The organism is Bradyrhizobium sp. SZCCHNR1017 (genome assembly GCF_032381375.1).
GTDB lineage: Bacteria > Pseudomonadota > Alphaproteobacteria > Rhizobiales > Xanthobacteraceae > Bradyrhizobium.
In genome coordinates this window covers 622,058-737,400 of sequence record NZ_JAUHIR010000001.1, presented here as the reverse complement: position 1 = coordinate 737,400, position 115,343 = coordinate 622,058, and the positions used below count along the sequence as shown (strand labels likewise).

General features: G+C 64.9%; 81 protein-coding genes, 2 tRNA genes and 2 pseudogenes (2 of these 85 running past the window's edge). 41 read left to right on the top strand and 44 right to left on the bottom strand.

The features are described from left to right. The 3 genes from QW863_RS03425 to QW863_RS03415 all read right to left on the bottom strand — a co-directional run. A protein-coding gene (locus QW863_RS03425; RefSeq protein ID WP_315711761.1) for an outer membrane protein crosses the window boundary here: on the bottom strand, positions 1–564 show its 5' portion. The gene continues 222 nt to the left of window position 1, outside the view; the window shows 564 of its 786 coding nt (coding positions 1–564); it begins with the start codon at positions 562–564; the stop codon falls past the left edge of the window. A 263-nt stretch (positions 565–827) separates the two neighbouring features. Beyond that, positions 828–1,583 carry an outer membrane protein gene (locus QW863_RS03420; protein WP_315711762.1) on the bottom strand — a complete coding sequence of 252 codons (756 nt, stop codon included), beginning with the start codon at positions 1,581–1,583 and terminating at the stop codon, positions 828–830. A 192-nt stretch (positions 1,584–1,775) separates the two neighbouring features. Continuing rightward, positions 1,776–2,531, bottom strand: a complete 756-nt coding sequence (locus QW863_RS03415; protein WP_315711763.1) for an outer membrane protein — start codon at positions 2,529–2,531, stop codon at positions 1,776–1,778. A 462-nt stretch (positions 2,532–2,993) separates the two neighbouring features. On the opposite strand from QW863_RS03415, the gene QW863_RS03410 reads away from it, so the two are divergent. After that, on the top strand, positions 2,994–3,491 hold the full coding sequence (locus QW863_RS03410; RefSeq protein ID WP_315711764.1) for a single-stranded DNA-binding protein: 498 nt from the start codon (positions 2,994–2,996) through the stop codon (positions 3,489–3,491). 140 nt (positions 3,492–3,631) lie between these two features. On the opposite strand, the gene QW863_RS03405 is transcribed toward QW863_RS03410, so the two are convergent. Then, a complete protein-coding gene (locus QW863_RS03405; protein WP_315711765.1) occupies positions 3,632–4,627 on the bottom strand; it encodes an aldo/keto reductase in 996 nt (331 codons plus the stop codon). A 134-nt stretch (positions 4,628–4,761) separates the two neighbouring features. Between QW863_RS03405 and QW863_RS03400 the strand changes: the two genes are divergently transcribed. Together QW863_RS03400 and gyrA are read left to right on the top strand one after the other, a co-directional pair. Beyond that, positions 4,762–5,655 (top strand): LysR family transcriptional regulator, encoded by an 894-nt coding sequence (locus QW863_RS03400; protein WP_315711766.1) that lies wholly within the window; start codon positions 4,762–4,764, stop codon positions 5,653–5,655. Positions 5,656–5,968: 313 nt separating this feature from the next. Continuing rightward, positions 5,969–8,713 (top strand): DNA gyrase subunit A, encoded by a 2,745-nt coding sequence (gyrA, locus tag QW863_RS03395; RefSeq protein ID WP_315711767.1) that lies wholly within the window; start codon positions 5,969–5,971, stop codon positions 8,711–8,713. Between the two features lie 48 nt (positions 8,714–8,761). Here the strand turns inward: gyrA and QW863_RS03390 are convergent, their stop codons facing one another. Further along, positions 8,762–9,019 carry a hypothetical protein gene (locus QW863_RS03390; protein ID WP_315711768.1) on the bottom strand — a complete coding sequence of 86 codons (258 nt, stop codon included), beginning with the start codon at positions 9,017–9,019 and terminating at the stop codon, positions 8,762–8,764. Between the two features lie 293 nt (positions 9,020–9,312). Here QW863_RS03390 and coaD point away from each other — a divergent pair, with 293 nt between their 5' ends. The 4 genes from coaD (at position 9,313) to queA (ending at position 12,431) form a co-directional block, all read left to right on the top strand. Beyond that, a complete protein-coding gene (gene coaD, locus QW863_RS03385; RefSeq protein WP_315711769.1) occupies positions 9,313–9,807 on the top strand; it encodes a pantetheine-phosphate adenylyltransferase in 495 nt (164 codons plus the stop codon). 68 nt (positions 9,808–9,875) lie between these two features. Then, positions 9,876–10,439 carry a peptidylprolyl isomerase gene (locus QW863_RS03380; RefSeq protein ID WP_315711771.1) on the top strand — a complete coding sequence of 188 codons (564 nt, stop codon included), beginning with the start codon at positions 9,876–9,878 and terminating at the stop codon, positions 10,437–10,439. Between the two features lie 293 nt (positions 10,440–10,732). Further along, positions 10,733–11,197, top strand: coding sequence for a peptidylprolyl isomerase (locus QW863_RS03375; protein ID WP_315711773.1), 465 nt, complete (start codon positions 10,733–10,735; stop codon positions 11,195–11,197). Between the two features lie 139 nt (positions 11,198–11,336). Continuing rightward, positions 11,337–12,431: a tRNA preQ1(34) S-adenosylmethionine ribosyltransferase-isomerase QueA gene (gene queA / locus QW863_RS03370; RefSeq protein ID WP_315711775.1), complete on the top strand. Its 1,095-nt coding sequence runs from the start codon at positions 11,337–11,339 to the stop codon at positions 12,429–12,431. Positions 12,432–12,470: 39 nt separating this feature from the next. Here queA and QW863_RS03365 read toward each other — a convergent pair whose 3' ends face one another. Beyond that, positions 12,471–13,496, bottom strand: a complete 1,026-nt coding sequence (locus QW863_RS03365; protein ID WP_315711778.1) for an aspartate-semialdehyde dehydrogenase — start codon at positions 13,494–13,496, stop codon at positions 12,471–12,473. Between the two features lie 272 nt (positions 13,497–13,768). Between QW863_RS03365 and tgt the strand changes: the two genes are divergently transcribed. After that, positions 13,769–14,923, top strand: coding sequence for a tRNA guanosine(34) transglycosylase Tgt (tgt, locus tag QW863_RS03360; RefSeq protein ID WP_315711780.1), 1,155 nt, complete (start codon positions 13,769–13,771; stop codon positions 14,921–14,923). 183 nt (positions 14,924–15,106) lie between these two features. Here the strand turns inward: tgt and QW863_RS03355 are convergent, their stop codons facing one another. Beyond that, positions 15,107–15,325, bottom strand: coding sequence for a hypothetical protein (locus QW863_RS03355; protein WP_315711782.1), 219 nt, complete (start codon positions 15,323–15,325; stop codon positions 15,107–15,109). Positions 15,326–15,812: 487 nt separating this feature from the next. On the opposite strand from QW863_RS03355, the gene cysK reads away from it, so the two are divergent. Beyond that, complete coding sequence (gene cysK / locus QW863_RS03350; protein ID WP_315711783.1) at positions 15,813–16,775, top strand: cysteine synthase A; 963 nt, start codon at positions 15,813–15,815, stop codon at positions 16,773–16,775. A gap of 2 nt (positions 16,776–16,777) precedes the next feature. Then, positions 16,778–17,017: a BrnA antitoxin family protein gene (locus QW863_RS03345; RefSeq protein ID WP_315711784.1), complete on the top strand. Its 240-nt coding sequence runs from the start codon at positions 16,778–16,780 to the stop codon at positions 17,015–17,017. 75 nt (positions 17,018–17,092) lie between these two features. Here the strand turns inward: QW863_RS03345 and QW863_RS03340 are convergent, their stop codons facing one another. Next, positions 17,093–18,553, bottom strand: a complete 1,461-nt coding sequence (locus QW863_RS03340; protein WP_315711785.1) for a caspase family protein — start codon at positions 18,551–18,553, stop codon at positions 17,093–17,095. Between the two features lie 198 nt (positions 18,554–18,751). Then, entirely contained in the window at positions 18,752–19,642 is an 891-nt protein-coding gene (locus tag QW863_RS03335; protein WP_315711787.1) for a DMT family transporter, read from the bottom strand. A gap of 210 nt (positions 19,643–19,852) precedes the next feature. Here QW863_RS03335 and QW863_RS03330 point away from each other — a divergent pair, with 210 nt between their 5' ends. Then, on the top strand, positions 19,853–20,083 hold the full coding sequence (locus tag QW863_RS03330) for a hypothetical protein (RefSeq protein WP_315711788.1): 231 nt from the start codon (positions 19,853–19,855) through the stop codon (positions 20,081–20,083). A gap of 6 nt (positions 20,084–20,089) precedes the next feature. On the opposite strand, the gene QW863_RS03325 is transcribed toward QW863_RS03330, so the two are convergent. From QW863_RS03325 to QW863_RS03285, 9 genes are all read right to left on the bottom strand, one after another. Next, positions 20,090–20,557, bottom strand: coding sequence for a hypothetical protein (locus tag QW863_RS03325; protein WP_409977878.1), 468 nt, complete (start codon positions 20,555–20,557; stop codon positions 20,090–20,092). A 22-nt stretch (positions 20,558–20,579) separates the two neighbouring features. Then, a complete protein-coding gene (locus QW863_RS03320) occupies positions 20,580–20,930 on the bottom strand; it encodes a hypothetical protein (protein WP_315711791.1) in 351 nt (116 codons plus the stop codon). Positions 20,931–21,228: 298 nt separating this feature from the next. Further along, positions 21,229–21,822, bottom strand: coding sequence for a formyltransferase family protein (locus QW863_RS03315; protein ID WP_315711792.1), 594 nt, complete (start codon positions 21,820–21,822; stop codon positions 21,229–21,231). 699 nt (positions 21,823–22,521) lie between these two features. Then, on the bottom strand, positions 22,522–26,748 hold the full coding sequence (locus tag QW863_RS03310; RefSeq protein WP_315711793.1) for a sulfotransferase: 4,227 nt from the start codon (positions 26,746–26,748) through the stop codon (positions 22,522–22,524). Between the two features lie 227 nt (positions 26,749–26,975). Further along, positions 26,976–28,790 (bottom strand): hypothetical protein, encoded by a 1,815-nt coding sequence (locus tag QW863_RS03305; protein ID WP_315711794.1) that lies wholly within the window; start codon positions 28,788–28,790, stop codon positions 26,976–26,978. Positions 28,791–29,357: 567 nt separating this feature from the next. Beyond that, positions 29,358–32,651, bottom strand: coding sequence for a hypothetical protein (locus QW863_RS03300; protein ID WP_315711795.1), 3,294 nt, complete (start codon positions 32,649–32,651; stop codon positions 29,358–29,360). A 553-nt stretch (positions 32,652–33,204) separates the two neighbouring features. Further along, a complete protein-coding gene (locus QW863_RS03295) occupies positions 33,205–35,334 on the bottom strand; it encodes an autotransporter strand-loop-strand O-heptosyltransferase (protein WP_316186143.1) in 2,130 nt (709 codons plus the stop codon). Positions 35,335–35,401: 67 nt separating this feature from the next. After that, a complete protein-coding gene (locus QW863_RS03290) occupies positions 35,402–37,357 on the bottom strand; it encodes an HlyD family type I secretion periplasmic adaptor subunit (protein WP_315711799.1) in 1,956 nt (651 codons plus the stop codon). A gap of 3 nt (positions 37,358–37,360) precedes the next feature. Next, positions 37,361–39,223: a type I secretion system permease/ATPase gene (locus tag QW863_RS03285; protein ID WP_315711800.1), complete on the bottom strand. Its 1,863-nt coding sequence runs from the start codon at positions 39,221–39,223 to the stop codon at positions 37,361–37,363. A 776-nt stretch (positions 39,224–39,999) separates the two neighbouring features. On the opposite strand from QW863_RS03285, the gene QW863_RS03280 reads away from it, so the two are divergent. The 3 genes from QW863_RS03280 to QW863_RS03270 are packed head-to-tail and all read left to right on the top strand — an operon-like array spanning position 40,000 to position 43,144. Further along, positions 40,000–40,182 (top strand): hypothetical protein, encoded by a 183-nt coding sequence (locus QW863_RS03280; protein WP_315711801.1) that lies wholly within the window; start codon positions 40,000–40,002, stop codon positions 40,180–40,182. Then, on the top strand, positions 40,179–42,110 hold the full coding sequence (locus tag QW863_RS03275; RefSeq protein WP_315711803.1) for an ethylbenzene dehydrogenase-related protein: 1,932 nt from the start codon (positions 40,179–40,181) through the stop codon (positions 42,108–42,110). The genes QW863_RS03280 and QW863_RS03275 overlap by 4 nt, the downstream gene beginning before the upstream one ends. After that, the gene (locus QW863_RS03270; protein ID WP_315711805.1) at positions 42,110–43,144 is read left to right on the top strand and encodes a 2Fe-2S iron-sulfur cluster-binding protein; all 1,035 of its coding nucleotides are present in this window, start codon (positions 42,110–42,112) and stop codon (positions 43,142–43,144) included. Before QW863_RS03275 ends, QW863_RS03270 begins: the two co-directional genes overlap by 1 nt. A gap of 40 nt (positions 43,145–43,184) precedes the next feature. On the opposite strand, the gene QW863_RS03265 is transcribed toward QW863_RS03270, so the two are convergent. After that, positions 43,185–44,042, bottom strand: a complete 858-nt coding sequence (locus QW863_RS03265; RefSeq protein ID WP_315711806.1) for a VOC family protein — start codon at positions 44,040–44,042, stop codon at positions 43,185–43,187. Between the two features lie 150 nt (positions 44,043–44,192). On the opposite strand from QW863_RS03265, the gene QW863_RS03260 reads away from it, so the two are divergent. After that, positions 44,193–45,503 carry an FAD-binding oxidoreductase gene (locus QW863_RS03260; RefSeq protein ID WP_315711807.1) on the top strand — a complete coding sequence of 437 codons (1,311 nt, stop codon included), beginning with the start codon at positions 44,193–44,195 and terminating at the stop codon, positions 45,501–45,503. Here QW863_RS03260 and QW863_RS03255 read toward each other — a convergent pair. The 7 genes from QW863_RS03255 to QW863_RS03225 all read right to left on the bottom strand — a co-directional run bounded on the left by QW863_RS03255 (position 45,500) and on the right by QW863_RS03225 (position 54,663). Beyond that, entirely contained in the window at positions 45,500–47,128 is a 1,629-nt protein-coding gene (locus tag QW863_RS03255; RefSeq protein WP_315711809.1) for an ABC transporter ATP-binding protein, read from the bottom strand. The genes QW863_RS03260 and QW863_RS03255 overlap by 4 nt on opposite strands. Then, entirely contained in the window at positions 47,125–47,955 is an 831-nt protein-coding gene (locus QW863_RS03250) for an ABC transporter permease (protein WP_315711810.1), read from the bottom strand. Before QW863_RS03250 ends, QW863_RS03255 begins: the two co-directional genes overlap by 4 nt. A gap of 2 nt (positions 47,956–47,957) precedes the next feature. Further along, on the bottom strand, positions 47,958–48,935 hold the full coding sequence (locus tag QW863_RS03245) for an ABC transporter permease (protein ID WP_315711812.1): 978 nt from the start codon (positions 48,933–48,935) through the stop codon (positions 47,958–47,960). 24 nt (positions 48,936–48,959) lie between these two features. Next, positions 48,960–50,576 carry an ABC transporter substrate-binding protein gene (locus tag QW863_RS03240; RefSeq protein WP_315711813.1) on the bottom strand — a complete coding sequence of 539 codons (1,617 nt, stop codon included), beginning with the start codon at positions 50,574–50,576 and terminating at the stop codon, positions 48,960–48,962. Positions 50,577–50,861: 285 nt separating this feature from the next. Continuing rightward, positions 50,862–52,463 (bottom strand): ATP-binding protein, encoded by a 1,602-nt coding sequence (locus QW863_RS03235; RefSeq protein ID WP_315711814.1) that lies wholly within the window; start codon positions 52,461–52,463, stop codon positions 50,862–50,864. Further along, on the bottom strand, positions 52,460–53,161 hold the full coding sequence (locus tag QW863_RS03230; RefSeq protein ID WP_315711815.1) for a response regulator transcription factor: 702 nt from the start codon (positions 53,159–53,161) through the stop codon (positions 52,460–52,462). Before QW863_RS03230 ends, QW863_RS03235 begins: the two co-directional genes overlap by 4 nt. A 23-nt stretch (positions 53,162–53,184) precedes the next feature. Beyond that, entirely contained in the window at positions 53,185–54,663 is a 1,479-nt protein-coding gene (locus QW863_RS03225) for a DUF4173 domain-containing protein (RefSeq protein WP_315711816.1), read from the bottom strand. A gap of 214 nt (positions 54,664–54,877) precedes the next feature. Here QW863_RS03225 and QW863_RS03220 point away from each other — a divergent pair, with 214 nt between their 5' ends. After that, on the top strand, positions 54,878–56,245 hold the full coding sequence (locus QW863_RS03220) for a glycoside hydrolase family 3 N-terminal domain-containing protein (RefSeq protein WP_315711817.1): 1,368 nt from the start codon (positions 54,878–54,880) through the stop codon (positions 56,243–56,245). 14 nt (positions 56,246–56,259) lie between these two features. On the opposite strand, the gene QW863_RS03215 is transcribed toward QW863_RS03220, so the two are convergent. The 3 genes from QW863_RS03215 to QW863_RS03205 all read right to left on the bottom strand — a co-directional run bounded on the left by QW863_RS03215 (position 56,260) and on the right by QW863_RS03205 (position 57,843). Next, positions 56,260–56,547: a hypothetical protein gene (locus QW863_RS03215; protein ID WP_315711818.1), complete on the bottom strand. Its 288-nt coding sequence runs from the start codon at positions 56,545–56,547 to the stop codon at positions 56,260–56,262. A gap of 130 nt (positions 56,548–56,677) precedes the next feature. Continuing rightward, complete coding sequence (locus tag QW863_RS03210) at positions 56,678–56,869, bottom strand: DUF3072 domain-containing protein (protein WP_315711820.1); 192 nt, start codon at positions 56,867–56,869, stop codon at positions 56,678–56,680. Positions 56,870–57,309: 440 nt separating this feature from the next. Beyond that, the gene (locus QW863_RS03205; RefSeq protein ID WP_315711822.1) at positions 57,310–57,843 is read right to left on the bottom strand and encodes a hypothetical protein; all 534 of its coding nucleotides are present in this window, start codon (positions 57,841–57,843) and stop codon (positions 57,310–57,312) included. On the opposite strand from QW863_RS03205, the gene QW863_RS03200 reads away from it, so the two are divergent. Then, complete coding sequence (locus QW863_RS03200; protein ID WP_315711823.1) at positions 57,833–58,393, top strand: type 1 glutamine amidotransferase domain-containing protein; 561 nt, start codon at positions 57,833–57,835, stop codon at positions 58,391–58,393. The two genes, QW863_RS03205 and QW863_RS03200, sit on opposite strands and share 11 nt — an antisense overlap. Positions 58,394–58,678: 285 nt before the next feature. Continuing rightward, positions 58,679–60,961: an FdhF/YdeP family oxidoreductase gene (locus QW863_RS03195; protein WP_315711825.1), complete on the top strand. Its 2,283-nt coding sequence runs from the start codon at positions 58,679–58,681 to the stop codon at positions 60,959–60,961. Between the two features lie 14 nt (positions 60,962–60,975). Here QW863_RS03195 and QW863_RS03190 read toward each other — a convergent pair whose 3' ends face one another. Both QW863_RS03190 and QW863_RS03185 read right to left on the bottom strand, forming a co-directional pair. After that, positions 60,976–62,469, bottom strand: a complete 1,494-nt coding sequence (locus QW863_RS03190) for an HWE histidine kinase domain-containing protein (RefSeq protein WP_315712612.1) — start codon at positions 62,467–62,469, stop codon at positions 60,976–60,978. A 13-nt stretch (positions 62,470–62,482) separates the two neighbouring features. Next, positions 62,483–68,743, bottom strand: coding sequence for a HAMP domain-containing protein (locus QW863_RS03185; RefSeq protein WP_409977885.1), 6,261 nt, complete (start codon positions 68,741–68,743; stop codon positions 62,483–62,485). Between the two features lie 684 nt (positions 68,744–69,427). On the opposite strand from QW863_RS03185, the gene QW863_RS03180 reads away from it, so the two are divergent. Next, entirely contained in the window at positions 69,428–69,619 is a 192-nt protein-coding gene (locus tag QW863_RS03180) for a hypothetical protein (protein WP_315711826.1), read from the top strand. A gap of 171 nt (positions 69,620–69,790) precedes the next feature. Here QW863_RS03180 and QW863_RS03175 read toward each other — a convergent pair whose 3' ends face one another. Continuing rightward, a complete protein-coding gene (locus tag QW863_RS03175; protein ID WP_315711827.1) occupies positions 69,791–70,804 on the bottom strand; it encodes an SDR family oxidoreductase in 1,014 nt (337 codons plus the stop codon). A 467-nt stretch (positions 70,805–71,271) separates the two neighbouring features. Between QW863_RS03175 and QW863_RS03170 the strand changes: the two genes are divergently transcribed. Next, positions 71,272–71,640 carry a PRC-barrel domain-containing protein gene (locus QW863_RS03170; protein ID WP_315711829.1) on the top strand — a complete coding sequence of 123 codons (369 nt, stop codon included), beginning with the start codon at positions 71,272–71,274 and terminating at the stop codon, positions 71,638–71,640. A gap of 84 nt (positions 71,641–71,724) precedes the next feature. Here the strand turns inward: QW863_RS03170 and QW863_RS03165 are convergent, their stop codons facing one another. Both QW863_RS03165 and QW863_RS03160 read right to left on the bottom strand, forming a co-directional pair. Beyond that, positions 71,725–72,000, bottom strand: a complete 276-nt coding sequence (locus QW863_RS03165; protein ID WP_315712614.1) for a hypothetical protein — start codon at positions 71,998–72,000, stop codon at positions 71,725–71,727. A 266-nt stretch (positions 72,001–72,266) separates the two neighbouring features. Continuing rightward, entirely contained in the window at positions 72,267–72,422 is a 156-nt protein-coding gene (locus QW863_RS03160) for a hypothetical protein (RefSeq protein ID WP_315711831.1), read from the bottom strand. Between the two features lie 1,139 nt (positions 72,423–73,561). Here QW863_RS03160 and QW863_RS03155 point away from each other — a divergent pair. From QW863_RS03155 to QW863_RS03145, 3 genes are all read left to right on the top strand, one after another. Continuing rightward, positions 73,562–75,598: an acyltransferase family protein gene (locus QW863_RS03155; protein ID WP_315711832.1), complete on the top strand. Its 2,037-nt coding sequence runs from the start codon at positions 73,562–73,564 to the stop codon at positions 75,596–75,598. A gap of 149 nt (positions 75,599–75,747) precedes the next feature. Next, positions 75,748–76,221, top strand: a complete 474-nt coding sequence (locus tag QW863_RS03150) for a hypothetical protein (RefSeq protein ID WP_315711833.1) — start codon at positions 75,748–75,750, stop codon at positions 76,219–76,221. A gap of 120 nt (positions 76,222–76,341) precedes the next feature. Next, positions 76,342–76,554: a hypothetical protein gene (locus tag QW863_RS03145; RefSeq protein ID WP_315711835.1), complete on the top strand. Its 213-nt coding sequence runs from the start codon at positions 76,342–76,344 to the stop codon at positions 76,552–76,554. An 83-nt stretch (positions 76,555–76,637) separates the two neighbouring features. Here QW863_RS03145 and QW863_RS03140 read toward each other — a convergent pair whose 3' ends face one another. The 3 genes and pseudogenes from QW863_RS03140 to QW863_RS03130 form a co-directional block, all read right to left on the bottom strand. Next, positions 76,638–76,799 carry a hypothetical protein gene (locus QW863_RS03140; protein ID WP_315711836.1) on the bottom strand — a complete coding sequence of 54 codons (162 nt, stop codon included), beginning with the start codon at positions 76,797–76,799 and terminating at the stop codon, positions 76,638–76,640. Between the two features lie 402 nt (positions 76,800–77,201). Continuing rightward, positions 77,202–77,936 (bottom strand): annotated as a pseudogene (locus tag QW863_RS03135) (FkbM family methyltransferase); the annotation flags it as partial. A 131-nt stretch (positions 77,937–78,067) separates the two neighbouring features. Further along, positions 78,068–78,144: transfer RNA gene (locus QW863_RS03130), tRNA-Arg, on the bottom strand. Between the two features lie 476 nt (positions 78,145–78,620). Between QW863_RS03130 and QW863_RS03125 the strand changes: the two genes are divergently transcribed. The 6 genes from QW863_RS03125 (at position 78,621) to QW863_RS03100 (ending at position 89,817) form a co-directional block, all read left to right on the top strand. Next, positions 78,621–83,837 (top strand): alpha-2-macroglobulin, encoded by a 5,217-nt coding sequence (locus QW863_RS03125; RefSeq protein WP_315711837.1) that lies wholly within the window; start codon positions 78,621–78,623, stop codon positions 83,835–83,837. Next, positions 83,834–86,062 (top strand): penicillin-binding protein 1C, encoded by a 2,229-nt coding sequence (pbpC, locus tag QW863_RS03120; RefSeq protein ID WP_315711838.1) that lies wholly within the window; start codon positions 83,834–83,836, stop codon positions 86,060–86,062. Before QW863_RS03125 ends, pbpC begins: the two co-directional genes overlap by 4 nt. Before the next feature lie 51 nt (positions 86,063–86,113). Further along, entirely contained in the window at positions 86,114–87,856 is a 1,743-nt protein-coding gene (locus QW863_RS03115) for a glycosyltransferase family 39 protein (RefSeq protein ID WP_315711840.1), read from the top strand. Beyond that, positions 87,857–88,648 (top strand): phosphatase PAP2 family protein, encoded by a 792-nt coding sequence (locus tag QW863_RS03110; RefSeq protein WP_315711842.1) that lies wholly within the window; start codon positions 87,857–87,859, stop codon positions 88,646–88,648. It abuts the gene before it with no gap. 93 nt (positions 88,649–88,741) lie between these two features. Continuing rightward, complete coding sequence (locus QW863_RS03105; protein WP_315711843.1) at positions 88,742–89,479, top strand: glycosyltransferase family 2 protein; 738 nt, start codon at positions 88,742–88,744, stop codon at positions 89,477–89,479. Next, a complete protein-coding gene (locus QW863_RS03100) occupies positions 89,479–89,817 on the top strand; it encodes a lipid-A-disaccharide synthase N-terminal domain-containing protein (RefSeq protein ID WP_172109779.1) in 339 nt (112 codons plus the stop codon). The genes QW863_RS03105 and QW863_RS03100 overlap by 1 nt, the downstream gene beginning before the upstream one ends. A gap of 65 nt (positions 89,818–89,882) precedes the next feature. Here QW863_RS03100 and QW863_RS03095 read toward each other — a convergent pair. Together QW863_RS03095 and metC are read right to left on the bottom strand one after the other, a co-directional pair. Next, a pseudogene (locus QW863_RS03095) lies at positions 89,883–91,587 on the bottom strand (Na/Pi cotransporter family protein). Between the two features lie 119 nt (positions 91,588–91,706). Then, a complete protein-coding gene (gene metC, locus QW863_RS03090) occupies positions 91,707–92,900 on the bottom strand; it encodes a cystathionine beta-lyase (protein WP_315711845.1) in 1,194 nt (397 codons plus the stop codon). A gap of 316 nt (positions 92,901–93,216) precedes the next feature. On the opposite strand from metC, the gene QW863_RS03085 reads away from it, so the two are divergent. Genes QW863_RS03085 through QW863_RS03070 form a run of 4 tightly spaced genes read left to right on the top strand, consistent with a single transcriptional unit; the run spans position 93,217 to position 97,750 of the window. Then, positions 93,217–94,233 carry an amino acid ABC transporter substrate-binding protein gene (locus tag QW863_RS03085; protein ID WP_315711846.1) on the top strand — a complete coding sequence of 339 codons (1,017 nt, stop codon included), beginning with the start codon at positions 93,217–93,219 and terminating at the stop codon, positions 94,231–94,233. Between the two features lie 28 nt (positions 94,234–94,261). Then, positions 94,262–95,467 carry an amino acid ABC transporter permease gene (locus tag QW863_RS03080; protein WP_315711847.1) on the top strand — a complete coding sequence of 402 codons (1,206 nt, stop codon included), beginning with the start codon at positions 94,262–94,264 and terminating at the stop codon, positions 95,465–95,467. Further along, complete coding sequence (locus QW863_RS03075; RefSeq protein WP_315711848.1) at positions 95,464–96,984, top strand: amino acid ABC transporter permease; 1,521 nt, start codon at positions 95,464–95,466, stop codon at positions 96,982–96,984. Before QW863_RS03080 ends, QW863_RS03075 begins: the two co-directional genes overlap by 4 nt. 22 nt (positions 96,985–97,006) lie before the next feature. Further along, entirely contained in the window at positions 97,007–97,750 is a 744-nt protein-coding gene (locus QW863_RS03070) for an amino acid ABC transporter ATP-binding protein (protein ID WP_315711850.1), read from the top strand. Positions 97,751–97,814: 64 nt separating this feature from the next. Here the strand turns inward: QW863_RS03070 and QW863_RS03065 are convergent, their stop codons facing one another. From QW863_RS03065 to QW863_RS03050, 4 genes are all read right to left on the bottom strand, one after another. Then, the gene (locus tag QW863_RS03065) at positions 97,815–98,849 is read right to left on the bottom strand and encodes a cysteine synthase A (protein WP_315711852.1); all 1,035 of its coding nucleotides are present in this window, start codon (positions 98,847–98,849) and stop codon (positions 97,815–97,817) included. A gap of 81 nt (positions 98,850–98,930) precedes the next feature. Then, positions 98,931–100,163 carry a cyclopropane-fatty-acyl-phospholipid synthase family protein gene (locus QW863_RS03060; RefSeq protein WP_315712616.1) on the bottom strand — a complete coding sequence of 411 codons (1,233 nt, stop codon included), beginning with the start codon at positions 100,161–100,163 and terminating at the stop codon, positions 98,931–98,933. Between the two features lie 108 nt (positions 100,164–100,271). Beyond that, entirely contained in the window at positions 100,272–101,117 is an 846-nt protein-coding gene (locus QW863_RS03055) for a DUF1365 domain-containing protein (RefSeq protein ID WP_315711854.1), read from the bottom strand. 7 nt (positions 101,118–101,124) lie between these two features. Next, positions 101,125–102,438, bottom strand: coding sequence for an NAD(P)/FAD-dependent oxidoreductase (locus tag QW863_RS03050; RefSeq protein ID WP_315711856.1), 1,314 nt, complete (start codon positions 102,436–102,438; stop codon positions 101,125–101,127). Between the two features lie 366 nt (positions 102,439–102,804). On the opposite strand from QW863_RS03050, the gene QW863_RS03045 reads away from it, so the two are divergent. The 6 genes from QW863_RS03045 to QW863_RS03020 are packed head-to-tail and all read left to right on the top strand — an operon-like array spanning position 102,805 to position 112,912. Beyond that, entirely contained in the window at positions 102,805–104,259 is a 1,455-nt protein-coding gene (locus tag QW863_RS03045; protein WP_315712618.1) for an efflux transporter outer membrane subunit, read from the top strand. After that, the gene (locus QW863_RS03040) at positions 104,249–105,649 is read left to right on the top strand and encodes an efflux RND transporter periplasmic adaptor subunit (protein WP_315711857.1); all 1,401 of its coding nucleotides are present in this window, start codon (positions 104,249–104,251) and stop codon (positions 105,647–105,649) included. The genes QW863_RS03045 and QW863_RS03040 overlap by 11 nt, the downstream gene beginning before the upstream one ends. A 29-nt stretch (positions 105,650–105,678) precedes the next feature. Continuing rightward, positions 105,679–108,807, top strand: coding sequence for an efflux RND transporter permease subunit (locus QW863_RS03035; protein WP_315711858.1), 3,129 nt, complete (start codon positions 105,679–105,681; stop codon positions 108,805–108,807). Beyond that, the gene (locus QW863_RS03030) at positions 108,807–111,911 is read left to right on the top strand and encodes an efflux RND transporter permease subunit (RefSeq protein ID WP_315711860.1); all 3,105 of its coding nucleotides are present in this window, start codon (positions 108,807–108,809) and stop codon (positions 111,909–111,911) included. Before QW863_RS03035 ends, QW863_RS03030 begins: the two co-directional genes overlap by 1 nt. Positions 111,912–111,950: 39 nt before the next feature. After that, positions 111,951–112,688 carry a tRNA-uridine aminocarboxypropyltransferase gene (locus tag QW863_RS03025; RefSeq protein ID WP_315711862.1) on the top strand — a complete coding sequence of 246 codons (738 nt, stop codon included), beginning with the start codon at positions 111,951–111,953 and terminating at the stop codon, positions 112,686–112,688. A gap of 50 nt (positions 112,689–112,738) precedes the next feature. Then, entirely contained in the window at positions 112,739–112,912 is a 174-nt protein-coding gene (locus QW863_RS03020; protein WP_315711864.1) for a hypothetical protein, read from the top strand. A gap of 50 nt (positions 112,913–112,962) precedes the next feature. Here the strand turns inward: QW863_RS03020 and QW863_RS03015 are convergent. Further along, positions 112,963–113,036 (bottom strand) — tRNA-Cys (locus QW863_RS03015). 449 nt (positions 113,037–113,485) lie between these two features. Here QW863_RS03015 and QW863_RS03010 point away from each other — a divergent pair. Both QW863_RS03010 and QW863_RS03005 read left to right on the top strand, forming a co-directional pair. After that, on the top strand, positions 113,486–114,061 hold the full coding sequence (locus tag QW863_RS03010; RefSeq protein WP_315711865.1) for a ubiquinol-cytochrome c reductase iron-sulfur subunit: 576 nt from the start codon (positions 113,486–113,488) through the stop codon (positions 114,059–114,061). A gap of 91 nt (positions 114,062–114,152) precedes the next feature. Then, a protein-coding gene (locus tag QW863_RS03005; RefSeq protein WP_315711866.1) for a methanol/ethanol family PQQ-dependent dehydrogenase crosses the window boundary here: on the top strand, positions 114,153–115,343 show its 5' portion. It continues 552 nt past the right edge of the window; 1,191 of the gene's 1,743 nt are visible here — the first part of the coding sequence; the start codon lies at positions 114,153–114,155; its stop codon lies off the right edge, out of view.

Genomic DNA, 115,343 nt, shown 5'->3' with positions numbered 1-115,343 from the left:
CTCACTGGCGGAATCCAGCAGCGTGCCGACCGGGAAGGGCGCGGCCGCATTCGCCGTGCCGGTGTATTTGTTGTGGGTGACGGCGGCACCGCCCTTCACGTACCAGAGCACGTTGCCCCAGGCGTAGCCGACCTGGCCGGTGAACAGGCCGATCGCATCGGTCTTGGTGGTGTTGGTGATGCCCGCGGCCAGCGCAGCCGTGCTCGCATTGGACGACTTCAGGTCGGTCCAGTCGCCCTGGGCCTCGACGCCGAACACCCAGCTCGCCGCTTGCCAGCGATAGCCGACCTGGCCGCCGACCAGGCCGCTCGAGGCGTTGTGGCAGCCTTCGGACTGGGTCGGCACCACCGGCACGCCGCCGACGCGATTGAGCGTCCAGCAATTGTGGCTCCAGTCGGCGCCGCCATTGACGCCGAGGTAGAATCCGGCCCAGTTCGGCAGCGGCGTGACATAGGCCGGCGGCGGCGCCTTGCTGTAAGGGCGCGTCGCGAAGTCGGCCGCTGAGGCCGGCGCCAGCCCCAGCGCCGCGGCGCTGGCGGTCAAGATCAAGGTCGTCTTCTGCATTCGTCTCTCCCCAGTCCCAATACACCACGCTCCGGATCCCTCCGATCCGGGCCCACGCGAAGGTGGCCTGTGGCTGGTTGTAAGGGAGACTGCTTTCCAAACTCGTGACCGGGACGAGCCGCGTGGCGGGATGTGCCGATCGTGCTTAAGCGCGGGTAAAGACGGCGACTGCCAGTGCCGACGGGGGAGCTGTGTCACAGCGTGAGTGACGACAGGCCGGGCAAGCGCCGCCGCGTGAGATCCCGAGTGTCAGCCCTCGAGGGTCAGTGCTTGGAAACGACGGGACCGCCCCAGCGATAGTTCACGCGGACCGTCGCCATGTCGACGTCCTGGCCGACCGCATCGGTCCGGCCCGCAGCTCCAAGGGGAACACCCGAGAAGCCGAGGGTGCGGTTGCCCATGAACAGGTGCTCGTATTCGGCTGCGACCGACCAGTTCTTGGCGAAGCCGACCTCGACACCAGTCCCGACCGCAGCCCCCCAGCGCGTGGCGCTGGACTGGTCGAGCACCACACCCGTGGCCGTGGAGAGGCCGTTGTACTTCTCACCCGCGACCGCGGCGCCACCCTTCACGTACCAGAGCACGTTGTTCCAGGAATAGCCGATCTGGCCGCTGAACACGCCGATGCCGTTGATCTTGGTCTGGTTGGTCACGGCCGGGGCGAACTGGCTGGTGTTGCTGCCCTTGAGGTTGGCCCAGTTGCCTTGACCTTCGATGCCGAACACCCAGCCGCCAGCCTGCCAGCGATAGCCGATCTGGCCGCCCGCCAGCGCGCCGGTCGCATCATGGCAGCCTTCCGCGTTGGTTGCGGCCACGCCGGCAAAGCTGACCTTGTTGGTCCAGCAGGTGCGGGCCGCTGCGCCGCCGGCATTCAGGCCGATATAGAAGCCACTCCAATCATAGATCGTCGTGATCATCGCAGGCGCTTTGGTGAAGGTGCGCGCGGGCAGATCGGCAGCGATGGCCGGCGCAATCCCCAGCGCCAGCGAAGTTGTCGCCCCCAGCAACAGCCTTCTCATCGCATTCCCCAAACCACGTCCGACGCCCGCACGCACGCTCTCACCAACGCCCACCCGCCGGACGTTGATAGCTCCTTCCGCCGTAAAAAGCCGTCACCCAAAGGACACAACGGCTCGGCAAGTGCCGGTTCTGGCACACAAAAAAGGCCGGCGCGAGGCCGGCCTTTCGACATATTCGCTTTTTGCGTGCAATCAGTAGCGCGACACGATCGGGCCGCCGAAGTGATAGGAGACGCCCGCCTTGACGGTGTGCACGGTGTCGCTCCACTCGGAGCGGTTGGTCGGAACCGCGCTGTACTGAATCGAGCTCTTGCCGAAGTCGAGATAGTTGTATTCGACCTTGGCCGACCAGTTCGGCGCGAACATGTACTCGGCGCCGGCACCGATCGTCCAGCCCCAGCGCCAGTTGTTCTGAGCGAAGCTATTGGCCGCGCCACCATTGAGCGCCGCGTCGTAGCGGTGCTGGAGATCGCCGACGGCAGCGCCGCCGCTGACAAAGAACAGCGCCGGACCCGCAGCCCAGCCGAGGCGGCCCTTGATGTCGCCGAAGCCGCGCAGCCTAGTGAAGTAGGTATCGCCGAGACCGGCGTTGACGACGCCCGACCGGCCGTTGATGTCGGCCCAGTGATAGTCGCCCTCGAGACCGAACACGATGTTGTCGACCTGCCAGTTGTAGCCGACCACACCGCCGACGAAGCCGCCGCTGGTGTCATAGTTCTGGGTGCCGGCAAAGATCGCCGTATTCGGCGCCCCGAAGAAGGTCTCGTTGCTGCGGCCCCAGCCGCCGCCGCCCTGCAGGCCGAGGTAGAAGCCGGCCCAGGTCGGAAGCGGCGCCGGCGCCATCACCGGGGCCTTCGTGTACGGGCGGGCGGCGAGATCGGCGGCTCCCGCCGGCGTCAGCGCCCCCAAAACCATCAAGCTGACAGCTCCGAGAAAAATTCGTTTCATCCCAAGTCTCCCGCGTTGGGCGTCTCCAAAATGGTCCCCGGAGACGCTCGTCTGTGAAGTTGGTGCGACCACGCTTGCGGCCCCAATCCATCCTCAAATATACGCGATTCAACCCTGGATACCGTCTCCCAAAAGCCACAGCCGAGGAGGAAGTGAGGCCGGCTAACTTAATGAAAGTTAATCCCTTTTTCGTGAATAAGGGAACTTTTTCCGGGTTCCATTGCGAGAACTTGCGGTTCCATCGAGTTCCGTGGAACTCGACGCACGGTTGTAGACATATGCGCGCGAACAAAACTGGAACAATGGCCTTCCGCCTGCTATATGTGGATAAGCAATGGACAGGGCGGGTGGACCGCGCGGCAACCGTATAGGGTCCGCCGCGAGAGGAAGGGTTAGCCACCGGACGCCGTGAGGCCGGTGTGGACGGCCGGTCCGATGATCGAGAACCGCGGGAGAGTGGTGATGGCGGGTAGTGTGAACAAGGTGATTCTGGTCGGCAATCTCGGCAAGGACCCCGAGATCCGGCGCACGCAGGATGGGCGGCCGATCGCCAATCTGAGCATTGCGACGTCGGAAACGTGGCGCGACAAGGCGACAGGCGAGCGCAAGGAAAAGACCGAGTGGCACCGCGTGGTGATCTTCAACGAAGGTCTTTGCAAGGTCGCCGAGCAGTATTTGAAGAAGGGCGCCAAGGTTTACATCGAGGGCGCGCTGCAGACCCGCAAATGGACCGATCAGAGCGGTGTCGAGAAGTACTCGACCGAGGTCGTGCTGCAGGGCTTCAACTCCACCCTGACGATGCTCGATGGCCGGGGCGGCGGTGGCGGCAGCTTCTCCGATGACATGGGTGGCGGTGATTTCGGCAGCAGCGGTCCGTCGATGGCGCCGCCGCGCCGCGCGGTTGCTTCGGCGGGCGGTGGCGGACGCAACAGCGACATGGACGACGACATTCCGTTCTGAAATTCAGGGCGCGCCTTGGTGTGAAGGAGAAGGCGCGATCTCGGTGAAGCTGTGGGGTGTACGCGCCGCCGGCGGCGCGTCGCCTCCAGGTGGTTTCGGGCGCTCACGATGGGAGTGCCCGGTGATGTGGGAGAGGGGTTCTACCGCCCTGTTGTCGCCATCAGGTGCGGGGGATAGCGTTCTCCCTCAACCTTGATCGCAACTGCGGCCTGCTCCATCTGGGCGAGATCGTCCGCAGTGAGCTCGACGTCGGCGGCCTTGAGATTCTCGTCGAGGCGATGGAGCTTGGTCGTGCCCGGAATGGGAACGATCCACGGCTTTTGCGCGAGCAGCCAGGCGAGCGCGATCTGGGCCGGCGTGGATGCCTTGCGTTCGGCGATCTGCTTGAGGAGATCGACCAGCGCCTGGTTGGCCTTCATCGCCGCGGGCGTGAAGCGCGGCAGGGTGCTGCGGAAGTCGTTGTCGGCCAGCGTGGTCGTCTCGTTCATCGCGCCGGTCAGAAAGCCTTTTCCCAGGGGACTATAGGGCACCAGGCCGATGCCGAGCTCCTCGCATGCCTGAATGATGCCGTTGCTCTCGGGACCTCGGGTCCACAGCGAATACTCGTTCTGGAGCACGGCAACGGACTGGACGGCATGCGCGCGCCGTACGGTCTGGGCGCTGGGCTCGGACAGGCCGAAGTGCCTGACCTTGCCTTGCCCGATGAGATCCTTGACCGCGCCGGCGACGTCCTCGATCGGCACGTCCGGATCGACGCGGTGCTGATAGAACAGATCGATGCGATCGGTCTTGAGCCGCTTCAGGGATGCCTCCGCGACCGCGCGAATGCGCTCGGGGCGGCTGTTCATCCCTGATGACCGGCCGGTCGCCGGGTCGATCGCAAAGCCGAACTTGGTGGCGATGACCACCTTGTCCCGAACGGGAGCCAGGGCGTCGCCGACCAGCTCCTCATTCGTGAACGGTCCATAGATTTCGGCGGTGTCGAAAAATGTCACGCCGCGATCGAAGGCGGCGCGGATAAGGTTGACCGCGTCGTCCTTCTCGAGCGCGTGACCGTAGCCGAAGTTCAGGCCCATGCAGCCGAAGCCGATGGCCGACACTTCGAGGCCGCTCTTGCCCAGGGTTCTCTTCTTCATCCGGTTCTCCTGTCCGTCCCGGTCAACGCCGGCATCACGCGTCGTCAACCTTGCCGTCCGGGCTGAACCTAAGGCTGTGACCGCGATAACATTAGAGGCTAGAATGCGCATACTTTTATGAAATGGAATCATGAATGCTGCGCGAGAACCTGAACGACGTCCTTGGTTTCCTCGCTGTCGCCCGGGAGGGAAGCTTCACGCGGGCGGCTGCCAGGCTCGGCGTCAGCCAGTCGGCGCTCAGCCATGCCCTTCGCAATCTGGAGGCCCGGCTCGGCGTGCGGCTGCTGGCGCGCACGACGCGCAGCGTCGCCCCGACGGCCGCCGGTGAACGTCTGCTGCGGAGCATCGGACCCCGGTTCGATGAGATCGAAACGGAACTGGCGGGGTTGAGGGAATTGCGCGACAGGCCCGCCGGCACGATCCGGATCACGGCGGGAGAGCATGCCGCGGACTCCGTGCTCTGGCCGGCGCTGAAAAAGCTGCTTCCGCTGTATCCCGACATCAAGGTCGAGGTCGTGACCGACTATGGACTGACCGATATCGTCGCCGAGAGATTCGATGCGGGTGTCCGCCTCGGCGAGCAGGTCGCCAAGGACATGATCGCCGTCAGGATCGGGCCGGACCTGCGCATGGCCGTGGTCGGCTCACCGGCCTATTTCGCCGTGCGGTCGCGGCCAAGGAAGCCGCAGGATCTCACGGACCACAATTGCATCAACATCCGACTTCCGACCCTGGGCGGGATCTATGCGTGGGAGTTCGAAAAGCGTGGACGCGCGCTGAAGGTGCGCGTGGACGGGCAACTGGTGTTCAACAACATCGCGATGCGCATGAACGCGGTGCGCGCCGGGCTCGGGCTCGCTTATCTGCCCGAGGATCAGGTCCGGGACGACCTTGCGCGAGGCAAGCTCGTTCGCGTCCTGGAAGACTGGTGCGCGCCGTTTGCCGGCTATCATCTGTATTTTCCCAGCCGCCGGCAGCCCACATCCGCGTTCACGGTGCTGGTCGACGCGCTGCGCTATCGCACATGACGAGCCCGGTTCGCGAGATCGTTTCGCCGGACAAACGGATTTTGCTGAAGAATCAACGGCTCTCGCGCGCCGCTGGCAGTCTCTCTGCAACTGCGGCGCTGAGGCGGGAAAACAAGTGCGGCGGCACGGCTGAAGTCCAGTCCGCGGGGGGGCGTCCGGGGCACCGTCGGTCGCAGCGTAAGACCTCGTTAAGTCGCTGGAAATGCGGCCAAAAAATCCGTCTTGCCGGTGCGTCAAGGGGTGGCCTGCCGTGACGCGATGCGCTATATGATTCCAAGCGATTTTCGCGTGTCAAAACCGACCGGTATCCCCTTTGTCCGATAAAGAAGATGAGAAGCCCGGCGAGCCGGGCGGACCTTCCGACATTCGTCCCGTCTCCATCCTCGATGAGATGAAGCGCTCCTACCTCGATTACGCGATGAGCGTGATCGTGTCGCGAGCGCTGCCCGATGCGCGCGACGGCCTGAAGCCGGTGCATCGGCGCATCCTCTATTCGATGTACGAGCAGGGGCACACGCCCGACAAGAAATACGTCAAGTCCGCGCGCGTGGTCGGTGACGTCATCGGTAAATACCATCCGCATGGCGACCAGTCGATCTACGACGCCATGGTGCGCATGGCGCAGGACTTCTCGATGCGCGTGCCGCTGATCGACGGCCAGGGCAATTTCGGCTCCGTCGACGGCGATCCGCCGGCCGCCTACCGATACACCGAAGCGAAGCTCGCCAAGTCGGCGATCCCGCTGCTCGACGACATCGACAAGGACACCGTCGACTTCCAGCCGAACTACGACAATTCGGACAAGGAACCGTCGGTTCTTCCGGCCAAATATCCGAACCTGCTGGTCAATGGCGCCGGCGGCATCGCGGTCGGCATGGCCACCAACATCCCGCCGCACAATCTCGGCGAGGTGATCGATGCCTGCATCGCGCTGATCGACAATCCGGCGCTCACGATCGACGAGCTCATCAACATCATTCCGGGGCCGGATTTCCCGACCGGCGGCATCATTCTTGGACGCGCCGGCGTCCGCTCGGCCTATCATCTGGGCCGCGGCTCGATCATGATGCGCGGCAAGGTGACGATCGACACGATCCGCAAGGATCGCGAGGCGATCATCATCTCCGAGATTCCCTACCAGGTGAACAAGGCCACGATGGTCGAGCGCATCGCCGAATTGGTGCGCGAGAAGAAGGTCGAAGGCGTTGCCGACCTGCGCGACGAGAGCGACCGCGACGGCTACCGCGTCGTCGTCGAGCTGAAGCGCGACGCCGTGCCGGACGTCGTGCTCAACCAGCTCTACAAGTTCACGCCGCTGCAGACGAGCTTCGCCGCCAACATGCTGGCGCTCGACGGCGGCCGCCCGCAGACGATGACGTTGAAAGACCTGCTGACGATCTTCGTCGCGTTCCGCGAGCGTGTCGTCACGCGCAGGACCAAGTTCCTGCTCAACAAGGCGCGCGACCGCGCCCACATCCTGGTCGGCCTCGCCGTGGCCGTGGCCAATATCGACGAGGTCATCCGGGTCATCAGGACCTCGCCCGATCCTGCGACCGCGCGCGAGGCGTTGATGTCGCGCGACTGGCCGGCGCGCGACGTCGAGGCCATCATCACGCTGATCGACGATCCGCGCCATCGCCTCGCCGAGGACGGCACCATCCGGCTGTCGTTCGAGCAGGCCAAGGCGATTCTCGACCTGCGTCTGCAGCGCCTGACCGCGCTCGGCCGTGAAGAGATTTCCGACGAGCTCGACAAGCTCAAGGTCGAGATCAACGACTATCTCGACATCCTGCGCTCGCGGGCGCGGGTGCAGGGGATCATCAAGGACGAGCTCGCCGCGATCAAGGCGGAGTTCGGCACGCCGCGCCGCACCGTGATCGCCGAGCAGGAAGGCGAGGTCGAGGACGAGGACCTGATCCAGCGCGAGGACATGGTCGTGACCGTGTCGCATGCCGGCTACACCAAGCGCGTGCCGCTGTCGGCCTATCGGGCGCAGCGCCGCGGCGGCAAGGGCCGCTCGGGCATGCAGACCCGCGAGGAGGATTTCGTCAGCCGGCTGTTCGTGGCCTCCACGCACACGCCGGTGCTGTTCTTCTCGTCGCGCGGCCAGGTCTACAAGGAGAAGGTCTGGCGGCTGCCGATCGCGGCGCCCAACGGGCGCGGCAAGGCGCTGATCAACATCCTGCCGCTGGAGCAGGGCGAGCGCATCACCACGATCATGCCGCTGCCGGAGGATGAATCCTCCTGGGCCAATCTCGACGTGATGTTCGCCACCACCGGCGGCAACGTCCGCCGCAACAAGCTGTCGGATTTCGTCGACGTGCGCCGCTCCGGCATCATCGCGATGAAGCTCGACGAGGGCGAGGAGATCGTCAACGTGCAGATCTGCACCGAGCGTGACGACGTGCTGCTCACGGCGTCGGGCGGGCAGTGCATCCGATTCCCCGTCACCGACGTGCGCGTCTTCACCGGGCGGACCTCGATGGGCGTGCGCGGCATCGCGCTCGCCGGCGGCGACAAGGTGATTTCGCTGTCGATCCTGCGCCATGTCGAAACGACCTCGGACGAGCGTACGGCGTACTTGAAGATGCGCCGGGCGATGTCGGGCGATGCTGCCACCGAGGAGCCGGTCGAGACCGAGGGCGAGGAGGCGGCCGCTGGCGCGATCCAGCTGTCGCAGGAACGCTATGTCGAGATGTCGGCGCAGGAGCAGGTGGTGCTGACCGTCTCGGTCAACGGCTACGGCAAGCGCACCTCGTCCTACGAGTACCGCACCACCGGCCGCGGCGGCAAAGGCATCGTCGCGATGTCCGTCAACAACCGCAACGGCAAGCTCGTCGCCTCATTCCCGGTCGAGGATGGCGATCAGATCATGCTGGTGACGGACAAGGGGCAGTTGATCCGTTGCCCCGTCGACGGCATCCGCATCGCGGGACGCTCGACCCAGGGCGTCATCGTGTTCGACACCGCCGATGATGAGCATGTCGTGTCGGTGGAGCATATCGGCGAGGAGGCCGAGAACGGCAACGGGGCCAGCGAGCCGGCGAATGGCGAATAGGGAGCAGCGAATAGGGACGAATCAGGTTTCGGGCTATTCGCTCTCTCCTCACTGCGTCCGGTCGACTTCAATGATCCGCGCCTCACGAATGGTCCCCCGGGTTCCGGCGCTGCGCAGGCAGCCCGCTTCGAAGTTCGGCCAGGCCTGCTGCGAGCAGTCGCGGCCGATCGGTCGAATGTCCAGGCGGTCCGCCTTGGCGAGCGGACGCGGCACGCTGGCTTCGACCTGAGGAGCGAAGCCGGGCAGGAGGGTGATGCCGGCAGCCACCAAGCCGGCCGCTGCGACTGCAGATAGCGCTTTGATCATGACGGTCCCCTGTCCGGGCCGTTCGGCCCGTTGTTCGTTAAGGATTTGATAATCAGTTCGGGTTTCGAGACGTCTTCGCGGAACGGGCGAATTGGTTTCGTCTCGGCGCGAGCGTGTTTCGTGTCCCGAGTTCCGATGAAACAATCGCGGTAGCCGACCACAGTTCCGGCTCCCCGGTGTCGCAACCCATTTCATTGCGGTGCGGTCTCTCGGCCGCTCTTTGCCCATCACAGCCACGCCAGCGGGCCTGACGGCGGCTTGCCGGCCTGTTCCGGGCGGTATAGGACGGGCGCATGCAACGCATTGCGCTCTATCCGGGCTCGTTCGATCCCGTCACCAACGGCCATCTCGATGTGGTCCGGCAGGCCGTTCATCTCTGCGATCGCCTGATCGTCGCGGTCGGCGTGCATCACGGCAAGAAGCCGCTGTTCTCGACCGAGGAGCGGCTGGCGATGGCGCAAGAGATCTTCGGTCCCGTCGCAGCCGCGGCGGGCTGCGGCTTCGAGGCTTCGACCTACGACAATCTGACCGTCACCGCCGCGCAAGAGGCCGGTGCGATCATGATGATCCGGGGCCTGCGCGACGGCACCGATTTCGACTACGAGATGCAGTTGGCCGGCATGAACCAGACCATGGCACCGCAGGTCCAGACGGTGTTCGTTCCAGCCTCGGTGGGTGTCCGTCCGATCGCGGCCACGCTGGTTCGCCAGATCGCCGCCATGGGCGGCGAGATCTCGCATTTCGTGCCGCCGTCGGTGGCCGAAAGTCTCAAGGCCAAGTTCAAGTGATCCTTCGGGCACCGGCCGCTTCCGGCGGTGCCTTCCTCTCCTCATCGTCTCATGTCATCGGAGTTGCCATGATCCGCGCTCTCGCTTTCGTCTTTGCTCTCGTGTTCGCGTTGCCGGCGCTGGCCCAGTCGCTGCCTGCCGGCCTCGACAAGCAGAATGCCCTGGTCATCGACACCACCAAGGGCCGCATCATCATCAAGCTGCGCACCGATCTGGCGCCACAGCATGCCGAGCGACTGAAGACGCTGGCGCGCGAGGGCTTCTACAACAACGTGCCGTTCCACCGCGTCATGGACGGCTTCATGGCGCAGACCGGCGACGGCCAGAACTTCAATGGCACCGGCGGCTCGAAGTACCCGAACCTGAAGCAGGAGTTTTCGAGCACGCCGTTCAAGCGCGGCACCGTGGGCATGGCGCGCCGGGGCGACAGCGTCGATTCTGCCAACTCGCAGTTCTTCATCTGCTTCGGCGATGCGTCCTTCCTCAACGGCCAATACACCGTGATCGGCGAGGTCGTGCAGGGCATGGACGTCGTCGACAAGCTCAAGAAGGCGCCTCCGGGCTCGTCGGGCGGTGCCGTCACCGATCCGGACAAGATGGTGAAGGTTCAGGTCGCCTCGGACATCAAGTAGGCAGGCAGAGCGGGGGCATGCCCGGGTCTCGCGCCCGGGTTCCCCCGGGCCTTAAGGAACCTTTTGCCACGTCGCGGAGGCATGGCGATTCTGCCGCCCCGTCACATCGACAGGGCCGGTGGCTTCAGCTTTAAGCGCATTGGGTCTATTCTGGGCCAGCATCGCGGGCCTCGTCGTGCTCGGATTGCCGTCAGTAGGGGTGACGGCCGCACATGGGAAGGCGCCGCGACATTTCAGACCCAGGATTTGCTTTGTCCTGACCCCCGTCAATTCTACAAAACCGAGAGACCAGAATGGCTGTGACCGAAAATACCTTGATCCTCGAGACCACTCAGGGGCCCGTCGCGATCGAGATGCGTCCCGATCTCGCGCCCGGCCATGTCGCGCGCATCAAGGAGCTCGTCCGCGAGGGCTTCTACGACGGCATCGTCTTCCACCGCGTCATCGACGGCTTCATGGCGCAGACCGGCTGCCCGCAGGGCACTGGCACCGGCGGCTCCGGCAAGAAGCTGAAGGCCGAGTTCAACGCCGAGCCGCATGTTCGTGGCACCGCCTCGATGGCGCGTGCGGCCAATCCTGATTCTGGCGACAGCCAGTTCTTCATCTGCTTCGACGACGCCCGCTTCCTGGACAAGCAGTACACGGTCTGGGGCAAGGTCACCGAGGGCATGGAGAACGTCGACAAGATCAAGCGCGGCGAGCCGGTGCAGAACCCGGACAAGATCGTGAAGGCCTACATGGCCGCCGACGCGGCTTAGACTTTGCGATCCTCACGGTGAGGCGCGTGCGCAGCAGGCGTCTCGCACCATGAGGCAGACAGTCGGGCCTTCATCCTTCGCGACGCGTGCTGTCGCACGCTCCCCGGAATGAAGGGCCGATGGTCGTCCCAGAACGACGATGCGCACTGACCTGTTCGATTTCCATCTTCCCCCCGAAAACATCGCGCTCCGCCCGGCGAGCCCGCGCGAGTCCGCGCGCATGCTGGTGGTGCAGGGCGACGGTGTCCTGCGCGACCGCACGGTCGCCGACCTGCCGGACTGGCTGGAGCCCGGTGATCAGCTCGTCGTCAACGACACCAAGGTGATCGCGGCGCAGCTGTCCGGTCGGCGCATCAGCCGCGAGACCGAGGCGAAGATCGAGGCGACCCTGATCAAGCGGCTCGACGGCTCGCGCTGGCAGGCGCTGGTGCGGCCCGCCAAGAAGCTCGCGCCAGGCGATACGATCCGGTTCGGCAACGAGGGCAAGGTCTGCCTGCTCGGCCATCTCGACGCCACCGTCGAGGCCAAGGGCGAGGAGGGCGAGCTGACGCTGTCCTTTGTGTTCCATGGGCCCGCGCTCGACCAAGCGATCGCCGATCTCGGCCGGCCGCCGCTGCCGCCCTACATCGCCGGCAAGCGGCCCGCAGACGAGCAGGACGCGACAGATTATCAGACCATGTTCGCGGCCAAAGAGGGCGCGGTGGCTGCGCCGACGGCTGGGCTGCATTTCACGCCGACGCTGGAGCAGCGGCTGCGCGAGCGCGGCGTCGGGCTGCAGCGTGTCACCCTGCATGTCGGCGCCGGCACGTTCCTGCCCGTGAAGGTCGATGACACCGAAGGCCACCGCATGCATGCGGAGTGGGGTAGTCTCACGCCGGACACGGCGGCCGCATTGAACGAGGCGCGCGCCAAGGGCGGCCGCATCGTCGCGGTCGGCACGACGTCGCTGCGGCTCGTGGAGAGCGCGGCGCAGCCCGACGGCACGATCGCGCCGTTCGAGGCGGAGACGTCGATCTTCATTACGCCCGGCTATCGCTTCCGCGCGGTCGATATCCTGATGACCAACTTCCATCTGCCGCGCTCGACGCTGTTCATGCTGGTCTCAGCCTTCGCCGGCTTGGAGACGATGCACGCGGCCTATGCGCATGCGATCCGCAGCGGCTATCGCTTCTATTCGTATGGCGATGCGTGCCTGTTGTTTCGTCAGCCAGACGAGCGCATCGTCGAGCCGTAGGGTGGGCAAAAGGCCCACCCTGCAAGTTCGCCCTGAGAGCTACGCCATCGCCCGCTCGGGCAGGAGCTCGGCGATCTGCACCGCATTGAGCGCAGCGCCCTTGAGCAGCTGATCGGCGGCAACGAACATCGCGATCGAGTGGCCTGACGGATCGGACAGATCCTTGCGGATGCGACCGACCAGCACGTCGTCCTGGCCGGAGGCGTCGACGGGCATCGGGAAGTAGTTCTTGGCGCGGTCGTCGACCACGCGCACGCCGGGCGCGGTCGCCAGGATGCGGCGGACGTCGTCCTCCGAGATCGGCTTCTCGCATTCGAAGTTGATGGATTCACAATGGGCGCGCAGCACCGGCACGCGGACGCAGGTGACGCCGATGGCGATGCCTTCGTCCTCAAAGATCTTGCGGGTCTCGTTGATGACCTTGGTTTCCTCGTCGTTGTAGCCGGTCTCGGGATCGATGGCGGTGTTGTGGCTGAACAGGTTGAAGGCGAACGGATGCGGCATCACCTTGGGCGCATAGATCTGGCCGTTGAGGCTCGCGCGGGTCGACTGCACCAGCTCGTCCATCGCCGCCGCACCGGCGCCGCTGGCGGCCTGATAGGTCGAGATGATCACGCGCTTGATGCGATTCTTCTGATGGATCGGCCACAGCGGCACCAGCGCCGTGATGGCCGCGCAGTTTGGATTGGCGATGATGCCCTTGTGGTCGCGGATTCGGCGGGCGTTGATCTCCGGGATCACCAGCGGCACGTTCGGATCCATGCGGAAGGCCGAGGAATTGTCCACCACGACGGCGCCGGAGCGCACGGCGATCGGCGCGAACTTCTTGGAAATGCCGCCGCCGGCCGAGAACAGCGCGATGTCGACGCCCTCGAAGGAGCGTTCGGTCAGCTCCTCGATCACGATGGTCTGGCCGCGGAAGGTCAGGGTCTGGCCGGCCGAGCGGGCGCTCGCCAGCGCCTTGAGCTGGCCGACGCGGACGTTGCGGCGGTCCAGGGTGGCGATGAATTCGGCGCCGACGGCGCCGGTCACGCCGACGATGGCAATGGTGGGATCGTGGGGCACGTCTCAAGTCTCCGGTTGAAATTCGGGCAATAAAAAAGCCCCGGACCTTCATCAGGCGGGGCTTCGGTTCGAAGATGGTCGCAATCGAGTTCGACTACGCGCGCACGCCTCCCGAGGCCCTCGTGGGCTTGGTGGTTTTCGTCGTGCGTTTGGTCGAGATCGACATGGCGCGGGACCATAGGGGCGGTCGGAACCGCCGTCAACGGCCGAAATGGACGAAAACGGCGCCATCGCGGTTGAATCGGGGGCCATCCTGACGCAATAAGCCGGCCATGAGCTCCTCGGCCAGCGACCTTCCCAACCATTTCGAACTGCTCGGCAATGACGGCGCGGCCCGCACCGGCCGGCTGACGACGCCGCATGGCGTGGTCCGCACCCCGGCCTTCATGCCGGTCGGCACCGCCGGCGCCATGAAGGGCATCCACTGGCGCGACGTCCGCGAGGCCGGCGCCGACATCGTGCTCGGCAACACCTATCACCTGATGCTGCGGCCCACGGCGGAGCGCATCGCCGCGCTCGGCGGCCTGCAGCGCTTCACCGGCTGGGGCGGGCCGATGCTGACCGATTCCGGCGGCTTCCAGGTGATGTCGCTGTCGGGTTTACGCAAGGTGACCGAGCAGGCGGTGACGTTCCGCTCGCACATCGACGGGGCGAAAATCGAGCTGTCACCGGAGCGCGCCATCGAGGTGCAGCGCCTGCTCAACTCCGACATCGCGATGCAGCTCGACGAATGCGTGCGGCTGCCGGCCGAGCGCGACGATATCGAGCGCGCGATGCGGCTGTCGCTGCGCTGGGCCGAACGCTGCCGCCGCGCGTTCGAGAGTGCGCCGGCAGGCTACATGCTGTTCGGCATCGTGCAGGGCGGCGATGTGCCCGCACTGCGCGTCGCCAGCGCGCAGGCGCTGGTCGACATCGGCTTCCACGGCTATGCGATCGGCGGCCTGGCCGTCGGCGAGCCGCAGGCGGTCATGCTCGAGATGATCGAGGCGACCGCGCCGGTGCTGCCGGCCGACCGTCCGCGCTACCTGATGGGCGTCGGCACGCCTGACGATCTCCTGGAGTCGGTCCGGCGCGGCATCGACATGTTCGACTGCGTGCTGCCGACCCGCAACGGCCGCCACGGCGTCGCCTACACACGCTTCGGGCCGGTGAACCTGCGCAATGCGCGTCATGCCGACGATGACAGGCCGCTGGATGAGGAGAGCCCGTGGCCGGCGGCGCGCAGCTATGCCCGCGCCTATCTGCATCATCTGATCAAGGCCGGCGAGGCGCTCGGCGCCACGCTGCTGTCGGAAATCAACATTGCCTACTTCCAGCAATTGATGGCCGGGATGCGCGCGGCGATCGCACAAGGGCGCTTCACGGAATTCTACGAGCGCACCAAGGCCGATTGGGCGCGCGGCGACATCGCCCCGCGCGCCGGCTGACAGCCGCTTCAGGTGAAGGCCGCCAGCTCGTTGTGAGCCCGGCCCTATGCGCCGGCCCTCTTGAAATTGTGCTGATCATGCATTGCCGACCTGCCCGACGGTCGCGTTATCCTCAGCGACGGAACGGCCGCGACATCACGTCGCGGAACTCTCTCGCCCTGGCGCCGTTCAGTTGCAGACCGTTCAGTTGCACACGAAGCGGCTTTTCACGGAGTGCTTGGTGACGAAGCCATAGCCGCAGGTGTCGCAGGTCCAGAGATAGCTGATCGCATTGTCAGCCAAATATGCCGACGCCTCCGCGGCAATCATGGAGTCGGCGCAGACCGGGCATGTCGGCAGATCGCAGCCGCGAGGATTCGGGCGTGCGGTTGCGGTCGACACGAGATCAGCGAGTGCTGACATATTGACCTCCTGGACGATCTCTTTGTTGGCGATCTCTGCTTGAACGACGTCAATTTCGAAAAGGGTCGATTTCGAACGAGTCGCGTTCGAACGGGTCTATTCCGACGAGTCCAACTTTCGCGGATATCAAGTCCGTCACACAAAGAGTTTGTTTGGGTGGTCTGTTCTTATGTCTATTCTACAACGGTGCTGTCGTTTGGCACGAACGCCCCGATTGTATCACTCCGAAGATGACATCTTGCTGATGTCCGCCCGGGTTGCAGTCGACCTGCACCGTGAATCTTCGTCCGGCTGCAATCAAGCATACACCGAGTTTATTGACCTTGTCGCAACACAAATGCGTTGGTTTTTCGCAATTTAGCCACGACTTGTTGTGCGCCGCGATCGTCCTAAGATCGCGCAAACGTGCTTGCGCAGCGCAACAGGCTCGCTGAAGATGGTCGGAATCGTTGTCGACGTCGCGCGGGGCGCGCAGAGGAGTGATTTCATGGAGTCGTCAGCACAGCGTCCCGGACGCGGGCGCGTATTTGATTCAATTGTCGACGCGTTCGGCAATACGCCGATTGTGCGGTTGCGAAAGCTGCCGGAGCAACATGGCGTCAAGGCGACCATCCTCGCCAAGCTGGAATACTTCAATCCCGCCGCGAGCGTGAAGGATCGGATCGGCGTCGGCATGATCCTGGCGATGGAGCAGGCCGGCGTGATCAAGCCCGACACCGTGCTGATCGAGCCGACCTCGGGCAATACCGGCATCGCGCTGGCCTTCGTTGCTGCGGCGCGCGGCTACAAGCTGAAGCTGGTGATGCCGGAGTCGATGTCGGTGGAGCGGCGCAAGATGCTCGCGTTCCTCGGCGCTGAGATCGTGCTGACGCCGGCTTCGCAGGGCATGAAAGGCGCCATCGCCACCGCCGAGGAGCTGTTGCGGACGACGCCGAACTCGGTGATGCCGCAGCAGTTCAAGAACCTCGCAAACCCGGACATCCATCGCCGCACCACCGCCGAGGAGATCTGGAACGACACGGCGGGCAATATCGACGTGTTCGTCGCCGGCGTCGGCACCGGCGGCACCATCACCGGCGTGGGCCAGGTGCTGAAGGCGCGCAAGCCCGGTCTCAAGGTCGTCGCGGTCGAGCCGGAGGAGAGCCCGGTGCTGTCGGGCGGCCAGCACTCGCCGCACAAGATCCAGGGCATCGGCGCCGGCTTCGTGCCCGACATTCTCGACCGGTCCGTGATCGACGAGATCGTCAAGATCAACAGCACCACCGCCATCGAGACCTCGCGCGCGCTGGCCCGCAACGAGGGCATTCCCGGCGGTATCTCCTCGGGCGCGGCGATTGCGGCCGCGATCGAGATCGGCAAGCGACCGGAAAGCGCGGGCAAGACGATCCTGGCGATCGTGCCCTCGTTCTCCGAACGTTATCTGTCCACCGCGCTGTTCGAGGGGATCTGACCATGGCCGACCAGCCGCGGCGGCCCCGCACGCTCGCTGACGCCCGTACCGAGGCTGAGGCCGCGTTCAAGAAGGTGACCACCAAGCCGGTGGAGGCGCCGCCGAAGAAGGCGGCGGTTCCTGGCGTGCGCGAGCAGGTGACGTTGCGGATCGACCAGGACGTTCTCGAGCACTTTCAGTCCGAAGGGCCGGGCTGGCAGGACCGCATCAATGCGGCGCTGCGCAAGGCGGCAGGGCTCTGAGGGCCGGCTGCATTCTAACGAACAAGCCCGGAGCTCGTGCTCCGGGCTTTTTTTACGCGGGAAAGACGAAGACGTTTACCGGCGGAGCGCGCTGCCGAGCACACCGCCCATCATGCCACCGATGAAGGCGGCGCCGGCGGCGTTGCCCGCGTTGTCCTGCGGCGGCGGATTGCGATAGACCGGCGCACCCTGCGGCGGCGGGCCGCCGGCCGCGACGTTGCCCGCCGGCTTGGCGCGGCGCGGCCTGGCCTCATCGCCGACTGCGGCGGTCGCCGGCGCCGGCTGCGGCTCTGCCAGCAGCGCCTTGTGCTGCAGCTTGGTCAGGAATCCGGTCGACGGATAGCCTCGGGCCGCCTGCCAGCGCTTCATGACGCCGCGGGTCTGGTCGTCGAACACGCCCGTCATCTTGGTGTCGAAGCCAAGACCGGTCAGCCGCCGCTGCACGTCGCGGCGCTTGGTCTTGTCGAGGCCGATCTGATCCTCGCTGACCTGAGTGCCTTCCTCGGTGTAGGTGGCGGGATCGACGCCCTTGGCGACGTTGCGGGTGGCGGTGTTGATGGCCCCGCTCTCGATCGCGGCGATGCGCGCCATCGCCAGCGACTTGAACTGCCCGTTCGGGTAGGTCGAGAGATAGGCGTTGAGCTCTTCCGGCTTGTTGGAGTCCTTCACCGAGCGCCAGAATTCGAGCTCGGCTTCGCCTGCGGTCACGGTGGCCGTCGCGACGGCCGGCGTCGTGCCGGCCGTGGCGGCCGTTGCAGCGGGGGCAGCCGCCGGGTTGAGGTAGACCGCGCCGATCAGGTTGGTATGCCCCCAGGGCAATTGGCCCTTGCTGGTCTCCTCATTGACCTGGGCGCGCACGGCGGTCATGGCCTGCTGAATCTCGACGCCGGGCTGGGCGATGTGCGAGATCAGCGCGCGGGTGAACGGGCTGTTGGCGCCGGCCTCGCCGTCGAGGGCGGTCTGGCCCGGGCCGGTGGCGAACGCGATCAGCGTGCCCTCGCCGGACTTCATCTCGGCCAGACCGGTCTGCACCGACACGCTGCGGGTTGGCGAGTTCGACTTGATCTTGGCGGCGAACGGATTGTCGCGGCAGGCATCGAGGAAGACCAGCTTGACCTTGGCGTCCCCCATCGTCTGGTCGAGCGTCACGTCGATATTGATGGCTGAGCCCAGCTTGACGTCCATTTCCGACTTCAGGTCGGCGTCGACCGGCAGCAGGTAGTTGGTGCCCGCAATGGCGATGCCGTGCCCGGCGTAATAGAACACCGCGATGTCGGCGCCCTGCGCCTTGCGACCGAAATCGAGCAGCTTCTCGGTCATCTTGTCGCGCGTGAGATTGGTGCCCTCGACGACGTCGAAGCCGACGTTGCGCAGGGTGGCCGCCATGGCCTTTGCGTCGACCGGCGGGTTCGGCAGTTGAGCCACGCTCTTATAGGCGCCGTTTCCGACGACGAAGGCGACGCGGCGGTCGGCTTTGGCGGCTTCAGCGGTCAGCACCATGCAGAGCAGGGACAGGGCGACGGTGAGATAGCGCATCAGGAGATCCCCCAACGATCAAGCGAAGCGTTCACTGCAGCATTTGTCGCGGATCGGCGCGAAAAGTCTTGTTCCCAGGCAAAAAATCACGCTTCCGCCACAAACCAGTTCGCGGGTGTTGCGCCCGATCCACGACGATCGCGTGTAGCGCGCCGGTTCCGTGATCCGGATCACGCCGCTTGAGGGCTCCCCGGCGCCTCAGGTCCCAGCCGAACTGCCCATCGGCACGGCCCGAGGCTGCGGCGGACGCAGGTTCAGCAGGTTCCCGGCGAGAATCAACGCAGCGCCGACCACGGTCAATCCGTCGAGACGCTCCGCATAGACCAGCCAGCCGACGGTGGCGGTCAGCGGAACGCGGAGAAAATCCATGGGCACCACGATGGTGGCGTCGGCGTAGAGCAGCGCCCGCGTCATGCAGAAATGCGAGAAGGTCCCACAGAAGGCGACGAGGAGGATCCAGCCCCAGGTCGCGGCCGAGGGCGGCGTCCAGAATACGAGCGAAGGGATGAGGCCGGCGATGGACTGCACCACCAGCATCCAGAAGATGATTGACACGGTGGGCTCGGTGCGCGTCAGCAGCTTGACCAGCGCGATCGAGATACCGAAGCCGACTGCGGCGGCCAGCGCGATGAGCTGTCCCGGATTGATCGCCCCGGTATCCGGGCGGACGATCACGACGACGCCGACGAGGCCGAGCCCGATCGCCGCCAGCTTGAACAGGGTGATGCGCTCGCCGAGGAAGGCCGCCGCCAGCAGCGCCGTCCAGATCGGCATCGTGAACTCGATCGCCACCACCTGGCCGATCGGGATCAAGGTGAGCGCGAAGAACCAGCCAAGCTGCGCGCCGTAATGGACGAGGTTGCGCGCCGCGTGCTGTTTGAGGCGCGAGGTGCGCAGCCTGGCAAAGCCGCCGCTCAATGCGATGACCGGCGACAGCATCACCAGGCCGATCAGGCAGCGCAGCTCCATCAGCTCGAACACGTTGAGCTCGCGCATGGCTTCGCGTCCGGCCACCGCCATCACCAGCATCAGGCCGAGCCAGCCCGTCATCCACAGTGCGGCGATCAGTTTCGAAGCGGGACGATTCATGAGGTGGCGGGGAGAGGGAGGAGGGCGGCGAAGGCGGGCTGTATCACCTCGCGTGCAGAGCAATGCAAATGAAATCAACGGTGCAGTGCACCAACGCCGCGCCAGGTTCGCTCGCGACGGACGCGTGTCATCGAGAAAAACGTGGAGTGTGGCTGTGTTTCGTCCTAAAGCGACCGCCGCGATACAGCCCAAGGCAGCCAGAGACACGACATGACCGAACGCGCCGCTTCAGCCGACTTCGTGACCGCCTTTGCCACCGGCTGGCCGGAGCGGGAGCCTCATCTCATGGTGCTGTCGCTGACCACCCATAAAGGTGTGCAGGACTTCGCCATGACGCGGGAGCAGGCGCTGCTGGTCGCCAAGACCATCAAGCGCACCGCCGCGCAGCTTGCTCCGGCGCCCTCCGCAGGTGCAATCCCCGGCGCCAAGCGTGGCGGTTGATCGAGATCACCGCGACAGTGAAATGTTGGCTGCGCGGAACTGGCTGTCGGCCCGGATCGACACGGACTGCCTCTTGCCGCGGGTGGCGAGCGCGATGTTGGCGTTGAAGCCGGCGGTGGTCGCGAGCAGCTGGAAGTTGCCGCCGCCGCCACGGCCCTGCAGCACGCCATTGATGCCGCGGCTGGTCTCACTCCAGGTCCCCGAGATGGCCGAGCCCTCGGCGATCACCTCGGCCTGCAGCCCGAACTTGTAGGCATCGCTGGCGCAGGTCAGGACGAGCGTCATCCGCGGTCCCGAGACGCCGTAATTGGCCCGGCACCGGATACGCTCGGTTGAGCCGTCCTCAAGGGCAACCGTGCCGCTGCCGCCCCACGTTCCGGCCATGCCGGTGAACGGGCCCGGATCGGCGTGTCCCGGCGAGGCGGTCATACCCGCTGTCAAAACGACGGCGGCGGCCGCGGCCCGCCGCACCATCTTCAGGAGCGTGTGCGCGCCGTTACAGGCGCGAAGCCTGCCAGCGGCCGCTACAGGGGATGCCGGCCGAGGCGCCGTTCCACTTGCCCGAGCCAGAATTGCCGTTGAGCTGCCCATTCGCATATGCGCCATTGATGGAGACCTTGACGAGGCCTTCGCGTCCAATCGAACCCGACACATTGGCGCCAGCCGCAGAAATCTTACCGTCTGCGACGATCAAGGTCGAGCTGGCCGTGGGCTCGCAGCTGCCACTGTTGGTGACGATCGTCACCTGCCACTGACCGTCATAGGGCGACTGGGCGAATGCGGGGGCGGCCAAGCTACCCACCAGGATCGACGCGGCGAAAGCCATTCCAATGCGGTCGAGACGCATGAATCGTTGTCCCTCAATGTCGTTTGATCGGTACCTTATTTGGAGGAATTGTGACGAAAATTTGCCGCAGCGCCGCAACGAATTTTTATCGAGCAATTTCAGTCCATTAACGATTAATGCGGAACCCGGCTTTGAGCCATTCGGGCGGCATTGTGCGCAAACTGCGCCTTCGCCCACCCCATGAGCGGACGACCGCCCTCATCCTTCCGCTGACCGCCCATGCTGCCGTTCGCAGGGCACCGCGAAGGCGCCAGCGGGGAGGATGTCCACAACTTATCGGGGCGATGCGATCAGATGTTCAGTGCGGGGTGAGGCTGGGCGCGTTGGTCGCGAACTGCTCGTCCTGCGGCTTGGCCGGAATCGTGCCGGTCGCCTTGGCCGATTCGACGACATCGCCGAGCAACTTGAGCCCGAGCGGTGCGAGAGCGCGCTCCCACAGCTCGCGCGCGGTCTCGCCCTTCTTGACGAAGCACCATTCCTGGGCGGCGATGGCGCCGGCATCCATGCGGTCGGCGAGGTGGTAGATGGTGCCGCCCGCGATCGGATCGCCCTCCTTGATGGTCCACTCCACTGCGGCGATGCCCCGGTGGCGCGGCAGCAGCGAGGGATGGTAGCCGATGCCGCCGAGCCGGGCGGCTGCGACGGCCTCGTGGGTGACGCGGGCGTGGCTATGTGCCGTGACGATCAGGTCCGTGTCGGGGGCGATCTCACCGGCGGGCACGACCTTCGGATTGGCCTGGACCACGACCTCGATCCCGGCTGCTCGCGCCGCGGCTGCGAGCCGGTCCTCGCCATCATGAACGACGACCCGCGCGATCTCGATTCCTCTCTCGCGCAGCATGTTCAGTGTGGCGACACCGAAATGGCGGGAGCCGACGAGAGTGATGCGCATGGTCAGGGATCTTCCACGGTTGGGGGCTGGATCCGGTCGGGCTCTGACCGGATGAAACGGGTCAAACCAAGCCTTGGCCTCCAGGTCAAGCGCCTGCTGGGCCGTCGTCACAGTCTGGCTTCGTCCGGCCGGTGGAGGCGCTGGGGGATTCAAACGGGAAAGGAGAAAGCTGCTGCGAGCCAGAGTTGGGCGGGCGCTTCAACCTCGCCGAATGCCGTGGGGCGCCATCAAGGTGCAGGCCGAGATGACCGTGGCGGATGACACACCCTCGTTGGGACCGGCGTCAGCATCAGATGGACCGCGAGGCAGGACCGATACCCGAAACTCGCCGAAAGGTTGTGTCCGGACCGGTGCCGCATCGCGGCATGCCCGTCGACAGGCCTCAAACCCCACAGGAGCGAACTATCAATTGAACTGATAAGGACGACCGAAGGTGCTATCCTGGTGGCTTTTGGGTTCGATTTGGCCGGTCTGCGAACGCAATTCGCCTCAGCCAATGGCTGAGTGGATAGATAAACCCTTGATTGTGTAATTAGTTGTCGGTCTGCGTATTAAAACTGACGCTTCTGCATATGACGAAGATAATTTCTTAAAGGCCACGGAGCACAATGCTCCGGCCGCTCCGCCGCGCGGCCGGATAGCCGGGTGCCGCGCCTGTCACCAATCCCTGGGCAACAGCACCCGGTTATTTGCCGGCGGTCATGTGGATTCCGGCGGCGGAAGGTCGATGCCGAGGGCTTCGCAAAGCGGTCCAAGATGTTTCTCGTAGCGGCGCCAGCTTCCGATCGACCGGCGGTAGATCGGCTCGCGCACCTGCATCAGGCTCGCCGTGCGCACCATGCGCTCGGTGCGATGGAAGTCGAGGCAGGCATCCTCCCAGTCGAGGCCGCAATGATCGAGCACGCGGCGCGACACGCCCTCGAGGTCGTCGACCAGATCCTCGTATCGAACGTCCATCAGGACGCCGGGCGGCAGCACCTGGTGCCAGTGTTCCATCACGCCCTCATAGCCCCGGTAGTAGTGGCCGAGCTCGGTCAGGTCGTAAGCAAAGGGCTGTGAGCCGGTGAACAGCAGCGAGTAGCAGGAAACGCAATTGTCGAGCGGGTCGCGCCGCGTGTTGATGATCCTGGCGCGCGGGAACGCCGCATGGATCATCCCGACGAACAGGAAGTTCAGCGGCATCTTGTCGACGATGCGCTCGGCCTCGGGCGCCAGCGTCCGAACGCGGGCGGTGTACTCCTGACCGATCTTCGTCATCTCCTCGGGTGGCAGCAGCGTGATCAGATCGGGATACGCCGGAACGACCTTCTGGCGGTTGGCGCATTCGCCGACGAGATCCTTGAAGGTCTCGAGCTCGCCCGCGCCGAAGACCTTGGAATGGCTGGCCAGCACCTGCTCCATCAGGGTGGTTCCGGAGCGCGGCATGCCGACGATGAAGATCGGGGCCCAGGAGTCGTCGCCGTGCCCTGCAACCATGCGAAAGAACTCGGGCGTGAAGCGCGCCGCGACATTTTTCATCATGCCGAGCCGCTGCTCGGAGTCGTAGTCGAAGGTCTTGCGCTTGAGGGTGTTCGCCTTGTGCAGATGCGAGAAGGCCTGGTCGTAGTCCTTCAGGTCGGACAACGCCTTGCCCATCGCGAAATGGGCTGCGATTTGCTTCTCCTGATCGAGACGGTCGACGCGTTCGAGGAGCTGCCGCAGACCAGGAAGCCGGCTGTCGTCCGGCTTGAACTTCGACATGTTCGCGAGATTGAGATGGATCGGCGCGTCGTCCGGCGCCAGCTCCAAGGCCTTCTGGAACGCCGCCGTCGCCTCGTCGAAGCGGCCGAGCGCCTGGTAGGCGACGCCGAGATTGTTGTAGGAGCCGAAGCGTTCCGGCTTGATCTTGATGGCCAGCAGGTTCTGCTCGATCGATTCCTCGAGCCGGTTGAGCTCAAGGAAGGCATTGCCGAGATTGCCATAGGCGTCGGCATAGTCGGGCCGGCTCGCGATCGCCCGCTTGTAGTGCTCGATGGCGCGCTCGCGATGGCCCTGGCGCAGCAGCACGTTGGCGATGTTGTTGTGGGTCTCGGCGTGTTCAGGACTGAAGTCGAGAACCTTGAGATAGTGCTTCGCCGCCTCGATATCCTTGCCCGCCGTATAGAGCAGGTTGCCGAGCGCAAAATGCGCATCGAGGTGCTGCGGCTTGTTGTCGATCGCCCGCCGGAGCAGGGCGATCGCCTCGTCGATCAGCCCCTGGTTCTGGCGCACCATGGCGAAGGCATAGAGGATGCCGGCGTGGCTCGGCGCCAGCGCAAGTGCCGTCTCGTAGTGCTGGACGGCCGTCTCATAATGGCCGGCGGAGGCCTCGACGGCTCCGATGCTGCCATGGGCCTCGGCGGACTTGTCGTTCACCGCGACCGCGCGCCGGAAGAACTCCTTGGCCTCGTCGAGCCGGTTGGCGGTGGTGCAGACCATGCCGAGCCCGACCAGCGCGTCGAACTGGTTCGGCTGCCCCGCGAGGATCAGCTTGAAGATCGTCTCGGCATCCTTGAAGTCACCGCGGCCTTGCAGCTTCTTTGCCACGGCGGCGGCGCCTTCGGCCAGAGTCTGCAGCGATCCGGCCTGCTGCGAAGCGAAGGAAAGCGATGCTGTCGTCGGCGTCACCACGGGCGGAGCGACGTTCACCGGCTGGGGCGGCTTGGCGCCCGCGATCGCCTCGGCAATCGTCGGCCGCACGGCCTCGCTGCCGAGCGCATCGAGCAGCGGCTTGAGCCGGTCGCCATACATGCGCCAGCGGCCGACCGATCCGGAGAACAGCGGCTTACGGACCTGGACCAGGCTGGCGGTGTTCACCGGACGCTCGTTCTCGTGGAACGACAGGCAGGCATCATCCCAATCGAGCCCGCAATGCGCAACGATCTTGCGGGCATGCGCATCGAAGTCGCGCACCATGTCCTCATACGTCACCTCCAGCATGACGCCCTCTGGCAGCACCGAGCGCCAATGGCTCATCAAGGCGTCGTAGGCCCGGTAGTAGCGGCCGAGCTCGGCCAGATCGTAGGCGAAGGGCTGCGGCTCGGCGAACAGTTGGGTGTAGCAGGACAGGCAGGTGTCGATCGGATTGCGCCGGACGTGAATGATCCGGGCATTCGGCAGCGCGAGATGGATCAGCCCGGCGAACAGGAAGTTCGACGGCATCTTGTCGACGATGCGCTTGGTGTCCGCCGGCAGGTCCGTGAACCGGTCGAGATAGGCGCGCGCGAGGGTCGTGATGTCGGCGTCGGACAGCTTGGCGAGCATCTCCGGATAGTCACCGCGGTCACGATCGGTGAACAGCCCCGCGGCGGCCGCGAAATAGTTGACCTCGCCGGCGCCATGCACGGCGGAATGGCTGGCGAGGAGCTGCTCGACCAGGCTGGTGCCGGACCGGGGCATGCCGATGACGAACACCGGCGCGTGCGATGGATCGCCATGGCCTGCGCGCGCCTGTAGCATGTCCCTGGAGAACACCGCGCGGATGCGCTCGATCTGGCGCAGCGTCTGGTTCTCGTCATAGTTGATGCGGCGGCGCTCGAGAGCATTGCCGGCGTTGAGGTGCACCAGCGACCGTTCGCCGTCCTTGATGTCGGCATAAGCCCGCCCGAGGGTGAAGTGCAGGGCGATGCGCGCATCCTCGGTGAGTGTCTCCGATCTCGCGGCCAGATCCTGCAGAGGTGCCCAGCGCGCGTCGTCGACCGCGAACGGCTTGACCACGCCGTAATTAAGGTGCGTGCCGATACTGCGCGGGTTGACAGCCAGGGCCGATTCATACGCGAGCGCCGCCTCGTCGAGCCGCCCCAGGATCATCAGCACGCCAGCGAGATGGTTCATCGTCGTGGCATCGCGGGGATCGTGGGCGAGGGCGGTTCGATAGCTCGCGACGGCGTCCTCGTAGCGCTGGATGTCGCGCAGCGCATCGCCGCGGTTGCGGTGGGCGACGGCATAGTCGGGGCGCCGGCGTACCGCCTCGTCGTAATGCGCGAGCGCCAGGTCGTGCTTGCCGCGCGATCGCAGCGCATTGGCGAGGTTGTTATGGGCCTCCGGGAAGTCCGGCCGCGCGGCGATGGCACGCTCGTAATGGAAGATGGCGGCAGGGCCGCTCTTCATCTCCAGGTGCAGATTGCCGAGATTGTAGTGCGCCTCTGCGAGCCGGGGGTTCAGGGCAAGGGCCTGCTGATAGGTGTGGATCGCGGCGTCGAGCTGACCGGTGGCCTGCTGACAGCCGCCGATGTTGAGCAGCACGACCGGCGCGTTGGGCTGGATCGCGAGCGCGCGCGAGTAGTGGACAATGGCTTCCGAGTGCCGCCCAAGCATGCGGCAGGCGTCGCCAAGGCTGGCGGCGGCTGCGGCGAAATCCGGCCGCGCGTCGAGTGCGGCCTCGTGATGCGCGAGCGCGCGCTCGTACTGGTCGAGGCGCTGCAAGGCAAAGCCGAGCGCCTGGTGCGCATCGGCGCTGCCCGCGTCCGCAGCCAGCAACAGCTCCAGATGCCGAACCGCGCCGGCAGGATCGCCGAGGCTGGTGAGCGCGCTGCCGAGCAGAAGCCTGGCCTCGGTCGAGGTCTCGTCGAGCGCGACGGCGCGCTGCAGATGCGCGCTCGCTTTGGCGAGGTCGCCGAGGCCTGCGAAGGACTTGCCGAGCGACAGGTGCCGATCCGCGGCGTCACCGGCTTCCTCTGCGGCCTGGTCGAGCAGGTCGCGTGCCTCATGTGTGTCGCCGAGCTGCAGGCGGACCATGGCGAGGCTGCACAGGGTGCGGAAATGACGGGGCTGAAGCGAAAGAACCTTCCGGTAGGCCTGCTCGGCGATGCGCAAGGCTTGATCATTGAGCGCGGCCGCCGACGGCTGTCTGCCGTCGGACGCTGCGGGGACGAGGCGGGGACGGAAGGCGACGGCGAGCTCGTTCATGATGGCAACTTGCTGAATGTTCGACGAATGCCGTTGTCGAGGCGGATTGAAGCGAAACGGAGGCTTAGGTGAGGCCGATCGCAAACGGTCGGCTAGAACCCTTCGAGCAGCGGATGGAGCTTGTCCGGCCACGTGCAGCGTCGATGGCCGGTGCTGCCACAACGCAACGAGCCGGCGTAGACCCAAGGGATCTGCGCCGGCCAATGTTGGTCAGGTTGCTGAAGGCGTCAGCCCCACATGTGGTGCATCGCGTGGTGGTGGGACATGTCCGGACCGCTCGAGGCTGCTGCCGCCGTTGCGGCCGTGGCCGCGGCTGCCGCCGTGTGGTGGCTGCTATGATGGCTGTGGTGGCCGCCGCAGTGATGCGTCGTGGTGGTGTTGTTGCCGCCGGTGGTTCCTCCGCCGGCCGTTCCACCGCCCGTCGTGCCGCCACCGGTCGTCCCACCACCCGTGGTGCCGCCGCCCGCAGTGCCGCCTCCGGTGGTGCCACCACCGGTCGTGCCACCTCCGCCCATGCCGCCGCCGGGCGTGGTCGTGCTCGTAGGCGTTCCGCCCGTGCCGTTGGCGATGTTCGGATTGGCGCCCGCCGGCATGCCGGTGCCCTGGGCAATGCCATTGACCGCAGTCGCTGTCACGAAGCTCGTCGCTGAGGTCACGTAGGCCGATCCGCCGATCGCGATGTTGTTGCCCGCAATGTCTCCGGCATTGCCGATGTAGTTCGCGGCGGCAGCCTTCAACATCGCCTGATCGGTCGCCAGGGCTGTACCCGTGTCGCCGTTCATGATGCCCATCAATGCCTTGGTGGCCATGATGGTGTCAGACTGCAGAGCTCCGGCGGCGAGCTCGTCGTCGAACCGTCCCTTGAACACCGCCCCCTGCGCCGCATCGAACGCGGCGCCAAAGTTCTGGTAGTTCGTGATCTGGTCGATCAGGGCCTGTGACGCCGTACCTGTTCCATTTGCGACCGCAACCAACTTCGCACCCAGCGTATTGCCCTCGGCGAGGAACGACGCCCAGAAATTGGTCTGCGCCTGATTATCCTGGAACTTCGTGACGGTCCCGGTCAGGCCGCCGGGCATTTCGGAGAACCCGCCGATGTGACCAGGCGCGCCGGTGCCGCCCGCCGCTGCGTTGAGCGCCGCGTCGTTCTGAAACACGTCGATCATGTCGACGATGTTGTCGGCGGAGCCGCGCAGCGCCGTCGGATTGGCCATCGTCTCGGCGACATCGTATTTGTTCAGCTGAAGGTTTGCTTGGCTGAGCAGCGTCATCAGGTGAAGTGTCGTCGTTTGGGCCGCAACGGCGGTTTCACCGGCTTCAATCGCAGCGAGCTTCGCGGGGTCATTCAGGATCGCCTGAAGGCCCTGCGTCACGGCCGTAAAATCAGCCTGGATCTGGTTGATGTTGTTGGCGCTCATGCCGCCCAGCGAAAGGTCAGCGGCGGCATTGAACACCGTTCCGATGGCGGTCAGGTCGCCCGCGGCCGCTGCAGCGAGATTGGTGGCGCTGTCGTTGCCGGCGGGAAGGCTCTGGAACGCCACGTCCATGGCACCCGTGTTGGCCAGGAAGGGAACGTTGTTGAGCGCGGCGGAAAGATGCGCGTCACCCTGGATCTGCGCCAGGATCTGCATCTGCACGTTGTGGATGGTCTGGTCGGCCTCGGCGAGGGTCGCCGGATTGGTCGTGTTGGGTGCGGCGTTGATCAGCGTCGTGATCTCGTTCGAGACCTGGGTGAGCACCGCGGTGTCGGTCGCGTTGAGCGTGAATGCCTTGCCGCCGATCGTGACATCTCCGGGATTGGCCAGCATCGCGTTGATGTCGTTCTGCACGGCATGCAGGTCTGTGGTGTAGCTGCCGAGGAACGGGTTGGAGTTGCCGCTGTTCTGGGGCGTCGAGAACAGACCGGTCGAGATGCGAACCGCGTCGTTGAACACGACGCCGGCCTGGACGAGGTCGGTCGACGGGTTGAGCGCAGAGGCGCGAACCAGCAGATTGGACGTGCCATTCGCCAGCGCCGTCGGGTTGAAGGTATTGGCTGCCATTGATCATCTCCCCAAGTTTCAACCCGGCGTCTGCTGCTTGGCGTATGGGCAGCACGCGGGCGTTGATCGGGCAGCGACGTCTCGTTCGCTCCTTCGCGGAACGGGCGAAATGTCGCAGCCTCAGAGCACCTGGGAATTATTTGCTCCAATGGGGCCAAAAGAAGCGCCGCGGAGTCCTCAAATATGATGTTGTTCGGGCAAATGGCTCCTGTCGCAGCCGGGTCACGGCGGCGGTCGGAAGCTTACTAACTCGTTGATTTCCGTCGTGGCATCCCCGCAACATCGTCGCTCAGCGGCGCTTCGACGCACGGTCCAGACAAGAAGTTGCCCCGATCTTGCGACCGGTCACCGATCTCTCCTTAGAAAAGTTCCAGCGTGACGAGCCTCCGCGGTGCGGAACGGAACGTGCATCTTTGTTGATCTTCCGAGGCCTCCTTCTTCAACGCGTGTCGTCTCGCCCGGCTCATTGTCCTTCTCATTTCCCCCGGGAGCACTGCGCGAGTGGACCTCATCTGCTTGCTCCCGGGTATCCGTATCCCAGCCGCAGCAGCTGCTGCGGCTGCCTCGTCAACCCCACATGTGATGCATCGCGTGGAGATGCGACATGTCGGGCCCGGCAGCCGCGGCCTGGCTCATATGCGCGCCCTGGCTTTGATCGTGATGATGGTGATGATCGCTGTGATGCGTGGCGTTGCTGCCGTTGTTGGCCGTGGTACCCGTCGACGTGCCGCCAGCCGCCGTTCCGCCAGCCGCCGTGCCGCCAGCCGCGGTTCCGCCGGTCGACGTGCCTCCGTTCGCCGCGGTGCCACCGGCTGCAGCGCCACCGGCGGCGGTGGTTCCTGCCGCAGCAGTGCCGCCGGTGCCGTTGGCCAGGTTCGGTGTCGCGGTGACCGGAATGGTGCCGTGCGCGGTCCCCTTGATTGAGGTCGCCGCCGAGACCGTCGTGGCCGTCCCAACATAGGTGCCGCCATTGACCGGAATGTTGTTGCCGGAGACGTCCATGGCGTCGGCGGCAAAGCCCTGGCCGGCCGCGGCGACCATCGCCTTGTCTGCCGCAAGTGCTGCGCCGGTGTCGCCGTTGAGGATGCCTTGCAGGCCCTTGACCGCGTTGGCGGTGTCGGCTTCGAGCGTGCCGCTGAGCAGTTCGTTGTCGAACCGACCCTGGAACACGGCCCCCTGGGCGGCGTCGAAATTGGCGCCGAACTGCTGGTAGTTCTGGATCTGCGTGATCAGGGCCGCGCTCGCCTGCGCACCGCCGGTCGAGATTTTCTGCAGCGTGGCGTTGATGGTGTTGGCCTCGGCCAGGAATGCGGCCCAGAAATTCGTCTGCGCCTGGTTGTCCTGGAATTTGGTGACCGTCCCCTTGAGCCCGCCCGGATCCTCGGCAAAGCCGCCCGCATGGCCGGCGTTGCCGTTGCCACCTGCCGCCATGTTGAGGTTGGTGTCGCCCTGGATGATGTCGATGATGTCGAGCAGGTTGTCGGCCGTGCCGCGGAGAGCGGCCTGATTGCCGGTGGTCGCAGCCTGATCATACTTGCCCAGCTGCAGGTTGATCTGGCCGAGCGCTGTCTGCAGATGGATCGTCGTCAGCGCCGCGGCGTTGGCAGTCTCGCCAGCCTCGATCTGCGCGAGCTGGGTCTTGTTGTTGAGGATGGCCGTCAGTCCGTGCTGGACGGCGGTGAAGTCCGCGGTCACCTCGGCAAGGTTACCGGTGTTGATGCCGCCCGAGGCGACCTCGACGGCCTTGTTGAAGACCAGACCAACGTCCTTCAGGCTGTTGCCGGCGGTAGCGGCGGCAAGACTCGCCGGATCGTCCGCGCCCGCGGGCGACGTCTGGAAGGCGACGTCCTGGCCGCCGGTATTGGCGAGGAAGGGGACGTTGTTCAACGCGTTCGCCAGATGCGCGTCGTTGTGGATTTCGCCGAGGATTTCCTGCTGCAGCGCATGGATCGTCTGGCTTGCCGCTGCCGATGTGCTGGCGTTGGCGAACTGTCCCGCCGCCTGCAGCAGTGTGCCCAGTTGCCCCTCGACATTGGTCAGCACCGCCGTGTCGGTCGCGTTCAGGGCGAAGGTCTTGCCGCCGAGCGTGACCTGACCAGGGTTGGCCAGCATCGCCGCAATATCGGTCTGCACCGCCGTGATGTCGGCCTGGTAGCTGGTGAGGAAGGCCGGCGAGTTGCCGCTGTTGGCGAGGCTGAAGAGGCCGAGCGAGGCGCGCACCGCGTCGTTGAAGACGACGCCAGCCTGCACCAGGTCGGTCGAATGCTGGATCGCCGTGGCACGGGTCAAAAGGTTCGACGTGCCGTTGGCAAGCGCGGTCGGGCTGAAATTCACCGGCGTGGCGCCACCAGCCGGCGGCGTCGACGATGAGCCGCCGGTGCCGTTGGCAATGTTCGGGGTTGCCGTGACCGGGATCGTGCCCTGGGCGAGTCCGTGCACCGACGTGGCCGTCGAGACCGTGGTCGCCGAGCCGACATAGGTCGCGCCGCCGATCGCGATGTTGTTGCCGGAAACGTCCATGGCGTCGGCCGCGAAGCCCTGGCCGGCCGCGGCGAGCATCGCCTTGTCCGCGGCAAGCGCAGCGCCCGTATCGCCGTTCAGGATGCCTTGCAGGCCCTTCACCGCGGCCGCCGTGTCGGCTTCGAGCGTGCCGCTCAGAAGCTCGTTGTCGAAGCGGCCACGGAAGACGTTGCCTTGCGCGGCATCGAAATTGGCGCCAAATGCCTGATAGTTCTGGATCTGAGTGACCAGTGCGGCGCTGGCCTGCGCTCCGCCGGTTGCGATCTTCTGCAGGGTCGCGTTGATGGTGTTGCCTTCCGCCAAGAAGGCGGCCCAGAAATTCGTCTGCGCCTGGTTGTCCTGGAACTTGGTGACCGTGCCGGTCAACCCGCCCGGATCCTCCGCGAAGCCGCCGGCATGGCCGGGCATGCCGTTGCCGCCCGCGGCCTTGTTCAGATTGGCGTCGTTCTGAATGATGTCGATGCTGTCGAGCAGATTGTCCGCCGTGCCGCGCAGCGCAGCCTGATTGCCGGTTGTTTCCGCCTTGGCATACTGGTTGAGCTCGAGATTGATCTGCCCGAGCACCGTTTGCAGATGGATGGTCGTGAGCGCGGCCGCGTTCGCCGTTTCGCCATTCTCGATCTGGGCAAGCTGGGTCTTGTTGTTGAGGATCTTGGTGAGACCTTGCGAGATCGCGGTGAGGTCGTTCGTTACCTCCTGCAGGTTCGCGGTGCTGATGCCGCCGGAGGCGAGGTCGACGACCTTGTTGAAGACGAGGCCGACATCCTTCAGCGTGTTGCCTGCGGTCGCTGCGGCCAAGGTCGCCGCATCATCGGCACCGGCCGGCGTGTTCTGGAAGCCGACGTCCTGGCCGCCGGTGTTGGCGAGGAAGTTGACCTTGTTGAGCGCGCCGGACAGATGCGCGTCGCCGTTGATCTCCTGCAGGATCTCCTGCTGGACCGCGTGCAGGGTCTGATCCGCGGCTGTGATCGTCGCAGCATTCGTGGTCTGCGGTGCGGCCGTGAGCAGCGTCGAGATCTGCGCCTGCACGTTGGTGAGAACGGCGGTGTCGGTCGCATTCAGCGTGAAGGCCTGGCCGCCCAGGGTCACCTGGCCGGGATTTGCGAGCATCGCGGCGATGTCGTTCTGTACGGCGTGGAGATCGGTCGTGTAGCTGCCGAGGAACGGGTTCGAGTTGCCGCTGCCTGCCTGCGTGAACAGGCCGAGCGAGGCGCGCACCGCATCGTTGAACACCACGCCGGCTTGGACGAGGTCGGTCGACATCTTGAGCGCTGAGGCGCGCACCAGCAGGTTCGACGTTCCGTTGGCCAGCGCCGTCGGGTTGAAGGTGTTATTCGCCATAGATCATCTCTCCCCAAGTTCATCCGACGCCCGGCAGGGCCCCGTACCGAAACTGGCCGGACGATGCGGAAGCGCATCGGCCCTGCGTCGGACGTGCTGCGCCGCGCCTCACGCCCGTGCGCCGCTGTGTCGCGCGCTTTTCTGACGCGCGCTACTTTGTCGCACCTCGCTATATGCTCGGAGCAATCGGGCCAAAAAAGGCGTGGGGGAGTCCGCAAATATGTTGTTCTCGGGACATCGCGGATCTGTGACAGATGCGCCGCGATCGCGTGCCAAGTGATTGATTTCTGGCGGCAAGCAGCAAATGCGGGGTGCGGCGATCGGGCGCGAATTGCATGTTGTCGTCAAGATGCTGCCTGCATCTCGCCGGTGAGTGGCCGGTCTCCGGAGATCAGACGCAGGGTTGGTCTGATGCGCTCGAGGTTGCCCGGCGACACGGGCGCGCGGCATTGTCGCAGCGCGATCGCTGGAAAAACGCCACGATGGATCGTCTGTCCGGGGGAGTGAGAGGCGAAGGCGCCTGGGCGTATCGGCCGACCTCGCCGTGCGCCGTTCAGGACGGCGGCGCGGCCTGACGCTGTGCCAGGAGCGCAGTCCTGATCTTCTGCAGCAGTGTAGTGTAGAGCTGATTCCAGGCCGGGTCATTCTGCCCGTTCGCGTCCAGCCCTTGCTTGGTCAGGCCCAGGCTGATCCGGTAGACGGCGAGCGCGCCGTCGATGTTGCCGAGTGGAATGAAGGCATCGCCCAGACTCTGGTAGGAATTTGCAAGCGCCTGCTGCAGCGACGGATCGTTGGCGACCGTGTTGGCGAGGTGGGTGATCAGCGCGGTATTGGCGCGACGCTGCTCGAAGGCTTCGGCATGGCGGCCCTGGGCGGCGAGCACGTCCGCCAGCAGAGCGTGGCACCAGGCGAGGTCGCGCTCAAAGCTGAGATTGCCGCGGTGAGCTGCGGTCAGCTTCCGGATGATGGCGAGGCTGGCGGAATAGGCGGCATGCGCAGCCTCGAGGTTTCGCTGAACGAACAACACGGCGCCAATGCGGTTCAAGGCGACCGAGAGGTTGCGTTGAAACCCGGCGTCGTCCGGATTGGCTACGGTCAGGTACCTGACGATGGCGATGCTCTGCTTGTAGTTCTGCAGCGCGCCCATGAGATCGCTCGCGGTGGCTGCGCGATCGCCTTCCGCGATGCCGGCGGCAGCCTGATCCAGCAGCCTGCCGGCGGCGACCGTGACGCCGACTGCAAGGCCCCCGCGGGCAACGTCGCCGCACGGTTGCGCCAGCAGTGCTGCGAGCGCGACCGGTTCGTCGCTCTCCACGGATTCCGGCGCCGACTCTGCCCTCGAGGTTCGATGCCGATCAAAGGGCGCAGGCGCCGCCTGCTGCTGAGAGGTGCGCGGTTGCGGATGCAATCCCTGTCCGAAGCCGGGAATTCGGCGCAACATGCCCTCGACCTGCGCGGCCGTGATCAGGCGCGTGCACTCGAACTGTCGGGACGTGCCCTGCCATCGCGGGCACCACAGAAAGTCCTCATGGTCGAAGCGATGACTGGCATCATTCCAGCAACTGTTGCAGGCGTGATGGTTGATGACCCGATAGGGGGTCGCAAACTCGTTGGTGGGGTGGGTGAAGCCGCTGATCAGCACGACCGGAGTGCCGACCGCCCAGGCCAGCCATGACAACCCCGAGGAAAGGCCGATGAAGAACGCGGCGTGCTTGAGCCAGCGGGCGCGCTCGGGCAGCGGCCGGTCGCCGGTCTGATCCTCGGCTGCGGCGGGAATTTGCGTCCGGTAGGCGCCGTGGCTGCGCTCCGCGGTCTGATCGATGCAGATCACGCGATAGCCGGTCTCGCGGAGGAAGGCCACGATGCTCTGCCAGCCCTCAGGATTGTTCCAGTGCTTGCACGCGGTCGTTGCTTGCATGGCGATGCAGACATAGGGGTCCTCGATGGGACGGCTGTCTTCGCTCAACGCGACGCGAGGTGGACGCTCGGCCGGATCCACGCCGAGAATGTGAGCTGCGGTCCGATGCAGGCCGACCTGCCTGAAATCATAGGGCTGATGGACCAGCTCGGCATCGTCGAAGAACAGCCCGACCGAGTAGGTTGCGTAGTATCGCTCCGGCTGGACCGTCTCGTGGCTGAGGAATGCGATGTCAGGGTAGGCGTCGCGGAACAGCGGGATCAGCGGCTCGCCCATCGCACAGCTCAGGCGGCACCGATGCAGGTCCTTGAACTTCACTGCATAGCTCATCCAGCCGATGATGTCGCCGATCGTGCCGACCGGGAATTGGATCAGGACGTCGCGGTCGGTGGCGTCATAGTCGTGGCACAGCAGCAGCTCGGGCCCTGACCACACTTCGAGCCTGAACGGGACAAAGTAGCGTTTGCTGCTGTTGACGTGCCCAGAACGCAGGTCGATGTCGAACAGGACGTTGGCGGTCTCGAGATCGCTCAATCGGACGTGCCAGGCGTGTCCGGTGTCGGGCAGCATGACACGACAGCCGTCGTTGAAGTCGAAGCGCAGCCCCTGGGGACCCTCCTGGGTCGGCACGGCCGCTGGCGGCGGCAGTCGCGGCTTTCGTGCGTGATCAGACGCCTCGGTGCGGGCGCCGGGCTGGGCGGACGGTAACGCACTTGCCGGCACCATCGCCGGGTCTGAGGTGCGGGGAAAATTTGCAACGTTCATGTCGAGGTGCCGACGCGGTCTGCGTTCATTCGTGAGCGATGACGCCGACCGCGGCCGTTCGGTCTTGTTACTCCACGAAGGCGCGGCGCCACTGATCGAGAACCGGCTTCATCAGATAGCTGAGCATCGTCCGGCTGCCGGTTTGAACGTAGACTTCGGCCTGCATGCCGGGCATCAGGTTGACGTTGCCGAGCCGCTTGCGCTCCTCGTCGGACAGCGTGATCCTGACCGTGTAGAAGGTGGAGCCGGTTCGCGGGTCATTGGTGATATCAGGCGACACGAACGAGACCTGGCCGCTCAATTTCGGCGTGGTGCGCTGGTTGAAGGCGTTGAAGTGGACCATCGCATCCTGCCCGGTGTGAACGTGATCGATATCCTTGGGCTGGACGTGCCCTTCGACCTGCAGTTCGTCCGAATCGGGGACCAGCTCCATGACGGTCTCACCCGGCTTGATGACGCCGCCGATGGTGTGGATCGCGAGCTGGTGGATGGTGCCGGAGTTCGGCGCGCGCATCTCGATGCGATCGAGCTGGTCGCGCGCGGCGACGCCCTTCTCGACCAGATCGCCTTCCTTGGCCTGGGACTCGCTGAGGTCCTTGACCACCTCACTGCGGAAATCCTGATCGATCTTGACGGTCTGGAGCTCGGCTTCGCTGATCTTGGACCTCGTCTCCGCCACGCTGGACACCAGCTGGCCGCGTTCACCGTCGATCCGAGCGGCTTCCCGCTGCAGCGTGGTCAGTCGCGTCAGCGGAACGAGCCGCTTGTCATAGAGCTCCTGCACGCCGGCCAACTCGCCCTTGATCAGCTCGATCTGCTTGTTCTTGGATTCGAGCTGAGACTCCATGCCGCTGATTTCGTTGTTCAGCTGGACGATGCGGCCCTGCAGCAGCTCTTTCTGGCTCTTGCGGGTCGTGGCACGGGCCTTGAACAGCGCGTTCTCCGACGCGATCACGGTGCGGACGTTCGGATCGTCCTGACGTGAGGTCAGAGTGGACGGATAGTCCGGCTGATCGAGACCGTCACGCTCGGCCGAGAGCCGCGCAATCTTGGCGCGCTGCTCGTTCAATTGCTTGGTGATCGCCTGGAGCTGGGCCTGGCTCTGCGTAGCGTCGAGCCGCACGAGCAGATCGCCCGCCGCGACGCGCTTGCCGTTGTCGACCTTGATTTCCGCGACAATGCCGCCGGTCGGATGCTGAATGGCCTTCACGTTGGATTGCACCACGAGATTGCCGGGAACCACGATCGCGCCGGCGAGCGGCACGAGGGTCAGCCAGCCGCCGCCGAGAACGCCGGCGACAAGCAGCACCCGCAAGCCGAGACGCAACTCGTTCTCGAACATGCGGCTGACGCGCGGCACCAGCGATTCGTCCGAACCGTCGTCGAGATCGGCCGCCGTTCCTTGCGTCGCAATGAAGGTCATGCCGGTGGTCAAGGCCGTACCGGCGGTACCGACCAGGCGGCCGACACGGGTTTGCGGAACGGCAGGCGCATGCGCCAGACGGGCGGGAAGGTTCTGCTGCCCGACCGCGCGCGGCGCGCCGACGCCGAAATTGCCGTCGCGTCGTGCATCCTGCAGGTCGAGCAGGGGCGCCGAATTGCTGCCCGCCATGCGCGCGGGCGGATGGCGCGGCGGCGGCGACAGCTCCGGCTCGTTGCCGCGCATCGGTGCGGGCTGCTGCCAGTCCATCTCGCGGATGCCTTCACCCCGGCGTGTCCGGGGCGCCTGGGCGCCGAGACCGAACAGCGACAGCGACGCACCGAGGGCGCGGCCCATGGTGCTGCCCTTCTTCTTCGAACGCGGCTTTGGCCTGCCTGGCGACGGTGGCGGACGCCGTCGCTTCTTGCCGCCGTCCCGTGTGCCGTGGCGCTGCCGCGGGTCCTCGTCGGAGCCGTCGTCGAATGCGCCCTGCAGCCGCTGCAGCTCGAGAATCAATGCATCGCCCTGCGGACCGACCGCGCGAGTCTTCGGTCGCACATAATCGTCGTCGTCGAACGGCCTGAAGTCGTTGATGTGTTTCATTGATCAAGCGCTTTCTGCTGGGGCGGCGCGACGAAGCGAGCGGGCGTTCGGATTTGGCGCCGCTGCGGGAGCAGCAACCCTGGGCGGAGCGGGGGCATGCGCGACGGCGGGTCCCGCGGCCTTGTTGGCTCCGGCGACGCGGGCAAAGATCTCCTGGCAGGGACCGAATGCGATCGCCTTGCCCTCGTACAGCACCAGCGCCATGTTGAGCGCATTCAGCGCGCTGGGACGGTGCGAAATCACGATCACGATGCTCTGGTTCTGCTGCCGCATGATCTGAATGGCGCGGCTGAGCGCGTTCTCGCCGTCGGTGTCCAGATTGGCATTCGGCTCGTCGAGGACGATGAGAAAGGGATCGCCATACACCGCGCGGGCCAGACCCACGCGCTGCCGCTGACCGGCCGACAGCGACATGCCGCCTTGGCCGATTCGCGTCGAATAGCCTTCCGGCAGCCGCAGGATGATGTCGTGCACGCCGGCGATCTGCGCCGCCTTCAGAATCGCATCCGAGCTCGCATTCTCGTCGAAGCGGCAGATGTTGTCGGCGATGCTGCCGTCGAACAGGGCAACGTCCTGCGGCAGGTAGCCGATGTGGCGGCCGAGATCCTCGTTGCTCCATTGGTCGAGCGCTGCGCCGTCGAGGCGGACGGATCCATGCTGTGCAGGCCAGATGCCGACCAGCGCCTTCGAGAGCGAGGTCTTGCCGGAGGCACTCGCGCCGAGCAGTGCCAGACCCGTGCCTGCCTTGATCGAGAACGACACGTTTTGAACAATCGGCCGATCGGTGCCCGGCGCGGTGACCGTCAGCTCCTGTACGGTCAGCTCGCGGAACGGGCGGGGCAACGCGACCGGCGGCGCTTCCGGCCTGGCGGTGGCCTTGCAGATATCGCGCAGACGCGCGATGCCCTGGCGCGCGGCGACCAGCTGTTTCCAGCTGCCAAGTGCGATCTCGATCGGGGCGAGCGCGCGGCCCATCAGGATCGACGAGGCCATCATCACGCCGCCGGAGGCCTGCTCGGAGACGACGAGCGCCGCGCCGATGCCGAGCATGCCCGACTGCAGGATGAAGCGCAGCACTTTCGCGGCGGCTCCGAGATTGGCGTAGACATCGCTCGCGCGAATGTTGTCCTTCAGATAGCGCTCGTTGACGGCGTTCCAGCGTGCCGAGAAGCGATCCAGCATTCCGAGCGCGCGAATCACCTCGGCATTGCGCTGGGTGGCGTCGGCGAGAACCTGCCGCGCGGCGCTCGTATCGCTGGCGGATTTGCTCGCCTGACGCGACAACCGGTCGGTCACCAGCGTCATCGAGATGATTCCGGCCGTGCCGATGACGGCCGTGATGCCGATCAGCGGATGAAACAGAAACATGCCGATCAGGAAGATCGGTATCCATGGCATGTCGAGAAAGGCGGTTGGTCCCATGCTCGACATAAAGGCGCGCAGCTGGTCGAGATCGCGCAGCGGCTGCTGCATCAGCATCGGCTTGGTGCCGCGCAGGGGCAGGGTGGCCAGAGCGTGATGAATCGCGTCCTGCAAGCTCGCGTCGAACACGGTCGCCACCCGGCACAGCATGCGGGTGCGCAACGCGTCGAAATAACCCTGAATCAGATAGACGGCTAGAATCATCACCGACAGGCCGACGAGCGTGGCGAGATTCTTGCTCGGAACGACGCGATCATTGACCTGCATCATATAAACCGAGCCCGAGAGCATCAGGATGTTGATGACGCCGCTGAACACGCCGATGCCGGCCATGCGTTTGACAGCCTGGCGCAACCCGCGCGTCACCGGATCGTCGCTTCCCGAGAGAAGGTCGTTGAGGGCAGCCGCGGCTTTCGTTCTCGGGCGGTCTTGAGCCAGACTCATCCAGGCGCGTCTCCCAAACACAGTGCTTCACTCCGCGCTATTGACAGTCGATACCGACGATTTTCCGGCAACAATTGGACAAGTGGGCAATTCCGTCGCAGCGTCGCGGGCAAACGACCGGCACGAGGCGCGATGCGCCGGGGCGGCTCTGAAAAAGTGTGGCATCGTTCAGCGCGATCGGGTCCGTGCGAAATCCGTCCGCGATCGTCGATAGTTGCAGCGTGATAGCAGCCATCGGCACGCGACGCGTGTCACACATTCGTCCGTCTATCACCTTGGTTCCGTACTCATTGGTCGCGGTCCGGGCCGAATGACGCCACGAAGCCGAATAAATCTTCCTGCGGTGCAACGCACAGGCGTTGTCATCTCGATCATGCGGTATTCGATGATGGTGCGGAGAACGATCATGATGGCGGCGGCAACACAAGGACATGCGGCTCCGCGCACCAATCCAAGACGTGCAATCAGCTCAGCCGGGCATGGCGACCGACGATGTGTTCTATCATCGAACGTGCGGCCGCTGTGGAACCGGTGACCCGCCAAGCATCGGGCGCACGAGATCAACATCAACTCCAGGGAGGACGAAGCAGATCAGTCCGCGTGCGATCCGAGCAACTCGTCACCGGCTCGGGCCACGGCAGCTGATCAACCATAGGCGTGATCCAACCGATCACGCTCAAGCGTAGCGGGGCAACGATTGGGTGCAGAACGGCGCCGTAACGCCGAAGTCGGACGAAGTTGCTCACTTAGTAAAGCGTATCCGGGGGACGACAAAGTTGCTGGACGACATCACCATCGAGACGCGTGATGCGGGAATGGATTCGGGTCGAGGGGCGGCCCGCAGGGTTGAATACTTGATCATCCTGCGCCGGATCGGTCCGCTGAGACGAAATACGGTCGCCAGGTCGGCGGTGAATCGCGCCGATCGCGTGCGCGCAGCTCTGGAGGCGCACGCATGAAGATCCGCAAGACCGACTATGGAACGATCATCCTGCACTGGACCCTGGTTGGGGCCACGGTGATCGCGTTCCTGACGGGGCTTCGCATGGCGACCGAAGCGCCTGGACACGCATGGATCGCCAACAATCTCGATTGGCTGCTGCCCCGGCACCGGACCTGGACCTGGCACATGCCGGCTGGGGTCGTGCTCGCGAGCGTCGCCGTCGCCTACATGATCTATATCTCGAAGTCAGGGCTCGGCCGTCGCGTCACCATCGACAAGATGCGCTTCAAGGGCTTGCTCGGCCGCCGGCCGGCGCGGCTGGGCTCGATCAGCGTGATGCTGCATTGGGTGCTTTTCATCTCCATGGCGATCCTGATCGTCACCGGAGGCATGCTCTTCTTCGGCGTAGCCTCCGGCTACGTCACCATGATGATCCACTGGTACGCGACCTGGGTGATCCCGGCCTTCGTGGTGCTGCACGTCCTGGTTCACTTCAGCATCGGCGGAAAGATGCAGCTCTATCGCGTGTTCCGGCCGGCGCCCTTGCCGCCGCCGCCGCCAAAGCTCGATCCCGTCGAACTCCTCACGATGCTGGTCGAGCAGTCGGAAAAGCTGGAGGAAGCGGAGGCGCCTCCGAGGAGGCCGGCGCCAGCTGCGCGGCCTGCAGCGCGTGAGCCGATGCCGGCGCCGCGGCGCATGGAGGAGCCGATGCGGGCCCGGTCCGAGCCGCGTGTGCCGCCGGGTCGCATGCGTCCGCCGCCGACACCTGCCAAGGGCAATTCCCGCCGCCGCAATCCGAGCTTCCAATCCAACCCGTTCATGGTCGCGATCGCCGCAGCCATCGTGATCGGTTCGGCGATGTTCGCCGCCGACTACTACGCCGAGGACACCGTCACGGTGTATCGAATCGCGACATCGGATGCGCCGACGCTTGACGGCGATTCGTCGGATCGTGTCTGGCGCAACATCCAGCCGCACATGGTGACGACCAACCAGGGCGACAATTTCGACGGTACCGGCGAATCGCGCGTCTGGATCAAGGCGGCGCATGACGGCACGTGGGTCTACTTCCTCGTCATCTGGGAGGATCCGACGCGATCGTTGAAGCAGCTGCCGCTGATCAAGAAGGCGGATGGCTGGCATCTCCTGCAGAATGGATTCGACAAGGGCGACGAGAACGATTTCAACGAGGACAAGTTCTCGCTGTTGTTCACGACGCTGCCGATCACCTTGGCCGCGGACCGAACGTTTCACATGAGCTCGCAGCCGATGCCGGACAAGCCGCCGACGCTGTCGGGTCGCGGCATCCACTACACGCCGGCGCCGAATCTCTATGCCGACGCCTGGCTGTGGAAGGCGACGAGCGGCGGCCCGACCGGATGGATGGACGATGATCATTTCGGTCCGCCTGCGGAGCCGACACCGGATCAGGTCAAGGGACTCACGCCCTACAAGGGCGGGTTTGCACCGGATCCGGGGACTGCGAACTATTCGGACAATTTCGTGATCGACAGGGAGGCCGCAAGACTGGGAAATCGGGGCGTGAGACCGAAGCGCCTGCCGAAGGACGTCGCCGCGATGACCGCGGCGATGGGCGAGATCAATCTCGATCCCAACATCGGCGAGAGTGAAGGCTCACGCTGGTTCATGACAGAGGCCGAATCGGTGCCCTATTCGGCCGAGGCGGATGCCCAGACGCCGATCGGGACCGTGGTGCCCGGTGTTCTCGTCAGCGGCGAGTTCACCGGTGATCGCGCGGACATCCGTTGCGCTGCGCGTTGGGCCGCGGGCCACTGGACGCTCGAAATTGCCCGCAAAATGGACACGAAAAGCAAGTACGACGTTCCGATCAAGAATGGCGTGTTCATGCGTGTCGCAGCGTTCGACCATACCCAGATCAGACATACCAGGCAGATCCGGCCGATGCGACTTGAGGTGCAGTAATGGGTAAGATTTGCAAGATCCAGTACAACAGGGAAACGTTCTACGCGAATGTGGGCGATATCCTGCTCGACGGCGCCATCAACAGTGGCGTGGATCTGCCCCATGACTGCCGCAGCGGAATCTGCGGCTCCTGCAAAGTGACGGTCATCGACGGCAAGCTGTTCGGCGGCATGGAAGGCGACATGGCGCATGCGTGCCAGGCGCGTGTCGTGTCCGACCTCAAGATCATCACGGAGCCCGTGCCGGATACGGTGACGATGAACTGCGAGGTGGGCGATCTCGTGCGGCTCGCGCCCGACGTCGTCGGTGTCACCCTCGAGATGCCGAAGCCGCTGCGATTCTTCCCCGGACAATACGCCAAGGTCCAGTACCGCGGTTTTCCGACACGCTGCTACAGCCCGACCTATCCGATGGTCGGCGCGCCCGATAGCCATCTGCTGTATCTGCACATCCGCATCCTGAAGGATGGCCTGGTGTCCTCGGCGCTCGGCCGTGACATCCAGGTCGGACATCGCGTCAAGCTGACGGCGCCGCTCGGCACCGCGTTCTTCCGTCAGAAGCATCGCGGCCGGATCATCCTGGTGGCGAGCGGCACCGGCTTCGCGCCGATGTGGGCGATCGCGGTCGCCGCCATCACGGAGAATCCGAAGCGCGAGATCGTCTTCATCGTCGTGTCACGCACCTTGCAGTCGTTCTACATGCATCAGGCGCTGTGCCGCTTGGCGCGCTTCCCGAACGTGAAGATCATCCCGATCGTGTCGGAGCCGCAGAACGTCTCGCCGGCGATTCGCAGCGGCCGGCCGACCGAACACATGCCGGAGCTCACGCCGAACGACGTCGTCTACACCTGCGGCGCGCCGGCTATGACGGAGGCGGTCGCGAAGATGTCGCGCGCGGCCGGAGCGAAGTGTCATTGCGATCCGTTCGTCTCGTCGGCGCAGCCCTCCGAGTCGAGCGGCGGACTCATGGATCGGCTGGTCGGGTGGCTCGACAGCCAGCGAGGCCGGCCGGCCATGTTCCAGCCGGCGGAATGAGATCGTTGCGGCCGCGACGCGCGCGGCCGCAGTCCGGCGCTCAGCCGGCCATGAACGCGAGCAGAGTGCCGGTGGCCGACGCGGGCGGAACGATCAGGCTCGCGCCACTGCGCACCGCTGCCGCGCCCAGAGCCTTTTCGGTGGCGGTCAGATCGTGTGAGGCCAGCACCAGGCCTGCGCCGCCTCGCTCCGGCAGGCCGGCAAGCGACACACCCGGATAGCGCGCTGCGAGCTGGTCCCTGGTCAGGAATACGAAATCGGCGCGGTCACCGCCCGAGGTGACGGTCACGGCGCCGTCGGCTTCGTCCCGGCCGTCGCGATCGATCAGGCGCGACAGGTGAGCCGCGTCCTTGGCCGGATCCGGCGTCACGATCAGCGCCTGCTTCAGTTGCTTGGCGGCGTTGGCATGGCGCATCAGTTCCGGGATCCACACCGTTTCGCGCGTCTTGTGCTGGCAGGCGAAGATGCGCAGGCCGCCCGGAGCCTCCGCGACGGGCCATTGAAACACGCGGAATTTCGCTGCCGAGATGCTGCCGTCGGGCAGGGGCACCGGACGCTCGAAGTCGATGGGACCAATCGGCTCAAAACCTTTCGCGCGGATTTCCTCGGCGCCGGCCGCGGAATCGATCGCCGTGAAGGCGATGCGCTCGATGCCTTCGCCGCGCTGGGCAAGGAAATTGCGGGTTGGAACGTTGTGATCGGTCTCGGCGAGGATGCCGAGCAACTCGATGTAGTCAGGATCGAGCATGATGGTGTAGTTGCCGGATCCCATCTTGGCACTGTGCGTGCCGCGCGGAGACAGCGTAAAACCCAGCCGCTTCCAGGTCTCCGCCGCGGCGTCGAGATCCTTCACCACGACGACCGCGTGATCGATACCGATGACATTCTTGAGGGCCACGCGTTTGTCTCCTTGCAGCGAACTTGGCATATTGGTGGCCGAACTATGCCCAATCGACCCATGCGCCGCAACCGGCGCTGCGGGGCGCTGGGCGCAAGGCAAGATCGATCTCCGGCAGGGCGGTCGACCAGCAAGGATGAGCTGTCCGCGATGAGCACCACCACAGATTCCGTTCAATGGCCGCCATCCCTTTGGGCGGCGCAGACCCCGGCTGGACCCGACCTGTCCGAGCTTCAGGGCAGTGTGCAGGCCGACGTGGTCATCATCGGCGGCGGCTTCACGGGGCTGTCGACGGCGCTGCATCTGCGCGAAGCTGGGACGGACGTCGCCATCGTCGAGGCGATGGAGCCCGGCTGGGGCGCATCCGGCCGGAACAACGGTCAGGTCATTCCGACGCTGTCACGTCCCGATCCGGACGACCTCGTCGCGCGTCATGGCGCCGCGGGCGAGCGCTTCGTGGCGATGTTGCGCGACAGCGCGTCCAATCTGTTCGATACCGTGAGACGGTACAACATCGACGCCGAGCATGAACAGGCCGGCTGGGTCCAGCCGGTGCATACGCCCGGCCGCATCAAGATCGCCGAGCGCAGGTTCAAGCAGTGGTCGAAGTTCGGCGCGCCGGTCGAGCTGCTGTCGCGCGATCAGGCGCGAGACATGCTCGGCTCGGACGCCTGGCATGGCGGCTTCTGGAACAAGACCGGCGGCCACATCAATCCGCTCGCGCTGGCGCGTGGCTTGGCGCGGACGGTGCTGAGCCTGGGCGGCCGGATCTATGCGCGCTCACCGGTCATCGACTTCGCCCGGCGGGGGGATCGCTGGATCGTGCGCACCGCACGGGGGGAGCTGTCGGCGCGCGCGCTGGTGCTGGCGAGCAATGCCTATAGCGGCGAGTTCTCCAAGGCGCTCGCACCGGATATCGCGCACGAGGTGATGCCCGTGCTGTCGTGGCAGATGGCGACGCAGCCGCTGTCGGACAATGTCCGCAAGACCGTCATCCCGGCGCGGCAGGCGATGTCCGATACCCATGGCGAACTCTATTTTGCGCGCTACGACGCCCGCAACCGACTGGTCACCGGCGGCGCCGTGATCGGCCCCGGCAATAAGGCCGAGCGGCTGAAGGCGCGGGTCGCCGAACGCCTGCAGCGCCTGTGGCCGCAGATCGGCGAGGTCAGGTTCGACTATGTCTGGAACGGCTATGTAGGCATGACCACGGACTACATGCCGCGGATTCATCGCCTCGGTCCTGATGCCTATGGCTGGACCGGCTGCAACGGCCGCGCGGTCGCGCTCACGATCCCCCTCGGTGCGGAGCTTGCGAAAGCGGTGCGGGGCGTGCCGGCCAACGAGCTGGCGCTGCCGTTCACGGAGCCGGTCACCATTCCGGCGCACGCCCTGCTGCGTCCGTTCGCGCCGCTGATGCTGCTCTTGTACCGATATCGCGACGCGCGTGAGATCGGCTAAGACGTGGGATGTTCGGTCCGGGCGAAGTCGCCGCCCGGAATGGCCTCGAGCAGAGCCTGCGTATACGGATGCTGCGGGTTGCCGAACACGTCGTGCGTGGGTCCATGCTCGACGACGACGCCGTCCTTCATGACCGCGACCAGATCGCAGATCTGGGCTGCGACGCGCAGGTCGTGCGTGATGAAGATGATCGACAGGTCGAGGCGCTCGCGCAGGCTGGTCAGCAGCTTCAACACCTGCGCCTGAACGGAGACGTCGAGCGCGGACACCGGTTCGTCCGCGACCAGCACCTTGGGCTTCAGTGCCAGCGCGCGCGCCAGCCCGATGCGCTGACGCTGACCTCCGGAGAACTCATGCGGGAAGCGATCGGCGGCCGACGGGTCGAGCCCCACCAGGCTGAACAGCTCGCGCGCCTCCGTCAGCGCCTGCTCTCGCGAGGTGCCGTGCACGATAGGTCCCTGCGCCACCAGATCGACCGCCTTGCGCCGCGGGTTCAGCGAGGCGAACGGATCCTGAAACACCATCTGCATCTGCTGGGTCCGGTTTCTGACCTCGCTGCGGGAGAGGGGCGCCCAGTCCTCACCGTCGAGCAGGATCGTTCCTGCGTCGGGATCGATCAGGCGAATGATGCAGCGGGCGAGGGTGGATTTGCCGGAGCCCGACTCGCCGACGATGCCGAGCGTCGCGCCCTTTGGCAGCGCGAGCGAGACGTCCCTGACCGCATGGGTGACGCGCTCGCCGCGGCCGAGGAAGCCGCCGGTGCGATATGTCTTCGAGACAGCGGAGATGGTGAGGATCATCCGGTCCGACAGCTTGCGTGCCGGGGGCGCCGCTACCGGCGGCACCGCGGCGATCAGTTGCCTGGTGTAGTCATGCTGCGGCCGTTGCAGGACATCCGCCGCCGCGCCCTGTTCGACGACGCTGCCATGTTGCATCACGACGACGCGGTCGGCGATCTCGGCGACGACCCCGAAATCATGCGTGATGAACAGCACCGCAGTCTTGCGCCTCTGCTGCAGCTCGCGGATGAGCTTGAGGATCTGGGCCTGCGTCGTGACGTCGAGCGCCGTCGTCGGCTCGTCGGCGATCAGCAGCTTCGGATCGAGCGCCAAGGCCATGGCGATCATTGCGCGCTGGCGTTGTCCGCCGGACAACTCGTGCGGATAGGCCTTCGCCGCGCGCGGCGGATCGGGAATGTTGACGTCCGACAGCAGCGACAGCACGCGTGATTTGATCTCGACTTTCGACAGATCGGTATGGATGTCCAGAACCTCGCCGATCTGGTCGCCGATCGTGCGCAATGGATTGAGCGCGGTCATCGGCTCCTGGAACACCATCGCGATTTCGGCGCCGCGGATGCGGCGCATCTCGGCCGCCGTGGCGGTGCAGAGGTCGTGGCCGGCAAACAGGATGCGGCCGCCGTCGGTGGTCACGCCGTCCGGCAGCAGCCGCATGATCGTGTTGGCCATCATCGACTTGCCGGAGCCGGACTCGCCGACGATGCAGACGATCTCGTTTTCGGCGATCGAAAGCGAGACCTCCGAGATCGCATGCATGCGGTCGGCGCCTTTCGGCAGACGTACGCTGAGGCGGTCGACGGTCAGAACGGGCTTGGCTGGACTCATCGCTGCTTCAGCCGGGGGTTCAGTGCATCGTTGAGGCCCTGGCCGACCAGCGACACCGCAAGCACGGTGATGAGGATGGCAACACCGGGGATCGCCGATACGTACCACTGCACGCGCAGCACATCGCGTCCCAGGCCGATCAGATTGCCCCAGGAGGCGACGTTGGCGTCGGACAGCCGCAGGAAGGCGAGTGCACTCTCCAGAAGGATCGCAACCGCCATCACGACGCCGGCATAGACGATCACCGGCGGCAGCGCGTTGGGCAGGATCTCGCCCAGCATCAGCTGGGTGTCGCGCATGCCGAGGGTGCGGCCTGCCTGGACGAATTCGCGGCTGCGCAGCGAGAGGAACTCAGCCCGCGTCAACCGCGCCGGCGCCGGCCATGAGACGATGCCGACGGCGATCGTGACCGTCGTCAAGGTCGAGCCGAACACCGCGACCAGCACCAGCAGCAGCACGAAATTCGGCAGTGTCTGGAAGGCCTCGGTGATGCGCATCAGGATGTTGTCGACCCACCCGCCGTAGTAGCCGGCGAGCGCGCCGACCATGATTCCGATCGCCACGGCAATGAACGTGGCGACGCCGCCGATCAGGAGCGAGATGCGGGCGCCGTGAAAGATCTGGGCGGCGATATCGCGGCCGGAATTGTCGGTGCCGAGCAGGAACCGTGGATTGGCGAACGGCCAGATCAGCGGCCGGCCGGCGAGGGCGAGCGGATCGCGCGGATACAGATAGCCGGCGCTGATCGCCATGCCTACGACGATCAGCAGCAGGATCAGGCCCAGCACCGCAGCCGGACTGCGAAAGTAGCGCTTCGCGGCGTCCATGTTCAGCCCTCCGCCGTGATGCGCGGATCGAGCCGCGCGTAGAGCAGGTCGGTGACGAAGTTGACCAGGATCACCAGCAGCGCGGAGACGAAGACGATTCCGAGCAGCGTGTTGAGATCGCGCTGGACCACCGATTCATAGGCGAGGCGCCCAAGGCCGGGCAGCGAGAATACGGTCTCCACCACGACCGAGCCGCCGAGCATCGTTCCGGCCTGGAGTCCGATCAGCGTCACCATTGGCAGCAGCGCGTTGCGCAACACGTGGCGGGTGATGATGCGGGTTTCGTCGAGGCCCTTGGCACGCGCGGTGCGGACGAAATCGAGGTTCAGGACCTCGAGCATGGATGCGCGCATGATGCGCAGATAGATGGCCAGGAAGATCAGGCCGAGCGTCAGCGACGGCAGCACCAGATGGCTCGCAATGTCGAGCACGCGCCAGATCCCGGTGCTGACGGCGCCGATGTCCTCGAAGCCGCCCGCGGGCAGCCATTGCAGATAGATCGAGAACACCACGATGGCCATCAGGCCGAACCAGAACGAGGGCGTGGCGTAGAAGATCAGGCCGACCGTCGAGATCAGCGTATCCGGCCAGCGATTGACGCCGCGCGCCGCGATCACGCCGAACACGAGGCCGAAGAAGAACGCAAAGGAGAGAGCGGAGGTCATCAGCAGCAGGGTCGGCGGCAGCCGCTCCAGGATCACGGCGGCGACCGGCTTGCCGTAGATCGCGGAGAAGCCGAGATCGAGACGCACCAGCCGCCACAGGTAGTTGGCGAGCTGCATCGGGACCGACAGATCCAGCCCGTAGAAGCGGCGCAGCTCACGGGCGGTCGCCGCATCGCCGCCGCCCATCTGAGCCATCATCGCGTCGACCGTATCGCCCGGCGCGAGCTGCAGCAGGAGGAAGACGCCGATCAGGATCAGGAACAGGGTGGGGATCGAGGCGGCGAGCCGCCGCCCCGCAAGGCTCAAGATGCGCATGGCCTTATCCTGACGGATTCCGGCTCAGGCGGAAAGCCACAGATCGTGCCAGCTCGACGATCCCCAGCGCGGCGTGTTCGAGTGGTTGCGCGCCTTGGCCGTGATCACGGTGACGAAGATCTGCTCGATCGGCATCCACACCGGCAGCTCGGTATTGGCCTCGCGCACGAAATCTGCGTAGAGCGCCTTGCGCTTGGCCGGATCGACCTCGGTCGCCGCGTCATCGATGATCTTGTCGATCTTGGCATCGTCCCAACCCCACTGATTGGTCCACGGCGCGCCCTTGGGCTGACCGGAGCGATACCAGACCGTGGTCGAAACCGCGGGGTCATTGCGGTACTGGTGCCAGCCGGTCGCGAGATCGAAGGCGTGCTCGTCATAGACCTGCTTGAGGAAGCCGCCGCCATCGTTGCGCACGATCTCGATCGCGATGCCGACCTCGCCCAGCGACTGCTGGAGGAAGGTCGCCCACAGCGAGATGTCCTCCCCCCATGGCGCGGGCAGCAGCCGCAGCGAGAAGCGGGTGCCGCCAGCGCCGGGCTTGTAGCCGGCCTCGTCCAGGAGCGCCGCCGACTTGGCCTTGTCGTAGGGATATTGCGGCGTATTGGCGCCGGGGTAGAAGTCGGTCGAGGTCGACGGGATCGGACCGGTGCCCAGCTTGGCGAAATCGCCGAGGAAGTTCTCGATGAAGAAGGGAACGTTGATCGCGTGTGCGATGGCGCGGCGGACCTTCACGTCCGCCAGCTCCTTGCGGCGGACGTTGAACTCGAGCGTATTGGTGCGCGCGTTGCCCTCATTGCCTTTGGTCGAGACAATGAAACGCTTATCCTTGCCGAGCCGCGCCATGTCGGAGATGGTCAGGCCCGAGAACGGGCTGTAGTGCAGCTCGCCTGCCTCCATTTGCGCCGCCGCCGCTGCACGGTCAGTGATCACCTTCCACACGATGCGGTCGAGATAGGGCGCGTTCGGCCGCCAGTAGTCGGCATTGCGCTCGGCGATGACATACTGGCCGCGTTCGTACTTCACGAATTTGAACGGACCAGTGCCAATGGGGGCGAGGTTCGCGGGGTTCTGCCTGATGTCGCCGCTCTCGTAGATGTGCTTGGCCGAGACGTAGCCGAGATCGGGCAGGGCGCGCAGCAACAGGTTGAGCGGCATCGGCCGCTCGTAGCGGAAGATCGCGGTTTGCGGATCTGGCGTGTCAACCGCAGTCAGGAACAACTGCAGGGTCGATCCGTAGTTCAGAATCTTCTTCCACATGTTCATCGCGGTGAAGGCAACGTCCTCCGACGTGAACGGCTTGCCGTCATGCCAGGTGATGCCCTTGCGCAGCTTGAAAGTGACGGTCTTGCCGTCCGGCGTCGCCTCCCAGCTCTCGGCAAGTACGCCGACCGGCTGGCCGTTGGCATCGAGGTCGACGAGGTTCTCCTGGATCTTGCCGCCGATGATGTAGACGCCGGTTGAAGCCTGGAGGCTCGGGTTGAGCTGGCGTTGCTCGGCGCCGTAGTGAACGTTGAACACGCCACCCTTGCGCGGCGTCTCCTGGGCGAAGGCGCGGAGTGGATTGACCACGTTCGCGGCGATGGCAGCGGAGGTCAGGAGGGCGGTCCGGCGGCTGATCTCGAAACGGCTCGAATTCATCAAGGTCTCCCGAAGGCCAAGCGGGACGCTGGCCGATGGCGCAATCGGCGCGAAGATTACGCGGATCGCGGGTCCAAGTCATTTGCGAATTGCCATGCAGTTCTGCGGCATTCTCGGCCGGCCCATGCAGCCGGCGGCACCGTGGCATACATTGCTCGTATACGAACGATTGGGAGAAGATATTCGCCGACAGGGACTTGACTGAGGTGGGGATTGGCGGCTGCCACGAACAACCGGAGGCAACTCTGACGCGGCGCCAATAGACTGCGCTATCTCAGATCGACGTCATGGGGCGCCTTCGATCGGCAGCCGCAGCTCGAACGCGACACCTTTGTCGCCCGGCCCCAGCGAGATCTCGGCGCCATGGCTTGCCATGATGGCGCGCACGATCGCCAGCCCCATGCCGGTACCGCCGCTGTCGCGCCGGGTCGTGAAGAAGGCATCGAAGATGCGGTCGCGGTTCTCCGGCGAGATCGGATCGCCGTCATTGCTGGCGATGACGATCAGCATCCCTTTGCTCTCCTCGGCCTCGAGGCGGATGCGCCGGGCGCCATGCCGGACGGCGTTGTCGACGAGATGCGTGAGCACGATCAGCACGGTCTCGTTCGGGAGCCTAGTGCTGCGCTCGACCGGGCCGGACGTCTCGATGACAGTCGAGGGGAAACGCACTCGCAGCGTGCCGACGGCCTCGGCTATGCTACCAGCCTCGACCGTCGACACCGTCTCCGCCCGTGCCAGCTCGCGCAAGCGTTGGGCCAGCGCCGCGAGGCGGTCGGCGTCGCCAAGGATGTTGGTGAGGAATTTCTCCTGCTCGGCGCGGGTCAGGGTCTCGGAAGGGCTGGCCAGGGAGTCGAGCAGCAGCTCGGCTGCGCCCTTGATCGAGGTCAGCGGCGATTTGAGCTCGTGCGTCAGATGCGCGGAAAAGCTCCTGATGTAGTTGGAGCGTTGCGCCAGTTGCTCGGCCATGGCGAAGAAGTGCTCGGCGAGCTCCGCGAAGTCGCGGGTGCCGTAATGGGCAAGCGGACGGAAACCCGCGGGATCGTTGCGTCCGATCCTGCCGGCGCGATCGACCAGCTCGCGCATCGGCCGTGTGATCGTGCGTGCCACGACGAGGCCGACCAGCAGCGTCGTGAGGACAATGGTGGAGCCGGCAGCGATGAACTTGCCGCGCTCCTGATAGAGATGCTCGAAGATGTTGCGGGGCGTGCGCGAGGTATAGATGACCCCGGCAACGTGATCGTCGACGATCACGGGCATGGCCGAGAACACATGGACGCCGACGCCGCGGCTGATCGAATAGATCGGTGGCGGGGCCTTGTCCGGAATGCGAATGCGGAGCGCGGCGCTGTAGCGTCCCTTCAGGGCGGCAGCCACCTCGTCGATATGAGCGAGTGATTTGCCCATCTCATCGCGGCCGGCGATCACGACCCCCTGGGGGTCGAGCACGCGATACCCGGCCAAGGTGACCTTCTGCGTCTCCCTGACGATCGGCAGCAGCCGCGTGCCGATCGCGACGTAGGCCGGATCGGCAGGATGGACCGCGTCGCGGGCGTCCGGGCGGCGGACGAAAAGATCGTTGGCCAGAAGATCGAGCAGGGGGCGAATGGGCGTCACCTCGTCGGACGAATCCGGACGTGACTCGGGCGGGATCTCGGCGCCGAGCGGAACGCCGGTGGCAAGGCGCGCGGAAACCTCCTCGGCGAAGACCGCCGCGAGGACACGGCTCTGCGCGATCAGTTCCGCCTGTGTCTGACGGATCAGCTGGTTGTCATAGATGCGAAAGAAGAACAGCCCGACGAGCGGCAAGGTGCCAACCAGCGCCAGCACGCCAAAGACGATCTGTCCCAGCGACGGCCGCCATTTTGCCTTGGGCTTGGGCGCGATCATGGGGTGCCGCAGCGGCCGAGCCGGAAGCCCACGCCATGGACCGTCTCGATCGCGTCCTCGCAATGCGCGGCTGCGAGCTTCGCTCTGATGTTGCGGATGTGGCTGTCGATCGTTCGGTCGGAGACCTGAATGTTGAGCTGATAGGCGGCGGCCATGATCTGCTCGCGGCTGAACACGACCGCAGGACGCGTCATCAGCGTGCGCAGGATGCTGAACTCCAGCGCGGTGAGCGTCAGCGGCATGTCATCGAAACGGGCCAGGTGCTGCTGCGGGTCGAGCCGGAGCCGGCCATGGACGAGCTTCTCCGGCTCGGCCGAGCGATCACCTCCGCCGTTCGCGACCCGGCGGAGAATGACGTTGACGCGGGCAACCAGCTCGCGCGGACTGAACGGCTTTGTCACGTAGTCGTCGCCGCCGATCTCGAGCCCGAGAATGCGGTCGATCTCCTCGTCGCGGGCCGACAGGAACAGGATCGGCACTTGCGAGGTCCGGCGAATGCGCCGGCAGACCTCGAGGCCGTCGAACTCCGGCATGCCGACGTCGAGCACGATCAGGTTCGGACGGTCTTCGGTGACGCTGGCCAGCGCGGCGCGGCCGTCGGCGGCTTCCTTCACCGCCATGCCGGCCTTGCTCAAGGCCACGCGCAGGACTTCGCGGATATGCGGGTCATCGTCGACGATGAGGATTCGGGGAGACACGAGCTTTACTCCGCGGCGAGGCATCAGCTTGGTTTCTGCGACACAGGATGTGTATCGAGATAGCGCTGCAGGCGCCAGCCGCGAAAACTCCAGGATCGCCAGGACGCCATGCTGCTTTCCTGTTGCTCAAGGAGCCGATCACGGTCGCTGGCCAGCCCTCGGTCCGTCGGTCGCAACAGCATCGCCCGCTCGATGGCCGGCAGTGCCTCGGGCCCGAGCCAGACGAGATAGGAGCCGTCGATGAGAGGGCCGCTCTGTCCTGCCTCACGACTATGGGAGACATTGAAGTCTGCGATCGGTCGGTCGAAATTGATCAGCGCACAGCCGTAGATGGTCGCCGAGAGCACGAGCAGGTTCATACGGATGAGCCATGCGTTGGACTTGTCGAGAGCGATCCTGAGCACGATGAGGATCAGGCCGATCGCAACCAGGATCATCCATATCAGGGCCGCGATTCGCCAATAGGTCAGAGCATAAGTCTCGATATACATGTGAAGCCGTTGAATCGAGGACACGACCAGCATCACGTTCTGAGCCACCCAGAGATAGACCAGCGGCCGGACCAGTCGCGACTCGTTTGCCGTGGTCTCGGAGCGGACGGCGACGATGACGAAGGCAGCCGCGAGCAGCGCCGTGACGATCAAGGGGTAGGCGCCTCGGTGCGCATAGGTCGCATAGGTCATGCCGTCCGGAAGCGCAGCATGTCCCCACAGATATGCGCCGTCGAGCGCCGTCTGGAGGGCAAACAGGATGTTGAACAGGATCAGCGCCCGGATCACGGTTTCAGGGCCGAGCACGGTCGTCAGGATTGACGGCTGATCGGGCTCGCTTTCGATCGGTGGGCTCGAGGTCTTGGTCCGCTCGCGCCAGCGAAGGTTGACGAATGGCCAGACCATGGACAACGTCACGAGCCAGAAGATCGCGTGCCCCATCGTGAGTTGGGAGGCGACGCGCTCGGGACTGAGGACGGCGAACCACCGCTCAATGACTGGATTGGCTGCTGCGAACAGAGCCAAGAACACGCAGCCGAGTGCCAGCGGGATGCTCCAGACAACGAGAGTTCGCGTGATCATGTTCGTGCGCAGCGTCACGATCGCATCAGGTATCAGTCGAAACGGCCCGATCAGGAGCAACTGCCGCGCGGCGGTCAGCGGAAGCCGGAAGCCGCGCGCGGATCGGTTGGTCGCCAGCGTGATAGCCGACAGCGTCGTGAGCAGCAGGACAGGAAAAGAAAGCAGGTTCAGCTCCTCGATGGCGGGAGCCAGGCCGGCAACGAAGAGAACTGCAGCTCCGACCAGACGGTTTCGATCGGTCTTGGCAAGATTGGCGAGAATGCTCGCTGCGGCGAGCGCGGCGAAAAACAGCGGGAATGCCAGGCCGATCGGCCGGCCGTTGTAGAGCAGCGTGTCGGCGAGGCCGACGAGGCCGGCAGTGATGGCGAATTTGAGCCACATGGAATCGGGCGCGACGGGCGCAGCCGTCGGCTCGGCGAGAGTCGTCATGGAGGAATCCTTGGTTTGGGTCATCGTTCGGGCCGGGAGGCACAAGCCGATGAGCCAAGCATGACGCCTGCCCATGCAGCAGCTCACGAGGGGATCTGCAGCATTTCAGGATTTGTTTGCAGATTTCGTGCAGACGCGATTCCACATCTGGCGCAGGGAAAACGTGGTTGTTACGGCAATGGCCGTCTTTCCCCTCGGATGATCGACTGCACACATGCTCGGACTTATCAGGACCGCGGTTCTCTGGATCCTCGCTCTGCTCTTCATTTTCGTCACGCTGAACAGCAACGAGCCCTATCTGGTTCGGCTGCGGGGCAGCGGCCACGCAGCCCTGCTCCTCATCGGGCTTGCCGTTCCGCTGCTGCTGATGCTCGGCGGTCGGTGGCGGCGGGGGCCCGCCGGACGCGCTCTGGTCGTAGCATGGTGCGTTCCGCTGATCATGCTGACGTCGACGCAGTTCATGTTTGCCTGGCGCAAGTACGAGACGTTCCGGACGCCCCCCGACGTGGCGCATCTGCTCGGCCGGCATTTCATCGTCGGTTACACGGCCGTCGATGACGCAGCCGCGTTGGCCCGGCAGGGGTTGATCGCGGGCGTCTATGTGACACACCACAACATCCGCGGCCGGACCGAGCCTCAGCTGCGCGCCGAGATGGCGCGATTGCAGGACGCGCGCCGGAGTGCCGGGCTGCCGCCTCTGCTGGTTGCGGCGGATCAGGAGGGAGGCGCCGTCGCACACCTGTCTCCGACCCTGCCGAACATGCCCGGCCTCGCAACGCTGGCCGATCTGCCGGCCTCGCGGCGCGCGCAGGATGCGTTCGCGATGGGGCGCGCCCAGGGTGAGGCTCTCGCGGCTGCCGGCATCACCTTCAATTTGGCTCCGGTCGTCGACCTTCGCCCGAGCTGGACACGCAACCGACTGGACTTTCACACCTTGATCGGCCGCCGCGCGATCTCCAACGATCCCGCGGTGGTTGGCGACATTGCGCTCGGTTACGTCCGTGGCCTGGAAGCAAGCGGTGTCCGCGCGGCCGTCAAGCATTTCCCTGGTCTGGGGCGCGTCGCAGCCGATACGCATCATTTCTCGGCACAGCTCGGCACGCCGGCAGATGTCTTGGAACGGTCGGATTGGCGGCCGTTCCGACAGGTGCTGCAGGGCTCGCACGCGGCGATGATGGTCGGTCACGTGACGGTCGATGCGATCGATCCAGAGCGGCCTGCCTCACATTCCAAAGCCGTGCTCGAGGGACTCATTCGCGGCCGCTGGAACTATCAGGGCGTGATCGTGACGGATGATCTCGTGATGGGGGCGATCTACGGCCGCGATCTCTGCAAAGCTGTCGTGGAGGCTCTCAACGGCGGCGCCGATCTGTTGCTGGTGGCCTATGACGGCACCCAGTTCCACCGCGCGCTCGCCTGCGCCAAGGAGGCTCTGGCGGAAGGACGCATCGACCTCGATGCAATCAGCAGGAGCGATGAACGGCTGAAGCGCTGGGCGCCGACGGTTGACAAATCACAGCCGTCGAATGTGTCTACGGTTATGCAACAGCCTGGAGGCGTGCATCAGAAGATCGTGGACTGAATGGCAGCGAGCCCTCAGCGCGGGCCATTGCCGGTCCAGTTGCGCCAAGCGACATTCGAGAGGCTTCGCAGGTCGGTCGCCAGCGGGCGTCGCGTCTGCTTGTCGTGCTGAGCGATGAGGTGCTCGGATTCGCGGATCTTGACCTGGAGTTCCGCAACCTGCCGCTTGGTCTGTTCAAGCGCCTTCGCATCGGCGCTCTCGCCCACCGTGAACCGCGCCGTCTCGATCTGTTTCAAGGTCGCGCGATTCTTTTTGAGCTGGGCGCGATGCCAGGCAACCTTGCTGTCACTGTCCGCAACCATGGTGGACTCCCGCGAAATGCCGCGGAGACTAAACGACCGATTTCTGATTCGCGACAGCTTCGGACCGGCATCGCCAACATTGGAATACCGATCTGCCGACCCATCGTCCTGGTGAGTCGAATATGCCGGTTCAATCCAACCCTGCGGCGCGTCTCATCTCATCAATCAGTTCTGACGCTTCAGCCTTCGTCATCTCCGCTCGCGTGGGATCGGATCGGCCAGCCTGCTCGCTGAGCGTTCTCAAGTAGGAAGCTTGGGTATCCGTCATCGGATCGGCTCCGGACACCCAGTCCTCGGGATCTTTCTGCAGCTGTTCGGCCATGGGGATCTCCCGTTGTTGCCCGGCTTCAACGGGAAAGCTTGCAAAGTGTTCCTATTTTGTTCTATTGTGCGATCCTACTCTTGCTCGGGTGCTTCATGCGCGATCTATGTGTGGTTCGAGCCGAAATCGACCGTATGCGTCTCCGGGTCGGGCGGCAGCGCCGTGAAATCGTGCAGCTACGGCGAGCTCGGCCCTCGACGGCGGCCGCCGAAGTGCTTTTGCACCACATGCTGGAGACGCTTGACCGGCTGCGGCAACAGCGAGAGCGGCTCAAGCTGGAGGAAGCGAGCCGACTGCCTCGCAAGCAGCGCGGCGCCCGGCGCGCATGAGACGCTGGCGGTAAGGCCGAGTGATCCGCCGCTCGTCCGTAGTCCGATGATCAGGCCTGGAACCGACATGGCCGACGATCACCTGAGCCGCAAAGGCCAACCTGCGCCGGGTCATGAGGACGTCCGCATCTTCAATTTGGCCGGTGAGGAGAAAGATTGGTCGGTCGTCCGGCTCCCTCGATCAGCATCGGGCGTGTGAGCTTCGGGCAATACGATGTCCGGCGGCGCGGCGGTAAGCTCTTCCGGTGTGGCCTCGCATGATTTGATCTCGAAATTGTTGTCGAGGATTTTCTCGCCATGCGTGCCGAGCGTGATGAGATCGGCCTGTTCCGCGGCCTCCCAGACCTCGCGCTCGGTGCGAAACGGGCGGGTCATCTGTTCGTCATTCTCAAACAATGCGTAGGGCACGAGCGCCTCCAGATTGCGATCCGCCGATGCAGCGATGCCGTGCCGCTCGACGCCGCCCATCCATTCAAGGCAGGGACGTCCAAACAAACGGCGCCATAGGCAGGCTGGTTCCACCCAGGCGAGCGCTGACTCGATCGACCAGTTGTGACGATCCGCCTGGCCTGCCAGGCGGAACATGGAGGCCAGCGCGAGGTTGCCGGCGGTGTCGAATGGCCAGGAGAGTCCAATGGATATCAAGGGAAAGAAGATCGCGATCCTCGCAACCAACGGGTTCGAGCAATCCGAGCTCGAAGTGCCGCGCGATCGTCTCAAGCAGGCGGGCGCGACCGTCGAGATCATCTCGCTCGCGCCGGGCGAGATCAAGGGCTGGGATGAGAAGGACTGGGGACGGACCGTCAAGGTCGACAAGACGTTGGACCAGGCGTCTGCTTCGGACTACGACGCCGTCGTGCTGCCGGGCGGTCAGATCAATCCGGATCTGCTGCGGCTCGAGCCGAAGGCGCTGCGGTTCATCAAGGAGATCTTTGAAGCCAAGAAGATCGTTGCGGCGGTCTGTCATGCGCCGTGGCTCCTGATCGAGACCGGAATTGCCAAGGGGCGAAAGATGACGTCCTACAAATCGATCAAGACGGACGTTGCCAATGCCGGCGCGCATTGGCAGGACGCGGAGGTCGTGGTCGATCAGGGCGTGATCACCTCGCGCAATCCCGGAGATCTGGAAGCCTTCAGCGCCAAGATCATCGAAGAGGTCAAGGAAGGCCGCCATCTCAAGCGCAGCGCGGCTTGATGCTGAGATCGGAAGCCGGGAGAAAACCCGGCTACCTCAGTGGGACGGGCCCAGCGCCCGAGGGGTCGAACGCTGGGCCGCAGTCCACACGGAGTGCCTCCAGCGAGATGGGGGAACGCCGCCAGAGGCATGGAAATGACTCGCGGCAGGCCGGGTCGTTCCCAATTCCTAGCGCGGACCTTCGCCCGCGGGACTTCGACGATAGCCTCGCAACGTTCAGTGAGGAATCGGAACTTCGCTGCTCATCCCGGGTTTGCCGCTTTTGAACAGGCCGCGGAGAGCGTCGTGAGCGAGAAAGCAAAAATCCAGGACTACAGGGCTCCGGCCGGCGGATGGGGTTCGGTGCACGCGGTCGCCAGCATCCTGACGCAGGAGGAGGTGACCCTGCTTGGCAGCGAGATCCTGTTGAAACAGAACAAGCCAGGCGGCTTCATGTGCGTCAGCTGCTCCTGGGCCAAGCCGGCAAAGCCGCACCCGTTCGAATTCTGCGAGAATGGCGCCAAGGCGACCGCGTGGGAAATCACCGGCAAGACAGTCGGACCGGAGTTCTTTGCTCGGCACAGTCTGACAGAATTGCGATCCTGGTCGGATCATCAGCTCGAAGAGCAGGGGCGTCTTGCTCATCCGATGCGCTATGACGCTGCGGCGGATCGCTATGTTGCCGTGAGCTGGGACGAGGCCCTTCGCGACATCGGGGCGGAGTTGAACAGGCTCGATCCACGCTCGGTCGTCATGTACACGTCGGGCCGGGCCTCGCTCGAGACGAGCTACATGTATCAGCTTTTCGGCCGCATGTACGGCACCAACAATTTTCCCGACAGCTCCAACATGTGCCACGAATCCACATCAGTTGCTCTGCCGGAGGTGATTGGCGTCCCCGTCGGTACGGTGCTCCTTGAGGATTTCGACAAGGCGGATTGCTTCTTCTTCTTCGGCCAGAACACGACCACCAACTCGCCGCGCATGCTGCATCCGTTGCAGAAGGCGGCACAACGCGGCGTGCCCATCATCACGTTCAATCCGCTGCGGGAGCGTGGGCTGGAGCGCTTCACCAATCCGCAAAATCCCATTCAAATGGTGCTGACGGGGGGAACGCGGATCAGCACGCAGTATCATCAGCTGCGCATTGGCGGCGATGGTGCGGCACTACTCGGATTGTGCAAGGCCGTGATCGAGGCGGATGATGCCGCGGTCGCGACCAAGAGCCCGCCCGTGCTCGATGTCGCCTTCATCGAGCGGCACACGTCCGGCTTCGAAGCTTTCGCAACCTGCTGCCGGCAGGCGTCGTGGAGCGATATCGAACGCTCCTCCGGCCTCACGCGCGGCGCCATTCTGGAGGCTGCCAAGGTCTACGCAGGCTCGCACGCCGTGATCGCCAATTATGGGATGGGAATAACCCAGCATCGGCATGGCGTCGAAACCGCGAAGATGATTGTCAACCTGCTGCTGTTACGCGGCAACATCGGAAAGCCGGGGGCCGGCATCTCGCCGGTTCGTGGCCATTCCAACGTTCAGGGGCAACGCACCGTCGGCATCTCCGAGAAGACCAAGTTGGTGCCGCTCGACAAGCTTGCCGAGCTCTATTCGTTCGAGCCGCCGCGTTGGGACGGTCTCAGCACGGTCGATGCCTGCCAAGGCATCATCAAGGGGGACGTCAAGGGCTTCGTCAGTCTCGGCGGTAACTTCCTGCGCGCCGTCCCTGAACGCTCGCTGATGGAGCCGGCGTGGTCGAAGCTGCGGCTGTCGGTGCAGATCGCAACCAAGCTCAATCGCAGCCACATCGTCCCAGGCGAGGTGACCTATCTGCTGCCGTGCCTCGGCCGCATCGAAATCGACCGGCAGGCAGGCGGAGATCAGGCGGTCTCGATGGAGGACTCCACCACCTGCATTCACGGCTCGCGCGGGCAGCGCCAACCCGTCGCAGAGACCCTGTTGTCGGAACCAGCCATTGTCGCCGGTCTCGCCAAGGCCACCCTGAAGCCAAATCCGCGCGTCGATTGGGATGCCTGGGTGGGCGACTACGCGCGCGTCAGAGACGCGATCGAGCGGACCTATCCCGAGCAGTTCAAAGACTTCAACAAGCGCCTGTTTGAGCCCGGCGGCTTTCCGCGGCCGCTTGGTGCCCGCGAACGCAAATGGAAGACGCCGACCGGCAAGGCGAACTTCACCGTGCCCAAGGCGGCGCTCAATCCGCCGGAGGAAGGCAATGGCGTTTACCAGCTGATGACCTTGCGCGCCGACGGCCAGTTCAACACCACCATCTACAACGAGGACGACCGGTTTCGCGGCGTCACCGGTGGCCGTCAGATCGTCTTCATGAACGCGAGCGACATGGCTGATCTGGGCATCAAGCAGGGCGAGCCGGTTCGGCTCTCGACCGAGGCCGATGACGGCGTGGAGCGCTCGCTGGGCGGGCTCCAGGCAGTGGCGTTCGACATTCCGCGCTACAGCGTTGCGGCCTACTACCCCGAATGCAACGGATTGATTCCGCTATGGCACTACGCGGAAGGGAGCAAGGTGCCCGCCGCCAAGTCGATCCCGGTCCGGATCTCGCGCGACATGGCCTGAGCTATCCGGAGCGGTCAGCCAGCAGCCCGTTGTCGTGCGTCGCCCGGCGCCGCCGTTGCGCAAGGGCTCGTGATCTCCGGCGGGGTCGCGCCGGGGCGGAGCGGGACGACCAGCCGGCACACCAATCCCTCGGGACGCCAGTCGAACGAGGCGCGCCCACCGAGCTGGCTTTCCACACTGGCCATCAGGCTGCGCGTGCCGAAGCCGCGCGAGGTCGGCGCGCGCACCAAGGGACCGCCGGTTTCAATCCAGATCAGATCCAGGCGCTCATCCTCGATGCTCCATTTGACCGAGAGATGCCCGGAGCGGACCGACAGCGCGCCGTATTTGGCCGAGTTTGTCACCAGCTCGTGCAGCGCCAGCGCCAGCGTCTGCGCGGTCGCAGGCTCAAGCTGCAGATCGACGCCGTCAAAGGCGACTTGGCCGCCGGTTGCATAGGGCGCGAGCTCTTCGGCCACCAACCTACCTATTTTCGCACCTTCCCAGCTTGATAGCGAGAGGATGGTGTGAACGCGGGCCAGTGCGCTGATGCGCCCCTCTACCGCGTTGACATAGGTCTTCACGCTGTCGGCTTTGGTCAGGCGAACGATCGACTGAGCCAAGGTCAGCGCATTCTTGGCACGATGATCGACCTCGCGGGTCAGCAGGTTCTGGCGTTCCTCGGCGCGCTTGCGCTCGGTGATGTCGATCGTGACCCCGCTGACGCGGACCACGCGGCCGGTCCTGTCGGTGGTCGCCGCGGCCGTTCCCACGCACCACCGCTCTTCGCCATCGGGCCGGTGGATCCGGAACTCAGCCTCATACGACGTCGCGCCACGGCTGAATTCCGCGACCACCTGGCGGGCGCGCTCGGCATCCTCCCGGTGCAGCAGCGCCATGATGTTCACGGTGTTCAGCTCGAAGTTCTGCGGCGTGACGCCGAAGATGCGGTACTGCCCCTCGTCCCACATCCAGTCGCCATTGACACCGTCCCAGTCCCACGAGCCCATCCTGCCGGCCGCGATCGCCATGCTCCGACGCTGCTCGCTCTCGACGAGCTTTGCTGTCGATCGCTCAAGCTCGGCGGTGCGGGCCCGTACCCGGTCCTCCAGCTCAAGGTTCAGATGTTCCAGCTCGCGTGTCTTGCGATAGAGCTCGGCAAAAACCTTGATTTTGGCGCGCAGCACCTCCGGCACGACAGGAACCGGCACGTAGTCGACGGCGCCCATCTCATAGCCACGAAGGCGATCGAAGTCGCTCACCTGGATGGCGGAGATAAAGATGATCGCAATCTTCTGGAACCTCGGATGCTCACGGATCATTTGCGCCAGCTCGAAGCCGTCGAGCTCAGGCATGCAGACGTCGACGAGAATCACCGCGATCTCGTTCTTCAGCAGAATTTCGAGCGCCTCGCGACCAGACGTGGCGACTACGAGGTTTTCGCCGAGTTCCTTCAGGATGACCTCGTAGGCCAGCAGCTTCGCCGGCTGATCGTCGACCAAGAGGATGTTGACCTTCGCATGTTCCATCATGATGAGCCGTTCAGCGGTGCAGCCACATGCGGATCGCAAGAAGCAGCTGCTCGGTGTTGACGGGTTTTGCCAGATAATCGGAGGCGCCAGCTTCGAGACACTTTTCGCGGTCTCCCTTCATGGCTTTCGCGGTCAACGCGATGATGGGGAGCCGGACGAAGGCGGGGTTTTGCCTAATGACGCCGATCGTCTGATAACCATCCATCTGCGGCATCATGATGTCCATGAGGACGATCGCGATCGCGGGATTGCTCTGCACCAGGTCGATCGCTTCGCTGCCGGTGGTGGCCGTCAGCACTTTCATGCCGCGGCGTTCCAGCACGCTGGAAAGAGCAAAGATGTTGCGGGCGTCGTCGTCGACCAGCAGCACCGTCTTGCCGATCAGATCCTCGTCGGAACTGTTCAGCTTCTCGAGCATGCGCTGCTTCTCGAGCGGCAGTTCCGTAATCACGCGGTGAAGGAACAACGACGTCTCGTCGAGCAGCCGCTCCGGCGATTCCACGCCCTTGACGACGATGCTCCGCGCCATCGTATGCAGTTCCGCATCCTCTTCGGCCGACAATTCCCGCCCGGTGAAGACGACCACCGGAACGCTCGACAAGAACTCGTCGGAGCGCAATTGATCGAGCACGTCGAACCCGCTCATGTCGGGCAGCCGCAGATCGAGAACCACGCAGTCGCACGGTGCGCTGCGCAGCGTCTCGAGCGCCGCAGCTCCCGTATCCGCCGCGATGATCTCGATGTCGTCGTGATCCAACAGCTGGCGGATGCTGAGCTGCTCGGCCGCGTTGTCCTCCACGATCAGCAGCCGCTTGCGTCGCGGCTTCGCGTATTCCTTGATCTGCGACAGGGCCGCGCTGACGCCTTCCGTTGTCGTGGGCTTGCTGACGAAGGAGAAGGCCCCACGCGCCAAAGCGTGCTGGCGGTCTTCGTCGAGCGTGATGATCTGCACCGGGATGTGCCGCGTCAGCGGATTATGCTTGAGCTGGCTCAGAACGGTCCAGCCGAGCATGTCCGGCAGGAAGACGTCGAGAGAGATCGCGGCCGGTTGATACTGTTTGGCGAGATCCAGCGCCTCGGCGCCGCGGCTGGCGGTCAGGACCTTGAAGCCCCTGTCGCGCGCGAGGTCGATCAGGACGCGCGCGTAGTGTGGATCGTCCTCGACCACGAGCAGGATCGTATCGCCGGGTTCGAGATCGAGACGATCGTCCGGCGGGGGCTCGATCCCGCGCTCTGGCGCGGCCGCTTGCTGTAGGGCTGGAGGTTGAACGTAGGGAACGGGCGATGCCGGACTGACGCGCGGCGCCGTTGCGGGACCTGAATATTTGAGCGGCAGATACAGCGTGAAGGTGCTGCCCTTGCCGGGGGCGCTCTTGAGGTGGATCTCGCCGCCCAGGAGGTTGGCGAGCTCGCGGCTGATCGCGAGCCCGAGACCAGTGCCACCATATTTGCGGCTCGTGCCGGCATCCGCCTGCTGGAACGCCTCGAAGATCAGCTTCTGCTTGTCTTGCGGAATGCCGATGCCGGTGTCCGAGACTTCGAACGCGATCACGGCCGGTGCCGTGTTGAGCACCGGATGTTCTGCGCTCCATCCGCCGAGCGCCGCAGACACCTTCAAGCGCACCCCTCCTTCGGCGGTGAACTTGAAGGCGTTCGAGAGCAGATTCTTCAGCACCTGCTGCAAGCGCTTGGAATCCGTGACGATGCTACGCGCAAGGTTCGGGTCGACGTCGATGTTGAAGGCGAGCAGGCGATTTTCCGCCTCGTGGCGGAACGGACGCCCCACGGTCTCCAGGAGGTTGGTGGTGAGGATCTCCTCGGCATCGACCGTCACGGTGCCGGACTCGATCTTCGAGAGATCGAGGATGTCGCTGATCAAATTGAGCAGATCGGTGCCGGCGCCATGGATGGTGCGGGCGAACTCGACCTGCTTGAGGGTGAGATTGCCGTCCGGATTCTCGGTCAGCTGCTGGCCGAGGATCAGGATGCTGTTGAGCGGCGTGCGCAGCTCGTGCGACATGTTGGCGAGAAACTCGGACTTGTACTTGGACGTCAGCGCGAGCTCGGTCGCCTTTTCCTCGAGCGCGCGGCGGGCCTGCTCGATCTCCTGGTTCTTGCGCTCGACCTCGACGTTGCGCTCGGCGAGCTGTTGCGCCTTCTGCTCGAGCTGCTCGTTGGTCTGTTGCAGCTCGCGCTGCTGGGTCTGAAGCTCCGCGGCGAGCTGCTGCGACTGCTTCAGCAGTCCCTCGGTCTGCATCGTGGCTTCGATCGAATTGAGCACGATGCCGATGGAGTCGGTGAGCTGCTCGAGGAACGTCATCTGCGACGTCGTGAACGGACTGAGCGACGCCAGCTCGATCACCGCCTTGACCTGGTTCTCGAACAACACCGGCAGCACCACGAGGTTCTTAGGGACGGCGCGGAGCAGGGCGGAGCCCACGGGGATGACGTCGGATGGGATCTCCGAGACCAGCCGCTGGCGCTTGTCGATCGCGCATTGCCCGATCAGCCCCTCACCGAACTGGACGTGCGTCCGGTGAGGATAGATGCCGTCATCGGCGTATGAGGCGAGCAGGCGCAGCTGTGGCGCGGACTCGGTCTCGACCTGGTAGATCACGCCGCGGTGGGCGTTCACCAGCGGCGTCAGCTCGGTCAGCAGCAGGCGGCCAACGGTGGTCAGGTCGCGCTGGCCCTGCAGCATGTTGGTGAACTTGGCGAGGTTCGTCTTGAGCCAGTCCTGCTCGGTGTTGAGGTCGGTGGTGAGCCTCAGATTGGTGATCATCGTATTGATGTTGTCTTTGAGCTCGGCCACCTCGCCGCGGGCATCGACCTGGATGGAGCGGGTGAGATCGCCCTTGGTCACGGCGGTCGCGACCTCGGCGATGGCGCGCACCTGGGACGTCAGGTTGGCCGCGAGCAGGTTGACGTTGCCGGTCAGGTCCTTCCACGTGCCGGCCGCGCCGGGCACGTTGGCCTGGCCGCCGAGCCGGCCCTCGACGCCGACCTCGCGGGCCACGCTCGTCACTTGGTCGGCGAAGGTCGCCAGCGTCTCCGTCATGTTGTTGATGGTGTCGGCGAGCGCTGCGACCTCGCCCTTCGATTTGACCGTGAGATTCTGCTTGAGATCGCCGTTGGCGACGGCGGTCACGACCTTGACGATGCCGCGGACCTGCTCGGTCAGGTTCGCGGCCATGAAGTTGACGGTATCGGTGAGGTCTTTCCAGGTGCCGGCAACGCCCGGCACCTGCGCCTGTCCGCCGAGCTTGCCTTCGGTGCCGACCTCGCGTGCCACGCGCGTCACCTCGCCGGCGAAGGCGTTGAGCTGATCGACCATGGTGTTGATGGTGTTCTTCAGCTCCAAGATCTCGCCCTTCACGTCGACGGTGATCTTGCGCGACAGGTCGCCGCGCGCCACTGCCGTGGTCACCTCGGCGATGTTTCGGACCTGCGTGGTCAGATTGGCCGCGAGCAGGTTGACGTTGTCGGTCAAATCCTTCCAGGTGCCGCCGACGCCGGGCACAACGGCCTGGCCGCCCAACCGGCCCTCGGTGCCGACCTCGCGCGCGACCCGCGTCACTTCGGCCGCGAACGAGCGCAACTGCTCCACCATCGTGTTCAGGGTGTCCTTGAGCAGCAGGATCTCGCCGCGCACGTCGACCGTGATCTTCTTCGACAGGTCGCCCCCGGCGATCGCGGTCGCGACCTCGGCGATGTTGCGGACCTGCGCGGTCAGGTTCGAGGCCATGAAGTTGACGCTGTCGGTGAGGTCCTTCCAGGTACCTGCGACTTCGGGCACCTCGGCCTGGCCGCCCAGCTTGCCTTCGGTGCCGACCTCGCGCGCCACGCGCGTCACCTCCGATGCGAAGGCGTTGAGCTGATCGACCATGGTGTTGATGGTGTTCTTCAGCTCCAGGATCTCGCCCTTCACATCGACGGTGATCTTGCGCGACAGGTCGCCGCGCGCCACCGCCGTGGTCACCTCGGCGATGTTGCGGACCTGCGCCGTCAGATTGCCGGCCATCGAGTTGACGCTGTCGGTGAGATCCTTCCAGGTGCCGGCGACGCCGGGCACGTTGGCCTGGCCGCCGAGCCGACCCTCGGTGCCGACCTCGCGGGCGACGCGCGTCACCTCGCCCGCGAAGCGGTTGAGCTGATCGACCATCGTGTTCAGCGTCTCTTTGAGACTCAGAATCTCGCCGCGCACGTCGACCGTGATCTTGCGCGACAGGTCGCCGCCGGCGATGGCCGTCGCCACCTCGGCGATGTTGCGCACCTGCGCCGTCAGATTGCCGGCCATCGAGTTGACGCTGTCGGTGAGGTCCTTCCATGTGCCGGCCACACCGGGCACCTCGGCCTGGCCGCCGAGCTTGCCGTCGGTGCCGACCTCGCGCGCCACGCGCGTCACCTCACCGGCGAAGGCGTTGAGCTGGTCGACCATCGTGTTTAGCGTCTCCTTCAGCTGAAGGATCTCGCCGGAGACGTTGACCGTGATCTTCTTCGACAGGTCGCCCTTGGCGACGGCGGTGGCGACCTCCGCGATGTTGCGGACCTGGCCGGTCAGGTTCGAGGCCATCGAGTTGACGCTGTCGGTCAGGTCCTTCCAGGTGCCCGCGACGCCGCGCACCATGGCCTGGCCGCCGAGCTTGCCCTCGGTGCCGACCTCGCGGGCGACGCGGGTCACCTCGCCGGCGAACGCGTTGAGCTGGTCGACCATCGTGTTGATGGTGTCCTTCAGCTCCAGGATCTCGCCGCGCACGTCGACGGTGATCTTCTTCGACAGGTCGCCGTTGGCGACGGCGGTCGTCACCTCGGCGATGTTGCGGACCTGCGCCGTCAGGTTCGACGCCATCGAGTTGACGCTCTCGGTGAGATCCTTCCAGGTGCCGGCAACGCCGAGCACGTTGGCCTGGCCGCCGAGCCGACCGTCGGTGCCCACCTCGCGCGCCACGCGCGTGACCTCGCCGGCGAACGCATTGAGCTGGTCGACCATCGTGTTCAGCGTCTCCTTCAACTGAAGGATCTCGCCGGAGACGTTGACCGTGATCTTCTTTGATAGATCGCCGCTGGCGATGGCGGTCGCGACGTCGGCGATGTTGCGGACCTGTGCCGTCAGGTTCGACGCCATGAAGTTCACGTTGTCGGTGAGATCCTTCCAGGTGCCGGCAACGCCCGGCACCTGCGCCTGGCCGCCGAGCTTACCCTCGGTGCCGACCTCGCGCGCCACGCGCGTCACCTCGGATGCGAAGGCGTTGAGCTGGTCGACCATCGTGTTGATGGTGTCCTTCAGCTCCAGGATCTCACCGCGCACATCGACCGTGATCTTGCGTGACAGGTCACCGCGGGCGACCGCAGTGGTGACGTTGGCGATGTTGCGGACCTGAGCGGTGAGGTTGCCGCACATCGCGTTGACGGAGTCGGTGAGGTCCTTCCAGGTGCCGGCAACGCCGGGAACGATGGCCTGACCGCCGAGCTTGCCGTCGGTGCCGACCTCGCGGGCCACGCGCGTCACCTCCGACGCGAACGAGCGCAGCTGGTCGACCATCGTGTTGATCGCCTCCTTCAACTGCAGAATTTCACCACGCACGTCGACCGTGATCTTCTTCGACAGGTCGCCATTGGCAACCGCGATCGTCACCTCCGCGATATTGCGGACCTGGCCGGTGAGGTTGTTGGCCATCGAGTTGACGCTCTCGGTCAGGTCCTTCCAGACGCCCGTGACTTCGGGAACCTGGGCCTGTCCGCCGAGCTTGCCCTCGGTGCCGACCTCGCGCGCCACGCGGGTCACTTCGGACGTGAAGACGCTGAGCTGCTTGATCATCGTATTGACGATGGTCGCCGACTGCAGGAACTCGCCGCCCAGAGGCCGGCCATCGACATCCAGCTTCACGGTCTGCAGGAGGTCGCCTTGGGCCACGGCGGCGACCGCGCGAGTCACCTCGCGCGTGGGCCATAGAAGATCGTCGATCAACGTGTTGATCGAGCTCTCCATATCCGCCCAGGAGCCGCTGGCGATGCCGAACCGCACGCGCTGGCGCGTCTTTCCCTCGCGTCCCACGACCTGGCCGACGCGCTCGAGCTGCTGCGCCATCCGCTCGTTGGCTGCAATGATCTCGTTGAACGTGTCAGCGATTTTGCCGTCGATGCCGAGATAGTCGCCGCTCATGCGCACGGAGAAATCTCCGGAACGCATGGCCTGGAGGACGCGGAGCAGATCCTGGCTGGCATCGGCCGCCTCGACTCCGTTGCCGTGGCGACCGAACCCCTGGCGCATGGGCATCGCACCGGCAGCAGCATCATCGCTCATCAAGTTCCCCCAAGTCAGAATCGTCTACCATCAAGAATCTGAGACACTTATGACGGGCGGCATAGAAGCCGCGGCAACTAATCAAATCAAGCCGGGAGGCCGATTTCTCCGGCTGATGGAACCGGCATTTGCCGGCACAAATGGCTCAACTCCACTCCAGGCGGAACGTTCCAGAATTCTTTTTCTCTCTTGCGAGGATGAGCCATCCCTTTCCGGAACCAAGCCAGAGATTAGCCTTCGCTGGTCGTGCCGAGGGGTTACGAGAAGCACGATTCTCAACTCAGTGTCGTGGCCGCCTTCATGGTCGTCCACCGCCAAGTCCCGCGGCCCGGGAGCGACGGGCGATGCGCCCGCCAGTTCCGCAACGCTCCGACCGCAGCGCAGCAAGTAGCGGGTGCAGCGGGGACCTCGTTGTTCGGAGCGCGGGATGACAATGCAGTCCAGGGCTGCGACGCGATCCCGAAGGGGAAGAGGTCAGAGAGTCAGCAAACCACGGCAGAGCGTTGTGATGCTCGGTCTCACGACCATCTTGCAACTTGGAACAGAACGTACTGCTCCCCGCTTTCGATAGAGAACTGCCGACAGTTCCATGATCATTAATATCGTGTAACACGATTGCATCGGCGCGCGGCGCCCACCAGCTAAATTTGTATGAAACAATCAGATCTTTTCAGAGAGAACGCGGACAACTGCCTCCAGCTTGCGGAGCGCACGCAGGAAGAGCCGGCCTTCCGGCGCTATCGGCGCATGGCCCAGGGCTGGAATGCGCTCGCTCTCCAGCAGGACTGGCTCGACGGCGAGATTGCGCCGCTCGGCGAGCCGAAGGCTGCGCGGCACGAGTAACCAATTAGAATGCAGGAGCGTCCGATGACCCCACGAACGATTCTCATTGCGCTACTGACTGCGTTCAGCTTGGCGTCGGCTGTCGCTGCGTTCACAACGATCCGTCAGGTGCATACGGAAGCGTATTCGCTTCCGCAGCCTGTCACCCGCATTTGAGCGAGGCGGGCGGCTTCAGGGCTGCCCGGACCCTCCCGAAGATCCATAGACCTGCCCGTTGGCGTAGCTCGCGTCCGCAGCGGCCAACTGGACGTAGATCGATCCAAGCTCCACCGGCTGGCCAGGACGACCGAGTGGAGTCTGACCACCGAATTTTTCGAGTTTCTCCATAGTGGCCCCGCCTGAGACCTGAAGGGGCGTCCAGATCGGCCCGGGAGCGACGGCGTTCACGCGAATGCCCTTCGGCCCGAGCTGTTTGGCCAGGGACTTCACGTAGTTCATGGTCGCCGCCTTGGTCTGCGCGTAGTCATAGAGGTCGGGAGAGGGATCGTAGGCCTGCTCGGACGAAGTGCCGATGATGACCGATCCCGGCTTCAGATGGGGCAGGGCGGCCTTGATGATCCAGAACGGGGCATAGATATTGGTTTTCATCGTCGCGTCGAACTCTTCGGACGAGACATCCAGGATCGACTGGCGTGCCTGCTGCCGCGCGGCGTTGTTGACGACGATGTCGAGTCCGCCCAGCGCTTCGACGGCCTGTTGCACCAGCCGCCGGCAGAACTCCTCGTCGCGCAGATCGCCGGGGATGGCGACGGCCTTTCGCCCCTCGGCCTCGATCAATGCGATGACCTCCTGCGCATCCGGCTCCTCGGTCGGGTAGTAGTTGATCGCGACGTCGGCTCCTTCCCGCGCATAGGCGATGGCGGCCGCGCGTCCCATGCCGGAATCGCCTCCAGTGATCAGCGCCTTGCGCCTGGCGAGACGCCCGGAACCCTTGTAGCTGGTTTCACCGTGATCCGGCCGCGGCGACATCTTGCTCGCAAGACCCGGCCAGGGCTGCGATTGGTGTTCGAACGGCGGCTTCGGATATTTGTCCTTGGGGTCCATGAGCGGTTCGGGCGGGGTTGAATTTGCGGCCATCGTCTCGCGTCCTTTCGCTGTTGCCGAGGTCAGCGATGCGGCCGCAAGTGTTGCGGTGCCTCCGACCATCTTGCGGCGGGACATCGACGTTGTGCGATCGCCTGCCATGCGGTGTCTCCTCTCGAGGGACGTGGTCAACGGCCTGAGACCACCAACGTTTCATTTGGATCTCTGAAAGCACCGTGTCGCGCGCCAGATGCACTGGTCGGCTCTGCGGCCGGTTGGCTCAGGGAGGAACGAACAGGCGCGGACCGCGTCGTTTTTGATCTAATCGGAGTGGCGTCGGCACTATCCAATCCGACGCCCTTCGTGGATCACCAACCAAGGAGAGCCATCCGATGGCGCAGCAAGGCCAAGGCATCGTCAGGACAGGACGCGGGGAGGATCAGCCCGCCGACAAGGAGCGTGCGCAGCAGGTTCATAGGACCACATCTCCCGATGCTCCGTCCCGCGAGGCGACACGTCATCCCGAGCAGGACAGTAACCCGTCGGAGGGTGACTGAGAGCCCTTCAGGCCCTTGGGAACGGCCGGTGACGGCCGAACGTTATCGATCCACTAGCACCGGGAGGATCACATGACATCGATGCTCGATGAACGCGAATATGGCAACCTGATTGGAAGCGACAAGGTCGAAGGCACGGCCGTCTATGGCGCCGATGACACCAAGATCGGCACCATCGAACGTGTGATGATCGACAAGCCGAGCGGGCGGGTCTCGTATGCCGTCCTGGGCTTCGGCGGTTTCCTCGGGCTTGGCAATGATCACTACCCGTTGCCCTGGCAATCCCTGAAGTACGACACGCGACTCGGCGGCTACGTTACCGGCGTGACCGAGAACCAGCTGCGGGGCGCGCCGAAATATTCCGACGAGCGCGAGTGGGACTGGGGGGATGCCGGGGCGGGGCGCAAGGTCGACGACTATTACGGCGTCCAACTCGCTTAGGACCGTCGCCCTCGTTCATTGCGCTTGCGAGGCCGCCGACGAACCTCGCGTATCGCGGCCTTGTCCGCGACCCCCGATGAAATCTCAGGCGGCCGGCGGCTGAGCGCCGTTTTCGGCCGCCGATCCAGCCATCATGCTGCGGCGGCTCGATAGCCAGATCGGAATCTCGCGGTAGCAGGTGCCTTTTTCATTCATCTCTGCGACCGTCCACCGGCTCGGATGCCGTTCCTTGCCGACGAAGACCCAGTCATCGGCGATGGGGGGAGGCTCATTCGGCCTCGTCCTCAGCCATGCCGAACGGGCTCCTTTCGGCAAGCGATCCTGCTTCATCTGATAGAGATCATATACTGGTGAACGCATGACGCTACTCGTCCTCAAGCAACCGCAATTCTCAACACAACCAGCGTGTCGCGTCGTCGCGGCGGAATTGTGGGAGCGGCGCGGCCAGGCTGTGCAAAAGCACGATCAAGCCTGTGATTGACGGCATCTGCCATATTCTTCGCGTGGCGCGTATCGCTTCGAAAAGGCGACGCGCGGGGCCGTTCAATAACCCCGCGAGTCGGGACCGACGCCGATCGCGTCCGGCAATGAAGAGTCGCCAGCCCGCGACCGGTTGACTGATCAAATCAGAAGAAGGCGTAGCTGAGATCGAGACCGTAGGTGGCGTGGAGGATGAAGCCAAACGCCGTGGCGCCGCAGAGCATCAGGATCGTGCGCAGCTTCTCGGTGTCGATACGGGTCTCTTCGAGATGGGTCGGGAGAGCCTTGATGAGTGTTGTCATTGTGGGACCTCTGTACGCGAAACGAAGACGGAGAGTGAGTTATGAAAAGTATATCCGAGGTTGTTAGATCCCGTTTCTGGGGAGGTGGTTTTTGTAGAGTCCCAGAAGAGTTCTAATTGTGAAAGAGGAACCCAGCATCGTGCAGTTTTTGGGGCAAAGTTGCGGAAAGTAAATGATCAGTAAATTAAATCTGAGGTTGATATTAGTTGCGTGCAGTATTGTTGCACGTCTTGGCTGTTGAAAGAAGTTGCCAGGTTGCGGAGACGCGGCGCCGCACGTTTTTAAGCTTAATTCCTTCAGGGAGGCGGTTTGAGCGTGCTCAGCCTGCGCGGCTCGGTGGCGACGAGCACCATCCGGGCTACGGCGCCAATGCGGTTGCAAAAGCAACTCCAAGTATAGAGGCAGCTCACCTCGACCTCGGCCAATTTGTGGCGAGGTATTAACGGCTATGGCGATGTCGCCACTCGCTCGCCGGTTTCTTTGGCATGACTGGTATCATGTGGGTGGTGACGACGGAAGCCGGTCGCCGAAATCTCGCTGGCGGGTGTGCTCATCATACAACAGCCCCACATTCATCGAGCAGGGATCGCACGGGCGTCTCGTGTCGAGCCCAGTTGAGGCGCCAGCATGATGGGCAGTTCATGAATCATGATGGAGGAAGCGCGCGTGGCATGCCCGCCCTCGGTGATGAAGGCGCGTTGCTAGGCTTGAGCAAAAAGAGAAGGCCCAAGGTTGAGTAGTTACCGACACCCGAGCGGCCGTCGGGTCGAAGGCTGCGTTGGGCAGCGCGCGCGAGCGCGGCGCATGGATCTGGCCTGCTCGCAAGGTGGGCCTGGACGGATGCTGCGCGTTCTCGCTGCTCTGTCGAGCTTTCGATCACCGTCCCCATGTCAGTACCGGGATGTCGCGACCGATCGCCAATCCTCCTGATGCGAAGCGGATGACGCCGCAGGCGGAATGGGCGCCGGCCGTGCCCGCGATCCGCCAGCATCCCCGCGTGATGGGCTCCTGAGGCGGTGCGGCAATTCGGATACACCAACCAACAACGGTATTTCCGTGTGTTTCTGAATGTTGCAATTCATTTTCGAACATGTCAGCAGGTAACCTGTTAGGGCGAACGGCCCGCCCAGGCTGCCAGTATGACGCGCACAAAGGTTTTGGAGTACCGGCCGGACATCGATTGGCTGCGCGCCGTAGCCGTGGTTTCGGTCATTGGATTTCATTACGAGCTGCCGGGCTTTGGCGGTGGGTTTGTCGGCGTCGACATCTTCTTCGTCATCTCCGGTTATGTGATCTCCCGGCTCATTTGGACCGGCATTCAATCCGATTCGTTTTCCTTCATGGAGTTCTACGAACGGAGGGCGAGGCGGCTGCTTCCGGCGCTCTATTTGATGATCGTCGTCACCGGGATGGTCGCGTGGTTCTTGGCGCCTCCAGGCGACTACCGAATGTTCTTCGGAAGCGCGATCTCCACGGTGCTATTTTCGTCGAACGTCTTCTTCTGGTCGCAGACCGGCTATTTCGATTTACCAACGATCGGGAAGGTTCTCATCCACACCTGGTCATTGTCGGTGGAGGAGCAGTTCTACTTCCTGTTTCCGGTCGTGACTTGGCTCTGGAGCCGGCTGTTTCCCGATCCAACGTCGAAGCCGTCGCTCGGGCTGGTCATCCTCGGAACGATCGCGCTGTGTGTGCTCGACGAGCTTTGGATCAAGCAATCGCCCTCGACCGCCTTCTACATCGCCCCGCTGCGGGCCTGGGAGTTCCTGATCGGAAGCATTGCGTTTTTCCTGCATCGATGGTCGCCGGTTGGAAGCGTGACGCGCCTGGCCTTCGCGGCCGCGGGCATGGTCTCCATGCTGCTTGCCGTGGTCATCTTCCGCGCAGAGACCCGCTTCCCGGGATTGCACGCGCTGGTCCCCTGTGTCGGTGCTGCGGTCTACATCGTCGCGTTCAATCAGGAGGAGGGCAGACCCGGGCTGCCGTTCAGTGAGCTCGGAGCATTCCTCGGCCGTCTGTCCTACTCGCTCTATCTTTGGCACTGGCCGGTTTTCGTCCTCGGCAGGGCCGCGCTGCCGCTGGATGTTGCGACCTCGGCGGCAGCTACGGTTGGACTCCTGCTGTGCTCGCTGCTGCTGGCCTATCTGTCCTACGTCATCGTCGAGCGGCCTGCGCGCGCACGAACGGTATGGGTTGGCGTGCGAGGCTCCCCGGTGATCGCGGGCATTGCCGCCGTCATGGTCGCGGTCGGAGTTCACGGCGTCGCGCATGACGGCTACGCCGATCGCTTCCCGCAATCACAGGCACGAATGCTCCGGTACGATTCCCGGACGATGGAGCCGTTCTATCGTGCGCACAGCTGCTTCTTGCAGCCCGATGAGCCGGCATCGGCCTACGATTTCGAGGCGTGCCTGAAACCGGCTGCAAACAAGCGCAACATTCTGCTCGCCGGCGACAGCCTGGCCGCGCATTATGCCTGGGCGTTGCGGGGCTACCTGTCGCCCGATGCCTACCATCTTCTGCAGCTCACGTCAGGGGGCTGCCCGCCGTTCGTCGAGCTCAAGCTGAGCACCTCGCGAAACTGTAACGACGTCAATCAGCTGCTGCGCGATCAGATCAAGGCGCACCGCTTTGACGCCATCATTCTTTCCGGCAATTGGCGCGCCTATCTCGAAACCTATGGCCGGCCTCCCGCACGGCGCGTCGACGGTTATTTGAACGCGCTGCTGGCGGTCGCTCAGGAAACGGGCGTTCCCGTTCTGTTGCTCGGTCCCTCGATCGAGTTTTCAGCTCCCTTGGCTCCGACGTTGTTCAACCATGAGCAGACGCACGTCCCGATCGGCAATTCGCTGATGCCGAAGGACGCGTCGTTCCAGGCGGACGATCGTCTGAGAGAGAGCGCCCGCGCGTATCCGCTCGTTCAATACGTTTCCATTCTCGACACGATTTGCAGCAAGAGGCGTTGTCCGCTGACGGTTGACGCGGAAACCCCGATCGTCTGGGATACCATCCATTTCACCCCGGAAGGCTCGAGGTTCGTCGTCTCGCAACTCGCGCCGCAACTGGATGCCTTCTTGCGAAGGTTGGAGCAGCCCTCCGAGACCGGAACGAACGAGCTCATGGCTGGTGACGGTCCGGCGGCAACCCAGAACCTTGCCCCCTCCCGCATTCAATGATGGGAAGCGACCGAGCACGGGGCCTGCGGGAGCCATGAACTCCGGCGGGTGTCGTGCATTCGCCTGCCGTTGATGTCGGACATTGCCTTCGCGCGGCCGCGAAAGTGATCCAACGTCATCGCGTTCTCAAGCCATTCGGGACGACACACATGAATCCGATCATCAAGGCGATGGCAGTGCTTGCGTGCGCCGCCTGCGGGAGCTCCGCCGCGACCGCCCAATCGGTGCGCTGGAACACCTATAGGATCCCGGAGACCGGCACATCGGTCGACATTCCGGTCTCGATCTTCAGCGACACGGCGGGCCAACCCGAGGGCTACGGCCAACGCTTCCAGACTGCCGACGGCCGCGCCAACCTGACCGTGCAGTCGGTATCGAATAACGCGCGGGAGTCACCTGCGCGGTTCCTTGCCAGGAAGAATCCGCCGCCGAATATTCAATACAAGCGCGTCACCTCGCGATTCTTCGCGGTGTCGAGCTACAAGGGCGACTACGTCTGGTACAACCGCTGCAACTTCGTTGGCGGCTACGTGCACTGCGTGCTGATCAACTACCCCCGAGTCTGGGAGCGCGCTTGGGACGGCATCGTCACCCGCATCAGCCTGTCGCTGAACCGAAGCTGAGGGGGGCGCTTAGCGAAGTCTTCGGCTGGCGGCTTTGATCCACCTCAATGATACCGTCGGGCTCCTCTGAATAAGCTTCGGCTTCATTTCAGCCGCCGCTTACAGATGAGCCAGTCCTTCATGGCCGCAGCGTCCTTCACCGTACGGGCCGAAAGCGCCAGCGCGATCGCCACCATCAGGTGCCGCAGCGCGCAGGACGCGCTGCTGACGGCCAATGCCTATCTGCGTCTCGGCGCCGCCTGCGTCAGCATCGAGATGCCGGGCGGACAAAGCATGAGCCCGGACCGGCTCGATGCGCTGCTCAACGATTCTGGCGGGCGCATCGGCTTCTGAAATCGGGCGTCGGGCGCACCGCCACTCTTCCCTGGCGTGATCGCGACGGCTTGTGCGGGAGCATTCCGGGAGTGCGTCCAGGCTCAGGATGACGACGCTTCGACGCGGTCGTCGCGGAGCGCCGTCGGCCACGAGACATCGGTAATGTAGGGGCCGTACAGGACATCCTGGCGCCGCTGGTAAATGATCCTGAGGGCGACGGCGGCGATGAAACAGATTGCAGTCAAAATGGCTAGTTCGAACATGGTTCAACTCCATCGCCCAGCACGTGGCGGATGAAGGGCGTCGGCGTCAAATGGAAGCCGGCGTTAAGCTGAAGAGGAAAGCTTAATGCACGCGAGGCATCCTGCGTTGCAGGCGAACAGCCAAAGCAGAACCGCTGGGTCCGCGCGGCTGAACCTCGGGTCGAGAGTCCGGCCGCTCGGCGCGCGCTACTCCGCGACGGTCGGCTGACCGGTATCAAGCTCCGGAAACATCGCCCGGCAGCTCAGGCAATAGGATTCGAAAATAAAGCTCAGCAACATGGACATCGGTAAGCCCCATCAGTCGATGTGATGCTGGGCAACGTGCCGGGGAACTGTTTCAGGACGACTTCGTGCGCCCGGCGAAGTGGTTTCGATCGGTGCCAGGAAAGCTTCGTGGTCACAGGACGTCGGCGCGCGCACGCTCCTGAAGATGAAGTTGTTGCAATAGTCCTTCCGCTTCCAGAACCATTCGCCATCGGCGCGCTGATGGATTTCCGGGTCGAAGGCAGACAACGGAAACAATCTCCCGCGGCTCAGGAATTGGCCCCGATAGCCGAGACTCCGCAGGAGCAAGAATGTCTCCTTCACCCTGTCGAGCGTCGCCAGGCGGCGGTCGCACTCGACCACGATCAACGGCCGGCATCGGCGCAAGGTGCGCTCGGCGCCGCGCAGTACGTCGAGTTCGGCACCCTCGACGTCGATCTTGATCGCAGAGACGTTTGCGGTGTCGGGGAGATAGTCGTCCAGCGACGTCGTCTGCACCTGGATCGCCTTCGAGGTCTCGGCGGGCCGGAGCAGCGAGGCTCCGGGCTGATGCCCTTCGGGAACGAACAGGGTTTTCCTGCTGGAGCACGAATAGACGGCGCGCGGTTCGACGACGACATTGTCGAGCGAGAACCGGGAGCAGAGCCGCGCCAATCGTTCGGCAAGATCCGGCTGGGGCTCGAAGGCGACGACCCGCCCCGGCGCCGACCACCGTGCCAGCCAGTAGAGAAAACTGCCCTTGTTGGCGCCGATGTCGCAGACGATGTCGCCGCGCCGGATGTGACGCTGCAACTCGGACAACTCCGTCTTGTGGTCGCGGAATCGGGACCGCAGGATTCTGACCAGAAACCGGGATGCCTCATGTTTCGCCAACCGAGCCCCCCAACGCCATGGCTACGCGCCCGCCAAACGAGGGCGAGCTCGGGTGCGCACGCCCTGTCGTTCACGGCAATGTTTCAAAATGGACGAGTGGCGGGGCGCCAGGATGGCGCTGGCGTGGCGACTGGCGATCCCAGCAGGACTCGAACCTGCAACCCGCGGAGTAGAAATCCGCTACTCTATCCAGTTGAGCTATGGGACCGTCGTCGTGAGACGACTATCGCCGGGTGACCATCCCAAGATGAACGTCCGGAGGATGAGCGTCATGGGATGGGTGCCGGGGGGGCGAAGCCCGGCCGGCGCGCTTTCCATAGCACGGGTCATATGAAAAATCTTCCGTTTCGCCAAGAGCGGCCGAACCCGACGGAGGCCCGGCGAGACCAAGCGGAGGCGGAGGTGGGTCTATCGCCCCATTTGCGCGTCAGCGGCGCCGGATCGGCGGCCGCCGCGGCTTGTCTGTATGCCATGTCCCGTGAATTGCCCGTTGATGAACAGATTTTCCTGTCGCATGTGCGTGCCGATGATCGCGCCTGCGACGGGTCGCTCGCCGGTCCACTGCAACCTTTGCCATCAGTCCGTCACCATTTCGCGTCCATTCTCGCCACGAATCGGCCAAACACGGACATCTCTCCGCGTGTCCGGAACAGCCGCCCCAATCGCCGTCCAAGGAGCTGCCCCATGATCGGTCTGGTTCGCGCCGCCGTCCTCTGCGCCATCATGGCGCTCAGCCTTGCTTCTGCCCACGCCGCCGACAAGGCGTTCAAGCGCGACGACCTGGCGGATGCCGCGATCAAGCTGGAGGCGCAGATCAAGAGCGAGGCGGGGGCGGTGAACAAGCCGCTGGCGACGCTCCGCACCGATGCCGACGCGGCGCTGCGGCGGAACGACCTGCGGACCGGCCTGCAGATCCTCGGGCAGATCGCAACCGCTGCGCCGGATGATTCCGGTAATTGGCTGCGGCTGGCGCGCACCGTGCTCAACCAGATCAAGCCGATCAACTCGTCGGAGCAGACCTTCCTGCTGGAGCGGGCCTCGACGGCGGCCTACATCGCCTATCAGCGCGCCGGCAATGCCGGCGAGGAGGCGGATGCGCTGGCCGTGCTCGGCAAGACCATGGCCGAGCGCAAGCTGTGGCGGCCAGCGCTGGATACGCTCAGGATGTCGCTCGAGCTGCGTGAGGTGGCCGATGTCCGCGGGCAGTATGAGCGGATGCGCGACGAGCACGGCTTCAAGCTGCTCGACTACACCGTGGATTCGGACTCGGCGAGCCCGCGCGCCTGCTTCCAGTTCTCCGAGGACCTCGCCAAGCGCACCGACTTCTCGCCGTTCGTGGCCCAGGCCGGCAATGACAAGCCGGCGCTGACCTCGGAGGACAAGCAGCTCTGCGTCGAGGGCCTCAAGCACGGCGAGCGCTACAACATCAATCTGCGCGCCGGGCTGCCCTCGGGCGTCAAGGAGAGCCTGCCGAAATCGGCCGAGTTCAACATCTATGTCCGCGACCGCAAGCCGTTCGTGCGCTTCACCGGCAAGGCCTATGTGCTGCCGCGCACCGGGCAGAAGGGCATTCCGCTGGTCAGCGTCAACACGCCGGCGGTCAACATCAACGTGTTCCGGATCGGCGACCGCAATTTGATCAACACCGTCATCGACAGCGACTTCCAGCGGCCGCTGTCGAGCTATCAGCTCACCGATCTCGGCAATGAGCGCGGCATGAAGGTGTGGAGCGGCGAGCTGTCGACCGCGATGACCCTGAACCAGGACGTCACCACCGCCTTCCCGGTCGACCAGGCGCTGAGCGACATGCAGCCCGGCGTGTATGTGATGACGGCGACGCCGAAGGGGCCGACGAGCGGCAATGACGAGGACGGCGGCCAGCTCGCGACGCAATGGTTCATCGTCTCCGATCTCGGCGTCGCCGCGTTCTCCGGCAATGACGGCATTCACGTGTTCGTCAATTCGCTGGCCTCGACGGATCCGGTCGCGCGCGCCGAGGTGCGGCTGGTGGCGCGCAACAACGAGATCCTTGCGACGCGCAAGACCGACGACGCCGGCCACGTGCTGTTCGAGACGGGCCTGGCGCGTGGCGAGGGCGGGCTGTCGCCGGCGATGCTGACCGTGTCGGGCGAGAAGACCGACTATGCCTTCCTCAGCCTGAAGACGTCAGCCTTCGACCTGTCCGATCGCGGCGTCGCCGGGCGCGAAGCGCCCACGGGGCCGGACGCCTTCGTCTATTCGGAGCGCGGCGTCTACCGCTCCAACGAGACGGTCTACCTCACCGCGCTGCTGCGCGACGGCAAGGGCAATGCCATGACCGGCACGCCGCTGACGCTGGTCGTCGAGCGTCCCGACGGCGTCGAGTTTCGCCGCGCGGTGCTGCCGGACCAGGGCGCCGGCGGCCGTTCGTTCAGCGTGGCGCTGAACTCGGCGGTGCCGACCGGCACCTATCGCGTCCGCGCCTTCACCGATCCGAAGGGGACGGCGGTCGGCGAGACCACCTTCATGGTCGAGGATTACGTCCCCGAGCGGCTGGAATTCGACTTGAGCTCCAAGGACAAGCAGATCAAGGCTGAGACTCCGGTGGAGGTGAAGGTCGACGGCCATTTCCTCTACGGTGCGCCGGCCTCCGGCCTGCAGCTCGAAGGCGACCTGCTGGTGACGACCGCGTCCGAGCGGCCGGGGTTCCCGGGCTACCAGTTCGGCGTCGCCGACGAGGAGAGCGCCTCCAACGAGCGCACCCCGATCGAAGGCATGCCGGAAACGGACGAGAAGGGGGCGGCGACGTTCCCGGTGAGCCTGCCCAAGCCGCCGTCCTCCAGCCGGCCGCAGGAGGCGCAGATCTATGTGCGCCTGGCTGAGACCGGCGGCCGCGCCGTCGAGCGCAAGCTGGTGCTCCCCGTGGCGCCCAAGGCGGCGCAGATCGGCATCAAACCGTCGTTCTCCGGCAAGAGCGTCGGCGAGGGCGACAAGGCCGAGTTCGACGTCGTGTTCGTCTCGCCGGAGGGCAAGACGCTGGCGCGAAGCGGGCTGCGCTATGAGCTGCTGAAGATCGAGTCGCGCTACCAGTGGTACCGGCAGAACTCCTATTGGGAGTACGAGCCGGTGAAGTCGACGAAGCGCGTCGGCGACGGCGACGTCACGATATCAGCCAACAAGCCGGCGCGGCTGAGCTTCCAGCCGGAGGCCGGGCGCTATCGCCTCGACGTCAAGTCGGCGGATGCCGACGGCCCGGTGACGTCGCTGCAGTTCGATGTCGGCTGGTACACCGACGGCAGCGCCGACACGCCGGATCTCTTGGAGACCTCGCTCGACAAGCCGCAATACCAGTCCGGCGAGAGCATGGTCGTGACGGTCAATGCGCGCACTGCCGGCAAGCTGACGGTCAACGTGCTCGGCGACCGGCTGCTGACGACGCAGACCACCGAGGTCAAGGAAGGTACCAACCAAGTCAAGCTTGCGGTCGGCAAGGATTGGGGCACCGGCGCCTATGTCGTCACGACGCTGCGCCGTCCGCTCGATGCGGCCGCGCAGCGCATGCCGGGCCGCGCGCTCGGCGTCGCCTGGTTCGGCATCGACAAATCAGCGCGCACGCTCAACGTGGCTCTGACGCCGCCTGCGCTGGTACGTCCGGGCTCGGCGTTGAAGATTCCGGTCAAGGTCGGCGGGCTCAATCCCGGCGAGGACGCCAAGATCGTGATCGCGGCGGTCGATGTCGGCATTCTCAACCTTACCAACTACAAGCCGCCGGCGCCCGACGATTACTATCTCGGCCAGCGCCAGCTCTCCGCCGAGATCCGCGACCTCTATGGCCAGCTGATCGACGGCATGCAGGGCACGCGCGGCCAGATCCGCTCGGGCGGCGACAGTGGCGGAGCCGAGCTGCAGGGCTCGCCGCCGACGCAGAAGCCGCTGGCGCTGTATTCGGGCATCGTGACCGTCGGGCCCGATGGCACCGCCGAGGTCAGCTTCGATATTCCGGAGTTCGCAGGAACTGCGCGGGTGATGGCGGTCGCATGGAGCGCCACGAAAGTCGGCCGGGCCAATGTCGACGTCACCGTGCGCGATCCGGTGGTGCTGACCGCGACCCTGCCGCGCTTTTTGTTGAGCGGCGACCGCGGCACGCTGTCGTTCGACCTCGATAACGTCGAGGGTGCGCCGGGCGACTATGTCGTCGGCGTCAAGGCCAGCGGCCCGGTCAAGGTCTCCGGCAATGCCAACGTCACGCTGAAGCTCGCTGCCAAGCAGCGGGCGTCGTCGACGCTGCCGCTGGATGCCAGCGGCACCGGTACGGCGCAGCTCGACGTCGATATCAAGGGCCCCAACGGGCTGGCGCTGGCGCGGCACTATCAGCTCGACGTCAAGCCGGCGACCCAGGTGCTGGCGCGGCGCTCGATCCGCACGCTCGCGAAGGGCGAGAGCCTGACGCTGACATCGGACATGTTCAATGATCTCGTGGCGGGCACCGGTACGGTGTCGCTGTCGGCGGGACTGTCGACCGCGCTCGATGCGGCAACCATCCTCAAGGCGCTCGACCGCTATCCGCATGGCTGTTCGGAGCAGATCACCAGCCGCGCGATGCCGCTGCTCTATGTCAACGAGCTCGCAGCCGGCGCGCATCTCGCGATGGACACCGAGGTCGACCAGCGCATCCGCGACTCGATCGACCGCTTGCTGGCGCGTCAGGGCTCCAACGGCTCGTTCGGTCTGTGGTCGGCCGGCGGCGACGATCCCTGGCTCGATGCCTACGTGACGGATTTCCTGACCCGCGCCCGCGAAAAGGGCTTTGCCGTGCCGGACGTGCTGTTCAAGAGCGCGCTCGACCGCGTCAGGAACTCGGTGGTCAATGCCGAGGAGCCGGAGAAGAGCGGCGGCCGCGATCTCGCCTACGGCCTCTACGTGCTCGCGCGCAACGGCGCGGCGCCGATCGGCGACCTGCGCTATCTCGCCGACACCAAGCTCGGCAATCTCGCAACTCCAATTGCCAAGGCGCAGCTCGCCGCGGCGCTCGCGCTGGTCGGCGACCGCGCCCGCGCCGAGCGGGTCTATGCGGCAGCCGCCGACAGCCTCGCGCCGAAGCCGGTGCTGGTGTTCGGCCGCACCGATTACGGCTCCGACCTGCGTGATGCGGCGGCATTGGTGTCACTGGCCGGCGAAGGCAATGCGCCGCGCGCGACGCTGACGCAGGCGGTGACCCGCGTCGAGGCAGCGCGTGGCCTGACGCCGTACACCTCGACGCAGGAGAATGCGTGGATGGTGCTGGCGGCGCGTGCGCTCGCCAAGGAGACGCTGACGCTCGATGTCAACGGGCAGGCGGTGAAGCAGGCGCTGTACCGCAGCTACAAGGCGGCTGAGCTCTCGGGCCAGCCGCTGAAGATCACCAACACCGGTGATGCGCCGGTGCAGGCGGTGGTCTCCGTCTCCGGCTCGCCGCTGACGCCGGAGCCGGCGGCATCGAACGGCTTCAAGATCGAGCGTGGCTACTACACGCTCGACGGCAAGCCGGCCGATATCAGAACCGCGAAGCAGAACGACCGTTTCGCTGTCGTGCTGAAGGTCACCGAGGCCAAGCCGGAATACGGGCACATCATGGTGTCCGACTATCTACCGGCGGGGCTGGAGATCGACAATCCGCATCTGGTGTCGTCGGGCGACAGCGGCACGCTCGACTGGATCGAGGACGGCCAGGAGCCGGTCAATACCGAGTTCCGCGACGACCGCTTCACCGCCGCGCTTGACCGCGCCGCGGATTCCAAGTCCGTGTTCACGGTCGCCTACGTGGTGCGGGCGGTGTCGCCGGGCAAATACGTGCTGCCACAGGCCTATGTCGAAGACATGTACAATCCCTCACGCTATGGTCGGACCAGTACGGGCTCCGTGGAGGTCCGCGCGGCGAAATGAGCGAGGGTGGAACGAGCGATCGTGAGTTGGGTGGCCGGACGGAGCCGCACACTCCGTCATGCCCAGGCTTGACCCGGGCATCCATCGCTCGCGGCGACGAAGGCGCGGACGGCCGGGACAAGCCCGGCCATGACCCGAGGAGAGGGCGGAGCGTCAAACGGCTGCTCGCGGGCGCGCTGTTTTTGTTCGTCGCAGTCGTCCTTGCCTTCACCGCCTACACCATCTCCCTCGGCCCCCTGCCGCTGCGCGAGGCCAAAGCCGTGTCCACCACCGTCGTCGACCGCCACGGCAAGCTGCTGCGCGCCTATGCGATGGCGGATGGGCGCTGGCGGCTGCCGGTCAGCGCGAAGAAGGACGTCGATCCGACCTATTTGAGACTGCTGTTCGCCTATGAGGACCAGCGCTTCTACGACCATCACGGCGTCGACCCCCGCGCGCTGGCGCGCGCCACGATCCAGCTCGGCGCGCACGGCCACATCGTGTCGGGCGGCTCGACCATCACGATGCAGCTGGCGCGGCTGCTCGAGCCCAGGCGGCAGCGCTCGCTGCACGCCAAGCTTAGGCAGATCGTGCGCGCGCTCGAGCTCGAGCATGAGCTGAGCAAGGACGAGATCCTCGATCTCTACCTGACGCTCGCGCCCTATGGCGGCAATCTCGAAGGCATCCGCGCCGCCTCGATCGCGTATTTCGGCAAGGAGCCGAAGCGGCTGTCACTGGCGGAAGCGGCACTCTTGGTGGCGCTGCCGCAGTCGCCGGAGACGCGGCGGCTCGACCGGCATCCGGAGGCCGCTCGACGCGGCCGCGACCGCGTTCTCGACCGCATGGTGTCGGAGAACGTGATCTCCGCCGAGGACGCGGCGCAGGCGAAGGCGCAAGCCGTGCCGGCCTTCCGCCAGCCGATGCCGATCCTGGCGCCGCATGCTGCCGACCAGGCCTCGGCGACCGTCAAGGATCAGCCGATCATCCGCCTTACGCTGGATGCCTCGCTGCAGAAGGTGCTGGAGCCGCTGGCGCGCGATCGCGCCATCGCATTGGGACCGAACGTCTCGGTCGGCATCATCGTGGTCGACAATGACAGCGGCGACGTGCTCGCCCATGTCGGATCGGCCGACTATTTCGACGAGAAGCGGGCAGGGCAGGTCGACATGACCCGCGCGGTGCGTTCGCCAGGATCGACCCTGAAGCCGTTCATATATGGGCTCGCCTTCGAGGACGGCTTCGTGCACCCGGAGAGCCTCATCGAGGACCGCCCGGTGCGCTTCGGCTCCTACGCGCCGGAAAATTTCGACATGACGTTCCAGGGCACGGTGCCGGTGCGCAAGGCGCTGCAACTGTCCCTGAACGTTCCCGCCATCGTGCTGCTCGACCGTGTCGGCGCCAGCCGGCTGTCGTCGCGACTGAAACAGGCCGGCGGCAATTTGGTGCTGCCGAAGGACGAAGCCCCAGGCCTTGCCATGGGCCTCGGCGGCGTCGGCGTGACCCTGCAGGACCTCGCCCAGCTCTATGCCGGATTCCCGCGACTGGGCACCACCAGGCCGATGCGTGAGATCATGACCGGGGAGGGCACCGACGATGCCCGCGAGCCGTTGCGGCTGATGGATTCGGCGGCCGCCTGGCAGGTCGGCAACGTGCTGCTGGGGACCCCGCCGCCGGAAAACGCAGCCCGCAACCGGATCGCCTTCAAGACCGGTACCAGCTACGGCTATCGCGACGCCTGGTCGGTCGGTTTCGACGGCCGCGTGACGATCGGCGTCTGGGTCGGCAGGCCCGACGGCGCGCCGGTGCCCGGCCTGATCGGGCGCGTCGCCGCGGCGCCGATCCTGTTCGACGCTTTTGCCCGCAGCGGCAAGCTGCCGGCGACACTGCCAAAGCCGCCCAAGGGTGCGCTTGTCGCCAGCAATTCAAAGTTGCCGCTGCCCCTGCGCCGGTTCCGGCCGGTCGGAGAACTGGTGCGGACCGGCGCGGAGCAGGCGCCGCACATTCAGTTCCCGCTGAACGGCTCCCGCATCGATGTCGACCGGTCCGCCGGTCCCGAGGCGTCGGTGATGCCGGTGAAAGTGTCCGGGGGCGTGCTGCCGCTGACCATGCTGGTCAATGGACTAGCCGTCGGCGAGATCGACAGCCGGCGCCAGCGCCTGATCGATCCGCCCGGGCCCGGCTTTGCCCGCCTCACCGTGATCGATGCCACGGGCGCTGCGGACACAGTTGTGGTCAGAATCCAGTGAGGGTTCGCTAAGCGGTTGTCGACATAGCGGTTTCAGCGTATTCGGAACCCCATGGTCGAGACCTTTGCCCGCCCCCGTTTTGGAGAGCCGCGCGAGCCGAAGAACCTGGTCAATCCAGGCAATCGGCTGGCGCGGATGATCGATGTCGTCACCGTGAGCCACACCAGGGCGGTGACGTTCCTGCTCGTCTGCGGGCTGCTGTTGTTCCTGCCGGGCTTCTTCACCATCCCGCCGATCGATCGCGACGAGGCGCGCTTCGCCCAGGCGACCAAGCAGATGGTCGAGAGCGGCGATTACGTCGATATCCGCTTCCAGGACGACGTGCGCTACAAGAAGCCAGTCGGCATCTACTGGTTGCAATCGGCTGCGGTCGAGACGGCGTCGGCGATCGGTCTGCCGCGTGCGCAGCTGCGCATCTGGGTCTACCGCATTCCCTCGCTGATCGGTGCCATCGGCGCGGTGCTGCTGACCTATTGGACCGCGCTCTCCTTCGTGACACGGCGCGGCGCCGTGTTCGCCGCCCTGCTGATGTGCTGCTCGGTGCTGCTCGGGGCGGAAGCCCGGCTCGCCAAGACCGACGCGATGCTGCTGTTCACCGTGGTGGCTGCGATGGGTGCGCTGGCCCGCGTGTATCTGTCGTGGCAGCGCGGCGAGGATCCGGTGCATCCACCGTGGGGACCGCCTGCGATCTTCTGGACGGCGCTCGCCGGCGGCATCCTGATCAAGGGCCCGCTGATTCTGATGTTCGCAGGACTGACGATCGTGGCGCTGGCGATCATGGATCGTGGTGCCGGCTGGCTATCGCGTCTGCGCCCTCTATGGGGACTGATGTGGATGCTGGTGCTGGTGCTGCCCTGGTTCGTGCTGATCTTCCTGCGCGCCGGCGACACCTTCTTCGCCGATTCCGTCGGCGGCGACATGCTGAGCAAGATCGGCGCCCAGGAGTCGCACGGCGCACCGCCGGGACTTTATCTGCTGCTGTTGTTCATCACCTTCTGGCCCGGCGCGCCGCTGGCCGCTATGGCGGCGCCTGCGGTATGGCGCGCGCGGCGCGAGCCGGGGGCGCAGTTCCTGCTGGCCTGGCTGCTGCCGTCCTGGGTCGTGTTCGAGGCCGTCCTGACCAAGCTGCCGCATTATGTGCTGCCGCTCTATCCGGCAATCGCCATCCTCACCGTGGGCGCGCTGGAGCGGCGGGTGCTGGCGCGCAACTGGCTGCGGCGCGGCGCCGCCTGGTGGTTCGCGATTCCCGCCATCACATCGGTGGTGGCCGTGATCGGCGCCATCATCGTCACGCACCAGCCGGTGTTCCTGGCCTGGCCGTTCGTGGCGGCGTCGCTGATTTTCGGCCTGTTCGCCTGGTGGCTCTATGACGACGGCCGTGCCGAGCGCTCGCTCTTGAATGCCGGCGTGGCGGCGATGTTCCTGGCGTTCGTGGTGTATGGCGCCGTGCTGCCGGCGCTGACACCGCTGTTTCCCAGCGCGGAGATTGCGCGCGCGCTGCGCAACGTGGTCTGCGTCGGGCCGAAGGCGGCAGCGGCAGGTTTCCACGAACCTAGCCTCGTGTTCATGACAGGAACCTCGACGCAGCTCACCGACGGCTCGGGGGCGGCCGACTTCCTCAACCATGGCGCGTGCCGCTTCGCGCTTGTCGAGCAGCGCACCGAACGGGCGTTCGTGCAGCGCGCCGAGGCCATCGGGCTGCGCTACAACGTCGCCAAGCGCATCGACGGCTACAACATCTCGCAAGGCCGCCCGGTCTCGATTGCGATCTATCGTTCGGAAGGCACCGAGTAGATGTCGGCGCCAGACACGCCCTCGCTGTCGTCAGGCTATCTCGCCCAGCTCGCGCTGGTCGGCAAATTCTCGTTCGGCCGGCTGGTTCGGCGGCCGCAGACCGCGCCGGACGCTGCGGGCCGGCAACGCCTGCAACGCGAGCTTCTCCTGCTCGGTGCCATCGGCCTGAGTGTGGTCTCGGTGCTGATGTTCACCTTCGATGCCTACGAAATCGGGCTGATGCCGGCGCGTGGAACACCGAGCCTGTGGCCGGTGCGCATCATCACCGAATTCGGCCAGGACGAATACGTGCTGGGACTGCTGGCAGTGGGGGTCGTCGCGACGATCCTGATCGCGCCGTTGTGGCCTGAGGCTTCGCGCAGCCGCCTTCTGAACTTTGCGACGCATGTTCAGTTTTTCTTCTTCGCGGTTCTGCTCTCCGTGCTATCGGCCCAGGTGTTGAAATATATCATCGGGCGCGGCCGTCCCTTCGTCGGCGGCAAGGCCAACGCGTTCAATTTCGAACCCTTCAACGGCACGCCGGCCTATTTCAGCATGCCGTCGGCGCATGCGGTGACCGCCTTCGCGCTCGCATTCGCCATTGCGGCCGTCTGGTCGCGGCTGCGGATACCAATGTTCATCTATGCCATCGTGATTGCCCTGAGTCGGCTGGTGCTGCTGGCGCATCATCCAAGCGATGTGGTCGCCGGCGCCGTGGTCGGATTGGCCTGCGCCATGCTGGTCCGCTACTGGTTCGCAGCACGACGGCTGGGCTTTCGCCTGGGCAAGGACGGCCAAATCGTACCGCGCTAAAGGGGTTGATAGGCGGCCCCAAGCCCCATAATAAGCCTCCGCCGCATCGCCCGGGGCAGGAACCGGTCCAGTCACGCCATCGCGAGTCTCATCTTGTCGACCGAAACCCCCGTTGCCGTCTCCATCGTCGTTCCCGTGCGCAACGAGGCCGGCAACATCACGCCCCTGATCACCGAGATCGCGGCCGCGCTCGACGGTCTCTGGGCCTATGAGATCATCTACGTCAACGACGGCTCGACCGATGACACCGCGCAACGGCTCGCCGAGGAGATGGCGCGGCGGCCGAACCTGCGCGTGCTGCGCCATGAGAAGTCGTCCGGGCAATCGGCGGCCGTCAGAAGCGGCATCCGCGCGGCCCACGGCGCGATGGTTGCGACGCTGGACGGCGACGGGCAGAACAATCCCGCCTTCCTGCCCGACCTCATCGCTGCGCTCGAAAAGGGCGGGGCGGGTGTCGGCCTCGTCGCAGGCCAGCGCGTCGGTCGCAAGGACACCGGCTTCAAGAAACTGCAATCGCGGCTTGCCAACAAGATCCGCAATGCGGTGCTGCATGACGGCACCCGCGATACCGGCTGCGGCCTCAAGGCGGTCCGCCGCGACGTCTTCCTGATGATGCCGTATTTCGATGGTCTGCACCGCTTCCTTCCCGCCCTGGTGCGGCGTGAGGGCTACGACATCGCCTACATCGACGTGACAGATCGACCCCGGCACTCCGGTGTCTCGAACTACGGGTTCTTCGACCGGCTCTGGATCGGGATCATGGATCTCGCCGGCGTGTGGTGGCTGATCCGCCGCAAGAAGCCGACGCCGGTTGTGATCGAGGTAAAGTAATGCTGATTCAATTCGGGCAGGCGTTCAGCAACTATCTCTACGACATCTTCATCGCCAAATTCGATTTCTGGCTGGTGTTCGGCCTCGCCGCCCAACTGGCCTTCGCCGCGCGCTTCCTTGTGCAGTGGATCGCCAGCGAGCGCGCGGGCAAGAGCGTGGTGCCCCTTGCCTTCTGGTTCTTCTCGATCGGCGGCGGCCTCATGACGCTGATCTATGGTCTCGTCAAACGCGAGCCGGTCATCATCTTCGGCCAGTTGCTGTCGAACATCATCTACGTCCGCAACGTGATGCTGATCTTCAAGAACCGTCAGCGCGAGTCGCAGACGCTGAGCAATTGACCGGAGCGGGCTTCAGGTTCACAGGGCGGATGTGCCGTCGCCCGTTCGTGGGGCCGTCCTGCGCCTCAGCGCGGCAGCGGCCGGGCTGAGGACCGGGGCAGGGGCACGGGCACGGTGGTCGCCACGCTGTCAGCCGCCTCGCCGCGGCGCGTCGCAACCTCGCCGGCGGCATCGAGCACAGGATAGGCGACCGAACAGATGTGTGAGTGGATCCGCCTGAGGTCACGCAGCACGTCGAGATGCAGTGAGGTGGTTTCGAGCGTCTCCGAGCGGCCGTCGCGCAGACGTTCGAGGTGCCGCTCGGTCGCGCCGAGCTCGGCGTTGCGGAGCTCGGCTTTCTGATCGAGCAATTGGTGCGCCTGCTGCGCATCGCCGGACATGAAGATGCCGAACGCGACGCGGAGCGCCTCCATGATCTGGCGGTGAAAGGCCTGCAGCTCGTCGGCCCCCTCCGCGGAGAATTGGAACCTGCGCTTGATCTTCTTGGTTGCGAGCTCGCTCAGGTTCTTGTCGATGATGTCGCCGATGTGTTCGAGGTTGATCGCGAAGGAGATGATCTCCATCGCCCGCTTGCCCTCGCGATCGTCCAGGCTGCCCCGCGTCAGCTTGGTGATGTAAAGCTTGATGGCTTCGTCGAGCCGGTCGACGGACATTGTCCGCGCGTGACACCTGATCCACGAGGCCACGGTCGTTGGTCATCATCGCGGTCATGACATTGCGCAACATGGTCTCGACCAGATCGCCCATGCGCAGCGCCTCGCGCGCCGCGTCCGCAAGCGCCAGCGACGGTGTCTCCAGCGCGGTCTCGTCGAGGTAGCGCGGCTTGGCGGGATCGACTTCGGCCGGGCGGTCGGGGAACAGTCTGACGAGCAGCTTCTCGATGCTGCCGAGCAGACCGATGAAGACCAGCGCCGTGCCGAGGTTGAATGCCATGTGAAACTGCGCGGTCAGCTTCGACAGATCCGGCTGCCATTGCTGCAGCTGAGCCGCGAGCGGATGCAGGAAGGGTGCGATCAGCGCGACGCCGATGATGCGGTTGAGGAGATTGCCGACGGGCAGGCGATAGCTCGCGGGATTGTCGCGCCGGGCGCCCTCGAACACCGGGTTGACGGCGCTGCCGAGATTGGCCCCGAGCACCAGTGCCATGGCCGCATCGGCCGTGATGAAATGCGCATAGGCCAGCGACATCACCAGCAGCACGCTCGCGACGCTGGAATGCACGATCCAGGTGACGGCGGCGCCGAAGATGATGCACAGCGTGACGTCGGCGGTGATCGCCTGCATGAACACGCGCATCGCCGGCGCCTCCTCGGCCGGCGCGAGCGTGTCGATCAGGATATGGAGCGACAGCAGCATCAGGCCGAGGCCGATCGACACCCGGCCGAGATCCTTGATGCGCGATCGCGGCCCGCTGCGGAACGCCACCAGGCCGAGCACGAACAGGATCGGCGCGACGGCCGCGACGTTGAACGACAGCACCTGGACGATCAGCGTGGTGCCGATATTGGCGCCCAGCATGATCGCCATCGCGGGGATCAGGCCGACGAGGCCTTCCGCAGCAAAGGAGGTGGTGATGAGCGCCGTTGCCGTGCTGCTCTGGAGAAGCGCGGTGAGGCCGAGTCCGGCCGCGAGGGCGCTGAAACGGTTCCGCAGCGCTCGCGACAGCAGCAGCCTGAGATCCGGGCCGAAGGCGCGCAGGATGCCGCTGTGGACCATGTGAAGGCCCCACAGCAGCAGCGCCACGCCACCCATCAGATCGAGCAGAACCATGATTCCCGTTCGTTCCCGCTTGTCTTCAGACCAAGGCTACGCCCAATCGGCCGGGGATCAACGCCAATTTGGCGGCCCCGGTTGCCCGATCGCGCGGCGCTCCGCCCCTGCAGGCGTGGTCAAGCGGCGTTGAACGCGGCAAAGCCGCGATCGAGATCGGCCTTGAGATCCTCGGTATTCTCGAGACCGATGTGCAGCCGCAATGTCGGACCGCCGGGTGCCCATGTGGTCGCCGTACGGTAGCTTGCGCAGTCGAACGGGATCGCCAGGCTCTCGAAGCCGCCCCAGGAATAGCCCATGCCGAACAGCGTGAGCGTGTCGAGCATGGCGTCGACGGCGGCCTGCGCCTTTGGTTGCAGCACGATGCTGAACAGGCCGGAGGCGCCGGTGAAATCGCGCTTCCAGATCGCGTGCCCCGGATGGCTCTCCAGCGCGGGATGCAGCACCTCGATCACCTCAGGACGCGCGGCGAGCCAGCGCGCCATCTCCAGGCCTGACCGGTGATGCTGCGCCAGGCGCACGCCAAGCGTCCGTACGCCGCGCAAGGCCAGGAACACGTCGTCCGGTCCGGCGCAGACGCCGAGCAGGCGGATGCCCTCGGAGATCAGCGGCCACGCCTTCGCATTGGCCGAAATCGTCCCGAACATGATGTCGGAGTGGCCGCCGATATATTTGGTGGCCGCCTGCATGCTGATGTCGACGCCCTGATCGAGGGAGCGATGGTAGAGCGGCGTCGCCCAGGTGTTGTCGTCGATGACCAGCGCGCCGTGCGCATGCGCAACCGCGGCAATGACGGGGATGTCCGGCATTTCGAAGGACTGCGAGCCCGGCGCCTCGACAACCACCGCGCGTGTATTCGGTTTGAGCAGTTGCTCAATTCCTGCGCCGATCAAGGGGTCGAAATAGGTCGTCTCGACGCCATAGCGTGCCAGCATGCCGTTGCAGAAATTGCGGGTTGGACGATAGATGCTATCGCACACCAGAACGTGGTCGCCGGCCTTGAGCACCGACAGCAGGGTGGTCGAGATGGCGCCGAGGCCTGACGGCGCGATGCCGACGCCGGCGCATTGCGGCCCCTCGAGCGCCATCAGCACTTGCTGCAGCGCCTTCGTGGTCGGGGTGCCGTGGCGGCCGTACTGGAATTCGCCGCGGTGTGCATGCAGATCTTCAGCCGTTGGATACAGGACCGTTGAACCATGAACGACAGGAGGATTCACGAATCCGTGCTGCGCTTTCGTGTCCCGCCCCGCCGTGACCAGCCGTGTCTCGACGTTTTGTCGCACCGCCGCAGCGGGGTCGTTCGATGATGCCATTCGCGTGTCTTTTCTCTTTGAACCTGCCGGGATAGCTGGAAATCAGGCCGCACTGCGGTCGTTAATAACAGAATGCAGAACAGGCCCGTCAACCCCTTGACCCGGACCGCCAGTCGTTCTGTGATGCCGGCGCAATTCGATCGCTGCACGTTGAGGGGCTTGCCGCGATTTCCGCTTCATCTCGCATGCACGGCTCCGTCGTGCATGGCGCGCGCCATATTCTTGGTATGGCGTTTGCAGAGGCGGATTCAGGTCGGCCCCTCCTACGCGCTGAGATTCATCGCTCCCCAAGGACGACCCGCGAAAGGCTGTATTTATGAAACGCGTCACTCTGGCTCTTACTCTTGCTCTCGCCCCGGTGCTGGCGAGCGTCGGCGCCCAGGCCGAAACGCTCAAGACCGTCAAGGATCGCGGCATGCTCGCCTGCGGCGTCAGCCAGGGCCTTCCTGGCTTCTCGGCGCCCGACGACAAGGGCAACTGGACCGGGCTCGACGTCGACGTTTGCCGCGCCATTGCCGCCGCGATCTTCAACGATCCGACCAAGGTCAAGTTCGTTCCACTGTCCGCCAAGGATCGCTTTACTGCACTGCAGTCGGGCGAGATCGACGTGCTGTCGCGCAACACCACCTGGACCCTGTCGCGTGACACCTCGCTGGGCGCCAATTTCGCCGGCGTGACCTATTACGACGGCCAGGGCTTCATGGTGAAGAAGGCCCTGAAGGTCAATTCGGCGCTCGAGCTCAACAGCGCCTCGATCTGCGTGCAGACCGGCACGACGACTGAGCAGAACCTCGCCGACTACTTCAAGGCCAACAAGATGAAGTACGAGGTGATCGCATTCGCCGGCCAAGACGAGACCATCAAGGCGTACGAATCTGGCCGTTGCGACGTCTTCACGACCGACGTTTCCGGCCTCTACGCCGAGCGGCTGAAGCTCGCCAATCCGGCCGATCACGTGGTGCTGCCGGAAGTGATCTCGAAGGAGCCGTTGGGCCCGATGGTCCGCCATGGCGACGACCAGTGGTTCGACATCGTCAAGTGGACCTTGTTCGGGCTGGTGACGGCCGAGGAGCTCGGCGTGACGCAGGCGAACGTCGATGAAATGGCCAAGTCGGACAAGCCGGAGTTCAAGCGCGCCTTCGGCACCGACGGCAATCTCGGCGAGCAGCTCGGCCTCACCAAGGACTGGTTCTACCGGATCGTGAAAGCGGTCGGAAACTACGGCGAGATGTATGATCGCAACGTCGGCGCCGGCTCCAAGCTGCAGATCGCGCGCGGTCTGAACCAGCTCTGGAACAAGGGCGGCCTGCAATACGCGCCGCCGATCCGCTGATCACTGCACGATAGCGGGGCTGCGGCGAATGAGCATCGAAGCAAGGTTACCGCCTACGCAATATGGGCTTCGGCTGAAGCGCATGCTGGGTGGCAAGGCAGGATGGAACGGCATCATCCTCCAGATCCTGTTCGTCGCAGTGCTGGTGTGGGTTGGCTACGAGATCGTGGCCAACGCACGCAGCAACCTCGCCACCCAGCGGATCACGTCGGGCTTCGGCTTCCTCAACAATACGGCCGGCTTCGACGTCAACCAGACCCTGATCAGCTACTCCGGCTCCGACAGCTACAGCCGCGTGCTGATCGTCGGCGTGCTAAACACGCTGCTGGTCTCCGTCATCGGTATCGTGCTGGCGACCATCCTTGGCTTTCTGGTTGCGCTTGGCCGCTTGTCACCCAACGTATTGCTCTCGCGGGTCTCCGGCGCCTATGTCGAGCTGATCCGGAACCTGCCGCTCCTGTTCCAGATCCTGTTCTGGTATCTCGCGGTGTTGGCGGCTCTGCCCGGACCGCGGCAGAGCATCTCTCTTTTCTCGACCTTCTTTCTCAACAACCGCGGCTTCATCGTTCCGCGCCCGATCGAGGAGCCCGGCTTCACGCCGTTCGCGATCGTGCTCGGTGTGGCGATCGTGGTCTCGATCGGTCTGCACTATTACGCGCGGCGTGAGCTGTTCCTGCGCGGCCATGTGATCCGGATTTGGCCCTACCTGCTGGGGCTGCTGATCGGCCTGCCGCTAATTGCAATGCTCGTGTTCGGCGTGCCGATTTCGTTCGAGGTGCCGGCGCTCAAGGGATTCAACTTCGCCGGCGGCTCCCGCATCATTCCAGAGCTCGTTGCGCTGACCCTGGCGCTCACCATGTACACGGCGTCGTTCATCGCCGAGGTGGTACGGGCGGGAATCCTCTCGGTCCACAAGGGACAGATGGAAGCGGGGCTCTCGCTTGGACTGAGCCGCGGCACCGTGCTGCGCCTGATCGTCGTGCCACAGGCGCTCCGCGTCATCCTGCCGCCGCTGACGAACCAGTATTTGAACCTGACCAAGAATTCCTCGCTCGCGGTCGCTATCGGTTATCCCGATCTCGTGTCGGTGTTCGCGGGCACGACGATGAGCCAGACGGGGCAGGCCATCGAGATCATCGGAATCACGATGGGCGTCTATCTGGCGCTGTCGCTGATTACGAGCGCGATGATGAGCTTCTATAGCTGGCGGCTTGGGAAGAGACTTGGCGCATGACCGACATCACGGCCTCAACCTTCATCCGTCAGGACATGGCTGGAGAACGCCCGGCGCCCATCAAGACGACCGGTTTCGTCGGCTTCGTCCGCACGAGGCTGTTGAACTCGCCGACCAATATCCTGCTCACCCTGGTGAGCGCACTGTTGATCTGGTTCACCGTGATTCCGGCGGTCAAGTTCCTGCTGGTCGACGCGGTGTGGGTCGGCAAGGACCGCGATGCATGCCTGGCGCAGAACGCCGGCCATCCGGTCGGCGCCTGTTGGCCCTACATTTCGGCGAAGTTCAGCCAGTTCATGTACGGCTTCTACCCGGAGGCCGACCGCTGGCGCGTCAATCTGACCTATGTGCTGGCGGTGGTGCTGCTCGTGCCGCTGCTGATTCCGCGCCTGCCGGCCAAAGGCCTTAATGCGGGTCTGTTCTTCTTCGCGCTGCCGATGGTCGCGTTCTTCCTGCTCTATGGCGGTGGGCTGGAGGGCTTCGGCGTGAGCTGGGCCACAGGCACCCTCCAGCTGTTCGTCGAGAGCATCGATACGGCCGGCAACGCGCTGGTGCGCGCCGGCGATAACGTGCCGGTGGTCGGCATGCTGCTGTGGCTGCTCGGCAAGCTGGTCGTGCTGATCGGAACGCTCGCATCGCTCGTGATCTGGCCGCTGGTCTGGATCCGCAATGAACTGCAGCAATCTCACCAGCCCGTGTGGAATGATCTCGCGCTCTCCGCGATCATTGTCACCGCGCTGGTGTTCATCATCGGCGGCGGGAGCAGGGCGCTGCGCAGCGTCATCGCCACGGCCGCGACCTTCGCCGGCATCGCCATCGTCATTGCGATCATGGGCCTCGATCGCGGCGGCCTTCCCATCGTCGACACAAGGCTGTGGGGCGGCATGCTGGTGACGCTGGTCGTCTCGGTGATCGGCATCGTCGCGTCGATGCCGATCGGCATTGCGCTTGCACTCGGCCGCCGCTCGACCATTCCACTGATCCGCGTCTTTTCGATCGCCTTCATCGAGCTGGTGCGCGGCGTGCCGCTGATCACCGTGCTGTTCTTCGCCACCTACATGCTGCCGCTGTTCCTGCCTGGCAATGTCAGGGTCGACGGCCTGGTACGGGCGCTGATCGGCGTTGCGCTGTTCTCCGGCGCCTACATGGCCGAGGTGATCCGCGGCGGCCTGCAGGCCATTCCGCGCGGCCAGGCGGAGGCGTCGAGCGCGCTCGGCCTGTCCTGGTGGAAGACGACGAGCTTCATCGTGCTGCCGCAGGCGCTGCGCCACGTCATCCCCGGTATCGTCAACAGCTTCATCTCGCTGTTCAAGGATACCTCGCTGGTCTCGATCGTGGCGCTGTTCGACTTGCTCGGCAGCCTCAAGGCTTCGTTGGCCGATCCGGTCTGGGCGACACCGACCACGGCTTTCACCGGCTTTGCCTTCACAGGAATGATCTACTTCGCCTTCTGTTTCGGCATGTCACGCTACTCCATGCTGGTCGAGCGCCGCCTCAACGCGCACCGGCGCCATTGACCCAGAGATCGTCGAGAGATCCATGACTGCAAATTCGATCGTCAGCATTTCCGCCCTCAACAAATGGTACGGCGAATTCCACGTCCTGCGCGACATCAACCTCTCCGTCGGAAAGGGTGAGCGCATCGTGATCTGCGGGCCCTCGGGCTCGGGCAAGTCGACCCTGATCCGCTGCATCAACGCGCTGGAGGAATTCCAGGAGGGCGAGATCAATGTCGACGGCATCGATCTGGGTCCGAATCTCAAGCGGGTGGACGAAGTCCGCCGTGAGGTCGGCATGGTGTTCCAGAGCTTCAACCTGTTTCCGCATCTGACCGTGCTGGAGAACTGCACCTTGGCTCCGATCTGGGTGCGCAACATCCCGCAGAAGGAAGCCGAGGCGACTGCGATGAAGTTCCTGGAGCGGGTCAAGATCCCGCATCAGGCGCAGAAATATCCGGGCCAGATGTCGGGCGGTCAGCAGCAGCGCGTTGCCATCGCGCGCGCGCTGGCGATGAACCCGAAGGTCATGCTGTTCGACGAGCCGACCTCGGCGCTCGATCCCGAGATGGTCAAGGAGGTGCTCGACACCATGGTCGATCTCGCCAAGGAGGGCATGACCATGCTGGTCGTGACCCACGAGATGGGTTTTGCACGCGAGGTCGCCAACCGCGTCGTGTTCATGGACGCCGGCCAGATCATCGAATCGAACACGCCGCAGGAATTCTTCGCCAACCCGCAGCATGCGCGCAGCAAGCTGTTCCTGAGCCAGATTCTGCGGCATTGATGAGGAAGCGAATCGGGACTTGCGAATAGGGCGAGAAATTCTACTCGCTACTCGCTACTCGCCCTCAAACGAAAGGCGGCTTGATCCCGCTGCGCCGCTCCAGCCAGGCCGGCACCGGCAGGTTCTTCGAACGCATGAACTCCGGATTGTACAGCTTCGACTGATAGCGCGCACCGGAGTCGCACAGGATGGTCACGATGGTGTGGCCGGGGCCGAGCTTCCTGGCGAGTTGCACCGCGCCAGCGACGTTGACGCCGGTCGAGCCGCCCAGGCACAGGCCTTCATGCTGCACGAGGTCGTAGATGGTGTTGACGGCGTCCTCGTCGGACACCAGGAACGCGTCGTCGACCTTGGCGGTCTCGATCACGGGCGTCACACGACCGATGCCGATGCCTTCGGTGATGGAATCGCCGGGCGTCGATTTGACGACCCCGTTCTTGAACCATTCGTACATCGCGAAGCCGTGCGGGTCGGCACAGGCGGTGACAATGTCCTTGTTCCTGTCCTTCAAATAGCGGCTCGTGCCGGCGATCGTGCCGCCGGTGCCGACCGCGCAGATGAAGCCGTCGACCTTGCCGTCGGTCTGCTCCCAGATCTCGGGTCCCGTGGACTCATAATGCGCCTTGGCGTTGTCGAGGTTGTTCCACTGGTCGGCGAACAGCACGCCGTTGGGCTCGGTCTTGCGCAGTTCGTCGGCGAGCCTGCGGCCGACATGCTGATAGTTGTTGGGATTGCTGAACGGCAACGCCGGCACCTCGACCAGCTCCGCGCCGCACAGCCGCAGCATGTCCTTCTTTTCCTGGCTCTGCGTCTCCGGAATCACGATCAGTGTGCGATAGCCACGCGCGCTGGCGACCACGGCCAGACCGATGCCGGTGTTGCCGGCAGTGGCCTCCACCACGAGGCCGCCGGGCTTGAGATCGCCACGCCTCTCGGCCTCCAGGATCATCCACTTGCCGGCGCGGTCCTTGACCGACTGGCCCGGGTTCATGAACTCGGCCTTGCCGAGAATGGTGCAGCCCGTCGCCTCCGAGGCGCGCTTGAGCTTGATCAGCGGTGTGTTGCCGATCGCCGCGACGACGTCGTTATGAATGGTCATTTTGCAGATACCGTAGGAGTTTCCTCGAGCACACTTAAGAGGACCCTAGCCTGATATCCAGGGGAGCGTAAGCCGGCTGGATCAGCCCCCCGATTTCGCAAAGACGACCTGGCGAACATCGATATTCCCGGAGAGGAAACCCGCTTCGCAGTAGGACAGATAATATTCCCAGAGCCGCCTGAAGCGCTCGTCGAATCCGGCGGGCGTGAGGTCCGGCCAAGCCTCTCGGAAGTTATTTCGCCAGATCGCAAGCGTCCTGGCATAATCTTCCCCGAAGATCCGCTCGCGGATGACGGGTATGCCAAAGCGGTCGCCGAGCGACTTCAGAATCTGCGGTGTCGGCAACATGCCGCCGGGAAAGACGTAGCGCTGGATGAAGTCGACCTCGCGGCGGTAGTGCTGGAACAGGCTGTCCTGGATGGTGATTGCCTGGACACCGGCCAGTCCGCCCGGCAGCAGGCGGTCTCGCAGTTGCGAGAAATATTTCGGCCAGAACTGTTCGCCGACCGCCTCGATCATCTCGATCGAGGCGATGCGATCGTAGTGGTCACGCTCGTCCCGGTAATCCTGCAGGCGGATTTCGACCTTCTCGGCGAGCCCGGCCTCCTGGATGCGGCGCTGCGCGAAGTCGCGCTGCTGTTGACTGATCGTCAACCCAACGACCTTGGCGCCGAACGTCTTGGCGGCATATTCGGCAAAGCCGCCCCAGCCGCAGCCGATCTCGAGCAGCTTCTGCCCGGGCTTGAGATCGATCGCCTCGGCCAGCCGCTTGTACTTGTTGGTCTGCGCGGCAGTGAGGTCGGTGGTGTGCTCCTCGAACAAGGCCGAGGAATAGGTCATGCTCGGATCCAGCCATGCCGAGTAGAACGAATTCCCGATGTCGTAATGGGCATAGATGTTGCGCTTCGCCTGACGCTTGGTGTTGCGGTTGAACCAGTGCCGGACCAGCTGGGCAAACCGGATCAGCGGCTTGTCTTCCAGCATCGACTGCAGCAGGTGCTGGTTGACGCAGAACAGATAGAGAAACTGCGTCAGGTCCGGCGTATCCCAGTCGCCGTTCAGATAGGCCTCGGCGATGCCGATGTCGCCGCCATTGAGAAGACGCGATGCGAAGCCGTAATTGGCCAGGATCATTGCGGCGGCCGGCCCGGGCTCAACGCCGCCGAGCCGGATCACCCGTCCGTCCGGCAGGGTGACGTCGAGCGTGCCTTTTCGCAACCGCGAGCCGAAGCCGAGGGCAAGGCGGGGCAGGCGGGGAAGATCGGCAAGCACCTTGTCGATGGTATCAGGGGTGACTGGGATGACGTCCGGCATGGCAGGTCCACTCACGCAAACGGCTCCAGCCCACGTCCCCGTCGGCTGGCCGGTGCGGCACCTGTGCGGGCAGGGATCACGGACGCAGAGCGAGCCGGCCGTTTCCGGTCAGCGTCGTGACATATAAGCGTGGCTGCCGTTCCCCGCCAAGCCGGTATTGGTTCCAGGGCTTGCACTGATTTCGCCACGCGGGACGAGGCGGACGCCTTTGGCCCACAGCCGCAGTGCCTCCCAATGGATCGCGGCGAAGATTTTGACAGTCACCAGCGGGAGTGAGACGAAGGCTGCGAGCAGGGAGCCAGACGTCAGCCCGCGACGGCGGCCAGAGAAGGTTGCAGCGAGCAGGGGCCCGTCGGGGCCAGTTTCCAGAATCCGCAACTTGACCTTGTCGCCCGGCGGCACGACCCGGAAATGGTAGCGCATCGCCATGTCGATGAACGGCGAGACGTAGAAGGTCTTGTCCTGCGTCTGGCGCAGCCCTGCCGCGGACAGCTCATTGGATCTGACCGGCAGCACATAGGGCTTGATCTCGCCGTAGGTGTTGCGGACCTCGTAGATCATCAGCGCCAGGGTGCTGTCGCTGCGATAGCAGAAATAGACCGACAGCGGATTGAACACGTAGCCGAGCAGCCGCGGATAGCACAGCAGCAGCACGCGGCCGCCGCCGAGATCGATCCCCTGATCCGCCGCACAGGTCTGCGCATAGGCCAGCAGCGACGAGCCGTCGCGCGGACCGTGGTCGGCCTCGTGGAAGCTGTAGAGCGCGCGCCGATTGACCCCGAACAGCGAGGCCTGCCGGTCCGCCTGGTCGAGCCGGCCGAGATCGATCAGCAGGCTCATCACGCGATACCGGAAGCGATGCGTGGTCGGCCGCATGCGGGCATGCATGACCTCTCCGACATAGAGCGCGGCCGCTTCCGTTCGGTCATCCTGTCCCGAGTGATCCATGTCCATATCGCGCCTATTCTGCAGCCTCGGCGAGCTCGGTGGGAAACCCGCGCCATGGCACGCTCGCGCCGAGCGCCTCCGCCACGGCGAGACCCGAGCGCAGCCCGTCCTCATGGAAGCCGTAGCCGGTCCAGGCCCCGCAGAACCAAGTATGGCGCTGCCCCTGAATCGCTGCCAGGCGCTTCTGCGCCGCAAAGGCCGCAGCTGTATATTGTGGGTGCTCACAGATATATTTGCCAAAGGTCAGCTCCGGGGCCGGAGCGAAGGGTGGGTTGAGGCTGACGAACAGCGGCTTGGCGTCGTCGATGTCCTGCAGGTTGTTCATCCAATAGGTGACGGCGACGTCGTTCATGGGAACGCCCTCACGCTGCCAGCGCAGGAAATTCCACGAGGCCCAGGCGCGGCGGCGCTTCGGCATCAGCCTGCTGTCACGGTGCAGATAGATCGTGTTGGGCGAATATTTGATCGCACCGAGGATGCCGCGCTCCCGCTCGTCCGCGTCGGTGAGCATCGACAAGGCCTGGTCGCTGTGTGCGGCAATCACCACATGATCGTAGGTGTCCCGACGCCCGCTGCTGTCTTGAACGACGACGCCGTGGGCGGTGCGTTCGATGCTGGTCACGGCGCTGCCGAGCCTGATCTGGTTGCGGAAGCTCGACGTCAGTTTCTCCACATAGCGCCGGCTGCCGCCCTTGACGGTGCGCCAGACCGGACGGTCATATTGCAGCAACCTGTGGTTGCTGAAGAACGCAACGAAGTTCTCGGCCGGAAAGTCCAGCATCTCGGACGCCGGGGCTGACCAGATCGCGGCCCCCATCGGCGCCAGATAGTCGGTGAGCAGTCGCGGAGCGAAATGGTTGCGCCGGAAATAATCCCCGAGCGTAAGGCCATGCAGGCGGCCGGCCTTGAAGTCGGCTGTACTCTGCTCGTTGAAGGTCAGGATGTCCCTGAGCATCCAGAGATAGGATGTCGACAGCAGGTTGCTCGGCTGCGCGAACAGCCCCTTGGCGGTGTCGAGCCAGGTGTTTCCGCCACCTTTCCATTCGAAGCGGCCGGCATCCGCGGTGACGGCAAAGCTCATGCTGCTGTCGACCGTCTCGACCCCCAGATGGTCGAACAAGGCGGTGAGCTCAGGATAGTTCAGCTCGTTGTAGACGATGAAGCCGATGTCGACCGAGACCGGAGCGCCGTCATAGTCGATCGTCACGGTATGGCTGTGGCCGCCCGGACGGAGATCGCGCTCGTAGACGGTGATCGGATAACGTTTCGCCAAGGACCAGGCCGCGGCGTTACCCGCAATACCCGTTCCGACCACCGCAACTCGCATGAATGCCCCCTGAAGTTCACGTGCAAGTTACGGAGTCCCCGCCAAAGGGTTTCACGGCCGCGCTCGCCGCGTCACACCCCGGCCAAAACGGCATTCGACAGATGAAATCTTGGTAAGGCGGCAGCCGGGGGCCCGTGGCCCTGCCTGCACGAAACTCCGCTGATTTACGGGAGATTCGTCGATTCGGTGGACTTTATCGGCACCATCGCTGCTGGGGCGACGGGGAGCTGCAGGGCTGTCCGCCGCCGTGGGCTGCGGCTAGAATGATTCCCAAGACTACAGGGAAGCATCACGCCAGTGTCCATCGTGCCGATCGCCGTCGACGAGCCTTGCCGCGCGTCCGCTGACCCGCGGATCGTCGCCGGGATGCGGGAGCGCCGTGTGCCGGCTACCCTGCGGCGATTTGTCCACTGGCTGGCGGCGATCGGATTGGCGGCGAACTCGGCCGGCTGCCTGCTGACCCAGGATATTCCCGATCCGGCCCTCGACTTGCCCCAGCGCTACAAGGCGGCGTCCGGTTCCGATATGGCGGCGCCGCCGCCGCTGGATTGGTGGCGCGGCTTCGGATCACGCGAGCTGACCCAGCTGATGGAGGAGGCGCAGAGCGTCAACCTCGACATTGCCGCTGCTGTGGCAAGGTTCCGGCAGGCCGATGCGCTGGCGCGGCAGGCCGGCGCGGCGCTGCTGCCAAGCCTGTCGAGCACGGGGCAGGAGACCTATTCGCGCACGTCCGGGTCGAGCTCCAGCGGGCTCACCAATGGCGGCCGCGAGGTCGTCAATTACCAAGCCTCGCTCTCTGCGAGCTACCAGCTCGACTTCTTCGGCCAGAATCGCGACGCGCTGCAGGCGGCCGAGGAAACCGCGGTAGCCAACCGCTTCGACCGCGACGTCACGCAGTTGACGACGCTTGCCACCGTCGCCAATGCCTATTTCCAGGTGCTGGCCGCGCAGGATCGGATTCGGACGGCTGAGCGCAACATCGCCAGCGCCACGCGTGTGCTCGATGCCATCCGCGAGCGGCAGAAGGCTGGCACCGGCAACGATCTCGACGTCGCGCAGCAGGAGAGCGTGCTCGCCAATCAGAAGGCGGCGGTGCCGCCGCTGCGCCAGACGCTCGATCAGAACGTCAATGCCCTGGCCGTGCTGGTCGCGCGATCGCCCGAAGGCATTCGGGTCATTGGCGGCTCGCTCGATCAGATCAGGACTCCGCGGGTCACGCCTGGTCTGCCGTCGGAGATCCTGACGCAGCGTCCGGACATCCGCCGGCAGGAGGCCCAATTGGCATCGGCAACGGCCAATGTCGGCAGCGCGCGGGCGCAGTTCTTTCCGAGCATCCAGCTCACGGGCAACGGCGGCTACCAGAGCGCGGCACTGGTGTCGCTGTTTCAGCCGCATGCGGCGTTCTTCAGCCTCGCCGGCAGCCTGACCCAGCCGATCTTCGACGGCGGCCGGATTCTGGGCAACTTCGAGAACGCCAAGGCGCGGCAGGATGAACTGCTGCAGACCTACCGCAAGACCGTGATCCAGGCCTTCACCGACGTCGACAATGCGCTGTTCTCGATCAAGCAGACCACGATCCGACTGCAATTGCAGCGCCAGGTCGTCGCCGCCTCGCGGCGTGCGTTCGAATTGTCGGAGCAGCAGTTGCGCGCGGGAACTGCCGACATCGTGACCGTCTTGAATACGCAATTGACGCTGTTCCAGGCCGAGGACGCGCTATCGCAGGCGCAACTGGCGCGCCTGCAGGCGTTTGTGAGCCTCTACCAGGCGCTCGGCGGCGGCTGGGAGCCGCGCATGGAGAAGTCGGCCGATGCTCTTTAAACCGGACGAGAAGGGAGCAGCGGCAGTGAAGCGCGCGCGGTCCAGCGTGGCACGGCGACTGGTGTCGATCGCGATCACGCTGCTGATCCTCGGCGGCCTCGGCTATATCGGCTGGTCGGCGATGCAGCAGAAGCAGCAGGCCAATAACCGCTTCGCGCGGCCCGACCTTCCCGTTCCGGTCCTGGCTGCCTCGCCTGCCATCAAGGACGTGCCGGTCTATCTCGACGGCGTCGGCGCGGTGCGCGCGCTGAACACGGTCACGGTGCGCTCGCAGGTCGACGGCAAGCTGATCGCGGTCAATTTCGTCGAAGGGCAGGACGTCAAGAAGGGCGACGTGCTCGCGGAGATCGATCCGGCGATCTATCAGGCGCAGTACGATCAGGCCGTTGCCAAGAAGGCGCAGGACGAGGCGCAACTCGCCAACCAGAAGCTCGACCTCGCCCGCTACGAGCAGCTCGCAGCCAGCAATGCCGGCTCCAAGCAGCAGGCCGATACGCAGCGCGCGGTGGTGGCGCAGCAGCAGGCGCTGATCAAGGCGGATCAGGCCGCGATCGACAATGCGGCGACGACCTTGAGCTACACCAAGATCGTGGCGCCGCTCTCCGGCCGCGCCGGCCTGCGCCAGGTCGACCAGGGCAACATCGTTCATGCCTCTGACGCGACCGGCCTCGTCGTCATCACGCAGCTGCAGCCGATTGCGGTTCAGTTCAGCCTGCCCCAGCAGCAGATCATGCGCGTCAATGCGGCCGCCGCCAAGGGACCGCTCGCCGTCGACGTGTTCGGCAATGACGGCGTCACCGTCATTGACACCGGCACGTTGCGGGGCATCGACAACCAGGTCGATCAGACGACGGGCACGCTGAAGCTGAAAGCAGAATTCCCCAACGGCAGATTTCAGCTTTGGCCGGGACAGTTCGTCAATGTCCGCCTCAAGGTCGAGACCCTGTCGCAGGCGATCACGGTGCCGACGTCGGCCGTGCAGCGCGGGCCGGCAGGTACGTTCAGCTACGTGATCGGCGAGGGCGACATCGTCTCTGCGCATCCGGTGGCGGTCGTGCAGCAGAATGAGAGCGAGGCCGTGATCGCGAGCGGCTTGAGCCCGTCGGACCGTGTGGTGACGACAGGCTTTGCCAACCTCGCCGAGGGCGTCAAAGTGGTGGTCGGGCGCGCCGAGCAGACGCCGCAGGCCGATCTGGCGCCACGCAAACGCGGCCGCAATCCGCAAGCGAAGGATCAAGGCAAGGACCAGGCCAAGGAGGGCGGAGCTCCGCCTGACGGCGCGAAGGACGGCGAGCCGCGTCGCAGGCCTCAGGCCGCGGGCCAGACCGATGCCGGTGCAGCGCCCCAGGGAGGGAGTGAAGCAGGTCGCGGCGCGAAGGCGCAGCCATGACGCGACCGCAAGAGTGACGAGCAGTCGCGATGAGCGTCTCCGAACCCTTTATCCGCCGTCCTATCGCGACCTCGCTGCTCGGCGTCGCGCTGCTGATCGGCGGGCTGCTCGGCTATCTCGCGCTGCCGGTCTCGGCGCTGCCGCAGGTCGACTTCCCGACCGTCCAGGTGACGACGCAACTGCCGGGCGCCAGCCCCGATGTGATCGCCTCGCTGATCACGGCGCCGCTGGAGCGCCAGCTTGGCCAGATCCCGTCGCTCTCGGCGATGAACTCGACGAGCTCGTTCGGCGTCAGCCAGATCTCGCTGCAGTTCGATCTCGGACGCGACATCGATGGCGCCACGCAGGACGTCCAGGCGGCGATCAATGCCGCCGCCGGCGTCTTGCCGAAGTCGCTGCCCTATCCGCCGACCTACGCCAAGGTCAATCCGGCCGACGCACCGGTCATGACGCTCGCGCTGACCTCGGACACGATCTCTTTGCGCGCGATGAGCGACATGGCCGACACGATCCTGGCGCAGCGGCTGAGCCAGGTCTCCGGCGTCGGCCGCGTCTCGGTGCTCGGCGGACTCAAGCCCGCGGTGCGCGTGCAGGCCGACCTGGCGCGGCTCGCCGCCTATGGCATCTCGATGGAGGACCTGCGCGCCGCCATCGCAGGCGCCAACGTCTCCGGTCCCAAGGGATCGCTCGACGGTGCCCAGCAGGCCTATCTGATCACGGCCAACGACCAGATCGGAGCCGCCGACGCCTACAAGCCGATCATCATCGCCTACCGCAACGGCTCGCCGGTCACGATCGGCGATGTCGCAACGATTATCGATGGTCTGGAGAACGATCGGACCGGCGGCTGGTACCAGGGTGTCCCTGCGGTCATCCTCGACATCCAGCGCCAGCCGGGTGCCAACGTCATCGAGGTCGTCAAGCAGATTCGTGCCGAGATCCCGAAGCTGCAGCGCACGCTTCCCGCCGGCGTGAAGCTCGCCATCGTCAGCGATCGCACCGTGACCATCCGCGCCTCGGTGCACGACGTGCAGTTCACGCTGGTGCTCAGCGTGGTGCTGGTGACGCTGGTTGTGCTGCTGTTTCTGCGCTCGCTGCGCGCCACGATCATCGCCGGCGTCGCGCTGCCGCTGTCGCTGATCACGAGCTTCGGCGTGATGTACTTCGCCGGTTTCAGTCTCGACAATCTCTCGCTGATGGCACTCACCATCGGCACCGGCTTCGTCGTCGACGACGCCATTGTGATGATCGAGAACATCGTGCGCCACATGGAAAATGGCGAGAGCGCGATGAACGCTTCGCTGCGCGGCGCGCGCGAGATCGGCTTCACCGTGATCTCGCTGACCGTGTCGCTGATCGCGGTGTTCATTCCGCTGCTGTTCATGTCCGGGCTTGTCGGTCGCATGTTCCGCGAGTTCGCGTTGACCTTGACGATCGCAGTCGTGACGTCGGCGGTGGTCTCGCTGACCCTGACGCCGATGATGTGCTCGCGGCTGTTGAAGCATGCCAGCGAGGAATGGGTGCTGCCGGGGCTGAACGCCATCAGCCGCTTCATCGACCGCACGGTGGCGGTCTATCACCGCAGCCTGCTCTGGGTGCTCGACCGCCAGACCGAGACGCTCGTCGTGACCTTCGCGACCTTGGCGGCGACCTTGGCGCTCTACGTCGTCGCGCCCAAGGGCTTCCTGCCGCTGCAGGATACCGGCTCGATCACGGCGGTGACCGAAGCCGGCCCTGACGTGTCGTTCGCCGAAATGAAGAAGCGCCAGGCGGACGTCGCCGCCGCGATCCAGGCTGACCCCGACGTCGTCGGCGTCGTCTCGGTGATCGGCGCCGGATCGGTCAACCCGACCACCAATGTCGGCCGTCTCGTCATGACCTTGAAGCCACTCGGCGAGCGGCAGGACGGCGTCGCCGAGGTGATCGACCGGCTGAAGCAGAAAACCTCGGGCGTGCCCGGCATGACCGTGTACTTCCAGCCGGTCCAGGACGTGCAGATCTCGACCCAGGCGAGCCGCTCGCAGTACCAGTACACGCTGACCGGTGCCGATGCCGCCGAGGTGTCGAAATGGGCGAGGCAGCTTGTCGGAGAAATGCGCCGCGACCCTCTATTCCGCGACGTCTCCTCCGAAGCCCAGGAGGGCGGCCTGCGCGCGGAGCTGACCATCGACCGCCAGCGCGCCGGCCAGCTCGGCGTCAGCCTGCAGGGCGTCACCGACACGCTCAATGACGCCTTCGCGCAGCGGCAGATCTCGACGATCTACGGCCAGGCCAACCAGTACCGCGTGGTGCTGGAAGCGCTGCCGATGTATCAGCGCGACCCGTCGGTCCTGTCGAAGCTCTATCTGCCCGGCGCCGGCGGCCAGGTACCGCTCTCGGCGGTGGCAAGCCTCAAGCGCACCACGGCGCCGCTGGCGATCTCGCATCAGGCGCAGTTTCCGGCGGTGTCGCTGAGCTTCAACCTCGCGCCCGGCGCGGCGCTCAGCGAGGCGGTCGACGCGCTTCATGCGACCGAGAACCGCATCGGCATGCCCGGCAGCATCATCGGCGTCTATTCGGGCGATGCCGCCGAGTTCGCCAAGTCGCTGGCCGGCCAACCCTGGCTGCTGCTCGCGGCCGTGGTTACGATCTACATCGTGCTCGGCGTGCTCTATGAGAGCTACATCCATCCGATCACGATCCTGTCGACGTTGCCGTCGGCGGGCGTCGGCGCCATCCTGGCCCTGATGCTGTTCGGCCAGGATCTCTCGGTGATCGGCCTGATCGGCATCATCCTCCTGATGGGCATCGTCAAGAAGAACGCGATCATGATGATCGACTTCGCGCTCGAGGCGGAGCGTCACGAGAACCGCCCCCCCTACGACGCCATCGTGCAGGCGTGTCTCCTGCGCTTCCGCCCGATCATGATGACGACCCTGGCCGCTCTGTTCGGCGCGCTCCCGCTGGCGATCGAGAGCGGCACCGGCTCGGAGCTGCGCTTTCCGCTCGGCATCTCCATCATCGGCGGCCTGCTGCTCAGCCAATTGCTGACGTTGTACACGACGCCGGTCATCTATCTCGCGCTCGACCGCATCAATCGTCGCTTCGAGCGCGCGCTGCCGTCGGCGCCGGACCTGCCGTCGCCGCCGATCGCAGGTGCGACCGAAGGCATCCAGTGATGGCCTCGATCTCCGAGCCGTTCATCCGCCGGCCGGTCGGCACCACGCTGCTCTCGATCGGCCTGTTCCTGGTCGGGATCGTCGCCTATATCTTCCTTCCCGTCGCACCGGTGCCGAACGTCGACTTCCCCGCGATCTTCGTCAGCGCGTCGCGCCCGGGTGCGGACCCGTCCGTCATGGCGGGGACGGTCGCGGCGCCGCTGGAGCGGCGACTCGGCGAGATCGCGGGCGTCAACCAGATCACCTCGACGAGCTCGCTCGGCACCACCAACATCCAGATCCAATTCTCGATCGGCCGCGACATCGACAAGGCGGCGCGCGACGTGCAGGCAGCCATCAATGCCTCGCTGTCGGACCTTCCGAGCGACCTTCCGGCGCTGCCGCGGTTCCGCAAGGCGAACACGGCCGCGGCTCCCGTATTCGTTCTGGCGCTGACCTCGAAGACGATGACGACGAGCGCGATGTACGACGTCGCCGACACCGTGCTGGCGCAGCGGCTGTTCCAGGTGCCCGGCGTCGGTAACGTCACTGTCAGCGGCGCCGATCAACCCGCCGTGCGCATCGCGCTCAATCCGGTCTCGCTCGCCAATGCCGGCATTTCGACCGACGATGTCCGGACGGCGATCATCAATGCCAATCCGATCGGACCTGTCGGCATCTTCGAGGGCGGCCGCCAGAGCGAGACCATCGCCATCAACCGGCAGATGCGCAGCGCGGCCGAATTCCGCGACATCCTGATCAAGAGCAGCAATGGCAGCTTCGTGCGGCTGTCGGATGTCGCCGACGTCGAGGATTCCGTACGCAACGTGCGTTCGATCGCCTGGTTCAACAAGCAGCCAGCGGTGCTGATCCAGATCGCCAAGCAGGGCGATGCCAACGTGATCGAGACGGTCGACCGTGTGAAGGCGCTGATCCCGGAGCTCAAGCAATGGCTGCCGGCGGGCATCGAGATCTCCACTCTGGTTGACCGCACCGGGACCATTCGCGCCTCGGTCGACGACATGCAGTGGACGTTGCTCGCGACCGCCGTGCTGGTGATGGTCGTCGTGTTCCTGTTCCTTCGCCGTCTGGTGCCGACGGTCGCGGCCGGCGTCTCGGTGCCGCTGGCGCTCGCCGGCACCTGCGCGGCGATGTGGCTCGCAGGCTTCTCGATCGACAATCTGTCACTGATGGCGCTCGCGATCTCCGTCGGCTTCGTCGTCGACGACGCCATCGTCATGATCGAGAACATGTACCGCAATCTCGAGCATGGCCTGTCGCCGATGCGCGCCGCGCTCGACGGCGCCCGCCAGATCGGCTTTACCGTGTTGTCGATCAGCCTTTCCTTGATTGCGGCCTTCGTGCCGTTGATCTTCATGGACGGCGTCGTCGGCCGTCTCCTGCGTGAGTTCTCGCTGACGCTGACCTTCGCAATCGTCGTGTCGACATTGGTGTCGCTGACGGTGACGCCGATGATCTGCGCGCATTACATCAAGGAGACGCTGTCCGATCGTGCCACCTGGTTCGACCGTATCGTCGAAGGCGCGCTGTCCGGCATGGTCCGCTTCTATGCCTGGACGCTGCGCGGCGTGCTGGTTTATCCGTTTCTCACCCTGATCGTGTTCTTCGCCACCATCGCGCTCACGGTGACGCTCTACATCAAGGTGCCCAAGGGCTATTTCCCGACCGACGATTCCGGCTTCGTCATCGGTGCGACGCGCGCCTCGGCCGACATCTCGTTCCAGTCCATGCTTGGTCTGCAGCAGCGGCTCGCCGACATCGTGATGGCCGATCCCGCCGTGGCCGGTATCGGCTCGACGATCGGGGGCGGCGGCGGGCCGGGTGGCGCGACGTCCAACCGCGGCACCATGTTCATCAATCTCAAGCCCCCGGCGGAGCGCGAGGGCGTCTCCACTGAGCTCGTGATCAACCGCCTCAGGCGGAGCCTCGCGACGGTCCCCGGCATTCGGCTCTTCATGTTCGCCGCGCAGGACGTGCGCACCGGCGGCCGTCAGAGCGATTCCGACTATCAGTACACGTTGAGCAGCCCCGATCTCGACCTTCTGCAGAAATGGGCGCCGATTGTCGCCAAGCGCCTGGAGACGGTTGACGGCATCACCGACATTTCCAGCGACCGCGATCCCGGTGGCCTGCAGCTCGCGCTGCGGATCGACCGACAAAAGGCGGCGAGCCTCGGCGTCCGCGTCCAGGATATCGACAACGCGCTCAACAACGCCTTCGCGCAACGCCAGATCTCGATCGTCTACAGCCAGCGCAACCAGTACATGGTCGTGCTGGAGATCGACCCGAAATTCCAGACCGATCCCTCCAATCTCGACCGCATCTATGTGGCCGGGGCAGGGGACGCGCAGGTGCCGTTGTCGGCGCTGGTCAAGGCCGAGCGTGGCCTGTCACCGCTGGCGGTGTATCACTCGCAATCGTTCCCTTCGACCACCGTGTCGTTCAACCTGCTGCCGGACGTGCCCTTGCAGACCGCGACCGCCAACATCCAGCGCGCCGTCGACGAGCTGCACATGCCGGAGGGCATCCGCGGCAGCTTCGACGGCAATGCCGGGGACTTCAACAAGAGCAGCGGCCGCCAGCCGCTCTTGATCCTGTTCGCCCTGGCCGCGATGTATATCGTGCTCGGCGTGCTCTATGAGAGCCTGGCGCATCCGCTGACCATCATCTCGACCCTGCCGTCGGCCGGGCTCGGCGCGCTGCTCGCTTTGCAGGTCACCAACACACCGCTGACAGTGATCGCCTTCGTCGGCATCATCCTGTTGATCGGCATCGTCAAGAAGAACGGCATCATGCTCGTCGATTTCGCGCTCGAGGCCGAGCGCCAGCGCGGCATGTCCTCGGCCGATGCGATCTTCGAGGCCTGCCGGGTGCGCTTTCGCCCAATCCTGATGACGACCCTCGCCGCGCTGTTCGCCGGCCTGCCGCTGGTGATCGCGACCGGTCCGGGCACCGAGCTGCGCCGCCCGCTCGGCATCACCATCATCGGCGGGCTGCTGGTGTCGCAGATCCTCACCCTCTACACCACGCCGGTGATCTACCTGCTGATCGACCGGCTGCGCCGCCGCTCGACCCCGGAGCCGCTCGCCGCGCCCGCTGAATGAGCCGTTGTGGCCCTGTCCGCGGGCGCGTATAGCCGCCGCATGCCAGAACCACACGACCATCCGCCGCTCGCCACCGAGGCGCCGCCCGATTGCCCGCGTTGCCAGAAACCGCTGCCGCTGTGCATCTGCGACAGCGTCACACCGCTGGAGAGCCGGCTGGGGCTCCTGATCCTGCAGCATCCGCAGGAGCAGGATCGCGCGCTCGGCACCGCGCGGCTCGCCGCCCTGCATTTCAAGAACGCGGTGGTCAAGGTCGGGCTATCCTGGCCAAGCCTCGCCAAGGCACTGGGACGGCCGGTCGCCGATCCCGCGCGCTGGGCCATTCTCTATCTCGGCTCGGCGAAGGCGGCCGAGCTCGATCCCGAGAGCGAGGTGGTCGCGGTGACCCGCAAGGGTGAGGTCGCCGACAACCAGCGCGCCATCCTCAAGTCGATCGAGGGCGTGATCCTGCTCGACGGCACCTGGAGCCAGGCCAAAGCGCTGTGGTGGCGCAATCCGTGGATGCTGAAATGCCAGCGCGTGATCCTCGGGCCGCGGCAGCCGTCGCGCTACGGCCGGCTGCGGCGCGAGCCGCGCCGCGACGGGCTGTCGACCATCGAGGCTGCGGGGATGCTGATGGCCGCGCTGGAACGGCGGCCGGAGATCGCCACGGCCCTCGACGCGAGCTTCGAGCGCATGCTGGCGCGGTATCGGGAGGTGGAAAAAGCGCAGCCGGAGCTCACGCCCCGCCCAAAGGCCCGCAAGCCGGATTGGCGCAACCGTAAACGGCGGGTTTAGGAACCGGAGGTACGCTTCTTGCATTGCCGCATGGAACGAGGATGAGAGCCATGCCGGAAGCAGAAAAGTCCAATGTGGTGCAGTTTCGGGATTACGCGCCCCGGCTGGCCGGCAGATCCGGCTCGGATCGGACGGGCGTCTCGGCCGGTGAACGAGGGGCAATTCTGACTTGGCCGCGCGCGCAGGTCAGCTATCCCGGCGGCATCGACGATCTGCCCATCTAGCGCCGGTTCGCGGCCCCAATGGGTAGTCCAACCGCTTGATTTTGATCGAGTGGAGGCCACGACCAGAATTGAACTGGTGTAAACGGTTTTGCAGACCGCTGCGTAACCACTCCGCCACGTGGCCCCTGTGGGCGGAGCAATATAGGCAATCTCTCGGTTAGGCAACCACTCTCGTCGCGAAGGCCGACGCCGTCGATCCGGGCCTTCGGCCAGCTGGAATTTCGATCCGCCCAGCCGCGTTCGAACTGGTCGCATCGGGCACGGCAGCGCAGAGAGGGATTGTCGCGCCGCCCTCATCGCGACCCTGGTCCACATCGCGTGGTCGCAATCCCAGACGGAGCTGGCGACACCGTCGCTTCCGATCACGAGGAGCTTTCGCCGAACCGCTGCACCGGCGATGACGCGCAGCAGCGACGATAGTTGAAGACATCGCGGCGAAATCGCGCAACGCGCCTTGATTTCTTCAGGTTGTGTCGTTCTAATTATTCTATGTCAGGGTGCGTTGCGGGGAGCCGAGCTCCCTAAAACAGCACGCCTGCGACTCGCACACAACTTCACACGCAAAGATCTGTCATGGATGATCACCCGACACGCCGCTCGGTGGTTTTCGGCACGCTTGCCGCATGCGCAACGGTTGCCAGCGCGGCGGCCGATGACGACGATCCGCGCAAGGAGAAGCGGCCGCAAAAAGGCGACCTGATCGTGTTCTCGGAAGGGGAACGCGAAGGGCAGACGATCACGCCTGATGACTTGAAGATTGGCGAGCCACCGGTTCATGGGTGGCCGAAGGATCCAGCGAATGCGATCGTGCGTGACGGGTCGCGATTGAACGAGGTGCTGCTCGTCAGGCTCGATCCAAACGAACTCGACGAAGACACGCGTCAGCGTGCGGCCGAAGGCATCGTCGCCTATTCGGCCATCTGTTCGCATGCGGGATGCCCGGTCACGGCCTGGATCAAGGCGACCGAGGGCAACGACGATGTCTTCAAATGCATGTGCCACAATTCCGAGTACGACCCGAGGCGCGGGGCGCAGGTCGTGTTCGGCCCCGCGCCCCGGCGGCTCGCCGCGCTTCCCCTCGTGCTCAAGGACGGCGCGCTCATGATCGCTGCGCCCTTCATTGGAAAGGTAGGTGGCCAACAGGGCTGATGAGATCCCATGTGCCTATCGGAACTCGCATCGTCTCGACGCCCGTCACGACAACAAGTGAATCGAAAAACGAAGCAGGGGAGGTTTGTCCATGTCCATCACGTCCACCGCGATCAAGCAATGGCTGCTATCGAGCACCGTGGCGTTCACCTGTCTCGCCGCACCGGCAGCCGTGGCCGGCCCGATTGACAACTACAGTCCTGTCACGCCCACGCGGCTCGAAGATCCCGAGCCAGGCAACTGGATGCTCTATCGCCGGACCTATGATGGCCAGGGGTATAGTCCGCTCGACCAGATCAACACCACGAACGTCAAGGACATGGTGCCGGTCTGGACCTTTGCCACCGGCGTGGTCGAGGGGCACGAGGCGCCGCCGCTGGTCAACAACGGCGTCATGTTCATCACGACGCCGATGGGGCAGGTGATCGCGCTGAATGCCAAGACCGGCGACCAGTACTGGCGCTACAAGCGCGAGCTCCCGGAGGATCTGTTCCAGCTGCATCCGACCAATCGCGGCGTCGGCCTGTGGCAGGACAAGCTCTACCTCGCCACGACGGACGATCATCTGGTCGCGCTCGACGCCAAGACCGGCAAGGTGCTGTGGGACAAGAAGGTCCAGGACTACAGGAAGGGACAATATCTCACGCTGATGCCGCTCATCGTCGACGGCAAGGTGATGGTCGGCGGATCCGGCGGCGAGTTCGGCGTCCGCGGCTATGTTGCCGCTTATGACGCCGAGGACGGCAAGGAGCTTTGGCGCACCTTCACTATTCCTTCCGAAGGCGAGCCCGGGCATGACACGTGGAGCGGCGACGACTGGAAGAATGGCGGCGGGTCTGCCTGGATGACCGGCACCTACGACAAGGACACCAAGACGGTGTATTGGGGCGTCGGCAACGCCGCGCCCTGGCCGGGGGGCCTGCACCCCGGCGACAATCTCTACACCAGCTCGGTGATCGCGCTGGATCCTGCGACCGGAAAGATCAAGACGCATTTCCAGTATCACCAGAACGACTCGTGGGACTGGGACGAGGTCGATGCACCGATGCTGGTCGACCTGCAGCGGGACGGCCGCAGCTTCAAGAGCCTGATCCATCCCGGACGCGACGCCATCTTCTGGGTGCTCGAGCGCACGCCGGTGCGAATCAACTACGTCAACGGCTGGAACTTCGTCCACACCGATGTCTGGAAGGGAATTGAGCCCGAGACGGGACGGCCGATCGTCGATCCCGCGCACAAGCCGACGCTCGGCAAGCGTGTCGACTTCTGTCCCTCGTTGTGG

What these genes read in the sequence shown, in the direction of transcription:
- QW863_RS03165 (WP_315712614.1), bottom strand. Translation starts at nt 72,000, where the DNA reads ATGCGTTCACCAGTATATGATCTCTATCAGATGAAGCAGGATCGCTTG.
- QW863_RS03335 (WP_315711787.1), bottom strand. Translation starts at nt 19,642, where the DNA reads ATGAATCGTCCCGCTTCGAAACTGATCGCCGCACTGTGGATGACGGGC.
- QW863_RS03055 (WP_315711854.1), bottom strand. Translation starts at nt 101,117, where the DNA reads ATGGACATGGATCACTCGGGACAGGATGACCGAACGGAAGCGGCCGCG.
- metC (WP_315711845.1), bottom strand. Translation starts at nt 92,900, where the DNA reads ATGGCATCATCGAACGACCCCGCTGCGGCGGTGCGACAAAACGTCGAG.
- QW863_RS03065 (WP_315711852.1), bottom strand. Translation starts at nt 98,849, where the DNA reads ATGACCATTCATAACGACGTCGTCGCGGCGATCGGCAACACACCGCTG.
- QW863_RS03345 (WP_315711784.1), top strand. Translation starts at nt 16,778, where the DNA reads ATGGCCGACCAGCCGCGGCGGCCCCGCACGCTCGCTGACGCCCGTACC.
- QW863_RS03045 (WP_315712618.1), top strand. Translation starts at nt 102,805, where the DNA reads ATGCGGGAGCGCCGTGTGCCGGCTACCCTGCGGCGATTTGTCCACTGG.
- QW863_RS03235 (WP_315711814.1), bottom strand. Translation starts at nt 52,463, where the DNA reads ATGATCGCGCCCAAGCCCAAGGCAAAATGGCGGCCGTCGCTGGGACAG.
- QW863_RS03030 (WP_315711860.1), top strand. Translation starts at nt 108,807, where the DNA reads ATGGCCTCGATCTCCGAGCCGTTCATCCGCCGGCCGGTCGGCACCACG.
- QW863_RS03215 (WP_315711818.1), bottom strand. Translation starts at nt 56,547, where the DNA reads ATGGTTGCGGACAGTGACAGCAAGGTTGCCTGGCATCGCGCCCAGCTC.
- QW863_RS03100 (WP_172109779.1), top strand. Translation starts at nt 89,479, where the DNA reads ATGCTGATTCAATTCGGGCAGGCGTTCAGCAACTATCTCTACGACATC.
- QW863_RS03240 (WP_315711813.1), bottom strand. Translation starts at nt 50,576, where the DNA reads ATGAATTCGAGCCGTTTCGAGATCAGCCGCCGGACCGCCCTCCTGACC.
- QW863_RS03290 (WP_315711799.1), bottom strand. Translation starts at nt 37,357, where the DNA reads ATGAAACACATCAACGACTTCAGGCCGTTCGACGACGACGATTATGTG.
- QW863_RS03260 (WP_315711807.1), top strand. Translation starts at nt 44,193, where the DNA reads ATGAGCACCACCACAGATTCCGTTCAATGGCCGCCATCCCTTTGGGCG.
- QW863_RS03405 (WP_315711765.1), bottom strand. Translation starts at nt 4,627, where the DNA reads ATGAAGAAGAGAACCCTGGGCAAGAGCGGCCTCGAAGTGTCGGCCATC.
- QW863_RS03075 (WP_315711848.1), top strand. Translation starts at nt 95,464, where the DNA reads ATGACCGACATCACGGCCTCAACCTTCATCCGTCAGGACATGGCTGGA.
- QW863_RS03270 (WP_315711805.1), top strand. Translation starts at nt 42,110, where the DNA reads ATGGGTAAGATTTGCAAGATCCAGTACAACAGGGAAACGTTCTACGCG.
- QW863_RS03400 (WP_315711766.1), top strand. Translation starts at nt 4,762, where the DNA reads ATGCTGCGCGAGAACCTGAACGACGTCCTTGGTTTCCTCGCTGTCGCC.
- QW863_RS03125 (WP_315711837.1), top strand. Translation starts at nt 78,621, where the DNA reads ATGATCGGTCTGGTTCGCGCCGCCGTCCTCTGCGCCATCATGGCGCTC.
- QW863_RS03110 (WP_315711842.1), top strand. Translation starts at nt 87,857, where the DNA reads ATGTCGGCGCCAGACACGCCCTCGCTGTCGTCAGGCTATCTCGCCCAG.
- QW863_RS03320 (WP_315711791.1), bottom strand. Translation starts at nt 20,930, where the DNA reads ATGCGTCTCGACCGCATTGGAATGGCTTTCGCCGCGTCGATCCTGGTG.
- queA (WP_315711775.1), top strand. Translation starts at nt 11,337, where the DNA reads ATGCGCACTGACCTGTTCGATTTCCATCTTCCCCCCGAAAACATCGCG.
- cysK (WP_315711783.1), top strand. Translation starts at nt 15,813, where the DNA reads ATGGAGTCGTCAGCACAGCGTCCCGGACGCGGGCGCGTATTTGATTCA.
- QW863_RS03035 (WP_315711858.1), top strand. Translation starts at nt 105,679, where the DNA reads ATGAGCGTCTCCGAACCCTTTATCCGCCGTCCTATCGCGACCTCGCTG.
- QW863_RS03295 (WP_316186143.1), bottom strand. Translation starts at nt 35,334, where the DNA reads ATGAACGTTGCAAATTTTCCCCGCACCTCAGACCCGGCGATGGTGCCG.
- QW863_RS03325 (WP_409977878.1), bottom strand. Translation starts at nt 20,557, where the DNA reads ATGGTGCGGCGGGCCGCGGCCGCCGCCGTCGTTTTGACAGCGGGTATG.
- QW863_RS03305 (WP_315711794.1), bottom strand. Translation starts at nt 28,790, where the DNA reads ATGGCAGCCAATACCTTCAACCCGACGGCGCTGGCGAATGGCACGTCC.
- coaD (WP_315711769.1), top strand. Translation starts at nt 9,313, where the DNA reads ATGCAACGCATTGCGCTCTATCCGGGCTCGTTCGATCCCGTCACCAAC.
- QW863_RS03150 (WP_315711833.1), top strand. Translation starts at nt 75,748, where the DNA reads ATGAATCCGATCATCAAGGCGATGGCAGTGCTTGCGTGCGCCGCCTGC.
- QW863_RS03340 (WP_315711785.1), bottom strand. Translation starts at nt 18,553, where the DNA reads ATGCGCTATCTCACCGTCGCCCTGTCCCTGCTCTGCATGGTGCTGACC.
- QW863_RS03380 (WP_315711771.1), top strand. Translation starts at nt 9,876, where the DNA reads ATGATCCGCGCTCTCGCTTTCGTCTTTGCTCTCGTGTTCGCGTTGCCG.
- QW863_RS03160 (WP_315711831.1), bottom strand. Translation starts at nt 72,422, where the DNA reads ATGACAACACTCATCAAGGCTCTCCCGACCCATCTCGAAGAGACCCGT.
- QW863_RS03315 (WP_315711792.1), bottom strand. Translation starts at nt 21,822, where the DNA reads ATGCGCATCACTCTCGTCGGCTCCCGCCATTTCGGTGTCGCCACACTG.
- QW863_RS03010 (WP_315711865.1), top strand. Translation starts at nt 113,486, where the DNA reads ATGGATGATCACCCGACACGCCGCTCGGTGGTTTTCGGCACGCTTGCC.
- QW863_RS03285 (WP_315711800.1), bottom strand. Translation starts at nt 39,223, where the DNA reads ATGAGTCTGGCTCAAGACCGCCCGAGAACGAAAGCCGCGGCTGCCCTC.
- QW863_RS03020 (WP_315711864.1), top strand. Translation starts at nt 112,739, where the DNA reads ATGCCGGAAGCAGAAAAGTCCAATGTGGTGCAGTTTCGGGATTACGCG.
- QW863_RS03245 (WP_315711812.1), bottom strand. Translation starts at nt 48,935, where the DNA reads ATGCGCATCTTGAGCCTTGCGGGGCGGCGGCTCGCCGCCTCGATCCCC.
- QW863_RS03085 (WP_315711846.1), top strand. Translation starts at nt 93,217, where the DNA reads ATGAAACGCGTCACTCTGGCTCTTACTCTTGCTCTCGCCCCGGTGCTG.
- QW863_RS03375 (WP_315711773.1), top strand. Translation starts at nt 10,733, where the DNA reads ATGGCTGTGACCGAAAATACCTTGATCCTCGAGACCACTCAGGGGCCC.
- QW863_RS03415 (WP_315711763.1), bottom strand. Translation starts at nt 2,531, where the DNA reads ATGAAACGAATTTTTCTCGGAGCTGTCAGCTTGATGGTTTTGGGGGCG.
- QW863_RS03355 (WP_315711782.1), bottom strand. Translation starts at nt 15,325, where the DNA reads ATGTCAGCACTCGCTGATCTCGTGTCGACCGCAACCGCACGCCCGAAT.
- QW863_RS03330 (WP_315711788.1), top strand. Translation starts at nt 19,853, where the DNA reads ATGACCGAACGCGCCGCTTCAGCCGACTTCGTGACCGCCTTTGCCACC.
- QW863_RS03255 (WP_315711809.1), bottom strand. Translation starts at nt 47,128, where the DNA reads ATGAGTCCAGCCAAGCCCGTTCTGACCGTCGACCGCCTCAGCGTACGT.
- QW863_RS03275 (WP_315711803.1), top strand. Translation starts at nt 40,179, where the DNA reads ATGAAGATCCGCAAGACCGACTATGGAACGATCATCCTGCACTGGACC.
- QW863_RS03410 (WP_315711764.1), top strand. Translation starts at nt 2,994, where the DNA reads ATGGCGGGTAGTGTGAACAAGGTGATTCTGGTCGGCAATCTCGGCAAG.
- QW863_RS03180 (WP_315711826.1), top strand. Translation starts at nt 69,428, where the DNA reads ATGAAACAATCAGATCTTTTCAGAGAGAACGCGGACAACTGCCTCCAG.
- QW863_RS03210 (WP_315711820.1), bottom strand. Translation starts at nt 56,869, where the DNA reads ATGGCCGAACAGCTGCAGAAAGATCCCGAGGACTGGGTGTCCGGAGCC.
- QW863_RS03115 (WP_315711840.1), top strand. Translation starts at nt 86,114, where the DNA reads ATGGTCGAGACCTTTGCCCGCCCCCGTTTTGGAGAGCCGCGCGAGCCG.
- QW863_RS03155 (WP_315711832.1), top strand. Translation starts at nt 73,562, where the DNA reads ATGACGCGCACAAAGGTTTTGGAGTACCGGCCGGACATCGATTGGCTG.
- QW863_RS03220 (WP_315711817.1), top strand. Translation starts at nt 54,878, where the DNA reads ATGCTCGGACTTATCAGGACCGCGGTTCTCTGGATCCTCGCTCTGCTC.
- QW863_RS03225 (WP_315711816.1), bottom strand. Translation starts at nt 54,663, where the DNA reads ATGACGACTCTCGCCGAGCCGACGGCTGCGCCCGTCGCGCCCGATTCC.
- QW863_RS03140 (WP_315711836.1), bottom strand. Translation starts at nt 76,799, where the DNA reads ATGTTCGAACTAGCCATTTTGACTGCAATCTGTTTCATCGCCGCCGTC.
- QW863_RS03175 (WP_315711827.1), bottom strand. Translation starts at nt 70,804, where the DNA reads ATGGCAGGCGATCGCACAACGTCGATGTCCCGCCGCAAGATGGTCGGA.
- QW863_RS03025 (WP_315711862.1), top strand. Translation starts at nt 111,951, where the DNA reads ATGCCAGAACCACACGACCATCCGCCGCTCGCCACCGAGGCGCCGCCC.
- QW863_RS03040 (WP_315711857.1), top strand. Translation starts at nt 104,249, where the DNA reads ATGCTCTTTAAACCGGACGAGAAGGGAGCAGCGGCAGTGAAGCGCGCG.
- QW863_RS03390 (WP_315711768.1), bottom strand. Translation starts at nt 9,019, where the DNA reads ATGATCAAAGCGCTATCTGCAGTCGCAGCGGCCGGCTTGGTGGCTGCC.
- QW863_RS03200 (WP_315711823.1), top strand. Translation starts at nt 57,833, where the DNA reads ATGGATATCAAGGGAAAGAAGATCGCGATCCTCGCAACCAACGGGTTC.
- QW863_RS03420 (WP_315711762.1), bottom strand. Translation starts at nt 1,583, where the DNA reads ATGAGAAGGCTGTTGCTGGGGGCGACAACTTCGCTGGCGCTGGGGATT.
- QW863_RS03080 (WP_315711847.1), top strand. Translation starts at nt 94,262, where the DNA reads ATGAGCATCGAAGCAAGGTTACCGCCTACGCAATATGGGCTTCGGCTG.
- QW863_RS03170 (WP_315711829.1), top strand. Translation starts at nt 71,272, where the DNA reads ATGACATCGATGCTCGATGAACGCGAATATGGCAACCTGATTGGAAGC.
- tgt (WP_315711780.1), top strand. Translation starts at nt 13,769, where the DNA reads ATGAGCTCCTCGGCCAGCGACCTTCCCAACCATTTCGAACTGCTCGGC.
- QW863_RS03070 (WP_315711850.1), top strand. Translation starts at nt 97,007, where the DNA reads ATGACTGCAAATTCGATCGTCAGCATTTCCGCCCTCAACAAATGGTAC.
- pbpC (WP_315711838.1), top strand. Translation starts at nt 83,834, where the DNA reads ATGAGCGAGGGTGGAACGAGCGATCGTGAGTTGGGTGGCCGGACGGAG.
- QW863_RS03250 (WP_315711810.1), bottom strand. Translation starts at nt 47,955, where the DNA reads ATGGACGCCGCGAAGCGCTACTTTCGCAGTCCGGCTGCGGTGCTGGGC.
- QW863_RS03145 (WP_315711835.1), top strand. Translation starts at nt 76,342, where the DNA reads ATGGCCGCAGCGTCCTTCACCGTACGGGCCGAAAGCGCCAGCGCGATC.
- QW863_RS03300 (WP_315711795.1), bottom strand. Translation starts at nt 32,651, where the DNA reads ATGGCGAATAACACCTTCAACCCGACGGCGCTGGCCAACGGAACGTCG.
- QW863_RS03050 (WP_315711856.1), bottom strand. Translation starts at nt 102,438, where the DNA reads ATGCGAGTTGCGGTGGTCGGAACGGGTATTGCGGGTAACGCCGCGGCC.
- QW863_RS03310 (WP_315711793.1), bottom strand. Translation starts at nt 26,748, where the DNA reads ATGAACGAGCTCGCCGTCGCCTTCCGTCCCCGCCTCGTCCCCGCAGCG.
- QW863_RS03185 (WP_409977885.1), bottom strand. Translation starts at nt 68,743, where the DNA reads ATGCGCCAGGGGTTCGGTCGCCACGGCAACGGAGTCGAGGCGGCCGAT.
- QW863_RS03060 (WP_315712616.1), bottom strand. Translation starts at nt 100,163, where the DNA reads ATGCCGGACGTCATCCCAGTCACCCCTGATACCATCGACAAGGTGCTT.
- QW863_RS03190 (WP_315712612.1), bottom strand. Translation starts at nt 62,469, where the DNA reads ATGGAACATGCGAAGGTCAACATCCTCTTGGTCGACGATCAGCCGGCG.